Source organism: Capnocytophaga sp., assembly GCF_030532915.1.
GTDB lineage: Bacteria > Bacteroidota > Bacteroidia > Flavobacteriales > Flavobacteriaceae > Capnocytophaga.
In genome coordinates, this window is record NZ_JAUNKD010000001.1 from 62320 (window position 1) to 145955 (window position 83636).

77 protein-coding genes are annotated in these 83636 nt (G+C 39.4%); 41 read left to right on the forward strand and 36 right to left on the reverse strand.

What is annotated here, in order from left to right; genetic code table 11:
• Nucleotides 1–129: 129 nt before the first annotated feature.
• The 5 genes from Q4D72_RS00270 (at nt 130) to Q4D72_RS00290 (ending at nt 5471) form a co-directional block, all read left to right on the forward strand.
• Nucleotides 130–1131 carry an NAD(P)H-dependent glycerol-3-phosphate dehydrogenase gene (locus Q4D72_RS00270; RefSeq protein ID WP_303075400.1) on the forward strand — a complete coding sequence of 334 codons (1002 nt, stop codon included), beginning with the start codon at nt 130–132 and terminating at the stop codon, nt 1129–1131.
• A gap of 134 nt (nt 1132–1265) precedes the next feature.
• Complete coding sequence (greA, locus tag Q4D72_RS00275) at nt 1266–1739, forward strand: transcription elongation factor GreA (protein ID WP_303075401.1); 474 nt, start codon at nt 1266–1268, stop codon at nt 1737–1739.
• An 11-nt stretch (nt 1740–1750) separates the two neighbouring features.
• Nucleotides 1751–2140 (forward strand): HIT family protein, encoded by a 390-nt coding sequence (locus Q4D72_RS00280; protein WP_303075402.1) that lies wholly within the window; start codon nt 1751–1753, stop codon nt 2138–2140.
• A gap of 208 nt (nt 2141–2348) precedes the next feature.
• Nucleotides 2349–3119 (forward strand): polysaccharide biosynthesis/export family protein, encoded by a 771-nt coding sequence (locus tag Q4D72_RS00285; protein ID WP_303075403.1) that lies wholly within the window; start codon nt 2349–2351, stop codon nt 3117–3119.
• A gap of 18 nt (nt 3120–3137) precedes the next feature.
• Nucleotides 3138–5471 carry a polysaccharide biosynthesis tyrosine autokinase gene (locus Q4D72_RS00290; protein WP_303075404.1) on the forward strand — a complete coding sequence of 778 codons (2334 nt, stop codon included), beginning with the start codon at nt 3138–3140 and terminating at the stop codon, nt 5469–5471.
• Nucleotides 5472–5530: 59 nt separating this feature from the next.
• Here the strand turns inward: Q4D72_RS00290 and trxA are convergent, their stop codons facing one another.
• Entirely contained in the window at nt 5531–5848 is a 318-nt protein-coding gene (gene trxA / locus Q4D72_RS00295; protein WP_303075405.1) for a thioredoxin, read from the reverse strand.
• Nucleotides 5849–6117: 269 nt separating this feature from the next.
• On the opposite strand from trxA, the gene Q4D72_RS00300 reads away from it, so the two are divergent.
• From Q4D72_RS00300 to Q4D72_RS00325, 6 genes are all read left to right on the forward strand, one after another.
• Entirely contained in the window at nt 6118–6786 is a 669-nt protein-coding gene (locus Q4D72_RS00300; RefSeq protein WP_303075406.1) for a DUF2461 domain-containing protein, read from the forward strand.
• 40 nt (nt 6787–6826) lie between these two features.
• A complete protein-coding gene (locus Q4D72_RS00305; RefSeq protein ID WP_303075407.1) occupies nt 6827–7195 on the forward strand; it encodes a DUF2809 domain-containing protein in 369 nt (122 codons plus the stop codon).
• A 7-nt stretch (nt 7196–7202) separates the two neighbouring features.
• Complete coding sequence (locus Q4D72_RS00310) at nt 7203–7556, forward strand: cupin domain-containing protein (protein WP_303075408.1); 354 nt, start codon at nt 7203–7205, stop codon at nt 7554–7556.
• Between the two features lie 3 nt (nt 7557–7559).
• Nucleotides 7560–7952 (forward strand): group III truncated hemoglobin, encoded by a 393-nt coding sequence (locus tag Q4D72_RS00315; RefSeq protein ID WP_303075409.1) that lies wholly within the window; start codon nt 7560–7562, stop codon nt 7950–7952.
• Nucleotides 7953–8092: 140 nt separating this feature from the next.
• Complete coding sequence (locus Q4D72_RS00320) at nt 8093–8731, forward strand: hypothetical protein (RefSeq protein ID WP_303075410.1); 639 nt, start codon at nt 8093–8095, stop codon at nt 8729–8731.
• 19 nt (nt 8732–8750) lie between these two features.
• Nucleotides 8751–8990, forward strand: coding sequence for a hypothetical protein (locus Q4D72_RS00325; protein WP_303075411.1), 240 nt, complete (start codon nt 8751–8753; stop codon nt 8988–8990).
• Here the strand turns inward: Q4D72_RS00325 and Q4D72_RS00330 are convergent.
• From Q4D72_RS00330 to Q4D72_RS00340, 3 genes are all read right to left on the reverse strand, one after another.
• Nucleotides 8987–9364, reverse strand: coding sequence for a hypothetical protein (locus tag Q4D72_RS00330; RefSeq protein WP_303075412.1), 378 nt, complete (start codon nt 9362–9364; stop codon nt 8987–8989). The two genes, Q4D72_RS00325 and Q4D72_RS00330, sit on opposite strands and share 4 nt — an antisense overlap.
• A gap of 206 nt (nt 9365–9570) precedes the next feature.
• Nucleotides 9571–9963, reverse strand: coding sequence for a hypothetical protein (locus Q4D72_RS00335; RefSeq protein ID WP_303075413.1), 393 nt, complete (start codon nt 9961–9963; stop codon nt 9571–9573).
• 102 nt (nt 9964–10065) lie between these two features.
• Nucleotides 10066–12459, reverse strand: a complete 2394-nt coding sequence (locus Q4D72_RS00340) for a heavy metal translocating P-type ATPase metal-binding domain-containing protein (RefSeq protein ID WP_303075414.1) — start codon at nt 12457–12459, stop codon at nt 10066–10068.
• Between the two features lie 154 nt (nt 12460–12613).
• Between Q4D72_RS00340 and Q4D72_RS00345 the strand changes: the two genes are divergently transcribed.
• Both Q4D72_RS00345 and Q4D72_RS00350 read left to right on the forward strand, forming a co-directional pair.
• On the forward strand, nt 12614–13309 hold the full coding sequence (locus tag Q4D72_RS00345; RefSeq protein WP_303075415.1) for a Crp/Fnr family transcriptional regulator: 696 nt from the start codon (nt 12614–12616) through the stop codon (nt 13307–13309).
• Between the two features lie 4 nt (nt 13310–13313).
• Entirely contained in the window at nt 13314–13808 is a 495-nt protein-coding gene (locus tag Q4D72_RS00350; protein WP_303075416.1) for a YqiA/YcfP family alpha/beta fold hydrolase, read from the forward strand.
• A gap of 65 nt (nt 13809–13873) precedes the next feature.
• Here Q4D72_RS00350 and Q4D72_RS00355 read toward each other — a convergent pair whose 3' ends face one another.
• The 4 genes from Q4D72_RS00355 to Q4D72_RS00370 form a co-directional block, all read right to left on the reverse strand.
• The gene (locus tag Q4D72_RS00355) at nt 13874–14338 is read right to left on the reverse strand and encodes a hypothetical protein (protein WP_303075417.1); all 465 of its coding nucleotides are present in this window, start codon (nt 14336–14338) and stop codon (nt 13874–13876) included.
• Between the two features lie 89 nt (nt 14339–14427).
• Nucleotides 14428–16398 (reverse strand): DNA primase, encoded by a 1971-nt coding sequence (dnaG, locus tag Q4D72_RS00360; RefSeq protein ID WP_303075418.1) that lies wholly within the window; start codon nt 16396–16398, stop codon nt 14428–14430.
• Between the two features lie 191 nt (nt 16399–16589).
• Nucleotides 16590–16907: a YbjQ family protein gene (locus Q4D72_RS00365; protein WP_303075419.1), complete on the reverse strand. Its 318-nt coding sequence runs from the start codon at nt 16905–16907 to the stop codon at nt 16590–16592.
• 418 nt (nt 16908–17325) lie between these two features.
• The gene (locus tag Q4D72_RS00370; RefSeq protein ID WP_303075420.1) at nt 17326–17754 is read right to left on the reverse strand and encodes a hypothetical protein; all 429 of its coding nucleotides are present in this window, start codon (nt 17752–17754) and stop codon (nt 17326–17328) included.
• Nucleotides 17755–18319: 565 nt separating this feature from the next.
• On the opposite strand from Q4D72_RS00370, the gene Q4D72_RS00375 reads away from it, so the two are divergent.
• The 4 genes from Q4D72_RS00375 to Q4D72_RS00390 are packed head-to-tail and all read left to right on the forward strand — an operon-like array spanning nt 18320 to nt 22024.
• The gene (locus Q4D72_RS00375) at nt 18320–19177 is read left to right on the forward strand and encodes a hypothetical protein (protein ID WP_303075421.1); all 858 of its coding nucleotides are present in this window, start codon (nt 18320–18322) and stop codon (nt 19175–19177) included.
• A 6-nt stretch (nt 19178–19183) separates the two neighbouring features.
• Nucleotides 19184–20038 carry a hypothetical protein gene (locus Q4D72_RS00380; protein WP_303075422.1) on the forward strand — a complete coding sequence of 285 codons (855 nt, stop codon included), beginning with the start codon at nt 19184–19186 and terminating at the stop codon, nt 20036–20038.
• Nucleotides 20039–20050: 12 nt separating this feature from the next.
• Nucleotides 20051–20899: a hypothetical protein gene (locus Q4D72_RS00385; RefSeq protein WP_303075423.1), complete on the forward strand. Its 849-nt coding sequence runs from the start codon at nt 20051–20053 to the stop codon at nt 20897–20899.
• Between the two features lie 3 nt (nt 20900–20902).
• Nucleotides 20903–22024 (forward strand): thiol-activated cytolysin family protein, encoded by a 1122-nt coding sequence (locus Q4D72_RS00390; protein ID WP_303075424.1) that lies wholly within the window; start codon nt 20903–20905, stop codon nt 22022–22024.
• A gap of 64 nt (nt 22025–22088) precedes the next feature.
• Here Q4D72_RS00390 and Q4D72_RS00395 read toward each other — a convergent pair whose 3' ends face one another.
• The 3 genes from Q4D72_RS00395 to Q4D72_RS00405 all read right to left on the reverse strand — a co-directional run bounded on the left by Q4D72_RS00395 (nt 22089) and on the right by Q4D72_RS00405 (nt 24862).
• Nucleotides 22089–23012 carry a PfkB family carbohydrate kinase gene (locus Q4D72_RS00395; RefSeq protein WP_303075425.1) on the reverse strand — a complete coding sequence of 308 codons (924 nt, stop codon included), beginning with the start codon at nt 23010–23012 and terminating at the stop codon, nt 22089–22091.
• A 78-nt stretch (nt 23013–23090) separates the two neighbouring features.
• Nucleotides 23091–24083: a glycosyltransferase gene (locus Q4D72_RS00400; protein WP_303075426.1), complete on the reverse strand. Its 993-nt coding sequence runs from the start codon at nt 24081–24083 to the stop codon at nt 23091–23093.
• A gap of 44 nt (nt 24084–24127) precedes the next feature.
• Nucleotides 24128–24862: a YggS family pyridoxal phosphate-dependent enzyme gene (locus tag Q4D72_RS00405; RefSeq protein WP_303075427.1), complete on the reverse strand. Its 735-nt coding sequence runs from the start codon at nt 24860–24862 to the stop codon at nt 24128–24130.
• Between the two features lie 204 nt (nt 24863–25066).
• Between Q4D72_RS00405 and Q4D72_RS00410 the strand changes: the two genes are divergently transcribed.
• On the forward strand, nt 25067–25966 hold the full coding sequence (locus Q4D72_RS00410; RefSeq protein ID WP_303075428.1) for a geranylgeranylglycerol-phosphate geranylgeranyltransferase: 900 nt from the start codon (nt 25067–25069) through the stop codon (nt 25964–25966).
• Here Q4D72_RS00410 and Q4D72_RS00415 read toward each other — a convergent pair whose 3' ends face one another.
• The 7 genes from Q4D72_RS00415 to gldJ all read right to left on the reverse strand — a co-directional run bounded on the left by Q4D72_RS00415 (nt 25967) and on the right by gldJ (nt 36295).
• Nucleotides 25967–26554: a riboflavin synthase gene (locus tag Q4D72_RS00415; RefSeq protein ID WP_303075429.1), complete on the reverse strand. Its 588-nt coding sequence runs from the start codon at nt 26552–26554 to the stop codon at nt 25967–25969.
• A 169-nt stretch (nt 26555–26723) separates the two neighbouring features.
• On the reverse strand, nt 26724–27662 hold the full coding sequence (locus Q4D72_RS00420) for an SUMF1/EgtB/PvdO family nonheme iron enzyme (protein ID WP_303075430.1): 939 nt from the start codon (nt 27660–27662) through the stop codon (nt 26724–26726).
• 264 nt (nt 27663–27926) lie between these two features.
• Nucleotides 27927–29180, reverse strand: coding sequence for a mechanosensitive ion channel family protein (locus Q4D72_RS00425; RefSeq protein ID WP_303075431.1), 1254 nt, complete (start codon nt 29178–29180; stop codon nt 27927–27929).
• A gap of 17 nt (nt 29181–29197) precedes the next feature.
• Nucleotides 29198–29671: a regulatory protein RecX gene (locus tag Q4D72_RS00430; protein ID WP_303075432.1), complete on the reverse strand. Its 474-nt coding sequence runs from the start codon at nt 29669–29671 to the stop codon at nt 29198–29200.
• A 104-nt stretch (nt 29672–29775) separates the two neighbouring features.
• Complete coding sequence (locus Q4D72_RS00435) at nt 29776–33060, reverse strand: DUF2723 domain-containing protein (protein WP_303075433.1); 3285 nt, start codon at nt 33058–33060, stop codon at nt 29776–29778.
• A 198-nt stretch (nt 33061–33258) separates the two neighbouring features.
• On the reverse strand, nt 33259–34545 hold the full coding sequence (murF, locus tag Q4D72_RS00440; RefSeq protein WP_303075434.1) for a UDP-N-acetylmuramoyl-tripeptide--D-alanyl-D-alanine ligase: 1287 nt from the start codon (nt 34543–34545) through the stop codon (nt 33259–33261).
• An 88-nt stretch (nt 34546–34633) separates the two neighbouring features.
• On the reverse strand, nt 34634–36295 hold the full coding sequence (gldJ, locus tag Q4D72_RS00445) for a gliding motility lipoprotein GldJ (protein ID WP_303075435.1): 1662 nt from the start codon (nt 36293–36295) through the stop codon (nt 34634–34636).
• Nucleotides 36296–36623: 328 nt separating this feature from the next.
• Between gldJ and Q4D72_RS00450 the strand changes: the two genes are divergently transcribed.
• The 10 genes from Q4D72_RS00450 to Q4D72_RS00495 all read left to right on the forward strand — a co-directional run bounded on the left by Q4D72_RS00450 (nt 36624) and on the right by Q4D72_RS00495 (nt 50173).
• On the forward strand, nt 36624–37280 hold the full coding sequence (locus Q4D72_RS00450; protein ID WP_303075437.1) for a CBS domain-containing protein: 657 nt from the start codon (nt 36624–36626) through the stop codon (nt 37278–37280).
• A 27-nt stretch (nt 37281–37307) separates the two neighbouring features.
• Nucleotides 37308–38207, forward strand: a complete 900-nt coding sequence (locus tag Q4D72_RS00455) for an NAD kinase (RefSeq protein WP_303075438.1) — start codon at nt 37308–37310, stop codon at nt 38205–38207.
• Nucleotides 38208–38215: 8 nt separating this feature from the next.
• Nucleotides 38216–38521 (forward strand): DUF6787 family protein, encoded by a 306-nt coding sequence (locus tag Q4D72_RS00460; protein WP_303075439.1) that lies wholly within the window; start codon nt 38216–38218, stop codon nt 38519–38521.
• Between the two features lie 36 nt (nt 38522–38557).
• Nucleotides 38558–40708 carry a DPP IV N-terminal domain-containing protein gene (locus Q4D72_RS00465; protein WP_303075440.1) on the forward strand — a complete coding sequence of 717 codons (2151 nt, stop codon included), beginning with the start codon at nt 38558–38560 and terminating at the stop codon, nt 40706–40708.
• 355 nt (nt 40709–41063) lie between these two features.
• On the forward strand, nt 41064–41186 hold the full coding sequence (locus tag Q4D72_RS00470; RefSeq protein WP_303075441.1) for a hypothetical protein: 123 nt from the start codon (nt 41064–41066) through the stop codon (nt 41184–41186).
• A gap of 646 nt (nt 41187–41832) precedes the next feature.
• On the forward strand, nt 41833–44943 hold the full coding sequence (locus tag Q4D72_RS00475; protein ID WP_303075442.1) for a SusC/RagA family TonB-linked outer membrane protein: 3111 nt from the start codon (nt 41833–41835) through the stop codon (nt 44941–44943).
• A 5-nt stretch (nt 44944–44948) separates the two neighbouring features.
• The gene (locus Q4D72_RS00480; RefSeq protein ID WP_303075443.1) at nt 44949–46550 is read left to right on the forward strand and encodes a RagB/SusD family nutrient uptake outer membrane protein; all 1602 of its coding nucleotides are present in this window, start codon (nt 44949–44951) and stop codon (nt 46548–46550) included.
• A 6-nt stretch (nt 46551–46556) separates the two neighbouring features.
• Nucleotides 46557–47693: a glycoside hydrolase family 18 gene (locus tag Q4D72_RS00485; protein WP_303075444.1), complete on the forward strand. Its 1137-nt coding sequence runs from the start codon at nt 46557–46559 to the stop codon at nt 47691–47693.
• 10 nt (nt 47694–47703) lie between these two features.
• Nucleotides 47704–48861 carry a DUF1735 and LamG domain-containing protein gene (locus Q4D72_RS00490; protein ID WP_303075445.1) on the forward strand — a complete coding sequence of 386 codons (1158 nt, stop codon included), beginning with the start codon at nt 47704–47706 and terminating at the stop codon, nt 48859–48861.
• Nucleotides 48862–49033: 172 nt separating this feature from the next.
• Nucleotides 49034–50173 (forward strand): beta-ketoacyl synthase N-terminal-like domain-containing protein, encoded by a 1140-nt coding sequence (locus tag Q4D72_RS00495; protein WP_303075479.1) that lies wholly within the window; start codon nt 49034–49036, stop codon nt 50171–50173.
• 361 nt (nt 50174–50534) lie between these two features.
• Here the strand turns inward: Q4D72_RS00495 and Q4D72_RS00500 are convergent, their stop codons facing one another.
• The 5 genes from Q4D72_RS00500 to Q4D72_RS00520 all read right to left on the reverse strand — a co-directional run bounded on the left by Q4D72_RS00500 (nt 50535) and on the right by Q4D72_RS00520 (nt 56086).
• On the reverse strand, nt 50535–52709 hold the full coding sequence (locus tag Q4D72_RS00500) for a TonB-dependent receptor (RefSeq protein WP_303075446.1): 2175 nt from the start codon (nt 52707–52709) through the stop codon (nt 50535–50537).
• A 114-nt stretch (nt 52710–52823) separates the two neighbouring features.
• Nucleotides 52824–53492, reverse strand: a complete 669-nt coding sequence (locus Q4D72_RS00505) for an HmuY family protein (RefSeq protein ID WP_303075447.1) — start codon at nt 53490–53492, stop codon at nt 52824–52826.
• Nucleotides 53493–54178: 686 nt separating this feature from the next.
• Nucleotides 54179–54790, reverse strand: coding sequence for a CPBP family glutamic-type intramembrane protease (locus Q4D72_RS00510; protein ID WP_303075448.1), 612 nt, complete (start codon nt 54788–54790; stop codon nt 54179–54181).
• 59 nt (nt 54791–54849) lie between these two features.
• Complete coding sequence (locus Q4D72_RS00515) at nt 54850–55872, reverse strand: hypothetical protein (RefSeq protein WP_303075449.1); 1023 nt, start codon at nt 55870–55872, stop codon at nt 54850–54852.
• Between the two features lie 10 nt (nt 55873–55882).
• Nucleotides 55883–56086, reverse strand: a complete 204-nt coding sequence (locus tag Q4D72_RS00520) for a hypothetical protein (protein WP_303075450.1) — start codon at nt 56084–56086, stop codon at nt 55883–55885.
• Between the two features lie 192 nt (nt 56087–56278).
• On the opposite strand from Q4D72_RS00520, the gene Q4D72_RS00525 reads away from it, so the two are divergent.
• Together Q4D72_RS00525 and Q4D72_RS00530 are read left to right on the forward strand one after the other, a co-directional pair.
• A complete protein-coding gene (locus Q4D72_RS00525) occupies nt 56279–56722 on the forward strand; it encodes a CYTH domain-containing protein (RefSeq protein WP_303075451.1) in 444 nt (147 codons plus the stop codon).
• Between the two features lie 21 nt (nt 56723–56743).
• On the forward strand, nt 56744–59299 hold the full coding sequence (locus Q4D72_RS00530) for a glycoside hydrolase family 2 protein (protein ID WP_303075452.1): 2556 nt from the start codon (nt 56744–56746) through the stop codon (nt 59297–59299).
• Nucleotides 59300–59738: 439 nt separating this feature from the next.
• Here the strand turns inward: Q4D72_RS00530 and Q4D72_RS00535 are convergent, their stop codons facing one another.
• The 7 genes from Q4D72_RS00535 to Q4D72_RS00565 form a co-directional block, all read right to left on the reverse strand.
• Entirely contained in the window at nt 59739–60254 is a 516-nt protein-coding gene (locus Q4D72_RS00535; RefSeq protein ID WP_303075480.1) for a mechanosensitive ion channel family protein, read from the reverse strand.
• Nucleotides 60255–60285: 31 nt separating this feature from the next.
• Nucleotides 60286–60438 carry a hypothetical protein gene (locus Q4D72_RS00540; protein WP_303075453.1) on the reverse strand — a complete coding sequence of 51 codons (153 nt, stop codon included), beginning with the start codon at nt 60436–60438 and terminating at the stop codon, nt 60286–60288.
• A 72-nt stretch (nt 60439–60510) separates the two neighbouring features.
• Nucleotides 60511–61563 (reverse strand): endonuclease/exonuclease/phosphatase family protein, encoded by a 1053-nt coding sequence (locus tag Q4D72_RS00545; protein ID WP_303075454.1) that lies wholly within the window; start codon nt 61561–61563, stop codon nt 60511–60513.
• A gap of 37 nt (nt 61564–61600) precedes the next feature.
• Nucleotides 61601–62194, reverse strand: coding sequence for a ribonuclease HII (locus Q4D72_RS00550; RefSeq protein WP_303075481.1), 594 nt, complete (start codon nt 62192–62194; stop codon nt 61601–61603).
• A gap of 81 nt (nt 62195–62275) precedes the next feature.
• Complete coding sequence (locus tag Q4D72_RS00555; RefSeq protein ID WP_303075455.1) at nt 62276–62932, reverse strand: peptidoglycan-binding protein LysM; 657 nt, start codon at nt 62930–62932, stop codon at nt 62276–62278.
• Nucleotides 62933–63377: 445 nt separating this feature from the next.
• Entirely contained in the window at nt 63378–64523 is a 1146-nt protein-coding gene (locus tag Q4D72_RS00560; protein ID WP_303075456.1) for a thiol-activated cytolysin family protein, read from the reverse strand.
• A gap of 4 nt (nt 64524–64527) precedes the next feature.
• Nucleotides 64528–65319 carry a hypothetical protein gene (locus Q4D72_RS00565; protein WP_303075457.1) on the reverse strand — a complete coding sequence of 264 codons (792 nt, stop codon included), beginning with the start codon at nt 65317–65319 and terminating at the stop codon, nt 64528–64530.
• A gap of 253 nt (nt 65320–65572) precedes the next feature.
• Here Q4D72_RS00565 and Q4D72_RS00570 point away from each other — a divergent pair, with 253 nt between their 5' ends.
• The 3 genes from Q4D72_RS00570 (at nt 65573) to Q4D72_RS00580 (ending at nt 69140) form a co-directional block, all read left to right on the forward strand.
• On the forward strand, nt 65573–67507 hold the full coding sequence (locus Q4D72_RS00570) for an LTA synthase family protein (protein ID WP_303075458.1): 1935 nt from the start codon (nt 65573–65575) through the stop codon (nt 67505–67507).
• 181 nt (nt 67508–67688) lie between these two features.
• A complete protein-coding gene (locus Q4D72_RS00575) occupies nt 67689–68147 on the forward strand; it encodes a YhcH/YjgK/YiaL family protein (RefSeq protein WP_303075459.1) in 459 nt (152 codons plus the stop codon).
• A 12-nt stretch (nt 68148–68159) separates the two neighbouring features.
• A complete protein-coding gene (locus tag Q4D72_RS00580; RefSeq protein ID WP_303075460.1) occupies nt 68160–69140 on the forward strand; it encodes a polyprenyl synthetase family protein in 981 nt (326 codons plus the stop codon).
• A 66-nt stretch (nt 69141–69206) separates the two neighbouring features.
• Here the strand turns inward: Q4D72_RS00580 and Q4D72_RS00585 are convergent, their stop codons facing one another.
• Nucleotides 69207–70307 (reverse strand): OmpA family protein, encoded by a 1101-nt coding sequence (locus tag Q4D72_RS00585; protein WP_303075461.1) that lies wholly within the window; start codon nt 70305–70307, stop codon nt 69207–69209.
• Between the two features lie 156 nt (nt 70308–70463).
• Between Q4D72_RS00585 and rlmN the strand changes: the two genes are divergently transcribed.
• Complete coding sequence (rlmN, locus tag Q4D72_RS00590) at nt 70464–71507, forward strand: 23S rRNA (adenine(2503)-C(2))-methyltransferase RlmN (protein ID WP_303075462.1); 1044 nt, start codon at nt 70464–70466, stop codon at nt 71505–71507.
• On the opposite strand, the gene tsaB is transcribed toward rlmN, so the two are convergent.
• Genes tsaB through Q4D72_RS00605 form a run of 3 tightly spaced genes read right to left on the reverse strand, consistent with a single transcriptional unit; the run spans nt 71499 to nt 73741 of the window.
• The gene (gene tsaB / locus Q4D72_RS00595; protein WP_303075463.1) at nt 71499–72140 is read right to left on the reverse strand and encodes a tRNA (adenosine(37)-N6)-threonylcarbamoyltransferase complex dimerization subunit type 1 TsaB; all 642 of its coding nucleotides are present in this window, start codon (nt 72138–72140) and stop codon (nt 71499–71501) included. The two genes, rlmN and tsaB, sit on opposite strands and share 9 nt — an antisense overlap.
• Nucleotides 72141–72143: 3 nt before the next feature.
• On the reverse strand, nt 72144–72848 hold the full coding sequence (gene rsmI, locus Q4D72_RS00600; RefSeq protein WP_303075464.1) for a 16S rRNA (cytidine(1402)-2'-O)-methyltransferase: 705 nt from the start codon (nt 72846–72848) through the stop codon (nt 72144–72146).
• A complete protein-coding gene (locus Q4D72_RS00605; RefSeq protein WP_303075465.1) occupies nt 72848–73741 on the reverse strand; it encodes a hypothetical protein in 894 nt (297 codons plus the stop codon). The genes rsmI and Q4D72_RS00605 overlap by 1 nt, the downstream gene beginning before the upstream one ends.
• A gap of 315 nt (nt 73742–74056) precedes the next feature.
• Here Q4D72_RS00605 and Q4D72_RS00610 point away from each other — a divergent pair, with 315 nt between their 5' ends.
• The 7 genes from Q4D72_RS00610 (at nt 74057) to mnmG (ending at nt 81679) form a co-directional block, all read left to right on the forward strand.
• A complete protein-coding gene (locus Q4D72_RS00610; protein ID WP_303075466.1) occupies nt 74057–75592 on the forward strand; it encodes a sulfatase in 1536 nt (511 codons plus the stop codon).
• Between the two features lie 146 nt (nt 75593–75738).
• A complete protein-coding gene (locus Q4D72_RS00615) occupies nt 75739–76389 on the forward strand; it encodes an SGNH/GDSL hydrolase family protein (protein WP_303075467.1) in 651 nt (216 codons plus the stop codon).
• A gap of 150 nt (nt 76390–76539) precedes the next feature.
• Nucleotides 76540–77133, forward strand: coding sequence for a hypothetical protein (locus tag Q4D72_RS00620; RefSeq protein ID WP_303075468.1), 594 nt, complete (start codon nt 76540–76542; stop codon nt 77131–77133).
• A 109-nt stretch (nt 77134–77242) separates the two neighbouring features.
• On the forward strand, nt 77243–78151 hold the full coding sequence (locus Q4D72_RS00625; protein ID WP_303075469.1) for a DNA adenine methylase: 909 nt from the start codon (nt 77243–77245) through the stop codon (nt 78149–78151).
• Nucleotides 78148–78843, forward strand: coding sequence for a MutH/Sau3AI family endonuclease (locus Q4D72_RS00630; RefSeq protein ID WP_303075470.1), 696 nt, complete (start codon nt 78148–78150; stop codon nt 78841–78843). Before Q4D72_RS00625 ends, Q4D72_RS00630 begins: the two co-directional genes overlap by 4 nt.
• Nucleotides 78840–79652 carry a site-specific DNA-methyltransferase gene (locus Q4D72_RS00635; RefSeq protein WP_303075482.1) on the forward strand — a complete coding sequence of 271 codons (813 nt, stop codon included), beginning with the start codon at nt 78840–78842 and terminating at the stop codon, nt 79650–79652. The genes Q4D72_RS00630 and Q4D72_RS00635 overlap by 4 nt, the downstream gene beginning before the upstream one ends.
• A 155-nt stretch (nt 79653–79807) precedes the next feature.
• Nucleotides 79808–81679 carry a tRNA uridine-5-carboxymethylaminomethyl(34) synthesis enzyme MnmG gene (gene mnmG, locus Q4D72_RS00640; protein ID WP_303075471.1) on the forward strand — a complete coding sequence of 624 codons (1872 nt, stop codon included), beginning with the start codon at nt 79808–79810 and terminating at the stop codon, nt 81677–81679.
• A gap of 235 nt (nt 81680–81914) precedes the next feature.
• Here mnmG and Q4D72_RS00645 read toward each other — a convergent pair whose 3' ends face one another.
• Both Q4D72_RS00645 and Q4D72_RS00650 read right to left on the reverse strand, forming a co-directional pair.
• Nucleotides 81915–82697 (reverse strand): hypothetical protein, encoded by a 783-nt coding sequence (locus Q4D72_RS00645; protein ID WP_303075472.1) that lies wholly within the window; start codon nt 82695–82697, stop codon nt 81915–81917.
• Between the two features lie 62 nt (nt 82698–82759).
• Entirely contained in the window at nt 82760–83431 is a 672-nt protein-coding gene (locus tag Q4D72_RS00650) for a hypothetical protein (RefSeq protein ID WP_303075473.1), read from the reverse strand.
• Nucleotides 83432–83636: the final 205 nt, after the last annotated feature.

Sequence of the window (83636 nt, forward strand, 5' to 3'; positions counted from 1 at the left end):
CCAACGGAAAAGATTTTTACCCACGACAATTTCAAGCATTTCGTTCGCTTACTGTATAAAATTTCTTATTTTTGCCCTTTTAAAAAACCTTTGGAAGGTAGCTTCTTTAAAACTAAGAATTGAAAATCAATGGGAAATGAACTAAAAATATCGGTTATCGGCAGCGGAAGTTGGGCTACCGCACTAACAAAAATACTCACCAGCAATCATTCAAAAGTGTGCTGGTATGTCCGAGACCCCGCAGCCATTGAGTGCATTGAGCAAACGGGGCATAACCTTAATTATTTAAGCGACGTAGAGTTTGATACAGATAAACTGCTATTAACCAACGACATAAACGAAGCCGTGGCTTACGGTGATTATTTGGTTTTTGCCATTCCGTCAGCGTTTTTAGATGCCGAAGTACAAAAGGCAACTCACTCATTTTCAGAAAAAATTATCTTTTCTGCCATCAAAGGCATTGAACCCCAAAGCGGACTAATAGTAGGGGAATATTTTCATCAACTTCATCAAGTTCCGTATGACAATATCGGGGTGATTGCGGGTCCGTGCCACGCCGAAGAAGTTGCCCTTGAACGGCTTTCATACCTGACCATCGCCTGCTTTGACCAACAAAAAGCCGACACGATGGCAAAAGCAATGGCAACCTATTTTGTCAAAACAAAAGTGTCAGACGACGTCATCGGCATTGAATATGCCGCAATGCTCAAAAACATTTACGCCATCGCTGCCGGAATTGCGCACGGCTTGGGCTATGGTGATAATTTTCAGAGTGTTTTGATGAGTAACGCCATTCGCGAAATGCGTCGGTACATCAAACGGATTCACAAAATCAAGCGCAACATCAACAACTCAGCTTATTTAGGCGATTTGCTGGTAACGGGCTACTCGCTTTTTAGTCGCAACCGTACTTTTGGTAATATGATAGGCAAAGGATACACCGTGAAAAGCACTATGATGGAAATGAATATGGTAGCCGAAGGATATTACGCCGTAAAAAGCGCTTATCACATCAACGAAAAGCATCAAAAAAAGAGTCGCACCCCAATTTTAGATGCCGTGTATCAAATTCTATACGAAAACAAAAAAGCACGGCGGGTTTTTGCCGAACTAACCAATCATTTGGATTAGTTTTCAGCCCTTTATCCGTTGAAAAAAGCTATTTTTCGGGTTTAATGGCGTTGTATCCGAAAAATATTCATATCTTTGCGCCCGAATCCTCAAATCGCTGAGGATTTTTCGTTTTTAAAAAAAGTAGGAAAATTATGAGTAACGTATCGTATTACACCGCTGAGGGTTTAAAAAAATTAAGAGAAGAGCTGAATCAACTCAAAGATGTTGAGCGCCCAAAAGCTTCACAAGCCATTGCCGAAGCTCGTGATAAAGGCGACCTATCGGAAAATGCCGAATATGATGCTGCCAAAGAAGCTCAAGGCCTGTTGGAAATGAAAATTGCCAAGTTGGAAGCACTTTTGGCAAACGCGCGCCTTATTGACGAGTCGCAACTTGATGCCTCAAAAGTTTTGGTGCTTTCTACCGTTAAAATAAAAAATTTGAGCAACAAGATGCAAATGACCTACACCTTAGTTGCTGAAAGTGAAGCCGATTTAAAATCAGGCAAAATTTCGGTAAGCTCACCCATCGGGAAAGGATTACTTGGGAAGTCAGTCGGAGAAATCGCTGAAATACAAGTACCTAATGGCACCCTGAAAATGGAAATTTTAGAAATAAGCCGATAAATCTCAAAGCAATGGCAAGCATTTTTACAAAAATTATCAACGGCGAAATTCCGTGCTATAAAATCACCGAAGATGCTGATTTTATAGCTTTTTTAGACATAAATCCCAACGCCAAAGGGCATACGCTTTGCGTTCCGAAAAAAGAAGTGGACAAACTTTTTGATTTGGACGATGCCTTGTACTTAAAACTGATGGCTTTTTCAAAAAAAGTGGCAAAAGCCTTGGAGAAAGTCATTCCCTGCAATCGGGTTGGAATGACGGTTATCGGGCTTGAAGTGCCTCACGTTCACGTACATCTGATTCCGATTAACGAAATGCACGAGATGACGTTCAACCACAAAGTAACACTAACCGATGAGCAGTTCAAGCAAATAGCCCAGCAGGTAAAACAAGCACTTTAATTGATTAAGTTCGTGGCAAAACCACGGAATGTTAAAAATTTGTTATCGATTAATTTTTACTTGGAAGATTTACGCCGATGGGCTACTTTTGACACCGAGACAGAATGACTTCCATCTTTTTGTAAAACATTAAAAAACAATTTCTTAAAACAAAAAATAGCTTTTATTTAAGCATAAACATACAATATAAATTAATAAAAAATAACCAATGAAGAGAGTATTTGTCTTATTTGTTATGAGCTTGCTTTTGTTTTCTTGTAGTTCAAGAAGCAAAGTGGCTTATTTTCTAGATGCAAAAAACAACAAAACCGAAACATTACGCACCTATGTTTCGCGACTTCAACCCGATGATTTATTGAGCATCATCGTGAATTCAAAAAGTGATGAGTTGCTTAGTGAGTTTAACCGTGGCTTGGTTTCATACCAACCCATTAACGGAGCTATGATTAACTCTTCAATGATTCAAACCTATTTGATTGATAAAGAAGGATATATCATTTTTCCTACTATCGGAAAAATGAAGTTAGGAGGGCTTACCCGTGAGGAAGCAGTTAAAAAACTCACTGATGCCGTACGGAAACACATCACCGATGCAACCATTAATTTAAGAATCTTAAACTTCAAAGTAACGGTTGAAGGAGAAGTTACCCGCCCCGGAACGTACACCATCAATTCTGAACGTGTAACACTTTTGCAGGCATTGAGCCTTGCCGGTGACTTAACCATCTATGGCAAACGAAAAAACATATTGGTAATCAGAGAGCAAGATGACAAACGCGTGTACAAAGTTGTTGATATTACTTCAACTGACTTTATGAACTCAGAGTTTTATTACTTGCAACAAAACGACGTGGTGTACGTAGAGCCTAACAAAACAAGAGTAAACTCTTCAGCCGTTGGACCTAACACAACTGCCATTATATCAGCCATTTCGGTATTGGTTGCCGTGGTAGCTCTGATTGTAAACATTAGTAGATAACTTTTAATTGTATAAAACGTGAAATCATATTTAGAAGACACTCCGGAAACGTTTAATCTTCGCGAACAGATAACACCTTATCTTTCTCGTTGGAAATGGTTTGTGGTAGGCGCTTTTTTAGCTTTGGCTTTGGCATTTTTGTATCTGAAATATGCAACGCCTTTGTATCGGGCATCAACAACGATTATGCTTAAAGACAAAAACAAAGGAGGTGCCGTGAACGAGTTTTCAATTCTTTCCGATTTAGAAATCGGCATTAAAGACAATGTTGAAAATGAGTTGGAAGTATTGCGCTCTCGTACCTTGTCAGAAAAAACCATCGAAAAATTAAACTTCGATGTTTCATACATTTCAAAAGGCGGACTCAGAAAAGTTGAATTATACAAAAAATCACCCATCAAGTTTGTTTTGGGCAAATTGTCAAGCTTTTTTCAAGAAGAAATGCCTGTAAACTTGGAAGTAAAAGGTGTTAATGACATTGCCTACAACCTGTATCACAACGGGAAAATGCTAGGCAAATACAACTATGGCGAGGTGGTAAACAACCAAGTAGGGCAATTCACCATAAATAAAGTTGATGAAAACTTCTCAAAACCAGGCTTTGACCTTACCGTGCTTCTCCAAGACTTGGAAAGTGTTGCCAACGCGTACAGAAAATCATTAAACGTAAACCTACTCGGGAAAAACACCAGTGTTTTGGAGCTTTCATCAACCCAACCCAACAGAGAAAAAGCCCAAGATTACCTAAATACGCTTGTTGAAATTTACAATGCTGACGGAATTGCCGACAGACGGTTTATATCAGAAAACACATCTGACTTTTTAACTCAACGCCTTGATATTTTAACGCAAGAACTTGACGCCGTTGAAAAAACCACTGAAAAATTCAAAAAGGAAAATCAGGTTACTGACATCGTTTCAGAGGCAAGCGTTTACACCCAAAACACCAGTGAGTTTGAAAAAAGATATCTTGACATAAACACACGTGTTGAGCTTATTGACAATGTCATAAAAGGATTTATCGATACGGAAACCACCGGAAAAACCTTCCCGATGTTGGACGCCCTAACAGCCGAACCTGCCCTTTCGGCAGCCATCAACGAACACAACAAATTGGTGCTTTCACGAAATGAATCGGCAGTAAATGCGGGTCCTGAGAACTTCAGAATTAAGCAGTTAGATGAGCAAATCAAATCGTTGAAAAAAACAATTAAAGACAACCTTTTGCTCCTTAAATCAAACTTGAACATTCAAAAAGCCGACATCAGCAAACAACAACGTGTGTTGAGCGGACGCGTAAGTTCCGTACCTACCTTAGAGCGAGAGTTCCGTGAAATTACCAGACAACAAGGCGTTAAAGATGCGCTTTACCTTTATCTGTTGGAAAAACGTGAAGAAGCTGAAATTTCAACCGTGGCGTTGGCTCCTAATGCCAAAGTGATTGACAAAGCCTTCTCGTCAAACATTCCGGTAGCGCCTAAAAAAATGGTCATTATGTTGGCAGCCTTGATAATCGGTTTGTTAATTCCGTTTGTAATTATCTATTTGCTCACCTTGTTTGACAATAAAGTAAAAAGCAAAGCGGACATTGACAAATACGTAAGTGCTCCGTTCTTGGGCGATGTACCTCATTCAAAAGCTGACGGGAATTTCATCAAAGTAAACAACAATTCCGAATTTGCTGAGGCTCTGCGCATTGTGCGTACCAATATGGATTTTATGCTCAGCAACATTGCCGAAAACAAAAGTAAAACCATTTTTGTAACATCAAGTTTGCCGCAAGAAGGAAAAACCTTTATGGCGATGAACTTGGCAGGAGCTTTTGCGCTTTCAGGCAAAAAAACCTTGCTTATTGAAATGGACGTTCGTAACCCAAAAATCGGGCAGTACCTTAAATTACCATCACAAGGACTTACGAATTATTTGGCTTCAAGTAATTTAGACATTAATTCAGTAATTGTCAAAGTTCCTGATTTCCAAGAACTATACGCTATTCCGGCAAAAGTAATTCCGCCTAATCCGGCTGAGTTGCTGATGAATCAAAAAGTAGTAGAGATGTTTGATTACTTGAAAACCAAATTTGACTACATCATCGTGGACACGGCACCGGTTAAATTGGTTGCCGACACGCTATTACTTGCCAAAAATGCCGATGCGTTTGTGTATGTGGTTCGTGAAAATCGTTCTACCAAACAGATGCTTCAAACCGTACAAAAACTTTATAAGGAAAATAAACTTCCGAATATGGCGGTGTTGCTCAATGACACTACGTTGAGTTCCAACGACAATTATGGCTACGGTTATCATCAAAACAAAAAACGAAAGCCTTGGTGGAAACGCCTTTTAGAATAAACACAAAAAAATCCGCTAATCAATTGATTAGCGGATTTTTTTATTTTTTAAAATACGCATTATAGCAAACTGTCAATAGCATCGGTGTACGTTTTTTTAGGCGCTACACCTACCTGTCTGCCAACTACTTCGCCGTTTTGGAAAATGAGCACCGTTGGGATATTTCGAACGCCGTATTTTCCGGCAAAATCCTGATTGTTATCAACATCTACTTTCCCTACGATGGCTTTCCCTTCATATTCTTTTGCAATTTCTTCAACCACAGGTCCTAACATTCGGCAAGGTCCGCACCAAACTGCCCAAAAATCAACCAAAACGGGTTTGTCACTCTTCAATACCACTTCCTCAAAAGTAGCATCTGTTATTTCTAATGCCATAGTTTTATGTTTTTTATTGTTACTAATCGCACAAAAGTACAAATAAAAGCAATACAACAAAAATAAAACGCTATAAATTTTTATTATACAATAATAACGGTTTATTATAACAAAATAAATAATACCTAAAAGTCTTTTATTTTTTGTTCTTTCTTTTCATTCGTATTATTTTTTTTATACCTTTGTCCGGTCATTTTGGGTGGCACGATGCAGCATATCACCTGATTATATTACTATCTTATTTTCAACAGCTTAAAAACAAATCACTAATGAACGACATATTTTCTTTCTTAAAAGAACTCGCTCAAAACAACAATCGCGAATGGTTTGCCCGGCACAAAAATGCTTATGAAAATGCCAGAGCAAAAGCCGAAACCATTTTTCGGGCGATTTATAACGAAGTCGCCAAAGAGGATTTTCTGGGCGAGATGAAAATGTACCGGATTTACAAAGACGTGCGTTTTTCAAAGGACAAAACACCTTACAAAACCCATTTCGGATTGTATTTTCCGCGTAAGCAACCGCATTATCGCGGGGGATATTATCTGCATCTCTCGCCCGATGAAACTTTTGTTGGCGGTGGTTTTTTCGCACCGAACAAGGAAGATTTGTTCCGCATACGCAAAGAAATAGAGCTTGATGGTGAGGGATTTACACAGGTTTTGCAATCGGAAGGCATTCAAAAATATTACCAAGGAAAACTTTGGGGCGATGAGCTGAAAACCGCTCCGAAAGGCTTTGATAAAGACGACCCGATGATTGCCCATATCCGAAAGAAACAATTTTTATTGAAACACGATTTTACTGAAAATCAGGTTTTTGCTTCTGATTTTCAACGAGAAGTCGTGGAAGCATTTAAGGGAATGCGTCCGTTTTTTGATTTTATGACCACCGCACTGACCACCAACCTCAACGGCGAATCACTTTTTAAAAAGTAAAACACTCATTTTCATCAGTTTAAAACAAAAACACAACCCAATGAAATTCCGATTTAACAAAAAATATCTGTTACAAGCGATATTTATATTTGTGATAGAAGTGCTGATAGCTACCGTTTTCAGAAAAATTCACTTCCTGCGGGCTTATGTGGGCGATATTTTGGTAGTAATGCTGATTTACTGCTTCATTTTAGCCTTTTTTCAGGTGAAAAACAAAAGCAGACTCCTGTTCGGGATATTTTTATTTGCGGTGTGCATCGAAATTTTGCAATTTTTTAAAGTCGCTGAATTACTGGGTTTTACAAAAGGAAGCATCGGTTATATTGTGCTGGGAAATTATTTCTCGTGGGAAGACATCATTTGCTATGCCGTTGGCTGTGTATTATTAAATATATTCGATTCAAAATAAATAAGTTATGACAGTAAATTCATTTACGGACAATTTGGTTTTTTCTTCGGAAAAAATCCAAACGCAAGTCGTTTTAGAGTCCGATTTTTCAAAGGAAATTCGCATTACAATGGCGAAAGGACAAGTGATGAAAGAACACCAAACGAAATTCCCCATCGTGGTTCACGTCTTGGAAGGAATCGTTGATTTTGGCGTTGGCGGAACGATTCACACAATGAAAAAAGGAGCAATCATCACGCTCAAAGGCAACGTTCCGCACGATTTAAAAGCCTTGGAAAACAGTATTATCCGTTTGACACTCTCAAAACAAGATGCTGTTTCACGCGTAGAAGAAGTTATTAAACAATCTGAAAAACAATAATATATGCAAGAAATTCAAACACGTGAAGACATAAACAAATTGGTCAAAGCGTTTTATGCCCGTATCCGCAAGCACGATTTGTTAGGACCTATTTTCAACAGCCACATTGCCGACGAGCAGTGGCCTGCCCATTTGGAAAAACTCACCGATTTTTGGGAAACTATTCTTTTCGGAGTGCAGAAATTCAAAGGAAGCCCGTCGATTAAACACATTGAAGTGGATAAAAATCTAAATTACGGCATCACGCAAGACCATTTTAATCAATGGGTTAGCCTTTGGCACGACACTATTGACTCACTCTTTCAAGGCGATGTAGCGAACCGAGCCAAAGAAGCCGCCAATCAAATGGCTATCGGTCAGTATACAATGTTGTGGCGTTATCGCCCTGAAAATTAATCATATAAAACCTAATCACGCTATCCGAAACTAAAAATAGACCGGTCACCTCACCTTACAAATAAAACTGTAATCGTGTCGGGAGCTGTGATTTTTTTAAATTAATATTTCTATAAAGATTTAATAATCAACTTAATACTATGAGCCAAATTGAATTTATCCCGCTAATTGAACCGCCGACCGACAAAACGCTTGACAATCCAAATCCGCCACACGACACCGCCCCAACCGAAGTGTGGGACGCATACCAAAAAGCCCTGATTGACAATAATTACCGTGATTTTCCGAACCCCATTCGGACGGGAATTTACCAATATCGGCTTTTTGAGGTGTCGCTTGACAATATCGAACGCATCATCGCCCTGCACATCGGCGATATGGACATTCGCGAGTCTATTTCGTTGTTCGGAGGTTATGCCCTTGCCATAGACGACGAAATCGTACTTTTCCCTCAATGTTGCGGACTTTTAGAGGAAATCCACGCTTGGAAACACATTTTGACGGACGATTTTGAGCCGTTTTATCTGCCCGAATGCCACCCCGTACCTTTTATCAGCAAAAAAGGCGATGACCTTGTCATTTCGTGCGATGATTCCGATGAAGATTTTATACCGCCAAGCACCGCTAAAACCATCATTATCAACCACAAAAAAGCCCAAGAAGCCCTGCAAAAACTCCTGTGCGATTTGCAAACTTACGCCGAAAAACTAAACCGCCTCTCTGACAAATATCAAGTTGAAAATTTGGCAGACATTTTGATTTTTGGGCAAGATTTTTAGGTAAAAACAAATACAAGGGGTGAAATTCCTTGATTTTATTGCCATTACGGACAAAATACTGAAAACCATTGAAACCGAAACCACAGGCAAACTGCACCTTATCAGTGAGGAACTCAATATTGAAGAAACCATTATTGACGTATTCACTTTGACGTATCAGTGCAGTTATTCAGGCAAACAAAAAGCCCCATTTACCGAAGGTAAACAGGGCAGTTATGATGCTGTGAAACTTGCCAAAAAACTCAAATCAAGGTTTTAGTTTCCTATCCTAATCTCCCCTCCTTGGGAGGGGTTGGGGGAGGAACCCACTTTTATACCCTCAATATAGATGTCGCCAAAGGCACGTTTTTCAATCTTTAAATGGTATTTTACATTTAACTTTTTGTACTCGTTACGGAAAACAGTATTGAAAAATTTTTCGGTCATTTTTTTATACACATCAGGAATGGTGTTGTCTTCAAACATCAAATGAGGCGTACGCGTAACCACGATAAGTCCTGACTTGTTTAAATCCTCCATTGGCGTGTCTGGGCGATGTTTAAAAACTTCGCCTTTGCTCCGTGAGGGGTTTATTTTGGATTGCCCAAAACTGAACAAAGGCAACAACAATAGTGTGTAAAGTAATGATTTCATCGTTTTTTCTTTATTTTATCACAAAAATAATACCAAAATGGCGTTACCTGTACAATTTTTTCACTTGGCGTTTTAAAAAGTCCATTTGATTTTCATTTTTACCCTCTTCATACCAAAAATTTTGACTGTTAGCATTCTGCTCTCAACAAAACCCCTACAACACACTTATTATCAAATAAAAAACCTCTCAAATGAGAGGCTTTTTACTATTTTGCTTTCTTTTTCAGAACAACATCTATTACCATAGGAAGCGGATGTTCAACTATTTTTAACTCGTTTTTCTGATCGTTTATTTGGCATTTTCCATTTTTACCGCTTTGGTCGGTTAACACCAAATACGGATGTTCATATATAAACGTCCCTTTGGTTGGGAAATTAAGCTCTTGTGACCCATAATTTCCTTTCAAGACCAACACAAAAGTTTTATCGGCAGAGAGGTTCAATGTGGCTGTACCTTTGTAGGTCTTCTCATTAACTTGGGCTTCCCACTCCCCTATAACGTCATCAATGGATGCAGGTTTTTGAGCCGTTTCATCATTATTTTTAGAACAGGCAAATGTTACAAGCGCCAACAATATGGCAAAAAATGTCTTTTTCATCTCTTTATTAACTATTTTAACATTAAAGGCGGCAAAAGTATGGAAATCTGCCGGAAAAACAAAGTTTTTTAGAGAATTTTGTGTTTTTCGTCTCAAAACAACTTATTGCAGCCGTCGGGCAGCCCAATTTACGCTTAACGTGGTGAAAAGCACAATACTAATGGAACTCAACGGCATCAAAATCGCAGCCACCAACGGCGAAAGTTGCCCCAAAACTGCAAACGAAATCCCAACGATGTTGTATAAAAACGAAAGCACGAAACTGCTTTTTATAATCCGTATGGCTTTTTCGGAAAGTGCCAAAAACGTTTTTAAATCTTTTATCTTGGTAGAATCCATAATGCCGTCACAAGCGGGCGAAAACACATTCACGTTTTCAGCCAGTGCCAGCCCTACATCACTCTGTTTCAGAGCTCCTGCATCGTTGAGTCCGTCACCCACCATCATCACTTTTTTTCCTTTTTGTTGTAGTGAATGCACGTAATGCAGCTTGTCGTCGGGTTTTTGATTAAACAAAATCTGCGAATTGGCGGGAAGTAATTTTTCTAACGTAAGTCGCTCACTTTCATTATCTCCCGACAAAACAACCAATTGATACTTCGTTGCCAATGAAGCGAACAATTCCGAAATACCTTTTCGATACGAATTGTGAAGTACAAAACACCCCTTATAAACCCCGCCAAGCGCAATATGCACACTGGTTTTGAGATTTTTAGCATCAGTTTGTTTGCCCACAAATGCAGCCGAACCGATTTTGACCCTTACGCCATCAGCCTGTGATTCAATGCCTTTTCCGGTAATTTCTTTAAAATCAAGCACCGCAACCGATTTGGTGGCATCTTGCAAATAATCATAAATCTGACGGCTAAGCGGGTGATTTGAATTTCGCAAAGTGTTTTTTACAATACACTGTTCCTCAGCTGATAACAAATCACCTTCGTAGGTTAAATCGGATTTATTGGCGGTGGTTATGGTTCCGGTTTTGTCAAAAATAATCGTGTCAATTTTCGCCATTTTTTCAATTACCTTGCTGTTTTTCAGGTATAATTTTCGGCGCCCGAAAATGCGCAACATATTGCCCAAGGTGAAAGGCGCCGAAATTGCCAACGCACAAGGGCAGGCAATGATGAGCACCGCCGTGAAAACATTCATCGCCATTACAGGCTCGGAAAGCCCCCAGTAAGCGCGCAGTATCCACACCAAAAGCGAAACGAAAGCCACCACCAGAATTACGATGGTAAAACGCCTGCTCACCTTGTCGGTCAGGGTTTTAAAACGGTCGTCTTTATCTTTACTGAAAATTTCATTGCTCCAAAGTTGGGTTAAATAACTTTGCGAAATTTCTTTAAGTGCCTCAACCTCAATAGCGCCTTGCGTTTGTTTTCCGCCGGCAAAAAGTTTATCGCCGCTGTTTTTTTGCACCGGATTGGCCTCGCCCGTTACAAAACTGTAATCAATGTTGGCTTCGCCCCGAATCAAAACGGCATCAACCGGAATCAGTTCCTGATTGCGAATTAACAATCGGTCACCGGGCTTAATATCATACACTTGCACGCTTTCTTCTTTTCTGCCGGGCAAAATTTTGGTAATCCCGATAGGGAAATAGCTTTTGTAATCCCGCTCAAAGGAAAGAAAATTGTAGGTGCGTTGCTGAAAAAATTTACCGATTAACAGCAAAAAAACCAAACTGTTCAAGCTGTCAAAAAAACCTTGTCCGGCATCGGTTAGTATGTCGTAACAACTGCGCACAAACATCGCTAAAATGCCCAGCGCCAGCGGAATATCAATGTTTAAAATCCGATTTTTAATGCCTTTGTAAGCCGAAATAAAATAATCAGAAGCCGAATAAAACATCACCGGCAACGACAAAACGAACATTATCCAACGGAAAAACGATTTGTACTGCTCAAACCAAAATTCTTCCGTTTCAAAATATTCCGGAAAGGAAAGCAACATCACATTCCCGAAGGCAAATGCAGCAACACCTAACTTATAGTAAATCTGCCTATTAGGTCGATTTTTCTTCCCTTGATAATCTTCCAGACTGATGTAGGGCGCATAACCGATATTTGCCAGCAAAACCACCAATTCTTTAAGGGAAATTTTCTCTGAATTGTAAGTAATTCGCACCGTTTTTTCAGGAAAATTTACCAATGCACCTCCCACGCCCGAATGCAATCTGTCCAGATTTTCAAGCACCCAAATACACGAACTACAATGAATATGAGGAATATACAGATTCACAATTTGCACATTTCCGTCATTAAATTCAAGTAATTTTTCTACAATTTTTTCATTCTCCAAAAAGGAAAATTTTTCAAGTGCCTCTTCGGGTCGCGCCCCCGGATTTTGCGCTATATCGTAATATGAAGTCAGGTTGTTTTCCGATAAAATTTCATAAACCGTTTTGCAACCCAAACAACAAAAATCCTTATCATCAACTACAAACGGCTGACTATCACAATCATTCCCGCAATGATAGCAAGTTTTAATCATATATTATGTTCTCCACATTTTACGGCAGAAAAAGCCCCTATGAAGGCATTTGCACGTCCTGCCCGTATTTTCAAAAAATCTGTTGCAAAGATAAAAAAATAATGCAACTTTTCGGTAAATTTCCTATCTTTGCAAAACAAACAAAACGAAGTTTATGCCCGAACAAAACCATTGCAACCAATGTGCCATACACAACAACAATCCGCTTAAAATGCTTCAAGATGAGCAACTTCACGATGTTTCGCGATGCAAAACAAACATCGTTTTTGAAAAAGGAGATGTCATCTTTAAAGAAGGAAGCACACTTGCCGGCGTTTATTGCATTAGCCAAGGATTTTGCAAGCTGAGTAAGTTATGCCCCAACGGAAAAATTCAGATTGTGCGTTTTGCTTGCAAGGGCGACATTTTGGGACAGCGAAGCGTGATTTCGCGTGAAGCCGTAAACCTCACAGCCACAGCGCTTACCCACGTAAAAGCGTGTTTTATACCGAAAGATATTATTTTTGAATCATTCGCTTCAAACGGAAAATTTTCTACCGAAATTTTCCGAAATGTGTGCAGTGAACTGCGCAAAGCCGATGACGCCATTGTTGATTTTGCCCAAAAAACAGCCAAACAGCGGCTGGCAAGTTCGCTACTTTTTTTAGAAGAAATTTTCGGGAAAGACCCTCAAGCCTTTATCAACGTGCAACTTTCACGCGAAGAAATTGGCAATATGATTGGCTCGGCTACCGAATCGCTCATTCGGATGCTGTCCGATTTTACAAAAAACAAGTGGATTGAAACCCACTCAAAACGAATTAAAATACTTGACAGAAAGCAATTAGAAAAAATATCATTCGGAGACTAAAACAATGAAAATCTTATATTTACACGGGCTGGATAGTTTTCTGCAAGACGACCGTCGTGTTGTTTTGCAAACTTTCGGAACAGTACTCGCCCCCATATTGGATTACAAAAATACGCCCAATCTTTTTCAAAAACTACAAAACGAATTTACTGATGTTCAAGCCATTATCGGGTCAAGTGTCGGCGGACTGGCAACCTATTATTTAGCGCAAGCCCTCAATAAACCTTGCCTGCTGTTCAATCCGGCACTGAATTTCAGAGACCAACTGCCTATTAACACCGCATTTAACCCCTCATACTCCGGTTATATGCGTCTTGTAATCGGGCTACGTGACGAAGTTATTCCGGCTTGGGAAGTTGTTGATATTGTGAAGAATGACATTTTGGAAAATCAAAACATTGACATTCAGCTCATCAGCAGAATGAAACATTCGTATCCCATTTCAATTTTTCAAGAAGAAGTTTCAATCTTCTTTACAAAATTGGCTTCTTTATCATAAAAAAAGGTTTCCATTACTGGAAACCTTTTTTCAAATAATTCTAAACATTTAACTATGAACTTCGTTTATTTCGACTGAAATTCAGAAATTTTTTGCATCCACTCCGACCATTTTGTAGCATCTTCCGGAGTTAATTTAGTGGCTACATCTTGCATTTTTGTTTGCCACTCAGCTGCTTTTGCCTGTAACTCTTGAATTTTGTCAGCACTGCCTGATTTTACGGCTTCAGCTGCATCTTTCAAATACGTAGCATACTCATCAGCTACTTTTTGAACATCGGCACTCCCGAATTTAGGCACTTCAATTCCGGATATCATATCCTTCATTTTATCTTGCATATTATCAACTGCTTGTCCGGCTTCTTCTTTCATTTGGTTCATTTTATCTCCCATTTGATCCATTGCATCACCGGCTTCTTGTTGCATTTGTTCCATTGTGTCAGTCGCACTTTTTTTGGCTTGGTTAAAATTATCACACGAAACCATTGCCATAATGGCAACTGATGCTAAACTTACTGCTATTTTTTTCATTGGTGTTTATTTTTAAATTACTTAACTGGGGCAAAGGTAATCCATTTTTTTAGAAAAAAAAGTTTTTTTTCGATTTTTTTCAAAAACAATCAATTAATTACGCGATTAAGCCGTTTGCCCAGTATTTTTTGAAGCTGAATGTAATTCATCACCTCTTCCAGCATTTCACGTTTTTGGTTTTCGTCAGAAGTAGGAAGATTTTTCATCACGTTTTCTATCAGATGACTAACAAGTAACTTACGGATATTCAATATGATATCTGAAACTGCCAAATCAATATTAGCATCTTTGTCTTTCGGAACGATGTCTTTACGAAGCCAATCGTGCAATTGCAAATTTTCGTCTTCCATAATGATTTGCGACACTTTTTGGCTGAGTTCCATCGGCAATTCATTGATGAAACCGCTGAGCTCGTAAGCCGATTCGTTTTCGCTTAACTTGCTTATTACCAACTCATAAATAGTTTTAAAATCGGGATTGGCAAACTGAATTTCGTCTTCTTGCAATTCCAGATAAATTTTTTCATACACTTTGAGTTCCTGCTGGATTTTTTTCTCTTCCAACTTGCCTTCTTCATCGATTTGCAAAACAGAATCGGTAAACACACACGAGCGATTTCCGTACAAAAGCAAATGCTTAATAAGGTCGTGTTCAAGCACTTCCAACCGATTGACGGTCATTCTCGCCTGCTCTTCCTTGCTTCGGGTAACTTCAAGGGTTTGGTGTTTTTTGCGTTCGGTTTTTTGCCCTTGGTACAAATCTTTTTTCAGTATTTGCGAAAGGGTCGAAAACAACACATTTTCAGATACTTCCATAATCGAAGCACATTCCCGCACATAAACTTCCTGTTTAATTAAGTCCGAAATTTTAGAAATGCTCTCAACAATATCGCGTACGGTTTCGGCTTTTTTAATCGGGTCATTTTTAGCTTCTTGCATCAACAACGAAGCCTTAAAGCGGATAAAATCGGTAGCGTTTTCTTCCAGATACAACACCAAATCTTCGTATGCCGTTTTTCGGGCAAAACTATCGGGGTCTTCGCCTTCCGGAAAGGTGCAAATACGCACGTTCATTCCTTGTTCCAAAATCAAATCCACTCCGCGAAGTGAGGCTCTAAGTCCCGCAGCATCACCATCATAAAGCATCGTGATATTGGGCGTAAGCCGATTGATAAGCCGAATTTGCTCGGGCGTGAGTGCCGTTCCGCTCGAAGCCACCACGTTTTCAATGCCTTTTTGGTGCAGCTGAATCACATCGGTGTAGCCCTCAACCAGATAGCAATTATCCGCCTTGGCGATGGCTTGCTTGGCGTGGTAAATTCCGTAGAGGATTTTGCTTTTGTGATAGATGTCGCTCTCGGGCGAATTGAGGTATTTGGCGGCTTTTTTGTCCTGCGTGAGGATGCGCCCGCCGAAGCCCAGCACGCGTCCGCTCATTGAGTGAATGGGGAACATCACCCGCCCTTTGAAGCGGTCAAATTTTTTGTCTTCCTTGACGATGGTCAGCCCCGTTTTTTCCAGAAATTCAAGCTGATAGCCGTTTTTCAGAGCGGCATCGGTGAAGGCTATCCATTCATTGGGCGAGTAACCCAATCGGAATTTTTTGATGGTTTCGGGCGTAAATCCGCGTTCCTTGAAGTAAGTCAGCCCGATGGCTTTTCCTTCTTCGGTTTGGGTGAGGGTTTCCTCAAAGAATTTTTGAGCGTATTCCGAAACGATGTACAAACTTTCGCGTTCGTTTGCTTTTTCTTTCTCTTCGGAAGAAATTTCGGTTTCTTCGATTTCGATATGATATTTTTTTGCCAAATACCGTAGGGCTTCCGGATAGGTAAAATGCTCGTGTTCCATCAGAAAAGCGATGGCGTTGCCTCCCTTTCCGGAAGAAAAATCCTTCCAGATTTGCTTAACGGGCGAGACCATAAAACTGGGCGTTCGTTCGTTTGAAAACGGACTGAGACCCTTATAGTTAGACCCCGCCTTTTTCAGCTGAACGAAATCGCCAATGACCTCCTCCACCCGCATTTGGTCGTAAATCTTATCAATGGTATTTTTTGAAATCAACAGAAAACGATTTTAAAAAATTTGAAATAGTCTGAGATGGTTTGAGGTTGTTTGAAAGTTTGACATTGTTTGAAAATTGTTTGAAAAACAGAAAATAAAATTTCAAACCATCTCAAACGCGAAGCCTCAAACCAATTCAAACGCAACGCTTCAAACGTGAAACCACCTCAAACGCTTCAAACCTAAAAACACTAAATCACTACGGCGGTTCCGCTGGCGGTAACCATTAACATTCCGCCGCTGCTGCCTACGGTTTCGTAATCCAAATCGATGCCCACAATGGCGTTGGCTCCCATTGCCGAAGCCCGTTGTTGCATCTCGGCGAGCGCTGAATTTTTGGCTTCGATAAGCACTTTTTCATACGTTGAGGAACGTCCGCCGAAAAAATCGGTCAGCCCCGCCATAAAATCTTTAATGGCATTCGCCCCGATGATGGTTTCGCCCGTTACGATGCCTTTATATTCCTTGATTGGATGTCCTTCCAATACAGGTGTTGTGGATAAAATCATTGTTTGTTTGTTTTAATTTTTGCACAAAGATAGTAAATGTATTGTAAAACCCAATTAAACAAATGAAATATTTCTGTTTTTAACTAACTGTAACGTATTTATTTACAGCAGTCTATACACAATTTATCTTTTTGTTTCTGTTCTTTTGTCTTGAAACAAAAGAACCAAAAATTCAAGACTTTGGATACTTCGCTAAAAATCAGATAAATTTCGCTGAAAATCTCCAAACTTGCTCCCTGCGGTCGCTTCAGACAGTGGAGATTTTCCACACTTCATTCATTGATTTTTTTGACGCTTCGTCTCCAAGGTCGAAAATCACTCTTGAAAATAGCAACAATTTAAAATGGATTAGCTTTATGGACAAAAAAACTGTGAATCCATAAAAAAACCGCCTTTGAAAAAGACGGTTTATATTTCTCTAAAACCAATTCTGCCAAGGAATGCGCGATAAAATACACACCAAGCCCAGAGCGTAAAAAATGGCAATTTTGCCAAAAGTACGATTATCAGTAAGTTGCTTTTTATGTAGCGACCAACCCACTGTTATCAGCACCACACCGATAACAACCATCATCGGGTGTTCCAACAATATTTTTCGCAAGTAAGAATCGCGCATCACATTGGTTGTTTTCCAAGCACCAAACAAAGGCGAAGTAACGTACAGAATCACGCCCACCAACAACTGAATGTGCGAAACGATAAGCCCGTAAAGACTTAATTTTAAATCTTTTGCCGTATATTCTTTCTTTCCGAAGAAACCGATAACAGCATTTGCCGTTGCCAAAAAAAGCACCACAACCACCACATAAGCAAACCACGAGTGGACTTGAAGCATTGTATTGTACATAAAATGAATTATTTAGTTCGGGGCAAAAGTACTTATTTTAAACGGAATAAAAAAGCGTGAATAATGAAAATATTTTCAAAATTCACGCTTCAAGGCAGGGAATAATTAATGTTTTCAACTATAAAGCACCAATTTATTGTTTGAATATCAGCTATTTTTTATCGGAAGAAACTGCGATATGCGATTAATTTCAAATCAATTCAAACAACTTTCAAACTTCAAAATGAGGCTTCTTAATGACAACAACTATACAGCGCAATAAACGTGCCTTTTTTTACCACATTAACAAACAATTATGACAAAATTAGGGATTACTAACTTTTAATATAGATTTCCCGCAGCATTTTAAAAAGATTTAGCACCTCCTTAACTGATTTTTAAACAGTTTTTATTTGTTTTGTTTTAGCTTTTAAACAATCAACTTTTGACAAAAAAATCATTAAACACAAATCAATGGCAATCAGCAACATACAAATTAATTCAAAAATAAACAAAAAAAAAGAAAAGAAAATTTGTATGTTTCATTTTTTTATTTTTATTTTGCCTCTATAAAATAACTCATTCTATGAAAAAATCATTTACTTTCTTATTTAGTGTTTTACTTACGATTGTTTCGTGTAGTAAAGGTAACAACTCGGATGATACTCCTCCGCCCGTTGTAACAGACCCCGACACTTTTGAGGTAACGATTGATGACGTTTTTAATCATCCTTATAAAAACTTGACTAACATTCAAGTGGGTGATTACATTCCGTTTGCCATTGAAATTACCGACACGCAAGATAATGCCTCGTACAGCCTGCTGTTACTAAAAGAAGGCGAAAAAAATCACCAGACTTTGGGGCGTGATTACGAGTTGTATATAGATAATGAAAGGGGTGAAAAACAAAAAATGGACATCCAAAAAAACGATGCCCTTAATTATGTTGTTTTTGACAAAAAAGGGAAACATTATTTCTATATAAAGCCACTAACCCCCGGCACTTTCTTGCACGCTTATGAACTTCAAAAACAAATAAAGGGAAAGCCTGTAGGGAACAATATTCGTAAAGAATTGCTTTTCAACGCTGTACAAATAAAAGCGTGGGCTGTGAGAGAAGGCTCGTGGGGAATTCCTTTTAGAAGTAAATACAAACGAAACTTCTATTTTAAAATCAATGACGGCGAAGACCAAGACGATGTTTACCTGACCAGTAATGACCAAATGAGTCAGCGTTATTTGGTAACCTATGAAGGAAAAGAGTATGCAGGAGCGTTCAATCAAGGAGACATCCGATACATTGCTGATAGGGAGTATGAGCGTTCGGTTGAGAATTTGAGCAACACCACCATCAGCACAATTCGCATCACTCAAAACAGAACCAATAAATCGGAAGATTTTATTGAATATCACAACATTCATATTGAAGAAATAAAACAATGATTTACTATGAAAAAGAACTTTATTTGGGCAATGTTGCTACTAGTGATAGTAGCCTGCCGTAAAAGTGACCCAGATGTGAATCCCCCTGCGCCAATTGACCCAAATGCGTTTGGGATGTCGATTTCTAACATCTACAATGACCCCATAAAAAACCTAACCAACATACAGGTGGGTGATTATATTCCTTACTCCGTTGAGATAACTGATACACAGGATAATGCGACGTACAGTCTTCTTCTAATAAAAGAGGGCGAAAAATACCATCAAACCTTGGGGAAGGATTATGAACTGTACATCGACAACGAAAAGGGCGAAAAACAAAAGTTGGAAGTTTTGAAGAACGACAAAGTAAATTACGTGATTTTCAACAAAAAAGGCAAACATTATTTTTATGTAAAACCCTTGTTGCCGGGCACGTTCAAACTGGTGTATGAGCTTCAAAAACAAATTGATGGCAAACCCATTGGCAACACCAACAAACAAGAAACGCTGTTCAACGCCGTAAAAATAAAACTATGGGTGGTAACAGAAGAAACTAGAAACTTCCCACTTATAACCAAAAGAAATTTTTACTTTGAAATTGATGACGGAAAAGACGAAGCTGACACTTACCTCACCAGCGACAACCAAATGAGTCAGAGTTACCTTCTGACCTATGACGGAAAAGATTACACCGGTGAGTTTAACCAAGGTGCTATCCGATTTATCGTTGATAGAAAAGACCAGTGGAGACAAAAATTAGACGTTCTTTTCGTGAACCGAATTTTTATTACTCAATCCAGAGCAAACAAACAGCAAGACATCATTGAATATCACAACGTTGGAAATCTGGTTGAAGAAATAAAAAAAATGAACCCATAGTACAATTGCTTTATGAAAAAAATACGAATCATTACATCTATATTTTTTCTTGCCTTTGCTTCTTGTAGTAAAGGTGGCAATGACACGGAGGATACACCTCCTCCTGTAATCGACCCCGATGCGTTCAGTTTTTCAATCAAAAATATTTTTAACCATCCCGAAAAAAACTTGACTAACATTCAAGTGGGTGATTACATTCCGTTTGCCATTGAAATTGGTGATACACAAGATAATGCCTCGTATAGCCTGCTATTGATAAAAGAAAACCAAAAGCACCATCAAACCTTGGGAAAAGATTACGAGTTGTATGTGGATAATGAAAAGGGTGAAAAACAAAAAATGAACATCCAAAAAAACGACGCCCTTAATTATGTTGTTTTTGACAAAAAAGGGAAGCATTATTTTTATATAAAACCCTTATTGCCCGGCACGTTTAAACACGTTTATGAACTTCAAAAACAGGTTGATGGTAAAATTGTTGGCAGCAGCAAAAAGCAAGAAATATTGTTTAATAGTGTTTTATTGAGCGTGTGGTTTGAACGAGAGGAAACACAAAGCGCAGGACTTTTTCAGCATTCAAAACACAAAAATAATTTCTATTTTAAAATTGATGACGGAATAGAGCAAGACGACACCTACCTAACATCTCAAAACGGCATCACACAACGTTATTATATTGAATATGACGGAAAAGTACACGAAGGTGATTTCAATCAAGGCACTATCAAGTTCACAGAAAGCCACGAACAAGAAGTATCACCGCCTGCTGTTCATAACAGAAAAGTCGATAAAATTATCATCCGACAACTAATGCCCAGTAAACGACAAGAAGAAATTAAGTATTATAATTTTAATTTTTAAGATATGAAACCGATTTTAAAAACTATCGCAATTTCAGTAGTTTTAACTACTTGTATGACATCGTGTGAGAAAGACAAAAATTATGCTGACACGTTAGCCGGACTAAAAAGTGTTGTTTTTCCTGAACAATCAGACCAAGTTGTATCGTCTGAATTTGTTCGGGTTGTAACACAAGGAACAACAAACAAAAAAGAAATGTTACAAACCGTAAAAGCGCAAAAAACGCTTGCTCCGGTTGAACTCATTGACGGAAGCGGCTTGGACGTTATCTATCCGGGAAGCGTATTGAGCGGCGAGTCTTTTATGGAAGGACGTTACAACAATCTTGTTATTAAAAACCCGAAAGAAATTACCCTTTCAGCCACCTTGCAAGGTACCGGCTTGCCTGTTTCTACAAACGCCGTACCCGTGTTGAGCAATGTACGCCAAAAAGTTAATGATTTGATTAACGCACACCGTGAAAGAGTTGATTATAACAACGTACCTGCTTATTTGACTTATATTTCTAACGAAGTATCAACCTTGGAGAGCTTCAACAAAACTTTCGGAATACACGCAAACATAAGTGCTTGGGGCGGTAAAATTAAAGGTAATTTCAGTTTCAACGAGTCAAAATTAACCATCAATAGCAAAAAATATGTGCTGATTAAGGTTCGCCAAATGTTTTACAATGTTTCTGTTGACCCTAAACTTGCCGATGAATGGGGTGATATTCAAAACGTTGGAGAATACGAGCCTGTTTATATCAGCAGTGTAGATTACGGACGTGTGGCTCATTTATTGGTAGAAACAGAAGAAAACAGTTCGGAAGTTTCAAAAGAAATTCAAGCAGGAATTAGCGCCAATTTTTCTGTTGTAAGCGCTGATGTGAAAGCAAAAATGAAGGAAGAAGCAAGGGCTTTTTTCAAAAATAACAATATCAAAATAATGGTCGCCGGTGGTCCGCTTGTAAAAACCAAAATGATTACCGGTTATGATGAATTTATGGATTTTCTTACCAATCCTTCTGCAAAAGATTTAGTAAATTCATCTACACCAATCGGATATAAAGTTCGTACTCTTAAAGACAACAAAGAGGTTGATGTTCGTGTGATGTACACCGAACAACGTTTAGCTTACGAATAAAATAATGCAACTCACACCCAAACGGGGCTGTTTTCTGAGAAAACAGCCCCGTTTGATGCTTATGTCAAATTTTAATCTCAAATTGCGTGAGTTCCTTAAACCGCATCAATCGACTTTGTAACTCATTGGAAGTAAGATTCAAAGTACGTTCAGCTCCTAATTTTTCAACACAAAATGAAGCCAATGCCGAACCGTAAATCACGGCGTTTTTTATATTTTCAAAGCCATAATCGGTTGATTTGGCAAGATGCCCTACCAAACCACCGGCAAAGGTGTCACCCGCTCCGGTGGGGTCAAAAACATCTTCCAACGGAAGTGCCGGCGCAAAAAATACCAACTCATTATGAAAAAGCAACACCCCGTGTTCGCCTTTTTTTATGATGACGTATTTCACTCCCATTGCCATTATCTTTTTCGCCGCCTTAGCCAACGAATACTCGCCCGTGAGTTGGCGGGCTTCTTGGTCATTAATGGTTATAACATCTACTTTTTCAATGACTTTCATCAGCAAATCCCAAGTGTGGTTCATCCAATAGTCCATCGTGTCAAGCACCACCAAATCGGGTTTTTGCCGCATTTGTCGTAATACTTCCAACTGTATTTTTGGATGTAAATTACCAAGCATCAACACATTAGTCTCTCTATATGATTCAGGAACTACGGGATTGAAGTCAGAAAGCACATTGAGCCGGGTTTCAAGCGTGTCGCGCGCATTCATATCATTATGATATTTTCCGCTCCAAAAAAATGATTTTCCGCCTTTAACCTGCTGAATGCCTGACACATTCACATTCCGTTGGGTGAGCAAATCCAGATATGCCTGCGGATAGTCTTCCCCTACAATTGAAATTACGGCTGTGTCAATTTTGAATTGCGAGGCTGCAACGGCAATGTAATTGGCTGCTCCCCCCATAATTTTATCGGTTTTGGCAAAAGGTGTTTCAATTTGGTCAAAAGCTATCGTTCCGACAATCAATAATTTACTCATTTTTACTAAAAATATACATCACTGTTTTCAGTGAGCAAAGATACGCATTAATTAAAGACAAACAACAGCAAAACGAAATTATTCCGCCCAAGGCAAAAATTTAGGTGTTGCTTGTAACAGGCTGGGTTTTTTCGAATTTAAATATTGATTATCAATAACTTGTTGGTATTTCTCTAAATAATGCAACGCCATTTTTTTAGCGTTAAAATTTTCGGTTGCGTAGTGATGGCAAACTTTCGGGTCATATTCTCGCCAATTGCACATTGCCTGTTGCAAATCAGCGGCAGTATCGGACAAAAATCCCACTTCGGGAATGATAAGCTCGGGCAACGAACCGTAGGGCGTGCCAAAAACAGGGCTTCCGAAGTAAAGACTCTCAATCAATGCCAAACCAAAGGGTTCATTCCAAAGCACGGGAAATAAAAGTCCTTTTGAATGAGGCAAGTATTTCTTTTTCATTTCATTATCCACCAAACCAAAAAAATGAGCTTTGGGTGTGAAGGTGAATCGCAAGCCCATATTAAAGTTAAACCGCACTCCCCCAAAAACATACAATTTTTCGTGAGGCATCGTTTTAACCAACCGAATCGCCCCGCGAAGGTTTTTGACCCGCCAAGCTCCTTTTCCTAAAAAATGAAAAAAATCTTTGGAAGCATTCAAATTAACCGCTCCGTAATCATTCCAATCCAATCCGTTGTACACATAGGAATCGGAATTATGCCGATTTGCGTGGTTCTTTGATACAAAAACGGTATTGTAATCAAGTTCTTCCCCGTAAGGCGGATTGCCGTGCATCGTAATCACTTTGGGGCATTGTACATCATTGATTCCCGTAACTCCGGTGGAATGAAAATGAACCACATCCGTATTTTTTGGTAATAATTTTGTAATGTGAATCCCTTCCTGCAAAGGAATCACATCGGCAAAAGCGCACTTACTGCCCCAATTTGCCACAAAGGTAACCTTATGCCCCAAGGCTACCAATTCTTTTGCCAAATACCAAACCACACGCTCGGTTCCTCCGTACTTAACCACCGGCAAAACAGCTTCTTGAACGATTGTTATATGCATTATATGAATGTTTTGTAAGTGAATAAAACCTTAAAATGAACACATCAATTTTTCGACTGATTTTCATTCCAATAAAAACTATCGGGATAGATGCGCTCACCAAAAATGTCAGTGCCAACGCGCACGATGGTAGCGCCTTCTTCAATGGCGATTTCCAAATCACCACTCATCCCCATTGAAAGTTCTTTCATTTCCACATTAGGAAGCTGTAAGTCATTGACTTTCTGCTGAATGCTTTTTAACAACCGAAAACAGGCACGCACTTTTTCGGCATCGTCACTAAACAAGCCGATGGTCATTAACCCTTTGATTTTTAGCGTATGCAGTTGTGAAACCCGTTGCACAAGTTCAAGTGCCTTATCAGGATGCACACCAAATTTGCTCTCTTCATTTGAAGTGTTAACCTGAATGAACACATCTATTGTTTTTTGCTCATTTACAAGACGTTGATGTAATTTTTCAGCTAAATCATAACGGTCAAGCGATTGCACGCAACAAACCTCACAACGCAAAATATCTTTGATTTTATTGGTTTGCAAATGCCCGATAAAGTGATTGGTGTGCGGGGTGGTTTTCAGTGCGTTGTATTTTTCTTTGAGTTCTTGCACACGGTTTTCGGCGATGAGCGTATAACCCGCATCAAGGGCTATTTTGATGCGCTCGGGCGATACGGTTTTGGTAGCCAACAATAATTTCACCTCACTCGGATTGCGATTGACACGCGCACAAGCGGCATCAATACGGCTTTGTATAATTTGAAGATTTTTTAAAATATCCATCGTGGTTTATGAATTTTCTGCCAAAAATATCACTTTTATTTTGTTAATCAAAAAATATTTTATGTTGCCCGTTTGACAAATTCTCTAAAATTATTAATATCTTTGCCGTTACACCAAAATTTTGGTTCAAAGATAATGTAATAAAACGGTAATTATCCATTATTTTTTGACTTAAAATAAATTTTGCGTGTCAATCTTCTAAAAATGCGAAAAAGAACACGACATACACTTTTAAAAATTCTCGGGCTGTTTTCATCGGTGCGCGGGTACAATATTTTGATGGTGTGTGTGGCACAATATTTGGCTTCGATTTTTGTGCTTTCGCAAGAAAGTTCGTTGCGCAGCGTTCTTTTTGACGACCAATTGTTTATGTTGGTGTGGGCGGGAGCATTAGCCATTGCCAGCGGGTACATCATTAACGGGTTTTATGACAAAGAAAAAGACCTGATCAACAAACCTTTAAAATCAATGATTGACCGCTTGGTTGGGCAAAACACCAAACTAACGCTTTACTTTCTGTTGAACTTTTTGTCGGTCATCGTGGCGAGTTATGTTTCGTTTCGGGCAGTGTTGTTTTTTTCGGGCTACATTTTCAGTATGTGGCTTTATTCGCACCGCATCAAAAAAATTCCGTTTTGGGGAAATTTCACATCGGCATTGCTGGCAATTGTGCCGTTTTTTGCTGTGTTTATTTATTACAAAAACTTCGAAACCGTGATTTTTATGCACGCCCTGCTCCTATTTTTGCTCATCTTAATCAAAGATTTGATTAAAGATTTGGAAAACCTTAAAGGCGATTTGCTTCATAACTACCAAACCATTCCGGTGAAATACGGCGAACGTTATGCCAAATGGGGCATTTCAGTAGCCTCATTGCTGTGCTTATTTTTGATATATGCACTAACCCATTATTTTAATGTGGGATATATGGCATACTATCTGATTTTCACCGCTATAATGCTCTGCCTATTACTTACATTACTGTGGAGCAGCAACTTGCATAAACATTACATCTTGCTTCACAACTTGCTGAAATTGGTACTTGTAATGGGCGTGTTTAGTGTGTTGCTTATCAATCCCGAACGATTTTTAACGCTTGTGTAACTACCGCATTGAAAATAACTTCGTTACGTACTTGCCAATCACGTCAAATTCCAAATTTACAAGGCTTCCTACCCGTATATTTTTGAAATTGGTATGCTCCATTGTGTACGGAATAATTACCACTCTAAACTGATTTTCAGATGAATCCACAACCGTGAGGCTGACTCCGTTTACGGTAATTGACCCCTTTTCAATGGTTATGTTTCCGCTTTTGGAATCGTATGAAAATGTAAAGCGAACGCTTCCGTTTTCGTCGTTAATCGCCTCACAAACACCTGTTTGGTCTACGTGTCCTTGCACGATATGCCCATCAAGCCGTGTGTTTAACAACATTCCGCGCTCCAAATTCACGATGTCGCCCACTTGCAATTGCCCGATATTGGTTTTGGCAAGCGTTTCGGCAATGGCGGTTACTTTGTAAGTATCTCCCTGAACGGCAACTACCGTTAAGCAAACTCCGTTATGCGCTATGCTTTGGTCGATTTTCAATTCGGAAGTAAATTTGCTTTGCACGTATAGATGCAAATTGGCTTGTTCGGCTTCAACTTTGGTGATTTTGCCTAAATCTTCAATAATTCCCGTAAACATTCTGAAATATTAATTTAACGGATACAAAATTACGCTTATTTTTTGCTTTTCAAAATAGTTGATGGCATTTAAATTTTCACACTCAATTTCAAATAAGACCATAAAAAAGAAACCCAACAAGTCATTACTCGTTAGGTTTCAGTATTTTACACTTTTATTTTAATAAGAATTATTTCACAGGAAGAACCACTCGGAAACCAAGATTATGACGAATTCCGGTAGGGTTGCGGTTGCTTCGGTTTGCCGAACGTGTATTGGGCAGTGTACAAAAAGCACTCGCTCCGCGTCGTACACGATTGGTTCCTTTGGCTGCACCTTTCGGGTTGGTTTGAGCCTCTCGGGTGTAAGCGCCATACCAATCGGCTGTCCATTCCCAAATATTGCCACTCATATCGTAAATACCTAATTCATTGGGTTTTTTCTCACCCACTTTGTGCAATCGCCCGCCCGAATTGCCAACGTACCAACCTACATCGTTGATGTTATTGCTTCCGGAATAGGTGTATCCTTTGCTTTTGTTTCCGCCTCGTGCGGCAAACTCCCACTCGGCTTCGGTCGGGATTCTGCCTCCAACCCATTGCGCATAAGCGTTAGCACCAGCCCAAGTCACGTACACCACCGGAAATTTCTCGCGCCCTTTGCGTGGTTTGAATCCTTTTCCGTCTTGCACGATATCAGAACCTTGGTACCATTTTTTGCCGCCTTCGGCTTGGTTGCCTTTGGCAGTTAAAAACAAGGCGTATTGCTCATTAGTTATTTCGTATTTACTTATTCTGTAGCTGCTTAACGTAACTTTGTGCTGCGGACGTTCATCGCCCTCACCCGAACCTACGGGGCTTCCCATCATAAAACTGCCACCTTCCACAAACACCAAATTAGCTTCATCAAACTTAGATGTGCCGGTATTTGTTCCTTTCGAGCCTGAAACTGATGAGCCCGAACCGGTTGTTGAACCTGTTGCCCCTGTTGTTTTTGAGTGGTCAATAAGTTCGTCTTCATTTTTGTTGCAACTTGCCAAGGCAAGCAAGGCTACGGCAACAACGGCAACTTTTCTAAAAAAAGTACCTTGCTCACGGATAATTTCTGATTTAAATTGTTTTTCCATCATATTTATATACTTGCTGAGTTACTGATACTGAGAGATTTCTTTTATTTTATGACGTAATTCCTGTTTAAATCATTACAAAAAACCTCAAATAAAAAGAAGATTTTGGTTGTTTTCAAATTATAATTGTTATTGGTTTCTGGGGCAAATGTAGGAAATAGTTTAAAACTAAAAATATTTTCACAAAACTTTGGTACAGAATTAAGTAATAATTAACAAATATAAGCTGTTTAAACCTAAAAAACATCCAAATAAGCACACCAATTTTTACATTTTTTTTTCAATTTCTGTTTTTGGGTATTTTGAAAAATTATGCCCTGAAGGCTCTTGAAATAAGCGCAAATTAAAAGTAGGCACAATGGCAAAAATATGATCAAAAATATCGGATTGTAATTGCTCATAATCAGCAAATTCCTTTATTTTTGAAAACATATAAATTTCAATCGGGATTCCTTTCTCGGTGGCTTGTAACTGCCTGACAACAAACATCATATCTAAATTCACAAAACCGGATTCACGTAAATAATTTTCAATATATTTACGAAACGTACCGATGTTGGTAAGCCTGCGTTGGTTAAAACACTCAGGTTCATTGGCATTTACTTCACTGATTATCTTTACTTTATCATTAATATATTGTGAAATCAGGCGTATTTTTCGGAAGCGCTCTATTTCTTCGTCCGATAAAAAATGAACCGATTCAATATCAATATTCACGTGTCGCTTAATACGCCTACCGTCAGAGAGTTGCATTCCGCGCCAGTTGGTAAACGACTCAGAAGTGAGTTTGTGCGTGGGAATGGTGGTAATGGTTCTGTCCCAATTTTGTACCTTCACGGTGGTCAGTCCAATGTCAATCACAATGCCGTCAGCACCGTCTTTGGGCGAGGTTATCCAATCACCCACATACACCATTTTATTGGCAGAAAGCTGAATACCAGCCACAAAGTCCATAATCATATCCTTATATACGATGAGCAAAATGGTCACCATTGCCCCCAAACCCGTTAAAATATCAATGAAATTTTTATTGGCAAAAATGGAAATCACAGCCACTCCCGCCAATGAAAACAGCACTACTTTGGCAAGTTGCGTGTAGATTTTGATGGTAACCTCGGTACCTTTGGTAAGAATGTAAAGCGCTTCCAAAGCGTTTAAAACCGCATTGAGAAACAAAACCAACACGATGATAAAATAAGTGCTTATAAAAGTTTGAATCAACAAACGAAGTGATTCCGAAGCAATTAAATCACAGAAAACCAACGCCAAAACGCCGGGCAAAAAATGAGCAAATTTGGCAAAAACGTGATTTTCCATAAAAATATCGTCCCATTTTGTGGCGGTATAACCTACCAGTTTCGGGACGAATTTCCTCATTATCAGCGTAGCCGCCTTATCCACCGCATAAGCAAGCAATAACAACAACACAAAGACAAGCACAGACTGAATCGTCATTGCCCAAAAATGGCTAAAACCATAATTTTCAATCCATTGAACGGATTTTATTCTATACATTTCCATTGTGTTTCCCTTTTTGTTTACTCATACAATTCACTCACCTTCTCGTACACCAAATTTGATTCCCACCCGCGATACAGCAGATAATCAGCAAGTTTGCGTTTTGCCTTGTACGGATTTTTCTCCTTGATTTCAGCCTGTTTTTTTTCAGCTAATGTGTTAAAAACCTCCAAATATTCATCGTCATCGAGCTCATTTAAAGCCGATTGAATAACATAGGCTGAAAGCCCGCGCTGTTTTAGCTCTTGCTTGATGCGCGTTCGTCCCCATTTTTTATAACGAAATTTCCCGCGGGCAAAACTTTTGGCAAAACGTTCTTCATTTAAAAAATTATGCTCAATCAAATGCACCACAATTTCATCAACGGCAAGCGGAATCATTCGCATTTTTTGAAGTTTTTCAATAACCTCTTTATGAGAGCGTTCCTGATAGGCGCAAAAGGCTTCAAGCTTGCGTTTGGCTTCCTCAACAGTGTACGTTTTCACGGTGTTCATAAAAGCAAAATTAGCAAATTTTTATCGAAAAAAACAAATGAGTCCGACAGGCAACCGGACTCATTTACGTTGTTTAATTTAAAAATACTATAACTATGAAAAAATTATTCCTTTAAAAGAGTATCAACCGTATCTTGAACCGATTTATTTTCAACCGATAACGAATCTTCGGTCATTCCTTCGTATTCATCAAATTCGTCCTCGCTTAAAAACGGAGATATTATCTTTTTGAGCAATTGCTTTTGTTCTTGATAAAAATCTTTATCAAATGACTCAATATCAACCAATAAGCCCATATAACGACTTATAACATATTCCACATTGGCATATTGTCTAAAAATTTCATTAGGCGAAAGCTGAACGTAATAATTCAGTTCTTCTTGGTATTTTTTGATGTTTTTCAATGCCAATTCACGTGCCTTTTTCGGTTCACCCACCTTGTAATATCCTGTTACATAAGGGTCTAACGAAAAATAATATTCGTAATGCTCCTGCGGCATATTTTTCATTGCCAAATCAAGAATGTTTTTTGCTTTTTCAGGCTTCTGTTCCTCAATGAGTTGCTCAGCCAAGCGCGCTAAATTTCCTCTGAAAGTAATGCTATTACGACGCGTTTCAATATCGTGATAAATTTTTGAACTGCCCATATTGCCCCATTTCCAGCGGGTTACAATATTGTACATCAACTCACTGTCAATACGCCCCATTTCAGCTGAATTTTTCGCAACGGGTGTTTTTATCGGAACGAGTTTGTAAGCCAACCCATCAAGCTGCAAATAATCTTGCATCCAGATGTACTCTTGCGGGTCAAGGCTTCCACCGGTAAAATAAATGGGTCGCTCCCAGTTATTGTTGGCAATAATGTCAAGCATTATCAATTGATTTTTACCAACATACGAAGGCAGTTTAATGTCAATATAATCCACCATCAAATGGGCATCTTCGGGTTTTACCACTCCGCTTTTCAATACATTCTCTTTATTAACCGGAATGCGGATTTTATTGGTCGGGAAGTAATACATCGTTCTGCCGTCTTCAAATACGAGTTTTGTGTTGGGGTCATCACTGGCAATCCAGTTTATCAAATCTTTAACCTGCCATACGTTTTCAGTTTTTTTAACAAACTGAACTACATCACGAACTCCATAAGCATATTGACTATGAACCAATTGTGACGGAATCGGGTCGCTTTCATACGCCTTGCGTTTCATTTGGTCAATATACCAATCCGTTTGCAACAAGCTGGTATTGATGGTTCGCACATCGGTACGATAGCCCTCAATTTCCTGAGCATACCATAGTAAAAAAGTATCATTATCGCCAATGGTAAAAATCATAGCCCCAACATCCTCCTGAACCGAATCCAAATAGGCGTGTGCAATCGCCTGTGCCGAATATTTACCCGAACGGTCGTGGTCGTCCCAGTTTTGATATGCCATCAATGTAGGTACAGCCAGAAGCGTTACACAAACGGTTAATGGTACTGCTATTTTAGGAGTTACGTACTGCTTCAAAATATCAAACAGGGCAAAGACACCCACTCCTATCCAAATGGCAAAGGTGAAAAACGAACCCACCAAGGCGTAATCACGTTCGCGTGGCTCAAACGGTCTTTCGTTGAGATATACTTTCAAAGCCAAACCGGTAAACATAAACAGCACGAACACCACCCACGTTTTTTGTTCGCTACGTAAAAGCATAAAAATCAATCCGATAAGCCCCAAAAGTAACGGCAGGAAAAAATACGTGTTGCGTGCTTTGTTGTTAAGCACATCTGAAGGTAAATTTTCTTGTGAACCAAGTCGTAATTCATCAAGAAACGTAATGCCACTGAGCCAATTACCGTGGTCATCTTGCATTTTGCCTTGAATATCGTCTTGCCTTCCTGCAAAATTCCACATAAAATAACGGAAGTACATATACCCCATTTGATACGAGAGCATATACTTCATATTATCATAAAAAGAAGGTTTTTGAACCTCTAAATATTCAGAAAATCGCGACAAAAAACGGTCATACTCATTAGGACTTACCCTGCCTGCTTGCACCTGTTTTTTAAACTCGCCAATAGCTTGATACAATTCCTTGTTTGAAAAATACTCAGGTTTGATTGAAAAATCAAGATAATTGGTGAGCATCATATAGTTAGCTGCGTGAGCTTCACTCCACATACGGGGCAAAAACCCCACTTGCTTAGGATTGGGATTCGGCACCGAATTTTGATAGTGATTTACAACAATATACTTATTTTGCTTATAATCACGCTCGTACTTAGGCTTTCCGTCTTTATACGGATTTTCTTCATCTAAACCGGCATATTTTTCCGAAAACATCGGTCCGTAAAATAGATGTGTTTCAGGATATTGTTCTAATTTATAATACGCCAAAAGCAAACGCGCATCAGTGGGGCTGTTTTCGTTGATAACCACATTGGCATTGGCACGAATAGGAATCATCAACCACGATGAAAATCCAATCAGCACGAACAACACACAAAGTGTAATGGTCTGTAAATGAGTTTTATTATTTCGGTACGTGTAGCGCAAGGCAAAGAAAAAGAATGCCACTACCGAAAGTGCCGCAATGATGGTTCCGGAATTAAAAGGCAAACCCACCGAGTTTACAAAAAACACTTCCAGATAACCGAAGTATGCCAACGTATACGGAAGTATTAACTTGAAAATCAACAATAAAACTGCTACTGAAATTACATTGGCTATTATAAAATTCTTTATATTTTTTTTGAAATTGCTATTGAAAAAATACAACATCCCGATGGCAGGAATGGTTAAAAGCGCCATAAAATGTACCCCAAACGAAAGTCCTACTACTAATGAAATCAAAAGCAACCACTTATCACCACGTTCAGTATGCAAATTATCTGTCCATTTGATGCCTAACCAAAACATTGCCGACATAAAAAGCATCGCCATTGCATACACTTCGGCTTCAACGGCATTGAACCAAAAACTATCCGAAAACGTATATGCCAGCGCCCCTACAAAGCCGCTGCCCAAAACCGCAACCGCTTGATACACACTGAGCGATTGATTTTCAGCATCTTTAAGAGCCAATTTTTTGGTTAAATTCGTGATAATGAAATAAAGAAACAGAATCGTGAACGCACTCGAAAAAACCGACATATAGTTCACAAACAGCGCCACTTTATCGGCACTTGGAGCAAAAAACGCAAAAAATGCACCGACCATCTGAAAAAAAGGCGCCCCCGGCGGATGTCCTACCTCCAATTTTGCCGATGTTGAAATATATTCCCCACAGTCCCAGAAGCTTACAGTCGGTTCAACAGTAAGTCCGTAGGTTACTAATGCAATGGCAAAAGCCACCCAACCCACAATCAGGTCATATTTTTTGAAGTCTTTATCTGTCATTTGCGTTATTTTGAAGTGATAAATCAACGGCAACGGGCGGTTTTTGGCGTGAACTCTGCCACATTTCCGTCTTAAACTTTTAAAAGTGCGAATATACTAAAAATTTATAATTCACGACTTACAAAAATTATTTTTTTTGGGAAATATAGCAATTTTCAACCCTGAAAAATACAATTTTCCTGCTTAATTTTAGTTCGTTTACCCTTCAAAAAGAGGTAATACCCGTTCTAATGCCATTCCGCGAGAACCTTTGATGAGGAACAAACAATCAGCAAAAACACTACTGTCAAAGACATCTTTAAACGCCTCAAATGACGGAAACACAGCATATTTGTGCTTGGTTTTGGCAAAATTTTCCCCAATTAAAAACACAGCCTCCCACAGATGTTTTTCCACCAGATTTACAACAGCCTGATGTTCAGCATCGGCATAATCGCCAAGCTCAAACATATCACCCAAAACAAGCACTTTTTTTTGAAAATCAGGTGTTGATACCATATTTTGAATTGCAGCTGCCATACTGCTTGGGTTTGCGTTGTAAGCGTCAAGTAACAGCGTGTTACTCCCTTTGCGCACAATTTGGCTTCGGTTGTTGGCTGGCACATATTTTTCAATTCCGCGCCGAATAGTTTGCGGTGCAAGTTTAAAAAACCTGCCCAACGCCACAGCCGCAGCGATATTCGCATTGTTGTAACTTCCTGTTAAGTTTGACGTTATCAACTCTCGTTCAGCACCTTCTCCAAAAAACAAGGTCGCCACAGAGGCTTGTTTATACGCCATCGGAACGTTCACACCTTGTCCGCTTCCAAAAGTGTACACATTGGAATAACCCGAAAGCAATTCCGTTTGAAGCACATCATCGGCATTGTAAATAATCGTTTTTTGATGTTTTTTGAGATAATCATAAAGCTCTGACTTTGTTTTCATTACCCCTTCAAGACCGCCAAAACCTTCCAGATGTGCCTTTCCGATACTTGTTATGTATCCGTAATCGGGTTGGGCAATCTCACATAAAAGAGCAATTTCACCGGGGTGATTGGCGCCCATTTCCACGATGGCAATATCCGTTTCGGGTTTTATGGCGAGCAATGTAAGTGGAACTCCGATATGATTATTGAGATTTCCGTGTGTTGCCACCACCTGAAACGACTCGGAAAGCACCGCACTCATAAGTTCTTTGGTGGTGGTTTTCCCGTTACTGCCCGTAATGGCCACAACCAAGGTTTTGAGTTGCTGCCGATGATAGGTTGCCAATTGTTGCAACGCCACAAGCGCATCATCTACTAACAACATTCTATCAGACGATTGGTATTCCGGATTATCAATCACAGCAAATGACGCCCCCTTTTGTAAGGCTTCTTCAGCAAATTTATTCCCGTCAAACGAAGCACCTTTAAGGGCAAAATAAATGCTTCCCTGACTCACGTTACGGCTATCGGTACAAACCCCCGAACCACTTAAAAATTTCTCATACAAGTTATGCATAACACATTTATTATTCGCTTCCGATTATCAAAAAAACTCCGTAGATTTACATCCACAGAGTTTTTTGATATTACTTAAAAATATTATTTTATCCTTTTGGAGTTTTATTTCGTTTTGAAGATTTTGAACCTACTCGGCTCATCGCATTTCTAAATCCGATGTAGTCGGTAGCGATGTATTGCGGTAAATATCTTCGTTGTGAAGGGTCAATCCAGAAAACACGGTCTCTCCACGAACCTCCTTTGTACACACGAACCTCGTCATCAATAAGAGTTGTACGCTCGTTTGATTTATCAAACTTACGATTGAGCCCCATTGAATCTTTTTCAATTTGGTGTTTCGGCGCGTTATACATCGTGTTTCGGTAATCTTTTTCATCACCTTCTTGGCTTAATTCGTTTCGGCTACCGCGATAATCTCGCGATGAAGCTCTATCACCATCTAAGAAACTACGGTTATCGCTTCGTGTAAAGTTATAACGCAAATAGGTTTCGTTTTCGTCAACCGGCACGGTTGCCAAGTTTCCGGGAAGGTTACGCGCAATGATTTTTCCGTTGCTAAGCGTGTCATACTTAACGTTATCGGCAGTAACCACTACTTGCTTACCGTCTTCACCGATAGAGTGTTTCATATACACGTTACCACGATAGTAGTTAAAATCACTTTCATCACCATCAACAATGGGACGATAAACATCGGCTACCCACTCGGCTACGTTTCCTGCCATATCATACAACCCGAAATCATTGGGCGGATAGGTTTTAACAGCCACGGTGATATCTCCTTTATCGTCAGACCAGCCGGCCAGCCCGCCGTAATCTCCCTTTCCTTGTTTGAAGTTAGCCAATTGGTCGCCTCGCGTAGCTCTTCGGGTTGAACGCGTATAAGCGCCGTCCCAAGGATATTTTTTTCGCCCGCGAATGTTATTGTACTCACGTATTCCGCTAAGTGATTTGGCCGCATACTCCCACTCTACTTCGGTAGGAAGTCTGTACTCAGGCATCAAAATACCGCTTGTATGTTTGGCATAGGTAGGCTCGCCTTCTTTGGTAACAGCTTTGGCTCCGGCAAACTCGCTTACTCTTCCTCCATATGAATTTGAAGGTGTATTCAAATAAGCATCGGTACTGAATGTACTTTCAGCATCTACTTGATAACGTGTACCTTTATTCAAATATCCTGATTTTTCCAAAATGGCTTCGTTCACACGGTCGGTACGCCAAACGCTGAACTGAACGGCTTGCACCCAATTCACTCCCACCACCGGATACTCGGCATACGCAGGATGACGCAAATAGTTGGTTACCATTGACTCGTTAAAGCCCAACGAACTTCTCCAAACCAACGTATCGGGAAGCGCTCCTACGTATATATTTCTATACTGCTCTTGGTCGGGCGGAAAAACTTGCTTCAACCAATCCAAGTACTCCATATACATTTTATTGGTAACCTCAGTTTCATCCATATAAAATGATTGTACGTGTTGTTGCGACGGAACGTTGTTCCACTCGTGCATCACGTTGTCTTGAACTTGTCCCATCGTAAAGGTTCCCCCTTCAATCATCACAAGCCCAGGCGCGGCTTCCTGCTCTTTAAAGTCAGTATTGTACTGAAAGCCACCCTCTTTTGAATTGATTTTCCATCCTGTTGCGTTTGAAATATTTTTATCGGATTTTTTTCCACAACTTGCCAAAAATAATCCTGAAAAAACGGTTACCGCAACAAAAATTTTAAATAAATTATTCTTCATAGTAAACCTATTGTTAGCATAAAAATTTCGGGTGCAAGATAGCAAAACTTTCCATAATAAAACTACACCCTAATAATATTTTAACGCTATTCTATGAAAAGCAAAAAAACAAAATACGTATAAATCACTAAATAACAGACAAATAACATAACAACCCCATAAAAATATTAAAGAAATTTTAATATGATTTTATAAAAAAAATTAACATTTTCAATAGCATTTTTACACCAAAATCACCGCAAAAATAGCCTTGATTTTGAAAAAAACTTGGGATTTATAACCTTTTTCTCAAATTAATTTAATTAATTTGCAAAAAAATGAAGCTGCGATGTCAATTCACAATTCTTTAAAAACCGATTTAATCACCGTTACGCCGTCTTCTTTGGTAAGCGAGGTGAAAATGCTGTTTGAAACGAGGCATCTTTCGCACGTTCCGGTGCTTGATGGCACATATTTTTTAGGAATGTTATCCAAAGAAACGGTTTTTTCTGCCGAAAATAACGAAAACATAGCCGATTTGCATTACGAAATTGATGTGTTTTTTGCTCATAGCTATATGCAATGGGAAGAAGTGATGGAACTTTTTGTGAAACACGACAGCAACATAATTCCGGTATTGGACGGGAATAACAACTATGTAGGTTATTATCAGTTAGTTGATTTTATCCATTTGTTTGCCGACACGCCTTTTTTAAAAGAAACGGGAAATTTTATCGTGCTTGAAAAAAATCAAGATGCCTATTCGTTTAGTGAAATTACCCAAATTGTGGAATCAAACCGCGCTAAATCGTTGGGGATTTTCGTTTCGGACTATGCCAACGGAAAAGTGCGCATTGCACTGAAAATCAACACACAATCATTGAGTGAAATTTTGCAAACTTTCCGCCGATACGGATACACCATTTTGCTGGATAAGAAAGACGACCTTTATTTGCAGGAACTCAAAGAAAAATCAGCCTATTTCGATAAATTTTTAAGCATCTAATAAACAAGAACTTAGTCGCCAATTTGTATGAAAATTGCCATTTACGCCCAACAGTATTCCGAAAGCTACCGAAAAGTGCTTGCTGACTTGCACGCAAACTTTCAAAGTGGCGACACCATATATATAGAACAACATTTTCTGGAAGAACTAAAAACTAAACTTCCTGAGTATGAAAACGTTCGCTCATTTTCCAAATTTTCAGACCTTGACCCGTCGTTCGATGTGATGCTTACCATTGGTGGCGACGGGACGATTTTGCGCGCCATTACCTTTGTTCGGAATTTAAATATTCCTATTTTGGGGATAAACGTGGGGCGACTGGGTTTTTTGGCAATGGCACAAAAGGACGAGATAAAACACACCTTGCAACTGTTGCGCTCAAAAGCCTACAACATATCTGAACGCTCTGTTATTGAAATAATTACAAGCAATGAGCGGCAAGCCATCAGCGATATTAATTTTGCCCTAAATGAAATTACCGTTACCCGAAAAAATACGGCTTCGATGATTACCATCAACACCGAACTAAACGGCGAATTTTTAACCTCATACTGGGCTGACGGACTGATTATATCAACTCCCACGGGTTCAACGGGTTACTCGCTGAGTTGTGGCGGTCCTGTCATCACACCCGAGTCAAAAAACTTTGTCATCACGCCCATTGCCCCGCATAACTTAAACGCCCGACCTTTGGTCATTTCCGATGACACCGAAATCAAACTCACCGTTTCGGGGCGGGAAAAAAAATATTTCGTGTCGCTCGATTCACGCATCGAAACCCTGTCCAACAAAACTGCCATCATCGTGCGCAAAGCCGATTTTTCAATTAAAATGATACGGCTTGAAAACGAAAGCTTTATTAAAACACTCAGAAACAAACTTTTATGGGGCGAAGACAATCGTAACCGCCCCAATAACCCGCAATGATTTTAAATATGCTTGAAAAACTAAAAAAACGCTGGAACGTAACATCAAACACACAACTTTGGCTTATTTTGCTTACTTTTACCATCACGGGTTCGCTTTCGGCAAAAGTATCACGTCCATTCTGTGATTATATCGGACTGGATTTCAACAACTTAAATCCCGTTTTAGCTTGGATTTTACGCTTGCTCATCATCTTGCCCATCTATCAACTTATCTTGCTGATTGTAGGGAGTTTACTGGGACAATTTCGTTTTTTCTGGGCTTTTGAAAAGAAAATGTTGGGCATCCGCCCCAAGAAAAAAGAACATAGTTAATCATCATAAAACAATTAATTTTAACATCGTTATTCAATGAAAAAATATGCATTATTTTTACTGACAATCAGCAACTTGCTTCTGTGGGGGCAAGAGAAAAAAATTTCTATTCAAGATGCCGTTTTCGGATATTATGCCGACCCAAGCACCGAACAAGGCTACAAACTTTTGTATCCCGAAAACTTGTACGGCTTGCAATGGATTGACAACACGCATCAATACGTTTACAGCAATCGGTCGTCTTTTGAAATATTTTCGGCTGACGGACAGAAAGTTAGATCCGTAACCGGGCAAGAAATGGTTGGTGTTTATCCGCAATTGCAGTATCTTCCCTCGCTTACACACATTAACGAACGGGAAATGGTTTTTGAACTGAATGACGGTTTTCATATTTATGACTACCTAAATAACAAGAACTTACGCTCTATTTCTGTTCCGAAAGAAGCCGAGAATAAAGACTATAACAAAAAACGCCAATTCGTTGCCTACACCGTTGAGAACAACCTTTTTGTAACGATGAACGGCGAGGATATTGCCGTTACCAATAACGCCGATGCCAATATTGTGGCAGGGAAAGCCATTCATCGCAGTGAATTTGGCATCAAAAAAGGTACGTTTTGGTCGCCCAAAGGAAATTTTTTGGCGTTTTATCAAAAAGATGAAACCTACGTAACCGATTATCCGTTGGTGGACATCAACACCGTTCCGGCTACTTCAAAAATTATAAAATACCCGATGGCAGGGCAAAAAAGTGAGCGGGCTTCTATCGGTATTTTTGACACTAAAACAAAGAAAACCATTTATTTAGACATCAACACCGATGACGAGCATTACCTGACCAACCTCTCGTGGACACCCGACGAGCAATACGTTTTGGTAGCCGAAATAAATCGTGATCAAAACCATTACTGGGTGAACCGATACGATGTTATGACCGGAAAAAAAGTAAATACGCTTTTTGAAGAAAAAAACAGCAAATGGGTTGAACCTGAACACGGTGCATTTTTCTTACCCAACAAAAAAGACGAATTTTTATGGTTGAGTGAACGCAACGGATTTACCAACATCTATCACTATAACCTAAGCGGAAAACTTATCAAGCAACTCACTAATTTTAAGTGGGTTGTACAGGACATTTTAGGTTTTGATACCAAAGGAAAATACGTTTTTATTTCAGGAACAGGTCCTGATCCGCGCGAAACGCATACCTATAAAATTGAAATCAACCGACCTAAAAAAATAACCCAATTAACCCCCGTTGCCGGCACGCACCAAACGCAACTTTCACACGATGGTAAGTTTTTAATCGATGCGTACAGTAGCGTTACCATTCCCAATGTTATTGACATTGCAAACACTGAATCCAACTGGCGAAAAAATATCCTAACGGCAAAAAATCCGCTTAACGGAATTGCCGTAGGAACCACTGAACTCATTGAAATAAAAGCCGATAACGGAACTACATTGTACGGGAAAATTCACAAACCCGAGAATTTCAATCCCGCCCGAAAATATCCCGTTTTGGTGTACGTCTACGGTGGGCCACACGCACAATTGGTTACCAATTCGTGGTTAGGCGGCTCATATCTTTGGCAACCTATTTTTGCTGAAAATGAAAATTATATCGTTTTTACCCTTGACAATCAAGGAAGTGCCAATCGCGGATTTGCCTTTGAAAGCATCATTCACCGGCAGCTTGGCGATACGGAAATAGCCGACCAACTCAAAGGCATTGAATACGTAAAATCACTACAATATGTTGATAGGTCAAGAATCGCCGTTCACGGCTGGAGTTTTGGCGGTTTTATGGCTTCAAGCCTGATGTTGCGCCACCCCGATGTGTTTACTACCGCTGTGGCGGGAGGCGCCGTTACCGATTGGAAATTTTATGAAATTATGTACGGCGAACGTTATATGGACACCCCCGAAAGCAATCCGGAAGGCTATGAAAACAGTCGTGTGGGCAAATATCTTAACAACCTGAAAGGCAAACTTTTATTCATTCACGGAAGTATTGATGATGTGGTAGTGCCGCAACACGCGCTGAGCCTCATCCAAGAATCTATTTCCAAAAAACTACTGGTTGATTTTTCACTTTACCCGATGCACGCTCACAACGTGGGTGGGCAAGACCGAGCTAACTTAATTATCCGTATTTTGGAATACATAAAGGCAAACAATCATTAAATTTTAAATCCGTATCAAAAAGAAATATCCGTTTTGTTTTCCACAAACGGATATTTTTTTTGCAATAAAATCATCGAATAATTTCTTAAAAAAATCAAAAAAATAGGTATTGGTTATTTTTGTGTTTTTCATTGTTATCATCAAATTCTATTCCGAAAAAACAGCTAAAAATTATTAAAATAGTAAATTTACAACAGCTCAAAACTTTAAAGACAAAAAACACGAAAGTAAAAAATCGCAAACAGAAAAAAATATCTCAACAAAAAATAGGATTATTCCAAAAAAAATTTATATCTTTGGCAAAAGATAAGTGGTTAGCGCCTCTTAACTTACTTGTAACCTAAAATTTTCAGATATGGAAGAGATAAAGAAAATGATTCACACGAATCTGAATGTGATTTTGATACTCTGCCTGATGGCTCTTTTAATAGGGACGCTCATCGGTGTGTACGTCGCCCATAACGGGTTTGCTTGGTAAAACAGGGTCAATCAACAAAAGTAATTAGTAAAACACAAAACAGTTAGCTCCTCATCACAAAAAAAGACGAGGTGCTGAATTGTGTACGAACAAAAATGAATTTCCGTTACGATTTTTATTGTAACGGATTTTTTTGTGTACTTTTTCTTTCAAGCCCTAACTAAAACTTCTTCTCACAGGCTCAAAAACACAACGTTTATAGCTAATTCAATTTAAATTGTCGCTCTATACAATCCTCCTTTGAAGGAGAAAGCCTGCGAAAGCAGGATGTGTGAGGCAAGTACAGGGAAGATATCTTTTTAAAATTTACATTTCCCTACCCCCTTCAAAAGGGGAATTAGGACAATAAACAATCTTGGGTTAGTTACATTTAAAAAATATAGCCAACAAAAAGAAAAATTTACATAAAAACATTCTGATTTTCCGCTATACACATACACTACATAACATCAAACATCATTTTTTAGAAATTATTTCTTTCCTAAAGTTAATATTAAGTTTTGTTTTTATTTCTAAAATTTGTGTTTTCATTTAATATTTCGTACTTTTGTATCATATTTACTTTACTTTATTTCAAAGTAGCTAAACAGAAAATCTTTAATTAGGTATAAAAAATAAGTTACAAATAATAAAAATCAACTGAACTATGGTAAATTCATCAGTAGAATTTAAATGGAAAGAAGTAAAATGGGTTGCACTTATCTTATTTTCATTTAGTTTCTGGACAAATTCAGCTTTCAGCAAATCTGAAAGTTTACGGAACGATGCTTGGCACAATGTCAAACAGCAGCAAACCAAAAAGGCAGCGGGCTTGATTACCGATTCGGCAGGAGTCCCTTTGATGGGGGTCAATATTGTGGTCAAAGGAACCAACATTGGGGTGGTTTCTGATTTTGACGGAAAATTTGAGATTCATATGCCTTCCGACAAAAACGAATTGATTTTTTCATACATCGGCTTCAAAGAACAAACCTTACAGGTAACAGAATCTCGTAATGACATAACGATTGTACTGCAAGAACAAGCACAAGAGTTGGAGCAAGTTGTGGTTACGGCTTTGGGTATCAAACGTGAAGAAAAAGCTCTGAGCTACAATGTGCAACAAGTAAAAACCGAAGAACTAAACAAAATTAAAAACGCCAATTTTGTAAACAGCCTAAGCGGCAAGGTTGCCGGAGTAAGCATAAACAAAAGTGCTTCGGGAGTTGGTGGAGCAACGCGTGTTGTGATGCGTGGCGAAAAATCAATTGAAGGGAACAATGCCGTTTTATACGTAGTGGATGGCATTCCACTTTTTAACACCAAAATAGGCGATGATAGTGGCATCAAAGGCGAAGGAAAAGTGGGCAGTGAAGGCATTGCCGATTTTAATCCGGAAGACATTGAAAGCATTTCGATTTTAAGCGGGCCTTCGGCAGCAGCCCTTTATGGCAGCAGTGCGGCAAACGGTGTTATCTTAATCAATACAAAAAAAGGAAAAGAGGGTAAATTACAAATAACTTACTCAACCTCAGCAGAATTTAGTCAGCCTTTTATCTTGCCTAAATTTCAAAACACATACGCAAACAGAAAAGGTGAATACGCCAGTTGGGGAGATAAATTAGCCACCCCGAGCAGTTATGACCCTGCCAAAGATTTCTTCCTCACGGGAGCGAACTACATCAACTCCCTCACCTTATCAACCGGCACGCAACAAAATCAAACATTTGCTTCAGTGGCCTCAACAAATTCTGCCGGTATTGTACCCAACAACACCTACGACCGATTCAACGTCACTATCCGAAATACATCTACATTTTTCAATGACAAAGTACAGCTGGATTTAGGGGCTTCATACATCAAGCAAAAAGACCAAAATATGGTTTCACAAGGTGAGTACTGGAACCCCATCGTTGCCGCCTACTTGTACCCAAGAGGAGAGGATTTTGAGAAAATAAAAACTTTTGAACGATATGACCTCAACAGGAATCTTCCTGTGCAATATTGGCCTATTAACGAGGGGGTCTTTGCACCTCAAAATCCGTATTGGACAGCTTACCGAAACTTAGCACTGAACAACAAAGATCGTTTTGTGTTCAATGCCGGCTTAACCTACAAAATTGCGGACTGGTTTAACATTGCTGCACGAGTGCGTACCGACAGGTCATATATTGGTTTTGAACGAAAATTATATGCCTCTTCCGATGAAAAATTTGCAAAATCAAAAGGTCGTTATGATTATTCCGAATTTAAAGACTATCAATTGTACTCAGATGTCATCGCTACGATTAATCGGCGTTTTGATGAGTTTGGCTATTCGATTAATGCCGGCGGTAGTTTTTCTGATTATGAAGCTGTTGAACGAGGATATGGCGGCAATTTACTATTGGTTCCGAATTTGTTTTCCATCCAAAACATAAATCCTTCGGAAGGAAAAATTTCAGAAGACAAAGGCGATGCCGCTAAACGAAACGTGGCGGTTTTTGCCAACTTAGAATTCGGATACAAAAATATGCTTTTTTTGACTTTCACAGGGCGCAATGAATGGGATTCACGTTTGGTAAATTCAGCCGAAGAGTCATATTTTTATCCGTCAATGGGTGTTTCGGCAATTCTTTCAGAAATGATTAAAATGCCTGAATTTATATCTTTCTTAAAAGTGCGAAATTCATACACTGAGGTAGCCTCTCCAATTGCGTGGTCAGGCAGAACACCCGGAACCATCACGCAAAAAATAAAAGGTGGTGTTTTACAGCCGGATGACATATACCCATATTCTGATTTTAAAGCCGAACGCACACGCTCGTTTGAATGGGGTTTGAACACCCGATTTTTGAGGAATTTTTCGCTTGACATAACATATTACCTTTCAAATACATACAATCAAACATTCAAAGCCTCACTTCCGGAAAGTACCGGATTTAAAGAAATTTATTTACAAGCCGGAAATGTACAAAACCAAGGTATTGAAATGAGTTTGGGCTATCGTAAAGAATTCAATGATTTTAGCGTAAGCTCTTCGGTTTCATTTACGCACAACAAAAATGAAATCAAAGAAATGGTCAAAAATTACAAACATAGCATCAGCCCTAATCCATTCAACATAAGCGAAGTAAGCAAAGACAATGGCAGAACTATTCTCAAAGAAGGAGGAAGTATCAGTGACATTTACGCTTCCAAATTTTTGAAGAAAGACAATCAAGGGTTCATTTACATTCCTGAAAGTGGTGAATTAAGTTTGGAAAACACCCCTCCGGTGTTGTTAGGCAAAACAACCCCCGATTACACTATCGGATGGAGCAACTCATTCAGATACAAAAATTTTAGCCTAAACCTTTTAATCAGCGGGCGTTTTGGCGGTGTTGTTACCTCTTCCACACAGGCTGTTCTTAACAGATTTGGCGTGTCAGAAACATCAGCCCTTGCAAGAGATAACGGAGGCGTTATACTGGGCAGCCAAGGAAAATACGACGCCAAAAAATATTATGAACTTATAGGAAGTGGAGAAACCGCGCTGGCAGGATATTACACATACGATGCTACAAACATACGCCTACAAGAAGCTTCTTTGAGTTTTACCTTCCCTAAAAATTGGTTCCAAAACAAAATAAACGAACTAACCGTTTCTTTAATATCCAGCAACCTTTGGATGATTTACAACAAAGCTCCTTTTGACCCCGAACTAACGCCTTCAACTGCAACATACGGGCAAGGAAATGATTATTTTATGCAACCAAGTTTACAAAGCCTTGGTTTTAGTCTCAAAGTAAAATTATAACAATTATGAAGATTCGTAAAAATATTATAAGCACTGTTGCGATATTAACGCTAATATCGTGTAGTAAGTTTGAGGAAATAAATACCGATAAATTCGGAATTACCCCAAAAATGGGAAAAACCGACGGAATCGCCATCGGTTCAAAAATAACAGCAATGCAAACGCGTGTAACTCCGGTGGGCACACAAGCCGATGGCACAGACATTGTCAATAAATACCAAATAGCATACCACTTGGCAGCCGATACTTGGAGCGGTTACTTCGCACAAAACCAAGACTGGAACGGTGGTACAAACAACACTACCTACTTTTTGATAGAAGGCTGGAATAAAGCCTCATATGCAAGTTCATACACTGAAATGTTACCCTTGTGGAGCGCTGTAAAAGAAGAAGCTCAAAAATCAGACTTTCCGGAAGCATTTGCACTGGCTCAAATTTTAAAAATTTCAGCTTGGCACAAAACCACTGATATGTTCGGCCCCATTCCTTACAAACAAGCGGGAGAGGCGCTCTTTGTTGTTCCTTACGACAGCCAACAAGATGTATATCAGTATTTTTTTGATGATTTAACAGAAGCCATCAACGTGTTAACCAATAAAGCCGAACAAGGTACAAAACTCTTTGCCCAGTACGATGCCGTATATGCCGGTGATGTCAAACAATGGGTGAAATACGCCAATTCACTGATGTTGCGCTTGGCAATGCGCATTCGTTACGCCGATGCCGTTAAAGCTCAAAAATATGCCGAACAAGCGGTTAATCACCCCATAGGAGTCATCATCTTAAAAACTGACGAGGCAAAAATGGCGAAAGGAGCCGGTTCTGTATTTATCAATAACATTGAAACTTGTGCCAATCAGTATGCCGAAACCCGAATGGGATCGTCTATGTTTTCTTATTTGGTAGGCTATCAAGACCCTCGCCTGCCGGCTTATTTTAAACCAAGCACAAGCCCTTATGCACAAGAGGTTGATTTTACCGGTGAGAAATACCAAGCTATCCCTACCGGATACGGCAATAAAAGTGAATCTTGGAAATTATTCTCCATCCCTAATATTGAGAAAGAAACTCCTACTTATTGGTTACGAGCCTCTGAGGTTTGTTTTTTACGAGCCGAAGGAGCCTTATTGGGCTGGAATATGGGAGGCAATGCGGAAGATTTTTACAGACAAGGCGTGCAAATGTCTTTTGAAGAAAATCAAATCACTTCTGATGTGGATAGTTATTTAAATTCGGGTAAACAACCCGCAAAATATGACTCCAACAGCAGACGTTGGGGAAGCAACGATGCCCCAACTACCGCCACTGCCCGATGGGAAGGCAGCAATGAGGAAAAACTCGAAAAAATAATCACACAAAAATGGATTGCCCTATACCCCAACGGACAAGAAGCTTGGAGTGAATATCGAAGAACCGGATACCCGAAATTGCATCCGGTAAGGCAAAACAGAAGCACGGGCGAAATTTCTTCACAAGAAGGCGTTAGACGGATGAAATATCCTGAATCAGGTCTTTCAGCAGAACAACGAGCTAATTTAAACAAAGCTCTTGAATTATTAGGTGGTCCTAACACAGGCGGGACAAAAGTTTGGTGGGATAAAAAATAAATTGCTATGAAATATATAAACAACATTATTTTAATAACTTTTGCAATGAGCTTAACTTTAACCTCTTGCAGCGATTGGACTAAGGACGAACTAAAAGAAATTGACCACATTGGAGGCAATAATAACATTTCAGAACCCGAAAAAAGCGCTGAGTTTTACCAAAACCTACGCCAATGGAAAGCCCAAGCCGAAAATTATGGGCGACCCGTTTCTTTCGGATGGTTCAGCAACTGGGCACCGGCAGGAGCCGTAAGAAAAGGATACCTATCAGCTTTGCCCGACAGCATTGATATGGTTTCTATGTGGAGTGGACCCTTTAATATGAGTCAGGCAAAAAAACAGGATAAAGACTACGTACAAAAAGTAAAAGGCACGAAAGTTTTTGTTTGTTACATTTTGCATAACATCGGAACGGGGATAAATCCGCCCCATATAGCCGAAAACATCAAAAAAGAAAACCCCGACCTATCCGAAGCCGAAATCAATGAGAAAATCACGAAAGCACACGAGATGTATTGGGGCTTTAAAAGCGGCATAAAGGGGGCCGATGACCACACCGAAGCCATTCGAAAATACGCCCGTGTGCTGGTAGATTCTATCGTGAAAAATGATTATGACGGCTTAGATATTGATTGGGAACCATCAGGTGCCGGCGACGGTGACGGAAACTTAAAAAACATATTTGGTGATGAAGGAAAATACTTGCATATTTTAGTAGAAGAATTGGGCAAATATTTAGGACCAAAAGCTACCGTAAACACCGGAAAACGAAGATATCTGCTCGTTGATGGTGAACTGTGGAATGTAGCCAAAGAATCAGGTCCTTATTTTGACTATTTCATATCACAAGCCTATGGCGACCGTTTCCTTGAATACAGAACTCAAGAAGCCGAATACACCTTTGGTGAAGCCTATGACACTCGAAAACACATATTTACCGAAGATTTTGAATCACGCTCCAAATCAGGCGGGGTTCTATTGGCTCAGGCTGTTTTTAACTCTAAAAAAGGACCCAAGGGAGGCGTAGGCGCATACCGAATTGATAACGATTATGACAATCAACCCGATTATAAATGGACACGAAAAGCCATCTATTTGATGCACAAGTCATATGACGAATATATGAAGAAAAAAAACAAATAAAAATAATGCAATGAAATATCTCAATTACACCATCGTATTGCTCATTTCCTTATCTTTATTCAACTGCAATAAAGACAAAGAAAACAATTTATTGGAACCGAAAATATACTTTGAAAACGAAGAAATCAAAATAGAAGTTGAACAAGGTATGGATTCATACAAGTATGACATCATTGCTCGTGTTTCCAACTTGACTGAAAATGACGTGAATGTTGAATATCAAATCGGTAACCCGGCTATTGTGGAAGAATACAACCACAAAAACGGAACAAAATACCTCCATATGAACACCGAAGATATGAAACTGGAAAAGAGCTCTTCCATCATAAAAAAAGGAGACATATATGCCCAACCTTGTGAATTAATTATTAAAAATTTGGGTAACATAAAAGAAGGCGATTCTTTTCTGATTCCCGTGCAGATAAAAAAGGCAACCCTTGCAAGTATTGAAGCAAAAACAGTGTTCATAAGCATTTCTAAACCTGTTGTAATCAACAAAGTAACCCGATTCCACGGAAAATACTTTTCTATTCCGATACCCGCCAATACAAACTTCAAATCAGTAACTTATGAAGCCCTTATATATGCCGATAGTTTCAACTGGATAAAAACAATTATGGGAATTGAAGGCAATCTGATGTTTCGATTTGGAGATACGACCATCAAAACCAACCAAATACAAATAGCAGGCGGTGTTCAATTCAATGCGCCTATGTTGTTCAACACCAAACAATGGTATCACGTGGCATTTGTGTATAACGGAAACACAAAAACCGGAGAAATTTACATAAACGGAGAAAAAGCTGCCGACAAAACCGTTGATATAAGCGCTTTTAACCTAAATGGAGATTTTTTTATAGGGTATGCCTATGATTATGATTCAACACGAACTTGGTCAGGTTGTATGAGTGAATGTCGCATCTGGAATGTAGCACGAACTGCCAACCAACTTAAAGAAAATATGTTAAGAGTAGACCCTAATTCAGAAGGACTGTTCGGTTACTGGAAACTAAACGGAACCGACGTCTATGAAAAAGACGGCAAACATTACGTGAAAGACCAAACAAAAACAAAACTTGATATTCTCTCGCGCACAGGGCAATATTCCGGCGGTTCGGGCGCTTCAACTCAACCCGAAATAATTGATTTAAAAGTTGATATTAAGTAAAATAACTTTATTTAAAAAACACAACCCTGACAACGCAAAGTTGTCAGGGTTGTTTCATTTTCACTCCGCAATTCAAAAAAAGCAGGCAAAAATTTGGCTCATTGCCAAAAAAAACTCAACTTTGAACGCAGAAAATAAATCGGTTATATATCCGCTTAACTATAAGATTTTAATGAAGATAGCAATTACAGGAATGGGCTCGGTATCGGCATTAGGCAGTTCACAAGCCGAAATCAAGCAGGCATACACCCATCAAAAAACGATGCTCCGCACCGAAAACGGACTGGCAATGGGCAAACTCGCAGAAAGCAGCCGCACAGAAGTGGAAACACTTCTGAAAAACGAACCGTCATACCAAGTCTTTGATCCTTCGGTTCTTTACGCCATTTTAGCCGCCCGAAAAGCCGTGGCATATGCAGACTGGCAATCGGCGGCGTTTGGCATCAACATCGGTTCATCGCGTGGAGCAACTTCCCTCTTCGAAACGCATCACGCTTATTTTATGGAACATAACAAATGCAAAACGCTTGCCTCACCAACCACCACACTGGGCAATATTGCCTCGCAAGTGGGGCAAGATCTAAAAGCGGACGGATTTTCCTTTTCCCACTCTATCACCTGTTCCACAGCCTTGCACGCCCTGATAAACGGTGTTGCGTGGCTGGCAAGCGGTATGGAAAAACGCTTCATCGTAGGCGGAAGCGAAGCCCCGCTCACGCCTTTCACCTTTGCACAGGCAAAAGCCTTGAAAATTTACAGTCCGTTTACAGATGTTTTTCCGTGTCGGGCAATGGATGCTTCCAAAACACACAATACAATGGTTTTAGGCGAAGGCGCCTGCGTTTTCTGTATGGAAAAAGAAGCTGAAAGCCAGCCGTTGGCATTCATCACGGGCGTGGGATATGCCACCGAAAAAATCACGCACAGCGTATCACTTTCTGCCGATGGCGAATGTTTGCAAAAATCAATGCGTATGGCACTTGGAGAAACAAGCCCTTCCGAAATAGATATTATCGTAACACACACGCCCGGAACCATCAAAGGAGATTTAGCGGAACTTACCGCCATCAAACAAGTATTTTCAGAAAAAATGCCCGCCCTGACCAACAACAAATGGAAAACGGGGCATACGTTTGGTGCCAGCGGCGCTCTCAGTCTTGAAATGGCTATCTTAATGTTACAAAACGATGAATTTTACGGTGTTCCGTATCTGAATAACACCAAAACACCTCAAAAAATACATAAAATTTTAGTTAATGCCGTAGGTTTTGGCGGAAATGCCGCTAGTGTTTTAATCGAAAAGCCATTCTGACGGATAATTTTAGAAGACAATTCTCTTTTAAAGAAAAAACGGTTTATATAACTAACCCAAAATAATTTGTCGTTATTCTTATGAAAGGTGTGAGCAAAAACGAGAAAGTAATAAGAAGGAAGTAATTCCCTCAAAATCGCCCTTCAAAAGGAGAAATAATTGTTACAAACATTTTATCCTTGCACAAAAAAATCAACCAATTGTTACAAACATTTTCTCCTCACACGAAAAAATCAACCAATTGTTACAAACATTTTATCCTCGCACGAAAAATTTGGCGGATTATCAGAAACTTTTTGCTTTCACAGAAAAAATCAGAGGAAAATTAGTCCAACAATCTGTTTTGAATTAACTATAATCCTTAAAAGTCAAATTTAAGTCCGGCGTAAAAACTGCGTCCGGGCGTGATTGGTGCATAAAACCCTACCGGCGAGGCTTTATAATTGAACAAATTATTAACGCCGGCACTAAACGTAAGATGATACGGAAGTTTTACCGATGTTTGCAATCGCCAAAGCCAATACGCCTCATAATGTGTGTAATAGTCTTCAACGGTGTTGCTTTCCTCATTGGAATGTATGGTCGTGGCAACAGCATACTTACCACTTAGAGTTACTCCGGGAACGTATTTTTGATGAGCGAGCGGCGTGTAATCGACTTTGAAAGTAAACACGTGCGGGCGACTTTCCGAAGCTCGGTTTTCAATGTCATAAAACGTATAAGTCCCCTGCAAACGCATCGTTTCGTACAAACGATATGAAAGCGAAAAATCGGAACTGACAACACGGGTTTTTCCTAAAAAATTTACGTAATCAAGTTGGTCTTTGGCATCTGACCAGCGAACGTCAATTTTATTATGCACCACCGAATATTGCGTAGTTGCATTGAAGGTCAGTTTTTTATATTGATAATCTACGGACAGATTGAAATTATCACTGGTTTCGGGTTTTAACGCCGTATTGCCCGAAATTTGAAAACCGCCTCCCCACGGATGATACCAATTGGTGTACAGTTCCTTAATGGTTGGTGCGCGAAATCCGCCGGCATAACCACCCCGAAACGAAAAATCCGCCACTTTGAAGATTGCCGAAAGGCGATACGTAAAATGGTTTTTAAAAACCGAATGGTAATCAGCACGAACACCCGTCACCAAGGTAAGTTTCGAAGTCAAAACCCAATCTTGTTGGGCAAAAAAAGCGTAGTTTTGGCTGCTTTTTGTTTCTTGTGAAGTGTCGGTTGTAAATCGAGAAGTGCGCAACTCGTCTGCCAAAATTTCACCGCCCGCCACAAAGCTGTGTTTGTTGAAAAACAATCGATTGTACTGCACATCGGCTCGGCGCAACGTATTTTGATAGTTTTTTTCTTCTTCGTCAAGCAAACGAAAATATTTGAATTTATCATAGCGATCATACATCGCACTTGCCTTTACCGACTGATTTTCTGTAAATTGATATTTCGACTGAATCGAAAAAGCATAATTGTAATAATGGTCTAACACCTTTTCAGCATCGGGACTTCCGTCATTGCGCCGACTGAAATAATAACTCGGTGCCACTTCAATATCCCATTTTGGCGAGGGCGTGAAACTCAATTTCGGGCTGACCCCGTAGTTGGAAAATCCGGCGATGTAGAATTTTTCAGGCGGAAGTTCCTTGACACTACCATCAGTATAGAAAAGTTTTCGGGGTTGGCTGTCTTCCAAGGTGTAAGGCTCACGCATTTTGTAAAATGACGCCCAATGGAGGCTTCCCCATTTTTGTTTGGTTGCCACGGAAAGATTGGCTTTTTGGTCGATGTTGGTGTCATAAACATAATCGGCACGCACTTCCAACGGGGCTTGCGCCTTTCGGGTAATGATGTTTATCACTCCGCCGATGGCATTAGAACCATAAAGCGAAGACGATGCTCCTTTGATAATTTCAATGCGCTCAACATTGTCAAGATTGACACGCTGATAATCCACATTATCAAAAGTTTCACCCGCCATTGGCTTGCTATCAACCAAAAACAGAACGTATTTACCGCCAAACCCTAACATATTGATATTGGGGCTTCCGCCTTCGTACGTAAAATGAATGCCCGATACATCGTTTTCCAAAAAACTTTCAAAATCAACCGCTTGTGATTTTGCAATTTCGTTTTTGGAGATAACTTGTACAGGCACGGGTACGTCGCTAAATTTTTTGTCGGAACGCGTTGCCGTGACGGTTATTTCTTCAATTTTGACGGCTTCCTCTTTACAGACAGAAAGCAAAATCGGGGTGTTTGTGCCTTTCTTAATTTTCACGGACGAAAACAAAGCCTTGTAGCCGTCCTTTACCAAATACAGATGATACGTTCCCGCGGGCAGATTTTCAAACCGGAAGTTGCCGTTTTGGTCGGAAAATGTATTGTGTTGCCAACCTTGAATTTCAATAAAAACGTTGGCTATTCCTTTTTGATTTTGGCAATCAACTACCCTTCCCGAAAGCGACTCTTGTGCCGGCATCGGGAGTGATAAAAACCAAAAAAACAATGCAATATAAAATCGAAACATCAACCGTTTTCTGACAAATTTCTGTAAACAAACTCGTTTTTACCAAAAAGTTCCCTTTTCAAAATCCGATAAAATATTTTGAAAAGGGCAACCTTCTATTAGTGGTTTTTCGTACTAAAATTGGTGATTCACATCGGCTATTTGATACCTAAACGAAATGTAAAACGCTTCATTTTTTTCATTGGTATAGCTGTAAATGTGCAGTTTAGCATACTTATTTTTTGCGGTTTTAACCACATAAATCCAGTTGTTTTGCACAAACGTCGGGCGATTGTTCACATATGAAAATGTTTGCCAACCGTTATTGTGAACCAATGTTTTTTTAACATCCTCCTGCAAATTTTCAGAGATATTTTTCAAAAGCCCTCTTTCGGAAATAAATTGCCAAAACGACTCGGTATATCCCATTGAAATCACGGGCGAACTTTGATTTTGCGACACGGTTCTGCCGCTGAACGTATATCGTTCAACATCAGAAACATACCCATCTTTGGGAGCTTGTGTTACTTGGTCAAAAGCGGTTAGTCGGGTGTTGAGGGCGCCACGCGTTTTTACGTCGTACTGATTGAAAGCGATATCCCAATCGGTGCTTTTGTCGGGGTCAGTTACGGGAACGATTTGGTTTTTCTCGAATGAAAAATAAACCCAATCGGTGGTAGGCACGGAAAGATTTTTATATTCTTTTGCTTTGGTAACAAGTTGATTGTCTTTATTTTCTTTTTTACAAGCAGTTGTTCCCAACATTGCAACGCATACTAGCAACAAAACAATTTTCATTTTCATAACGCTTATTTTTATACTAATTTTAATGGTGCAAAGATACGTTTTATTTAGAATTAAAAAAAATAACGCTATAAAAGTTTATGGAGATTACTTATTAAATTATGTCAGTAGCATTTTACGCTCACAACATTTGATAACAAAATGCCTTACATTGTATAACAAACTACTAATGAGCAATATAATACACAAACTTACCTAACGATTTCCCTAATTTGAAGATAAAATACCGACAACAATAAAATTACAATTCGGAATGTAATTACTTGTATCTTTTTCATATTTTCTTTCTTAGTTTAACGGAAAATATCACAAATAACAGTAAATGAATCGCTTAACAACCCTTTAAATTGTTGCCAATTTGAAAAAATATACGAGAAAAATAAAAATGACAATACCATTACCAAGTAGTCATATCATTTTTTAGCAATCATCATCTTATTCATTTTTACATTATTATGCTTTTCAACCGGTTAATAAGCCCACCTATATCCGTTTTTGTTACCAAAACCCCGCACAAACAGCCTAATAGCCCATAGAAAAAGTTTTTACGTTTTAATTTTTCATCATCAAAAAATTTGAATCCGACAATGCAAATATAACATTATGCAATGTAAAAACCTCACACTGAACGATTTTTTTACATTGAACGTTAATTCTTTTACTATATTCAGCTGTATTTCAATCTCTTACAATTTACTCAATAATATTAAAATAAAGAAAATCAAATTGTAAGCCGAATGGTACAAAATTATTTTAGAGAAATTGACTTTTTTTAATCGCAACCAAGTGAGTATGGAACCCAAACAAAATTGAGGAAAAAACAGCAAACAAATATGCACAAACGTTTTATCCTTAAAAACTTCTTCTTGGTAATTTCCAATATGAATAAATGTAAAAATAAACACATAAAGGACTGCTGTCAAAATATTTACTTGCTGCTGTTTTTCAAATAAATACTCTATTAAAATGAATAAACTTCCTGTTAATATAGCACTCATTAAAAGTGCATTATTTGGAACACTTATATTGACAAAAACAATTCCAAATAACAACGCTATTGGCCAAATTCCTCTTCTTACCAAAGGAAATCGAAAAATAAATTCTTCTAAAGGAGGGGCAAGCAGCACCGCTAAAAAGAACAACTCCACCATTCCCATAGAAGCCAACTCGTTTTGACCAGCTTCTAAACAAATGTTCAATAAACTTTTTTCTAATATAGAAAATACAATAACCACAAAAATGTTTATTGCAAAGATTTTGAATATCAACTTGTTACTTACTTTACGACGTCCTGTCACAACTAAATTGAGGATTTGTTCGCAACTACTTGATTTATAATTAAACAACTCTTAATTCTTTATATTGTAAACCAAAATCCCCATCCTAAAACCCATTTTGCTACAAGAAAAGCAATAAATGCCATAAAGAAGAGTATGACACGAGAATAAAATATACTTTTTCTTGACAAATTACTTGGTTGTTTAACAGGAGAAAACAAACCCATTGCTGATATATAACAAATTAAGGCTGGGAAATAAGAAGAAATTATATTCCAAATGCTCAGCTCCTCTTTTGCAAACCACCAAGGTAGAATAAAGTATAAAATTAATCCTGAAAACACGAGAATATTAAAGAAAATAGCGTACCAATTGTTTTTTAAAACACTTTGCTTTAGCTCGTATTCCAGACGAATATTCATATCCAAAACATTTTTAAAAGGCACAATAAAAACATCGCCTGGTATGATTTTAAAATCTTTTGAAGTCTCACTGTATCTACGTGATTTTTTTAGGAATATATACTCCAAATCCCCTGTAGAGGAATCTATGGTGTAGTCAACCAATGCTCCTTGCACCATTTTATTTTTATTTCCATCATCTTGTGTGTTGAGAACCAAATCAACCCAAGTAAATAAAAGTTTTCCTTGTGGCTTTAATTCTCCTGAAAAATGATAATGCCAAACATTTGAATAACGCCAAATAAACGTACGTACATCCAGTTTTATTGAACGGACAAACTTATAACCCAAGTAACCCGTAAGCCCCGCAACAATCACTGAAAAAATGATATAAGCCAAAAATAGAATAATATATTCTCTGTTTTTAGAAAGATATGTGAATATTTTTTGTGTATCTACCTCAGATACATTTTTTCCTTCAAGAATTGAGTCTATCCAAGGGGTGTAACTAAATATCAAAAGAGTCACCAATTGAGCTATAATTCCCCAAAAAATACTAATCACAATACGTTCACTCCATTCTCCTTTGGTAAACTGTTTTGCGAACTGGCTTGCATAATAAAAACGCCTAAAAACGAGGCCAGGAAACAATGCTGTAACAATCACTAAGATTGAATTTAGTGCAAACTCAGGAAGCATCATTTTAAAGTACTCAAGATATTGGTTGCTCTACTTCCTTTTTATTTTCAGACTCAATTTTTTTCTTTTCTTCATCTAACTTCTTGTAGAATTCCTTCATCTTTTCTTCATTAGACAAAAAAGCCTTACCTTCGGGAGTAATTAAAGCATCATCAAGCGATAATACAGCCCATATTTTATTAAAAGCAATTTTGATATCTTGGACTATTTCGCTCATAATTTGAAACATTAAATTGTTTATAGTGTATCAACAGTGTAGTTTTAACGTTGCAAAAATAGAGTTTTATGTTTTATATTCCAAAATTAAATGAGTAAAATTTCATTTTTTTGTAAAAAAACACCCCATTATTCTTTTTGCACATACTTCTTTTTTTTTGTATCTTTGACGCTCACTTGTAACAACCTTTGTATGACTGAAATAGAACGTAAATTTTTGGTTACCAACACCGATTTCAAACGCGAAGCCACTTCGCAAAAGCGCATCGTACAGGCTTTTCTCAATCGCGACCCGCATCGCACCATTCGAGTACGCATCAAAGGTGAAAAAGCCTTCCTCACCGTTAAAGGCATCGGAAATAACACAGGAACAACGCGTTTTGAGTGGGAAAAAGAAATCACGCCCGCCGAAGCCCAAACCCTCCTGCCGCTTTGTGAAGACGGAAAAATCGAAAAAATACGCTACGAAGTGCCATTTGGCGGATTCCTATGGGAAGTTGATGTTTTTGAAGGAAAACACAACGGACTGATTATCGCCGAAATAGAACTCAATCACGAAAACCAATCGTTCCCCAAACCGCATTGGCTCGGAAATGAAGTTACCGGAAATCCCGACTATTACAACAGCAATTTATAATCCCATCAAAAAAACATAAAAATGATACGTTTTATTTTAGTTTTGACCCTTATGACACTGACTAACAATATTTTCGCACAAAATAACACAAAAACAATCTCAATGAATAGCGGCTGGGAATTTTCACAAGCCGACCAAAACCAATGGCGTACAGCCGAAATTCCCGGCTCGGTACAAACCGATTTACTCAAACACAACCTCCTGCCCGACCCGTTTTTCGGCACAAACGAAAAAAAAATCCAATGGGTGGAAGACCTTGACTGGGAATATCGAAAAACCTTTACCCTCACCCCCAACGACTTACAGTATGACGTTATTACACTCCAATTTGAAGGGCTAGACACACACGCCGAAATTTTTCTTAACGGAAATCCCATCAGTCGTACCCAAAATATGTTTCTCGCCTATGACATTGCCGTAAAACCCTTTTTAAAAGTAGGCGAAAACACGCTTTTGGTGCGTTTCCGCTCGCCCATCACTCACCTGATGCCCAAACGTGCAGCGGCAGGCTTTGAATATCCGGCGGGCAATGACCATCGCAACGAAAAATTAAGCGTTTACTCGCGTAAAGCTCCCTATCATTTCGGTTGGGATTGGGGTATACGCATCGTGCAAATGGGCATTTGGCGCAACGTATGGCTTGATTTTCAAAACACGGCACGCATCACCGATTGTTTTGCCGAACAACTTTCGGTAACCCAACAAAAAGCCGCATTGCAAAATCACGTTACCCTTATTTGCGAAAAACCTATCCAAGCCCTACTTAAAATCGACTATTCACACAACGGGAAAACCATTTCCGTTTCTGAAAATGTATCATTGCAAAAGGGTGAAAATCAAGTGTGTGTTCCCATCGAAATTGAAAATCCGCAATTATGGCAACCCGTCGGTTGGGGCAAACCACATTTGTACGACGTTGTCGTTCGGCTACAAACCGATTCAGAACTTATCGGTCAGAAACAATTTAAAACGGGGCTACGTGATGCAAAATTAATCCGTGAGAAAACCCAAAACGGCGAATCGTTTTATTTTCAAATAAACGGGAAACCGCTTTTTGCCAAAGGAGCAAATTACATTCCCGGCGATATCCTCACCACCCGACAAAACAAAGCCTATTACGACCAACTTTTTGAAAACATTCGGGCTGCCAATATGAATATGATTCGCGTTTGGGGTGGCGGCATTTACGAAAACGATTATTTTTACGAACTCGCCAATCAAAACGGAATTTTAGTTTGGCAAGATTTTATGTTTGCCTGCACACCGTATCCGCACGATGCCGATTTTCTAGAAAACGTAAAAAACGAAGCCATTTACAACGTAAAACGACTGCGCAATCACCCGTGCGTGGTGCTTTGGTGCGGTAATAACGAAGTGGAAGAAAGCATCAAATACTGGGGTTTTGAAAAGCAAGTACCCGCATCGGTTTACGAAGGTTTCAAAACAGGTTACGACCTCACATTCCGTAAGTTACTTCCCGAAATTGTAACCGAATTTGACCCGCAAAAACCTTACCTGCACGGCTCGCCCGACGTTGCAAACTGGGGCAGACCCGCATCGCTTGCCTATGGCGATGCGCACTATTGGGGCGTTTGGTACGGGCGCGAACCTTTCGAAATTCTCAACACACGCATTTCGCGCTTTATGAGCGAATTCGGATTTCAGTCCTTCCCTGAAATGAAAACCATTCGCACCTTTGCCCACGAAACGGATTTTGATATCGCTTCCGAAGTGATGCAAACCCACCAAAAAAGTTCAACCGGAAACGATGCCATCAAAGAATATATGGAGCGATATTACCACACGCCCCGCAATTTTTCCGATTTCGTGTACGTCAATTTGGTAATGCAAGGCGAAGGAATGAAAAAAGGAATGCTGGCTCATCGGCGCAACCGCCCGTTTTGTATGGGAACGCTCTACTGGCAGTTAAACGACAGCTGGCCTGTGGTGTCGTGGGCAAGCATCGATTATTACAACAACTGGAAAGCCTTACACTACAAAACTCGCGAAGCATTTGCCCCCATTGCAGTGGATATGTACGAAAATCCAAAAAACAGAAAGACCGAGTTTTATGTTTACTCCGACGTTTTGGAAGAAAAACAAGCCATTTTAACAGTTGAACTCATTGATTTTAATGGAAAGATTCGCAAACAAAGTAAAAAAGAAATTACAATCAATCCAAATGAGAGTAAATTAGTTAAAAGTCTATATACATTTATGTACATCAGCAATAAAAATAAGCAAAAACGCTTTGCAAAAGTTACGTTATCTGACCGTGAAGGCAAAACACTGGCTGCTGACCATTTCTTTTTCAACTGGGCAAAAGAATTACAATTACCTCAAACAGAAATAGAAACAACAGTACATCATTCTGACGGAAAGTATGTACTAAAACTCAAAAGCAATCGATTAGCAAAAAATGTTTTTGTTGAAATACCGGTACAAGGCGCTAAATTCAGTGATAATTTCTTTGATTTACTCCCTAATGAAGAAAAAACCATTGAAATCTCTTCACCCGAACTTAAAACCAGCAATCCAACACCTTTTTCTGTTAAACATTTACGACAAACCTATTAAAAAATCAGCTGAATTAATATCATTTACATAATAATTACATAAATTCACTTGTGAATTAAGCACATTTATCATCTAATTACTAAAACTCACAAGTGATTTTATATAGTTTTGCTTCAATAGTATTAAAAAATTATCTGAAATATTACTATTAGTATACAAATTAAATAAATTTACTTGTGAGTTAAGAACATTTTAACCTTAATAAACAAAAATCACAAGTGAACTTATATAGTTTACACTATAATCATATAAATTCATTCAAAACATAATATAAATCATAACTAAACTATTTCACATAGTAAAAAAACTACTTTACTTTTTAGATATTTATCTTATTTTATAAAAATACTTGTAGTACACACAAAAAAAATGACTTAAATCATCAATTAAATTTAAGTCATTAATAGATAAATCAATAAAAAAATGCTGTTATAAAAGGTTATTTTGTTACAATAACGATACCTTTTTGTAAGAGTAAGTTATTTGGCAATAAAATTTCTTCTCCTTCGATAGTTTTTAATAAGGTATAGAATGATTTTATATCGATAATTTCAGCTTCAATAGGATAATCTTTGTCCATTATTTTGATTTGGTCACCAATTCGAAATGGAAATGAGAAAAATACAATAATCCCTGCCGTGATGTTACTTAAAATAGACCATTGTGCAAAAAACGCAACACCGATAACGGTTAATACTGATGACAAAAATAAAAATAATTGCTCGCGTTTAATTCCCCAAATAGAAACTAAAATGATTAACACCAGTAACCAAATTAAATAATCAACATAACGCTTTACCAAGTTGGAACGCGCTTGTGAAAAGTTAGATTTTTCCGTAAATTTCGCAATGATTGAATTAATTATCAGCCGAATAACCACAAAAACCACGATGGTTACTGCCGTGGCGATAAGTTGATTTCCGTAAGTGTCGAAAAAAGAAGTGAACCGCATCATAATACAAAAATATGCGCAAAAATACGGATTTTTAATCGATACCATTGCGTTTTTTCATCAGAAAAGTAGCGTTTCTGTTGCGGCAAATGCCGTCTCTGATTTTGTAATCAAAACGAAGTTGGTCATTTTCAATAATTCCCCCAAAATAGTTATTTGCAAGCGTTTGCGGATATTTTTCAGCCAATTTGCCCAAACGTAAAAAGAAATCTCTTTTACCGAAACCGGTAAAAGAGATTGATTTTCAATATTTTTAAATCTATTTTTGTTCTTTAATCAAATACAAATACACCGGAAAATGGTCAGAGTACCCCCAAGTGTAATTTCCGTTGGACATACTTCGGTACGGATAACCTTTATATTTCCCTTTTTGATTGGCAAGATAAGGCTTGTTGAACACGGCTGCTTTCCAGTAACGATAAGTTGATTTGTCATCTTTAAGCAACTCGTGGGTGAAATAAATCTGGTCGAAGAGATTCCAACCGTCTTGATATGCCAACGAACCGATGCCTTTTTTGAGCATTTCTTCCATCGGGTTGTAAAGCCCGCCGGGTTTTACTTTTTCTTTTTTGCCTTCGGTTTTTAAGATTTTTTTGAAACTGGCGTTGGTGGGGTCGTCATTGAAATCGCCCATACTGAATATTTTAGCGTTGGGGTCTTTTGCCAGCAGCGAATCGATTATTTTTTTGTTCAGTGCGGCGGCGGCTTCGCGTTTGGGGCGACTGACTGCTTCCCCTCCACTTCTTGAAGGCCAGTGATTTACGATAAAATGCATTGGCTCACCATCAAACATTCCGCTTACTAACAATTGGTCACGCGTGTGGCGTCGTTTTCCGTCAGAATCATACACTTCCAAAGTGTGTTTGGAGGTTGCCGTGGGCTTAAAAACTTTCTTTTTGTAGATAAACGCTACGTCAATTCCGCGACTGTCGGGCGAATCGTAATGCACAATACCATAGTTATACTTTTTCAAATAATCGGTGTTTATCAAATCGGAAACCACCGACATATTTTCAACCTCACACAAGCCCATCACATCGGGTGCTTGTTTGGTAAGGTCGCTACCTATTTCAGAAATCACCTTGGCAATTTTCTGTACGTGGTCGTTGTAAACTTTCGACGTCCAGCGGTCAGCACCTTCGGGGGTGCGGTCATCGTCAAACTTGTGTGGGTCATTGATGGTGTCAAATAAGTTTTCAACATTGTAAAAAGCTACCGTTCTGACCATAAATCTCCTGTCTTGTGCTTGTAATTTCAGTATTGAAAAACAGAACAATACCAAAAAAAGCCATAAGCCGTCATATTTTTTCATCTTTCTTTATATTTTTCGTAGCAATTGGCACGGACTATCAAAAATCGATTTTCAGTTGAGCGGGCAACAGCTGAAACGTTTTGCGATGATAGGGTGTTATGCCGAATTTACTGATGGCTTCACGATGTTCTTTGGTCGGGTATCCTTTGTTTTTTTTCCATTGATACATCGGGAACTCGGCGTCAATCTGTTGCATATACGCATCTCGGGCAGTTTTTGCCAAGACCGAAGCCGCCGCAATGGTTTGAATTTTAGCATCGCCTTTCACTATGCAAGCGTGCGGAATGCTTCCAAATTTCACGAACTTATTCCCATCAACAGCGATAAAATCGGGCGTTGTGTGTAACTGTTGCAAAGCGGTGTGCATTGCCAAGATTGATGCCCGTAAGATGTTCAGCTCATCAATTTCAGCAGGAAAAATGTGAGCCACTGCATAGGCAACTGCCTCTTGCTGAATAACTTCTTTGAGATAGAGTCGTTTTTTTTCAGATAATTGTTTGGAGTCGGTCAAAATATCGTTTTTGAAATCTTTGGGCAATATGACCGCCGCTGCCGTTACCGGTCCGGCTAAACAACCTCTGCCTGCCTCATCAGTACCCGCCTCATTGTGTGTGTGATAGAACAACTGCATTGCCATCTTTTAAATTGCAAAGATAACGAAAATAAAGAGACTTTTTTCAAATTCTGAAAAAATATCTTTAAAAAACGCAGATTAAAATCGGGGTAACTTTTCAGGAGCAATGTCTTCTACTTGATAATCAGCAAAGTTTTTCAAGTAATTTTGTAGGGTAGTTCCGTTAGCATCGGCAAAAGCATAACTGCCTCGGCTTCGGAGGTAATTCTTAACACTTTGAGCGCCAGCTAAATGTGCCGCCGCCAAAATTCCCGACTCGGTAATATGTATACCATTGATGCACTTGCCTACAAACTGACTGATTTCTTTTCGTAAAACCCATTTGTTTCGCTTGACACTCAACGTGAAAAGGCGTTCTTGTTGCTCGGGCGATTTTAAAAATTCGGCAGCATTTTTAACACCGTAAAACTGCAAAGCCGATTTACCGAATTGATATTTACCCATATAACCATATTGGTTTACAATGAAGTAGTTGCCTCGTGATTCTCGGTAAGCCAAGGCTTCTTTAAAACCGATAAATGTTTTGCCAATGTGCGGCGGATTAAGTGTAAGTTTTTCGTTTTTTTCATTTTCTTTACCAACCGGCATTACGGTTGCCTGCTGGGGGTCTGTTACTATAAAATTGGTGTGAACCTCTACTTTAACGGGAGCTTCATCGCTGATTGTGAAGCACATAAAAAATAAACTAAGTAGTCCTAATACAGTAAAAAAATACCTTTTTTTTGTTTTAATCATCCTAATTTAATTTCTTTAAGACTTACGTTGTTTCCTTAACGGGAAAAGACAACCGCTTAAAATTTGCGGGGGCAAAGATAGTCATTTTTCATAAAACCAAAACTACACTCTTTGGAACGATGTTAATACGCAAAGTGTTTTCAGTGAAAATTTTGCTACTTTTAACTTTTAAGTCTTAATTTTTAACTTGTTTTTACATTAATACACCCAATTGTTAAAAACCGATAAACATCCCCAAACGATGACAAAAAAAGGTTGTGTTGTAAATACTCCAACACAACCTTCTATTTTATTTCAAACGATAACCTAACCGCTTTAATTACTTACGGTTAGTGAAAGCATTTTTCCTTTTTGATATCTTCTTTAATAATCTCACCATTACGCACCAACTGCAACGTTATTTTGACATCATTATTCATAAGCGAAACGCGCTGTGCATCTTTTGTTATCTATCTCTCAATTCGATAATATTATGAGTATAAGTATCAATCACTTCCACTTCGGTATTATCTTTTAGGCGACGTACTTTGTACGAAATGGGCACCGAAGTTTCGGTAACATTCTGTGCATTAGGCATCTGAACAAATTTAACGAAACTTTCATAATTATCAACCTTGTTAGCCAATTCAACCGGCCCGCCCGAAATTTTCAATCGTACTTTTCCTTCTTGGAACAGGTTTTGGAATTCTTTCGTATACGCTGCATTAGCCTGTGCATCAACATATTTAACAGCTACTTCCAACGAGGCTTTCACCATTTTACGCACCTCTTCAACTGATTTGGTAGTTTCTACAAAAATATACCCCACACGCCCGTAATCCACACTGCTGATATATAGCGGTTCATATTCACCCATATCTTTAACATCAATATCTCCCACTATCCAAGAAGAATAATGTTTTGGGTCAATCGACACGTTATAAATATGTTGGCGGAAAGCCACCATTACATAACTCTTTGTAAGTGAATTACTTTCATCTTTTTGATAGTCAAAACTCGCTTTTACCAAACTTGCCATTACATTTGCTTCTGCGTGAATTTTTAGCGAAGTTTTAAAGTGTTGCTCGGTAGTAACCGTATTGCTTTCGTAAGAAAAAACAGCCGGTATAAAATCAAAATTAATTCCTTGTTTTTGACGTGCAATTAGGGCATTCATCGTTCCCCGAACATCACTCAACACGGGCTTTGTGGTTTCAGAAACGTTGATATCTCCTTTCAGCGACACTGACAACGTTACGGGATTAAACTCATTACGAAGCGTTAGCGGGTCATATTTTCCTTTCATAAACGAATCGCCTCGCAACATACTTCCCGGATAAATCACATCACTCATCGTTTCAGCTACGATTGAAAGCGGCGTGATGCTGTATTGTTCCTGCACGGTTGAAAGATACTCGTACTGATTTTTACTCGTAGTGGGGTCAAGCACTACATTGCCCGTTTTTTTACTGGCAATGATTTTAGGAGTTTCTTTTTCATAAACCACCGGCTTTAACTGTTCAATGGTTTGGGCAGTGTCGCCTCCTTTATCACCACACGACACCGCTGTGATTGCCGTTGTTACCAACAGACCTAAAATAAACCTCTTCATAGCTTTAGAATTTGTTTTTGTTAATATTCTCTATCTTCACATTTTCATAACGGATAATGTTTTTAAGTCCGTTATTCAAATATTGCGTAATTTCAATAGTTATGGTTTTCCCTTCGATATTAAGACCTGACCCAAAATCATACTGCGTACCTACAAGAAAATCCCCCGATTTGGAAATCCCCTCGAAAAGAGTTGTGTATTCATACTTTTTACTGCTTGTGGTATTACTCAAATACGTGTCATACTCCCGATTTCCGTCGTCAATTGAAAACTTAAACTCTAACCTAGGAAAAGAAAACGAAACATAAAAATTAATTTTCACCGCGTTGAAAATAAGTTCTTTTTTCAGCGGTTCTCCTACGTACTTTTTGGTAGCAGTATCATACTTTTGCAATTCAAAATTCAAATGAAACGTTCCAGGCACTTTGGGCACAATCACAAGCTCGGGTAAAGTTTTCAGGTCAGTAATTTCAATGAGTGAAACATCTGTAAACCCTTCTTCTTGTTTCAATTTCAAGGCATAATCCACTCCTAAAATCTGGTGACGCGTTGCATCATTACCCACCACTTTGAGCTTGTAAATAAATCCTTGCTCGGGCTTGGCATCAATAATTTCCGTCACATCAACAGGGATTTGGTAACCCACGCGAAAGTTTGAAACATCCACACCTTCCCGAATTCCCATTGAAAACGACGTAAGCCCTTCTGTTTGTAATTGAGGCTTGCTATCATCACTATTTTTACTACAAGATGTCATTATAACCAAAACCATTAATGACGTTAAAAAGTGTTTCATACAATTTCTTTTTTAAACTTAATGTTTTTTACACTGCAAATATATCAAAAAAAAAAAAAAAACATATCAAACTAAAAACACATTTTAACAAAACTTTAACTGCATAAACACGTTTTACGTCAATCGAAACATTTCTTTTTTAATCGCTTGATTAATAAAACACTTTTTCTTTGCAATTCCGTAATATTTTAATATTTTCTTAATACAAATATGTTGCAAACCGCCGTATCTTTGTCGCCCAAATTCTAAAAAAATGAACAGGCGTATCCGAACAAGCGAATATTTGGTGTTTTTTTACCGAATGGCATTGGTGTATTTTTTCTATTTCATTGCCCGATTTTTGTTTTTTTTCTTCAATAAAGATGCCGTCGGGAGCATTGACACTGCCGAACTTTCCAAACTGTTTCTATACGGATTGCAGTTTGACACTACGGCAATTTTATACGTCAATCTACTATTTATCGCACTGAGCCTTTTACCCTTATGGATAAACACCCGTCAAGGCTACCAAAAAATGCTTTGTTGGATTTACTTCCTCACCAACGGAATTGCCTACGCCACCAATTTCGTGGATATGATGTACTATCCGTTTAGCAAATCACGGCTAACCACCGCTTCGTTTGCCGTAATTGAAAACGAACAAAACAAATCCACGCTGTTTTTCACCTTTTTAGAAATGTACTGGTACGTGGTGCTGCTTTTCGTGGTATTGCTTTTGCTGTGGGTTTTTCTGTATAAAATCGTAAAAGTACGCACAACCGAGTTACGCCCGATGCCGTACGTATTGTGGTCGCTGGTAATTTTTGCCGTGATTGGCGTCGGTGTGGTGGCGGGCATTCGCGGCGGCAGTTTGGCTCATTCATCGCGCCCCATCAATATTTTGGATGCCAGCCGACACGTAACCATTTCCGCACACGCCGACGTGATTCTCAACACGCCTTTCACGCTTATCCGAACCATCGGAAAAAATAAAAGCTTTAAGGAATATCGCTTTGTATCAGATGATTACATTCAAGAAAACGTACAACCCATAAAGCACTATCAGCGTGAGGTGGCAGGCAAACCCAACATAGTTATTTTCATTCTGGAAAGTTTCGGACGGGAATATGTGGGTTGTATGAACACCAAACGAAATATTCCTGATTATAAGTCATATACACCTTTTTTGGATTCGCTTTCGCAGCATTCGTACGTGTTTGACAATGCGTATGCTAACGGAAGGCAATCCATTCACGGAATGTCGTCCGTTTTGGCGGGAATCCCGACTTTTCAAGTGGCTTACACCTCATCACCTTATGTACAACAACCCACTGAATCAGTAGTTTCAGTTGCCAACGAAATGGGTTACGACACTTCATTTTTTCATTCCGCTCCCAACGGTTCAATGGGCTTTTTGGGCTTTTCAAATATTTTGGGCTTTAAGCATTACTACGGAATGACCGAATACGGGAACGATGCCGATTTTGACGGTTTTTGGGGCATTTGGGACGAACCTTTTCTGCAATTTATGAAGCGGGAATTTAGCAAGAAAAAACAGCCTTTTTTAGGCACCATTTTTACCGTTTCGTCGCATCATCCGTACAAAATTCCTGAAAAATACGAAGGCATTTTTGACAAAGGTAACGTGGAAATGCATCAGTGCATTCAGTACACCGATTTTGCATTGAAAAAATTCTTTGAAAGTGCCCGAAAAGAAGCGTGGTACAAAAACACGATTTTCGTTTTCACCAATGACCATCACAACCAAATTTTCTACGACCTTTACAAACAGCCTATTACCGCCAACGGAGCTATGCTGATGTTTTTCAGCCCGAATCCGGAATTGGTCGGCACGGGTATTTCTTCGGGAATCACTCAACAGATAGACCTCTACCCTTCGGTGGTGGATTTGATTGGGTACAACAAGCCTTTCCGTTCGTGGGGACGCAGTTTATTTTCTGACAAGCAGGAAACTCCGAAAGCCTATATTTCCGATGCTCACACCTACCGAATGATGCAGGGTAATTACATCTATGTTTTGAACGCAGACGGAAGCCTCAACGGCATTTTCAACAAAGAAGACGAAGGGCTGACTCATAACCTTGCAGAAACTGAAAAAAATCCTGAAATAGAAAAGGGAATCAAGGATTTACAAGCCTTTATGCAAGATTATATGCATCGGATAATACAACGAAAATTGGGTAAATAACTTGCCTATTTTAGCTTCGCAAGCAACCATTGGTTTTCTTTTGGCTTACGCAAAAAATCACTTTTAAAGTCGCAACTATCGTGGCAATGTAAGTCCGTATTCAAAATTGAACGATTAAATCGGATTGTTTTTTTTGTAATCGCATATTTTTTCAGTACATTTGCCTGATAAAATATTGAAAATGATTATAGCCGATTTACATCAAAGCAAACGATATGAAGGGTTGCACCCGGCTTTTGCCGACATTTTTGCATACGTTAAAAACCACGACTGGCTCACTACCGAACTAGGGAAAACACACCTTGATGGCGACGATGTATTTATCATCAACGCCGAGCCCGAGTGCCTCAGCAAAGAAAAACAAGTGCTGGAATACCACCAGAAATATTTGGACATTCACGTATTGCTTTCGGGTGAGGAAACCATCGGTTGGAAAAACCTATCCGATTGCACACAAGAAAAACAAGCCTTTGACTATGAGAATGATTACGGGCTGTACGCCGACACACCCGACACGTATGTTACGTTACGCCCGGGTCAGTTTGCCGTTGTTTTTCCGGAAGATGCTCACGCACCCATCATCGGGGAAGGCAAAATTCGTAAACTGGTGGTTAAAGTAAGCCTGCAACCATCTCACTAACCTCAACAACCAATGAAAGTTACCTCGCAAATAAAAGAGCCTATCCGTCAAGAAATGGAATGCTTTGAGCAAAAATTTCGCGACTCAATGTCGTCACGGGTGGCTTTGCTCAACCGTATTACCCACTATATTGTAAACCGCAAGGGCAAGCAAATGCGCCCGATGTTCGTGTTTTTGGTAGCGAAAATGGTTTCGGGCGGAAGCGTGCAAGAGCGTACCTATCGCGGAGCTTCGGTTATTGAACTTATCCACACGGCGACACTGGTACACGATGACGTGGTGGACGACAGCAACAAAAGGCGCGGATTTTTCTCCATCAATGCCCTGTGGAAGAACAAAATAGCTGTTTTGGTGGGCGATTATCTGCTTTCAAAAGGGCTACTGCTTTCCATTGATAATTCTGATTTTGATTTGCTAAAAATCATCTCGGTAGCCGTGCGTGAAATGAGCGAAGGCGAGCTGTTACAGATTGAAAAAGCGCGCAGACTCGACATCACCGAGCCGGTTTACTACGAAATTATCCGCCAAAAAACGGCAACACTCATCGCTGCCTGTTGTGCAATGGGCGCTTGCTCCGTAGCGCCTGAAAAGACCGAAATCATTGAAAAAATGCGACTTTTTGGTCAATACATCGGTATGGCATTTCAAGTTAAAGACGACTTATTTGACTACACCGATGAGGCAATTGGCAAGCCCACCGGAATTGACATCAAAGAACAAAAAATGACCCTTCCGCTGATTTATACGCTGAACACTTGCAGTGAATCCGACCGAAAATGGATTATCAACTCAGTAAAAAATCACAACAAAGACAAAAAACGCGTTCGCGAAATCATCAATTTTGTTAAAGACAATCAAGGGCTTACGTATGCCGAAACAAAAATGCACGAATTTAAAGACAAAGCACTTGGCATCTTAGCCGACTTCCCCGATTCAGACTACAAAACAGCACTTACCCTGATGGTAAATTATGTTATCGACCGAAAAATTTAAATACAAAAAAAGGAGCTACACTTATGTAACCCCTCTTTCTTAAAATAATTATTATGATACAAAAATTTACTGACCAAGAATTCTGAACTCAGTTCTGCGGTTTTTGTGGTGCTCTTCTTCTGAACACTGAACGCCGTTTGCACATCTGTTAATCAAACGGGTTTCTCCAAACCCTTTTGCAATCATTCGTGAACGTTGAATTCCTTTGTTTGCCAAATAGTTAACAACAGCATTTGCTCTTTGTTGTGACAATGACATATTGTACTCGTCGTTTCCTCTTGAATCAGTGTGTGACATAATTTCAACACTTGTGTTTGTACCTCTTAACAAAGGCAACAACATATCGTCAATCACTTTTTCAGAAGCTTTTGTCAATTTTGCGCTGTTGTACTCATACAAAATAGGAAGCAATGTTGGCTCTAACAATTTACAATCTACTTCTTCCCAAACAGTTACACCACCTTGTTTTACAAGCACTTGCTTGGTAATAGTTTTTGTTTCAGCCGGAACATCAACTTTTCGGGTAGTTGCAGGCGTGTCAACCACTTCACGTTTGATGGTTGCATACTCGGCAGGGATTTCGATTTCATCAACACGTGCAGGTGTTTTTACAACCTGACGTTTGAAAGTAGCTTCAACCGAAGGCGTTTTGTTTTCAGTAGTGTGAGCATCTTTAGTTAATGTAACGATGTTTACACTCTCAAAACGAGCCGGTCTTTCAACAAAACACGCCGTAACACAAGCATCTTTATTGATTGACGGACAGTTATCCAAATGCTTGTACTCCCATCCTGAGGTTTTTGGGAATACCTCAATGGTTTTCACTTCATTACCGAAAGCAGCCGGAACTACTGTTAAGGTGTTTCCTTCTTGTTTTTTCTCGTAAGGCACATTAACTGTTTCATAAACAGCCGGAACGTACACTAATTTTTTGCTTGCTTCTTTTACCAAAACACGCTCTTCAACGGTTTTGTATTTAGCAGGCACCACTTCTAATTTGCTGTAAGCAGGCGAAATTTGAATGGTTTCAGTCTCCTCACGAAACTCATCTTTCGTGATACATTTAACATAACACTTACCGGGTGCAGGATTCGTAGGTAAATCTTGTGCAAAAGCATATCCGCCACCCACAACAAGTGCAACTAAGCTTAAAGTTGTCTTTTTCATATGAAAAAAATAATTATTGGTTTAAAACGAGAGCAAAAATACGAATTAATAGCTTTTGTCAAAAAAATTAACAATACTTTGGCTTTTTAATAGGTAATTGCTAATATTTTGTTAAAGGATTTGGTGCTTTTTTTGATTATTCCCTACCTTTGCCCAATGCAAGCAAAAAAAGACATACGCGCACTGACAAAAGACGAACTGCGCCACTTTTTCAAAGAAAACGGCGATCAGGCTTTTCGAGGCAATCAAGTATATGAATGGCTGTGGAACAAGGGGTTGCATTCATTCAATGAAATGACCAACCTCCCGAAGAAAACCCGCGAAATGCTCGAAAACAACTTCACCATCAACCACATTGCCGTTGATGTGATGCAACGCAGCTCCGACGGAACCATCAAAAACGCCGTACGCTTGCACGACGGGTTGTTGGTTGAATCTGTTTTAATCCCTACCGACACACGCACAACTGCCTGTGTATCAAGCCAAGTGGGGTGTAGTTTAAACTGTACTTTCTGCGCCACAGCCCAACTTAAACGAATGCGAAATTTACTGCCCGATGAAATTTTCGACCAAGTGAAAGTAATTGACAATCAAAGTCGTACATTTTTTGGTAGACCACTTTCAAACATCGTTTTTATGGGAATGGGCGAACCCCTGATGAACTACAACAACGTATTGAAAGCCATTGAAAAAATTACTTCCGAAGAAGGTTTGGGAATGTCGCCAAAACGGATAACCCTTTCAACCTCAGGCGTTCCGAAACTTATAAAAAAAATGGCTGATGACGAGGTAAAGTTTAAATTGGCTGTGTCACTGCATTCTGCCATTGATTCCGTACGCACCCAAATTATGCCTTTTAACGAACAATTTCCGCTATCGGAACTACGCGAAGCCTTAGCCTATTGGTACAAAAAAACCAAAAATAAAATCACCTATGAATATGTGGTTTGGAAAGGTATTAACGATAAGAAGAAAGACATAGAAGCGCTCATAAAATTCTGTCGATTTGCGCCTTCAAAAGTAAACCTCATTGAATACAACCCGATTGACGACGGCGATTTTCAACAAGCCGATGCCTCTGTGATAGAAATGTATCAAACGATGCTGGAAGATGCCGGCATTACCGTAACTGTCAGACGTTCACGCGGGAAAGACATTGATGCCGCCTGCGGACAATTAGCAAACAAAACATCACTTTAAGTAATTCGGTTCAAAATAGGCTAAATTTTCAAAAAGCTGTTGTTCGTATTTTTGAAACGCGTGCGAGACCATATCCCGGGCTTGCGGAAAAGCATTTGGTACGAAAACGGCATTGGCGTGAGTGCACAGTTTTGAGAATTTTTCAGCCCCATCGCCCAAAAAAACAACCTCACCTTGTGAAAGCCACTCGCCATAGCTGTTTTCATCTAAAATTTTGGCTTCTGTGGGGGCAACTTCTTGATAATCACCGGTAAAAACAGCACTGTACACTTCCATTCGGCGCGCGTCCAACATCGGGATAATCAACTGACTATCTGTTACTTGCGAAGCTAATATTTGAAGCGTTGAAACGCTAACAAGCGGTTTGCCCAACGCAAAACAAAGTCCCTTTGCCGCCGATACCCCAATACGAAGCCCCGTGTATGACCCAGGTCCGCCACTGACGGCTATGCAATCAATGTCATCAAACGACACAACCGACTGTGCAAGAACACTTTCAATAAAAATATGTAAGCTTTCGGCGTGAGTGAATTTGCCTTTATTTTCTGATTTTTCAGCTAAAAGCACTCCGTTTTCGGCAATCGCCACCGAGCAAGTAAGCCCCGAAGTTTCAATACATAAAATTTTAGCCATACATCATTGATTTACACCTACTTGCTTATTTTCTTTGAACGATTTTCCTTCCACAACCATCACAATTTCACCTTTAGGTGCTTTCTTCTCAAAATGAGCCAGCAACTCGGCAAGGGTTCCGCGCTGTGTTTCTTCGTGCAATTTGGTAATTTCACGCGAAACAGAAGCCCTTCGCTCCTGACCAAAAACAGCGATGAAATCAGCAATGGTTTTCAGCAACTTATGAGGCGAGACATAAAAAATCATCGTTTTCTTTTCGTCAAGAAGCGCTTGCAAACGCGTTTGTCGTCCTTTTTTATCGGGCAAAAATCCTTCAAAAACAAAACGGTCATTGGGCAAAGCGCTGTTTACCAAGGCAGGAACAAAGGCAGTGGCACCGGGCAGGCATTCCACCTCAAGCTGTTGTTCTACACAAGCCCTTACGAGTAAAAATCCGGGATCGGAAATGCCGGGCGTACCCGCATCGGTGATGAGCCCTACGGTTTGTCCGCCCTTGATGCGTTGCACCCAATGCGCTACAACTTGGTGTTCGTTATGCATATGATAACTCTGCATTGGCGTGCGTATATCATAGTGTTTGAGCAATTTACCACTTGTTCGGGTGTCTTCTGCCAGCACAAAGTCCACCTCCTGCAAAAGACGCAAAGCCCGCAGGGTAATGTCTTCTAAATTGCCGATGGGGGTTGGAATGAGATAGAGTTTCCCCATTAAACCTCAAATCGTTTGAGCATTAAACCTAAAAAGCGCTCTTCATAGTCTTCTTTGCCTCGCCAGTGATTGTAGGTCGGTTTAACTTCCTGTTCGATGTAAATGGCGATGTCTTGCACGCTTTGCAGATTGTTAATATGCTGAACCACATCATTGTATTCACTTTCACTTCCGAAGAAAAGCTGACGAATAAACGCCAAACGGTCATTCAGCCCGATTTGCGACGTTTTCCCGAGTCGGTCGTTTAACGACGGAGCGGCTTTGGGTTCGGCAACGTCTTCTTTCTTCTCAAAAACAGGATGTTGCGTTTGTGCGATAAAATCTTCCAACGGCTGATTTTTAGGAACTACTTCTGTTTCAGGCTCTACAATGGTTTTAATTTCTTTAACCACTTTTTTCTCTTCTACGGGAGGCGGTGGCGCTTGTTGTTGCTTTTGTTGCCTTTGGATAATATCCTGATAGGCTTTGTACGCCGAATTAGGCTGATTCCCCGTGTGATACCCGTTTTTTGATTGCACCGGCTGCACGACGGGTTCTTCCTGCACAAACTGATTTTCAACCGCCTGTTCCGGTTCGCTGTGCTGTGGCACTGATTTTTTTTCGGGCTGTGTCACAACAATTTGTTTCACTTGTGTGGTTTTTACCGGAAGATTGAATATGTCGTTTTCATTTTGGTCATCTTCAACAAAATCGGCTACTTTTTTCATCGTATATTGTAGACGGTCTTCCGATGAGCCAATGGCGTTGTAATATTTCTCAACGAAACTCAAAATGGTCACTTTTTCAAGTAATTTTTCGGTTTCTTTTTTTAAATGAGGTAAATCCAACTTATCTTTGGTGGCAATGATATTCTCAGCCAACTCTTGCAATTCTTTTATCAATTGATTTTTCATAATCACTTATATTAAGTACATAATAGGTTCCAAAGGTATGAAATATTTTTTAATAACAAAAAAAGTTTAGTTATTTATATTTCACTCTTTTATATAAATCTTTGATTTTCAGTATATAATGTAACATTTTAATTTTAAGCCTCCACACACCAAATTGCTGAACATAAGGCAATATTTACCCGATAACAATCACTCTTTTTATCAAAGCTTAGCTTAACTCAACCTACAAAAAGACGTATAATTACGATAAAATTGTGTATCTTTGTCGCTTGTTATTTTATTGATTTTTTTATGAAAAACCGATTTTTTTATTTAATGATAAGTGCATTAATGGGGTTGAGCATCACAGATTGCCGAACCATTTCTGCCGAAGTAAAAAACACCCCCGAGAATCGCCCAAACATCATTCTTTTTGTCGTAGATGATATGGGCTGGCAAGACACTTCAGTTGCATTTCACAGTGAAAAAACCGAACTAAACCAAACTTACCATACCCCTCATATGGAGAGGCTGGCAAAGCAAGGAATGAAATTCACCCAAGCCTATGCCGCCCCCATATGTTCGCCGTCACGAGTAAGTTTAATGACAGGCACCAATCCGGCAAGGCACCGCGTAACCAACTGGACATTAGAATATAACAAACAAACCGACCACACCAATGAACAACTCTCCGCTCCGAATTGGAACTGCAACGGACTGGCGAATCAGCCCGATATTCCCAATTCGTTTCAAGCCACCGCGCTTCCTGAGTTGCTGAAACAAGGCGGTTACCATACAATTCACATCGGGAAAGCTCACTTCGCCGCACAAGGAACGCCCTGTGCCGACCCGCTCAATATGGGTTTTAATGTCAACGTCTCAGGGCACGCCGGCGGCGGATTGCAAAGCTATGAGGGCAAAGACAATTTTGGGAATATCCCGCAAAAAACAGGGCGTTTTGCCGTTCCGATGCTGGAAGAATTCCACGGGAGAGACATCTTCCTGACCGAAGCCCTAACCCAAAAAGCCTTGCGAGAACTTGACAAACGTCCGAAAAACAAGCCCTTCTTCCTGTATATGTCTCACTACGCCGTACACGTCCCTATAATGGGCGATGCGCGTTTCCTACAAAAATATCTTGACAAAGGAATGAACCCCATCGAAGCTCAATACGCCACACTGCTGGAAGGTATGGACAAAAGTTTGGGCGACATTCTAAATTATTTGGACAACAATAAACTGAATAACAATACATTAGTTGTTTTCCTATCGGACAACGGCGGATTGGACGCCATAGGGCGCGGAAGAAAACCCAACACCTGCAACGCACCACTGGCAAGCGGCAAAGGAACGCTTCGCGAGGGCGGTATTCGCATTCCGTTTTTGGCGTGGTGGCAGGGAAAAATAAAAGCCGGAAGTGTTTCCGACAAACCAATCAACATTGAGGACATTTTCCCTACACTTGCCGAAATAGCTTCCGTGGGCAACAAAAAAATAATCCAAACCATTGACGGAGAAAGCCTCTTACCTATCCTTCTGACAACCGAAAATCTGCAGAAAAACACTGAAAGACCCCTTTTCTGGCATTTGCCCAATCAATGGTATGATACTGACAAGAAACTGGGCATTGCTCCGTCAAGCGCCATTCGGAAGGGAAATTACAAATTGCTTTACTACCACGACACCCAACAAATTTTGCTTTACGATTTGGCAACTGACCTTGGCGAAACGCGAGATATTTCGGCAGAAAATCCACAGAAAACACGCCAACTTGCTAAAATTTTGTCCGATTACTTGCGCAGTGTTGATGCGCAGATGCCCATTATCAAAAAAACGGGAAAACCCGTGCCGTTTCCTGACGAGATTTTGTAAATTTTCCATTCGAAATTAAAAGAACCGCAACAAAATTTTGCAAAATTAAAGCGGAATTTTATCTTTACCATATCTGAAATTAATAATTTTAAAGGGAAATCACCAAAAAGCCAAAATTATTTTAACTATTTAAATCACACCATCTTATGAAACGAGCAATCACATTATTAGTCGCTTTATTTTCACTTTCGGCATTTTCGCAAGAACAAAAACATTCGCCTTTTTATTACCAACGTGTTGATTTCTTTGAGAAATTCCCGATAGCGGCAAACGACATCGTTTTTTTGGGCAACAGCATCACCAACGGTTGCGAATGGGCGGAATTATTCCCCGACAAAAACGTGAAAAACAGAGGCATCAGTGGCGATATTTCACAAGGAGTTTACGAGCGGCTTGACAATATCGTAAACGGAAAACCTAAAAAAATATTGCTGCTCATCGGGGTGAATGACATCGCCAGAGGAATCCCCGCCGAGACCACCTTTGCGAACATCGAAAGGATTGTAACCAAAATACGAAAGGTTTCTCCAAAAACGGAAATCTATTTACAAAGCATTTTACCCGTAAACGCTGATTTTAAGCTATTTGAAAACCATCAGCAACCTGAAAAAATAAAGGCTCTCAACGTTCAAATCCGCGAATTGGCACAAAAACACAAAGCGATTTATGTGGATTTGTATCCGCATTTTGTTATCCCGAACACTGACAAACTAAAACCCGAATACACCAACGACGGACTTCATCTGATGGCGGCGGGATACATCACGTGGCGAAAAATCATTCAGGATTATTTGTAAGTCCCGATGAAAACATACTGTTGCAAACGGCAAGGCTCAAACGAGGAATTTTACGCCAAACCCACGCATAAAGAATAGGAAGGCAAATGGCTTCGGATTGATATGGAGGTTTTTCTAAAAGATTAAATCAACAAATTGAAAATCAAAACAATGGAAGTGTTCATTCAAGTAAACATCTCGAAAAATCAGCAAGTAACGAAACGTTACGACGATGTTCTCTCCGAAAGAATGCGTGATATGGATTCTTTACGCCAGACTCTTGACCAAAAAAGCGTTGGTTTTTCGGACAGCACAAAAAATAGTTTAGGCTACTATTTTATGATGGATTTGATAGACAGAGTTCCGCAACTGAACTTCCGCAACTACAACCAATTTTACCGCGAATTTTCAATCGTTGTGCGGGAATATCCCGTGGCGAATAACGGGTTAATCAGGTTTGGGGATTATCTTGAATATTTGTTTGCGTTTAGAAAGTACATCAGAAAAGAGTTTGGTTTTGTGCATCGAAACCGAACGTTTAATCGTCGTTTTTGGCAGTGGTTTGTATTGCTTTTCATCGGATTGGCAATTGCTATAACGCCTTTACTCGGAGCTATTTCAAGTTTTTTGCCGGCGTTATTCCTTGCCAGCTGGGGCGAACAAATTTCCAGAGAAAAAAATATTGTTTTAGGACTTTCACCCCAAGACAAAGAATTACAAATCAAAAGAAAAAACCGAAAAAAACGCAAAGCCTTTCAAGAATAGTGGTTTTTACAAACTGAAAATCAATAAGTTTTTTGGATAAGATTCTTGTTTTACAAATTTTTGTATTTTTGTCGCTTGATTTTCTAATTAAAGTGCATTCACAAACTAAATGACCAAAAATCCAACCCCAAAACCCTTCCTAAAATGGGCAGGAGGAAAAACGCAACTCATCGGCGATATTGAAAAAGCATTACCCAAAGCGTTGATACAAAGCGATTTCACTTACATCGAACCCTTTGTGGGGAGCGGTGCGGTACTTTTTTGGGTGTTGAATAATTTTCCGAATTTGAAAAGGGCGGTTATCAATGACATCAATACGGATTTAATCGATACTTATCTGACAATCAAGCAAAATCCGAAGGAACTGATAGCCGTTTTAGAACAATTTCAATCCGAATATCACGCTTTTACCGATGAAGAGACAAAAAAGGCGTATTATTACGAAAAAAGAGGTCTTTACAACGCACGAACGGCGGACAAAATCGGTCAGTCGGCGTTGTTTATCTTCCTGAATCGCACTTGTTTCAATGGACTTTATCGCGTGAATCGGAAAAACGAATTTAATGTTCCGATGGGCAGTTACAAAAAGCCCACCATTTGCGATACAGAAAATCTTTTGGCGGTCAGTGAGGCGTTGCAGAAAGTAGAAATTTTATGTGGCGATTTTGAGCAAACACTACCTTATGCGGAGGAAAATTCTTTGTTTTATTTCGATCCACCTTATAAACCGCTTAGTGAAACTTCGAGTTTTAATTCTTACGCGAAAGATGAATTTAACGATGAGGAGCAAATCCGCTTACGAGATTTTTGTACCAAATTGGACGCTCTAAATCATCACTGGATATTAAGCAATTCCGATGTGAAGGGCAAAAACGAAAACGACACCTTTTTTGACGATTTGTATATGGATTTCAATATCCAACGCGTAGAAGCCAAGCGAAGTATCAACGCCAATCCTGAAAAAAGAGGGAAATTAACGGAGTTATTGATTAACAATTATATTCTCGAAACGATATGATTAGCAGTAAAGTAATAGAGGTGATGAACCCTCTTTTTGAAATCATCAGAAAATCAAAAGGGAAAACCATTGGGCAAATCAAAACGGAGCTAAACATCGAAAAAGAAAAAATGAAAAAGGGAGCTTCAGGGTTGATTGTGGAAAATCTTTTAGGAATAGAAAATAACAATATTGCCGATGCGGATATTTCGGAAATAGGCTGTGAAGTGAAAGTATTGCCATTGCAAAAAAATAAAAATGGCAAAATAAAAGTAAAAGAACCTACTCAAATTCAAATGATTAATTATTTTGAAGTAGCAGAAGAAACTTGGGAGACGGCTAAACTTCGCAAAAAAATTAATCTCACTTTTTGGATTGTTTATTTAGCCAAAGAGAACGGAACTTCATTACATCAAGATGATTATAAAATTGTTGATTATTTTTTGGATCATCCTGACCATTCCAAAATGGGAATTTTTAAAAACGATTGGGAAATCATTCAAGATTATATTATAAAGGGCTGGGCAGATAAACTATCGTGCAGTATGGGAACATTTATTGAGCCTAAAACCAAAGGGAAAAATAATCAAGATTTGACCAATGCACCTGATGGAAAGGGAGGCGTGTTAAAAGCAAGAAGACGAGCTTTTTATTACAAGAAAAATTACACTAATACTCAAATCGTGCCACATATAGACACATCAAAAATATAATGAACCCCTATTACATATCAAACGACAGAAAATTTTATCTTCTACACGGAGATACGATGGAGCTTTTGCCACAGCTCAATCGCGAGTTTGATATGATTTTTGCCGACCCACCTTATTTTTTGTCCAATGGCGGACTTTCTATCCAAAACGGACAAATCGTAAGCGTGAACAAAGGCAAATGGGACAAATCACAAGGCTTTGAATTTATCAACGATTTCAACCGAAAATGGTTATCTTTGGCACGAGAAAAAATGAAGGACGATGCCACGATTTGGATTAGCGGAACGATGCACAATATTTTTTCGGTGGGGCAAATTCTTACGGAATTGGGCTTTAAAATCCTGAATATCATCACTTGGGAGAAGACCAATCCGCCGCCAAATTTCTCGTGTAGGTATTTCACACATTCCACCGAGCAAATTATTTGGGCGAGGAAACACGAAAAAGTTCCGCATTATTTTGATTACGAACTGATGAAGCAATTCAACGGCGGAAAGCAAATGAAAGATGTTTGGAAACTCCCTGCCATTGCTCCTTGGGAAAAGTCCTTCGGAAAGCATCCTACACAAAAACCTTTGTCGGTTTTGTCGCGGTTGCTGTTGGCTTCCACCAAGCCCGATGCGTGGATTCTCGACCCCTTTACGGGAAGTTCCACCACAGGAATTGCCGCCAATTTGTTCAACAGAAATTTTGTAGGCATCGACCGAGAAATTGAATTTTTAGAATTGAGTAAAAAACGGAAAATAGAAAGTATCAAAATGGAAATAACATATAAAAACAAACTACTAAACCATTTAAAAACAGAATAGTGAGTTGAAAAACCTCCATTGAGTTCAAAAAAGACAAAAGAGAGTAAAAAAATAACATATAAAATACATTCAAAACAAACCAAGGACAAAGCATAAAGCACCCAAACAACCATCGCTTATTGCTTAAAGCCTATAACTTAAAGCTAAATAATAAAATGTTTCAAGAAAAATATGATGTTATCGTAGTGGGAGGCGGACACGCAGGTGCCGAAGCCGCTGCTGCTGCCGCAAATATGGGAGCGAAAACCCTACTCATCACAATGCAATTGCAAAACATCGCACAAATGTCGTGCAACCCTGCTGTGGGGGGCATCGCCAAGGGGCAAATCGTTCGTGAAATAGACGCTCTGGGCGGTTACACAGGAATCATCACCGACAAAACCGCCATTCAGTTCAAAATGCTCAACCAATCGAAAGGGCCGGCGATGTGGAGTCCGCGTGCGCAATCCGATAGAATGCGTTTTGCCGAAGCGTGGCGACTACAACTCGAAAAACTACCCCATTTGGACTTCTATCAAGATATGGTTTCCGAACTGATAATCGAAAATCACCAAGTGAAAGGCGTAAAAACATCGCTCGGAATTTCCATTTTCGCCCAGTCGGTTATCCTGACCAATGGGACGTTCCTCAATGGCGTTATTCATATCGGAATGAAGCAATTAGGAGGCGGAAGAGCAGGAGAGAAGGCTTCCAAAGGAATTACAGAATGTCTTGTAAATCACGGATTTGAGTCAGGAAGAATGAAAACAGGAACGCCACCTCGCGTGGATAGCCGTTCGCTCGACTATTCCAAAATGATACCACAGCCCGGCGATGACAAACCTGAAAAGTTTTCCTTCTCGGAAGAAACCCAACCGCTTCAAATTCAGAAGGATTGCTTTATGACCTACACCAGTGAGGAGGTACACGACCTGCTCCGCACAGGATTCGACCGCTCACCGATGTTTAACGGAGCAATCCAAGGCGTAGGGCCGCGATACTGCCCTTCAATCGAGGACAAAATCAACCGATTTGCCGACAAAGACCGCCATCAAATCTTCGTCGAACCCGAAGGTTGGGACACAGTGGAGGTGTACGTAAACGGATTTTCCACATCACTGCCCGAAGAGGTTCAGTTTGAGGCACTTCGCAAGGTAGAAGGCTTTGAAAATGTGAAGTTTTTCCGCCCGGGGTACGCCATCGAGTACGATTACTTTCCACCAACGCAACTCAAACATACCTTGGAGACCAAACTGGTTGAAAATCTGTATTTCGCAGGGCAAATCAACGGAACAACAGGCTATGAAGAGGCTGCGGCACAAGGACTTATGGCAGGAATCAACGCGGTTCGTAAAATCCGTGAGCAAGAGGAAGTTATCTTAAAGCGAAGCGAGGCTTACATCGGTGTTTTGATTGACGATTTAATCACAAAAGGCACGGAAGAGCCGTACAGAATGTTCACCTCACGAGCGGAATATCGCACCCTTCTGCGACAAGACAATGCCGATGCACGACTCACGCCGCTGGGCTTTTCGCTCGGTTTGGCATCGCCGCGAAGAATGGAGGTTTTGGAGAAAAAACAAGCCCAAACCAACGCTTTTGTTGATTTCTTTAAGGAAACGAGCATCCGCCCTGAGGAAGCGAATCCGATTTTGGCAAAATACGATTCGTCCCCAATGAAACAGGGCGACAAGATGTACAAAGTGCTTTCCAGACCCAACATAACCATCGCCGATTTACAAGAATTGGACAGCGTAAAGACCTTTATCAGTGAGAACAACATCGAAAGGGAGGTCATCGAGCAAACGGAAATTGAGGTTAAATACGCTGGTTACATCGAAAAGGAAAAGAACAATGCCGACAAGCTCAACCGCTTGGAAGACATTCGCATACCCGAGAATTTCAATTACGACAAACTGACATCGCTTTCGTTTGAGAGCCGCGAGAAGCTGAAAAAAATTCGTCCGACGAGCCTTTCCCAAGCCTCGCGCATCAGTGGCGTTTCCCCTGCGGATATAAGCATACTGCTGGTGTATATGGGGCGATAGGTCGGTAGCACCGACAGGCAATGATTGTAGGGGATATTTAAGGGCGTATGCAATTGCTTCACCTATTCGCTTTGCTCGGGTCGCCCCTACGAAATTGTATTAAAACAAAATTTTGAATATCAAATTTATGTTTCTAAATCTGCACTTGAAAACATTAAGCAATACATAGTAAGATGAAAATGTAAAAAATCCGTGGTGGTTGCCACGGATTTTTTACATTTAAATAGGTTGGTACTTATGAAAAACTTATCGTTACCTTTTTATTTTGACAGGTTGGAGACACCCTTTTGCTTCCTGTTGTGGGGTAAAATAAATAACCACTGATTTGTTTCCACTCCACTTGGTATTGCTTGCCGAGTTTTACTTTTACATCTAAGGTTTTCCCCGCTTCTAAACGCCAAGTTTTCGTACCAATGGTAATGGTGTACGGATTACTTCCATTGGAATTATTGGTGATGGAAATAGTTCCTTCTTGGGGCGTAAAACCTCTTACATATTCTTGATGCGACGAAGCTCCCGTTCTTACGGTTCCTGATTTTACCTCACCACACTCAGAAACTACTTGATAATCGTATGCGGAGTTAGGCTTTCCTCTAAATCCAACACTTCCCTCTTTATCGGTTTTTCCACTTACACCTCCTACAACAACTGTCGCGTTCTCCAATGGTGTATAATCAGTGTCATAAACATAAAATGTTACGGGGATTTCATTGTTTGTACCGCCTTGGTTATTATTACTTCCGGAAAGAGAAATTGTTCCGGCTTGTGCCGTACCGTTCATAGTAAGTTGTACCGATTGATAGTAAGGAGCGGTTTGGGTCAATACTACAAAGGTATATTGTGCAAGATTTACATACTCGGGCTTTAAATTATCAAACGTGGCAATACCTTGTGAGTTGGTTACGGCTTTGGTCTTATAGGCTGATTCAACTGTTTGAATGTAACGCTCATAATTTATTGGCGCTAAAAGTGTAGTAATTATGAAAGAACTAGCTTGAATACCAGATAGGGCATACACTTTTACACCCAAGGTCTACCCAAGGTGTATCCAAGCTAGGTATATCATTTTTTTATAAGAAGCTATTCGTAGGTTATAATTTCTTTTTTGACTATGGCGGCAGCTTCAAAAGTGATGGTTTCGCCTGTGGTTGTTCGAGGATTTTTAACTCCTATGTATAGATTTGTACCCACTTCTTTGAGTAGTTGTTCACTTATTTCAACAACTCCATTTTTTAAACTTTCTCTTGAACCACCGATGTAATGTTCGAAGCGGTCTTTTGAAAGAAATTTTGATTGATTTTTGTAATCCAATAAATAAAAATCAGCCCGCCCTGAGGTTCCTTGCTCAGGCACTTCTATTTTAGAAGCAATCGTAGAGGTAATTCCCGTCGGGTCTAACAATAAACTTGAAAGCTGAGCCGCCAATCTTAAATTTCCTATGGGCGTTTTTGATTCGGTAACAGCAACCGTATAAAACACTTTTACGGCATTTTTAGGAATTTCTAACGGAATGACAGTTCGTGTTTTGCCATTGAATCCCAGATAGGTAGCACTGTTTAAGTAAAAATTTTGTTCAGCTTGAATCTGAACCGTTTCATAAACAATTTTTGTTTTGGGTATTTTTGGCTGTTCTGATGTTCCTCCATTTTCTTCCGAAACTTCTGTTTGCAGTTTTTGAGGCACATCATTACTTTCCTTTTGGCAACCAATAAAAGTTGCTACTACCAATAGTAGTAAAAATAGTTTTTGCATTTAATTAAACATTTAAAAATTATCCCCTACTCTATTACAGGCTTTTCGGGTTACGCCTTTCTTCAATTAACAAATAACAATTTTTCAATTAACAATCATTGTTCACTGCTCATTATTTATTGTTATTTGTTCATTTTTCTGTTTTTTATCCACCCAAGGTCTACCCAAGGTGTATCCAAGCTAGGTATATCATTTTTTTATAAGA

Excerpts from the sequence above, each read along its gene's own strand:
- Q4D72_RS00270 (WP_303075400.1), top strand. The coding sequence starts at position 130 with ATGGGAAATGAACTAAAAATATCGGTTATCGGCAGCGGAAGTTGGGCT.
- greA (WP_303075401.1), top strand. The coding sequence starts at position 1,266 with ATGAGTAACGTATCGTATTACACCGCTGAGGGTTTAAAAAAATTAAGA.
- Q4D72_RS00280 (WP_303075402.1), top strand. The coding sequence starts at position 1,751 with ATGGCAAGCATTTTTACAAAAATTATCAACGGCGAAATTCCGTGCTAT.
- Q4D72_RS00285 (WP_303075403.1), top strand. The coding sequence starts at position 2,349 with ATGAAGAGAGTATTTGTCTTATTTGTTATGAGCTTGCTTTTGTTTTCT.
- trxA (WP_303075405.1), bottom strand. The coding sequence starts at position 5,848 with ATGGCATTAGAAATAACAGATGCTACTTTTGAGGAAGTGGTATTGAAG.
- Q4D72_RS00300 (WP_303075406.1), top strand. The coding sequence starts at position 6,118 with ATGAACGACATATTTTCTTTCTTAAAAGAACTCGCTCAAAACAACAAT.
- Q4D72_RS00305 (WP_303075407.1), top strand. The coding sequence starts at position 6,827 with ATGAAATTCCGATTTAACAAAAAATATCTGTTACAAGCGATATTTATA.
- Q4D72_RS00310 (WP_303075408.1), top strand. The coding sequence starts at position 7,203 with ATGACAGTAAATTCATTTACGGACAATTTGGTTTTTTCTTCGGAAAAA.
- Q4D72_RS00315 (WP_303075409.1), top strand. The coding sequence starts at position 7,560 with ATGCAAGAAATTCAAACACGTGAAGACATAAACAAATTGGTCAAAGCG.
- Q4D72_RS00320 (WP_303075410.1), top strand. The coding sequence starts at position 8,093 with ATGAGCCAAATTGAATTTATCCCGCTAATTGAACCGCCGACCGACAAA.
- Q4D72_RS00330 (WP_303075412.1), bottom strand. The coding sequence starts at position 9,364 with ATGAAATCATTACTTTACACACTATTGTTGTTGCCTTTGTTCAGTTTT.
- Q4D72_RS00335 (WP_303075413.1), bottom strand. The coding sequence starts at position 9,963 with ATGAAAAAGACATTTTTTGCCATATTGTTGGCGCTTGTAACATTTGCC.
- Q4D72_RS00340 (WP_303075414.1), bottom strand. The coding sequence starts at position 12,459 with ATGATTAAAACTTGCTATCATTGCGGGAATGATTGTGATAGTCAGCCG.
- Q4D72_RS00345 (WP_303075415.1), top strand. The coding sequence starts at position 12,614 with ATGCCCGAACAAAACCATTGCAACCAATGTGCCATACACAACAACAAT.
- Q4D72_RS00350 (WP_303075416.1), top strand. The coding sequence starts at position 13,314 with ATGAAAATCTTATATTTACACGGGCTGGATAGTTTTCTGCAAGACGAC.
- Q4D72_RS00355 (WP_303075417.1), bottom strand. The coding sequence starts at position 14,338 with ATGAAAAAAATAGCAGTAAGTTTAGCATCAGTTGCCATTATGGCAATG.
- Q4D72_RS00365 (WP_303075419.1), bottom strand. The coding sequence starts at position 16,907 with ATGATTTTATCCACAACACCTGTATTGGAAGGACATCCAATCAAGGAA.
- Q4D72_RS00370 (WP_303075420.1), bottom strand. The coding sequence starts at position 17,754 with ATGTACAATACAATGCTTCAAGTCCACTCGTGGTTTGCTTATGTGGTG.
- Q4D72_RS00375 (WP_303075421.1), top strand. The coding sequence starts at position 18,320 with ATGAAAAAATCATTTACTTTCTTATTTAGTGTTTTACTTACGATTGTT.
- Q4D72_RS00380 (WP_303075422.1), top strand. The coding sequence starts at position 19,184 with ATGAAAAAGAACTTTATTTGGGCAATGTTGCTACTAGTGATAGTAGCC.
- Q4D72_RS00385 (WP_303075423.1), top strand. The coding sequence starts at position 20,051 with ATGAAAAAAATACGAATCATTACATCTATATTTTTTCTTGCCTTTGCT.
- Q4D72_RS00390 (WP_303075424.1), top strand. The coding sequence starts at position 20,903 with ATGAAACCGATTTTAAAAACTATCGCAATTTCAGTAGTTTTAACTACT.
- Q4D72_RS00395 (WP_303075425.1), bottom strand. The coding sequence starts at position 23,012 with ATGAGTAAATTATTGATTGTCGGAACGATAGCTTTTGACCAAATTGAA.
- Q4D72_RS00400 (WP_303075426.1), bottom strand. The coding sequence starts at position 24,083 with ATGCATATAACAATCGTTCAAGAAGCTGTTTTGCCGGTGGTTAAGTAC.
- Q4D72_RS00405 (WP_303075427.1), bottom strand. The coding sequence starts at position 24,862 with ATGGATATTTTAAAAAATCTTCAAATTATACAAAGCCGTATTGATGCC.
- Q4D72_RS00410 (WP_303075428.1), top strand. The coding sequence starts at position 25,067 with ATGCGAAAAAGAACACGACATACACTTTTAAAAATTCTCGGGCTGTTT.
- Q4D72_RS00415 (WP_303075429.1), bottom strand. The coding sequence starts at position 26,554 with ATGTTTACGGGAATTATTGAAGATTTAGGCAAAATCACCAAAGTTGAA.
- Q4D72_RS00420 (WP_303075430.1), bottom strand. The coding sequence starts at position 27,662 with ATGATGGAAAAACAATTTAAATCAGAAATTATCCGTGAGCAAGGTACT.
- Q4D72_RS00425 (WP_303075431.1), bottom strand. The coding sequence starts at position 29,180 with ATGGAAATGTATAGAATAAAATCCGTTCAATGGATTGAAAATTATGGT.
- Q4D72_RS00430 (WP_303075432.1), bottom strand. The coding sequence starts at position 29,671 with ATGAACACCGTGAAAACGTACACTGTTGAGGAAGCCAAACGCAAGCTT.
- Q4D72_RS00435 (WP_303075433.1), bottom strand. The coding sequence starts at position 33,060 with ATGACAGATAAAGACTTCAAAAAATATGACCTGATTGTGGGTTGGGTG.
- murF (WP_303075434.1), bottom strand. The coding sequence starts at position 34,545 with ATGCATAACTTGTATGAGAAATTTTTAAGTGGTTCGGGGGTTTGTACC.
- gldJ (WP_303075435.1), bottom strand. The coding sequence starts at position 36,295 with ATGAAGAATAATTTATTTAAAATTTTTGTTGCGGTAACCGTTTTTTCA.
- Q4D72_RS00450 (WP_303075437.1), top strand. The coding sequence starts at position 36,624 with ATGTCAATTCACAATTCTTTAAAAACCGATTTAATCACCGTTACGCCG.
- Q4D72_RS00455 (WP_303075438.1), top strand. The coding sequence starts at position 37,308 with ATGAAAATTGCCATTTACGCCCAACAGTATTCCGAAAGCTACCGAAAA.
- Q4D72_RS00460 (WP_303075439.1), top strand. The coding sequence starts at position 38,216 with ATGCTTGAAAAACTAAAAAAACGCTGGAACGTAACATCAAACACACAA.
- Q4D72_RS00465 (WP_303075440.1), top strand. The coding sequence starts at position 38,558 with ATGAAAAAATATGCATTATTTTTACTGACAATCAGCAACTTGCTTCTG.
- Q4D72_RS00470 (WP_303075441.1), top strand. The coding sequence starts at position 41,064 with ATGGAAGAGATAAAGAAAATGATTCACACGAATCTGAATGTGATTTTG.
- Q4D72_RS00475 (WP_303075442.1), top strand. The coding sequence starts at position 41,833 with ATGGTAAATTCATCAGTAGAATTTAAATGGAAAGAAGTAAAATGGGTT.
- Q4D72_RS00480 (WP_303075443.1), top strand. The coding sequence starts at position 44,949 with ATGAAGATTCGTAAAAATATTATAAGCACTGTTGCGATATTAACGCTA.
- Q4D72_RS00485 (WP_303075444.1), top strand. The coding sequence starts at position 46,557 with ATGAAATATATAAACAACATTATTTTAATAACTTTTGCAATGAGCTTA.
- Q4D72_RS00490 (WP_303075445.1), top strand. The coding sequence starts at position 47,704 with ATGAAATATCTCAATTACACCATCGTATTGCTCATTTCCTTATCTTTA.
- Q4D72_RS00495 (WP_303075479.1), top strand. The coding sequence starts at position 49,034 with ATGAAGATAGCAATTACAGGAATGGGCTCGGTATCGGCATTAGGCAGT.
- Q4D72_RS00500 (WP_303075446.1), bottom strand. The coding sequence starts at position 52,709 with ATGTTTCGATTTTATATTGCATTGTTTTTTTGGTTTTTATCACTCCCG.
- Q4D72_RS00505 (WP_303075447.1), bottom strand. The coding sequence starts at position 53,492 with ATGAAAATGAAAATTGTTTTGTTGCTAGTATGCGTTGCAATGTTGGGA.
- Q4D72_RS00515 (WP_303075449.1), bottom strand. The coding sequence starts at position 55,872 with ATGATGCTTCCTGAGTTTGCACTAAATTCAATCTTAGTGATTGTTACA.
- Q4D72_RS00520 (WP_303075450.1), bottom strand. The coding sequence starts at position 56,086 with ATGAGCGAAATAGTCCAAGATATCAAAATTGCTTTTAATAAAATATGG.
- Q4D72_RS00525 (WP_303075451.1), top strand. The coding sequence starts at position 56,279 with ATGACTGAAATAGAACGTAAATTTTTGGTTACCAACACCGATTTCAAA.
- Q4D72_RS00530 (WP_303075452.1), top strand. The coding sequence starts at position 56,744 with ATGATACGTTTTATTTTAGTTTTGACCCTTATGACACTGACTAACAAT.
- Q4D72_RS00535 (WP_303075480.1), bottom strand. The coding sequence starts at position 60,254 with ATGATGCGGTTCACTTCTTTTTTCGACACTTACGGAAATCAACTTATC.
- Q4D72_RS00545 (WP_303075454.1), bottom strand. The coding sequence starts at position 61,563 with ATGAAAAAATATGACGGCTTATGGCTTTTTTTGGTATTGTTCTGTTTT.
- Q4D72_RS00550 (WP_303075481.1), bottom strand. The coding sequence starts at position 62,194 with ATGCAGTTGTTCTATCACACACACAATGAGGCGGGTACTGATGAGGCA.
- Q4D72_RS00555 (WP_303075455.1), bottom strand. The coding sequence starts at position 62,932 with ATGATTAAAACAAAAAAAAGGTATTTTTTTACTGTATTAGGACTACTT.
- Q4D72_RS00560 (WP_303075456.1), bottom strand. The coding sequence starts at position 64,523 with ATGAAGAGGTTTATTTTAGGTCTGTTGGTAACAACGGCAATCACAGCG.
- Q4D72_RS00565 (WP_303075457.1), bottom strand. The coding sequence starts at position 65,319 with ATGAAACACTTTTTAACGTCATTAATGGTTTTGGTTATAATGACATCT.
- Q4D72_RS00570 (WP_303075458.1), top strand. The coding sequence starts at position 65,573 with ATGAACAGGCGTATCCGAACAAGCGAATATTTGGTGTTTTTTTACCGA.
- Q4D72_RS00575 (WP_303075459.1), top strand. The coding sequence starts at position 67,689 with ATGATTATAGCCGATTTACATCAAAGCAAACGATATGAAGGGTTGCAC.
- Q4D72_RS00580 (WP_303075460.1), top strand. The coding sequence starts at position 68,160 with ATGAAAGTTACCTCGCAAATAAAAGAGCCTATCCGTCAAGAAATGGAA.
- Q4D72_RS00585 (WP_303075461.1), bottom strand. The coding sequence starts at position 70,307 with ATGAAAAAGACAACTTTAAGCTTAGTTGCACTTGTTGTGGGTGGCGGA.
- rlmN (WP_303075462.1), top strand. The coding sequence starts at position 70,464 with ATGCAAGCAAAAAAAGACATACGCGCACTGACAAAAGACGAACTGCGC.
- tsaB (WP_303075463.1), bottom strand. The coding sequence starts at position 72,140 with ATGGCTAAAATTTTATGTATTGAAACTTCGGGGCTTACTTGCTCGGTG.
- rsmI (WP_303075464.1), bottom strand. The coding sequence starts at position 72,848 with ATGGGGAAACTCTATCTCATTCCAACCCCCATCGGCAATTTAGAAGAC.
- Q4D72_RS00605 (WP_303075465.1), bottom strand. The coding sequence starts at position 73,741 with ATGAAAAATCAATTGATAAAAGAATTGCAAGAGTTGGCTGAGAATATC.
- Q4D72_RS00610 (WP_303075466.1), top strand. The coding sequence starts at position 74,057 with ATGATAAGTGCATTAATGGGGTTGAGCATCACAGATTGCCGAACCATT.
- Q4D72_RS00615 (WP_303075467.1), top strand. The coding sequence starts at position 75,739 with ATGAAACGAGCAATCACATTATTAGTCGCTTTATTTTCACTTTCGGCA.
- Q4D72_RS00620 (WP_303075468.1), top strand. The coding sequence starts at position 76,540 with ATGGAAGTGTTCATTCAAGTAAACATCTCGAAAAATCAGCAAGTAACG.
- Q4D72_RS00625 (WP_303075469.1), top strand. The coding sequence starts at position 77,243 with ATGACCAAAAATCCAACCCCAAAACCCTTCCTAAAATGGGCAGGAGGA.
- Q4D72_RS00630 (WP_303075470.1), top strand. The coding sequence starts at position 78,148 with ATGATTAGCAGTAAAGTAATAGAGGTGATGAACCCTCTTTTTGAAATC.
- mnmG (WP_303075471.1), top strand. The coding sequence starts at position 79,808 with ATGTTTCAAGAAAAATATGATGTTATCGTAGTGGGAGGCGGACACGCA.
- Q4D72_RS00650 (WP_303075473.1), bottom strand. The coding sequence starts at position 83,431 with ATGCAAAAACTATTTTTACTACTATTGGTAGTAGCAACTTTTATTGGT.